The sequence below is a fragment of the Bradyrhizobium sp. STM 3557 genome, from assembly GCF_045571465.1.
In the GTDB taxonomy this organism is placed as follows: domain Bacteria; phylum Pseudomonadota; class Alphaproteobacteria; order Rhizobiales; family Xanthobacteraceae; genus Bradyrhizobium.
The window spans coordinates 5,102,589-5,217,931 of the sequence record NZ_CP120697.1 but is presented as its reverse complement, the minus strand read 5'-3'; the positions used below and the strand labels follow the sequence as shown (position 1 = coordinate 5,217,931).

Here is a 115,343-nt window from a genome sequence, read left to right as displayed (position 1 = left end):
GTAGGCGTCGCCCGGCTTCATGCTGTGCAGCGGGAAGTGGGCGATGAAGTGCTTGACCGACTCCGCCATCGAGTTGACGTGGCCTGGCGTGCCGGTCACCGCCTGCGCGAGCATCCGCCCCTTCAGGTCGAAGACGCCGGCGGAGAGATCGCCGCATTCGCGCACGATCGGGCTGAAGGCGGTGCGCAGCAGCACCTGCGCCTGCTCCTCGACCACGGCGATCAGCCGGTGCCACATGATCTGCAGATCGATCAGGCTCGCGCCGTTGCTCACAGACATGATCAGGCCGCCTTCCGTTCCATGACGATGCTGCCCGCAGCGTCGATATAGGCATCGAAGCTATTGGAGATGAATGTCGAGGTCTCGTCCTCCGCGATCACGGCGGGGCCAGCGATGACGGCGCCGGGCGCCATCTGCTCGCGGCGGAAGAGGGGGATCTCGACCACCTTTCCGGCGCGCCCATCAAAGAACTTTCTGCTGCCGGTGGCCTTTCCGGCAGGCTGTCGCGTGACATCCGTCACCCTGGGAGGCTTGCGCGCGTCCGTCGTGGCGAGCACCGACCAGCTCAGCACCTCGATCGCAGCGCCGGGAATCGGCCGCTCGAACAGCGCGGAATAGTCGGTCTCGAACGACTGGCGCAGTGCCGGCAGGTCAGCAGCGGTGAGCGGCCGGTTCGGTAGCTCGACATTGATCTCGTGTCCCTGGCCGACATAGCGCATGAAGGCAGCGCGACGCTCGCGCACCGGCGCGCCGGCCGCGCCCGGCTCGACCAGCGCCCGCGCTTCGGTCGCCATCTCCTGCAAAAGCTCGGACACCGCGCCGACGTCGAACGCGTCGAGCCGGACGTGGCGGCTGCGCACCAGCTCATAGGCGATCGGGGCGGCCAGAAAACCGACCGCCGAGCCGACACCGGCATTGGACGGGACGATCACTCTGTTCACGCCGATCTTCTCGGCGACGCGGGCGGCATGCAGCGGCGCGGCGCCGCCGAAGGCGATCAGCGTATGCTGGCCGACCACGGCGCCGCGCTCGACCGCATGCACGCGCGCGGCGCTCGCCATGTTCTCGCAGACGACCTCATGCACCGCATAGGCCGCCGTCTCGGCCGACAGGCCGAGCGGCTCGCCGACATCGCGGAGCAGGGCCCGTTTCGACAGCTCGGAATCGAGCGTGATGGTGCCGCCGGCAAAGGCATCGGGATCGATCATGCCGAGAGCCACGTCCGCATCGGTTACGGCGGGACGCTCGCCGCCGCGGCCGTAGCAGGCCGGCCCCGGCTCGGAGGAGGTGCTCTCCGGCCCGACGGTGACGCGCTTCAGCGCATCGATATGGGCAATCGAGCCGCCACCGGCGCCGATCTCGACCATTTCGATGACAGGGATGCGCACCGGCAGCCCTGAGCCTTTCAGGAAGCGCGCGGCGCGGTCGACCTCGAACACGCGCGAGCTCTCGGGCTCGTAATCCTCGATCAGGCAGATCTTCGCGGTGGTGCCGCCCATGTCGAAAGAAAGCACCTTGTTCTCGCCGAGCCGGGCGGCGATCTGCGCCGCAAAGATGGCGCCGCCGGCGGGACCGGATTCGACCAGGCGCACCGGGAAGCGCCGCGCCGTTGCGATCGAGGTGACGCCGCCGCCCGAGGTGACGAGATAGATGGCGCCGCGAAACTGCTCGATCCGAAGCGCCTGCTCCATGCGCGCGAGATAGCTGTCCATCAGCGGCTGCACATAGGCATTGGCGACCGCCGTCGAGGTGCGCTCATATTCGCGGATCTCGGGGCAGACCTCGCAGGACAGCGTGATCGAAAGCTCCGGCATCTCCGCCTGCAGGATCGCACCGGCGCGCCGCTCGTGGTCGGGATTGGCGTAGGAGTGCAGGAAGGCAAAGGCGACGGCCTGCACATTCGCCGCGCGCAGCTTCGGGGGCAGCGCGCGCACCGCGGCCTCATCCAGCGGCAGCCTCACGGCGCCATGGGAGTCGATCCGTTCCGGCACGGTGAACCGCAGGCTGCGCGGCACCAGGGGCTTCGGCTTGTCGATCGAAAGATCATACTGGTCGTAGCGGCTTTCGGTTCCGATATCCAGAACGTCGCGGAAGCCTTCCGTTGCGATCAGCGCGGTTCTGGCGCCGCGGCGCTCGATGATGGCGTTGGTCGCCAGCGTGGTGCCGTGAATGAAGACGTCGATGTCAGAGATATGGGCTTTCGCATCGGACAGGATCAGCCTGACACCGTCGAGCACTGCCTGCTCGGGACGCGTCGGTGTCGTCAGCACCTTGCGCGTCCTACGCCGTTCACCCACGTCGAGCACGATATCGGTGAACGTGCCTCCGATATCGACGGCAAGCCGTACCTCGGCCTTGTCAAGCATTCCAACGTCTCCACCAGGGATCAGCAATCGAAGCTCTCAGTTTGAGCAAGTTCTGTGCCGCGCGCCAGCGGTGTTGGCGATGGCACTCCATGAGCCAGCGGCGTAGCTTGCATCTGGGGTGGCCATGGCGGCGGGGTGCGCCTCGCTCGACTGTCGTCCCGGGCAAGCGAGCAGAGCGAGCGCAGACCCGGGATCCATAACCACAGGCGCTCGTGGATTGCACCGAAGGTAAGGCAATCAATCTTCGCAACATGATGATTGGTGGTTATGGGTCCCGGCGCAAGGCCGGGACGACACCTTGTGTGTAGCACCACCAATCTACCCACGACCTCACGTCCTCGCGGCACGTCGTGCCCGAGCTGTGCTGAATCATCAACCCTCCAAAACGAGAGGGTGCAGGGAATGCCGGGTGAAGGCCTCACCCATGGCCCGCCTGCAACAAGAAAAGCAGGCGGCAGTCACCACAGGTGCAGCCGGATCATCCGGCATTCCCTGCGCGATGTTTGGCGGCTTATACGCGCTCTCCTTGGAGACCGGCTTGATTGCCTCCATTTGCGATAACGCGAACGCGTTGCGCAGGGCGCCAGCACCGGGGCGCCAGGACCACACGATTTCACCGTGCGCATCGAGGTGTTCGTCGGCATGAAGAATCACGCTGCAACCCGACACGCCCACCGCATCCCGCACCCGACGTTCGTGACGACGCGCGCACGTCCCTCTGCATGGGGCGAGACGGGGGCAGTAAAGCATGATTTCCGAAAAAACGAAAGAGAAATTTTGCGGCTGGATGGCCAGATACGCGCGATGGTGCTGAAAGAGCTGGTGAAATGAGTTCTTCAGCGCAGCCAGTTTTGCACCTCGCGCAGCTCAGGTCGGGAATAACGCTGCTGCGATTGAAACGATGCTATCGGGCAACGTGTCGTCGAACCCGCGCCTGCTCCGTGGATCAATCGCATCGGGTTTCGCTGGTGAGATGATGGTTCCTCACTCACGCCAGCCGGGTTGCCTTATCCTCGTCGCCGTGTAAAACGGCCTTCGGGTGTTCGCTGCATCCGGCAGCGACAGGTCAAGCGATGGTCGGGCCGCCACGCGGAAAGCGTGTGCTCTGGGATCATCGGATGGATCGTCGATCGTCAAGCGGCTTGCCTCGGGCTCGGTCCATTGCCGAGCGGGCGTTCGCCACCGTTCAGCATTTCCTGCATGTCGAAGCCGTCAGCGGCTGCGTGCTGCTCATCGCCGCCGCGGCGGCGCTGATCTGGGCGAACTCGCCGTTCGCGGACAGCTACCATGCGCTCTGGAACCTTCCACTTGGGATCGCGTTCGGCGAGTTCGCGTATTCCGAGTCGTTGCACTTCTGGATCAACGACGCGCTGATGACGGTGTTCTTCCTCGTCGTCGGCATGGAGATCAGGCGCGAGATTCACGAGGGAGCGCTGAGCAGATTCGATCAGGCTGTTCTGCCGGCGGTTGCAGCTGCCGGTGGCGTCCTCGTTCCGGCGCTGATCTATCTCGGCCTCAACCCGGATGCGGTCCGCAGCCAGGGTTGGGCGGTCCCGACTGCAACCGACATTGCCTTTGCGGTCGGCGTGCTCGCACTGCTCGGGCGAAACATTCCGGTCAATGTCCGGGTCTTCCTGCTGGCGCTCGCCATCATCGACGACGTCATCGCGGTGCTGATCATTGCGTGCTTCTACTCAGGCAGCCTGCAGATCGGCGGGGCGGCCGTCGTGCTATTCGGCGTGGTGATCATCGCTGCGCTCCGATGGATCGGCATCGGCTCCGCGCTCGCCTATGTCTTGCCGGGCGCGGTCGTCTGGAGCGGTTTTCTGATCACGGGCATCCATCCGACGCTTGCGGGCGTGGTGCTGGGCCTGATGACGCCGGTCACCTCGATGCCGACGCGGGAACACCCGTTGGACATGCTGGCGCGTGTCGCCGAAAAATTGCGGAGCAGCGATGCCGCGAGAACGAGGGACACGCATCGGCTGGCAGCGCCGCTGCGGCAACTCCATGTGGCTCGGCGCGAGATGCTGCCGCCGGTCGTGCGGGTGCAAACGGCACTTCATCCCTGGGTCGCGTATGGAATCATGCCCCTGTTCGCGCTCGCGAATGGCGGCATCAGCTTGACCGACGCCGATCTCTCCGGCGGAGCGCAAGACGTCGCATTGGGCGTTGGCGTGGCGCTCGTCGTGGGAAAACCGATCGGCGTCATTGGAGCGACATGGCTTGCGGTTCGGCTGGGTGGGTGCCGCTTGGCGCCGGGCGTGTCGTGGAGTGGGGTCGGTCTGATCGGCCTGTTGGCCGGGATTGGATTCACCATGTCGATCTTCATCGCCATGCTCGCCTTCGCCGACGAGGCGCTCCTGAACGCGGCCAAACTGGGCGTGCTTGCAGCCACGCTGCTCGCTGCCACGATGGGACTGGGATGGGGCACGTTGTACGTTCGGCGCCTACGCCGAGACATACCCGACGATCACGTCGTCCAGGAGTCAAGGACCTGATGCGGCGGCATCGGTCCGCGATGCCGTTCCTTTACGTGCCTGACGGCCGTGGTTCGAACCGGGGCGCTTGGCCTGCCGAAGCCTTGGTTGCGGCGAGCTCGCGGTAGCGGTCTTCGTACTGCCCCGCCATGCGGCCCACCGAGAAGCGCTCTTCGAAGCGGGCCCGCACCTTTCTTCGATCCAGCCGGCCCAACTCGCCGATCGCCCTCACGGCCTCATCCTCGCTCGCGACGACGAAACCGGTCAGGCCGTCCTCGATGACTTCGGGAACGGAGCCGGACCGATAGGCAATGACAGGAGTCCCGCAGGCGATCGCCTCGATCATGACCAGGCCGAAGGGCTCCGGCCAATCGATCGGAAACAGCAGGGCGGCGGCTTCGGCCAGAAAAGGCTGCTTCTTGGCGTCGTCAACCTCGCCGACGAGCCGGATGGTCTCGCCATCGATGTGAGGCTCCAGCCGCTTCTTGAAATAGGCGGTTTCGGCGCGCGGGATCTTGGCGGCGATGCGAAGGGGCATGCGGGCTGCGTGCGCGATGCGGATGGCATCCTCCGGCCCCTTCTCGGCGGTCAGACGTCCGAGAAACGCGAGATAGGATCCCGGCTTGTCGCTTGGGCGAAACAGATCCATCGGCAGCCCATGCTGGATCGTGTCGATCCAGTTGGCCTCCGCCAGCGGCAGGCGCTGATGATCCGAGATCGAGACGAATGGGGCGGTGGGAAACTGCCGCAGCACGTCGGGCAATCCAGGCAGATCCAGCCGTCCGTGCATCGTGGTCAGGAACGGCACATCGAGGCGACTAAGCAACGGCAGGTGCAGCCAGTCGATATGCGCGTGGATGACATCGAAGTCTTTCGCGCGTCTTGCGATCGCCTCCAGCAGCATCGCGCAGGCGGCGTTGGGATCCGCACCCTTTCGGCCCAGGCGCAGCGCGCGGGGCCAGACCGGATGCAGCCTGGCCTTGGTCCGAGAATCGCCGCTTGCAAACAGAGTGACGTCGTGACCACGTTCGACCAGCTCGTCCACCAGCCAGGCCACCACGCGCTCGGTGCCGCCGTAGAGCTTCGGAGGTACGCTCTCGGCCAATGGGGCGAGCTGAGCGATGCGCATCGGACGCACCGATCAGGCCGGAGCGCGCAGAGCCGGCGCGATCGTCGTCAAGGACAGATTCGAAATCGCGAGCGGCATCCGATCCAGCCCCGCGCTATCGGAAGCTTCCCGGCTGACGAGCCCGCTCATGACTCTCACCATTCGTCGCTGGAGAGCTGCTCGAGATAGCCGATCCCGAAGCCCGTGAGCTCTTCGGCATCGCCATCGCGCGCTTCCCATCGCCTTTGCAGATGGCGCTCCAGGAGACAGCGGCGCGCGTCCGCGGCATCGACGTCGCGGTGCCTCGTCCGATAGACGGACCAGGCGGACTCCACCGCTATCCGTAGCGGTCCGTCATCGACCATTCCTCAGCTCCCAGATCGCAACACATGCCGGACGAGAACGCGTCCATGCGGTGGAAGTTTCCGGTTTTTCCCGGAAATCAGGCGGACGCCGGGGGCGCGACTCATTCCTGTCTTGGCCAGCAGCGTGCGATCGGAACGTTTTTCCGCTTCCGCCGGTTTCCTCTCAGACAGTGACGATGGTCGCGCGGGCGGACCTAAGCAACTGCCGGCCCGGCGAACGGCCGGGCATCACGTCGCCTACGGTTTCGCAGCACGGACACGCGAGATGACGAACCTTCTGAAACTCCCGACCTGGACCGACGATGAACACGTCCTTACCGTCGTCGAGACGCCGCGCGGAAGCACCTGCAAGCTGGATTTCGACCCGGAGCTCGGCGCCTTTACCCTCGCCAAGCCTTTGATGGCCGGATTGAGCTATCCGTATGATTGGGGCTTCATTCCCTCGACCAAGGCCGAGGATGGCGACCCGCTTGATGTCCTGGTCATTCACGACGCCCAGACCTATCCCGGAGTGGTGCTGACATGCAGGCCGATCGGGATTCTCGAGGTCGAGCAGAAGAGCAACGGCAAGACGGAGCGGAACGATCGTGTCTTCGCGGTGCCCGATCGCTCTCCGCTGGAGGCCGATCTCAAGGACATCCGCGATCTCCCGTCGCGCGCCCGCGACGAACTCGAAAAGTTCTTTGTTGCCACCGATGCCCTCGAAAGCAAGGAGCTGCATTTCCTGGGCTGGCGCGGTCCCAAGCATGCGGCCAAGACCATCAAGCGTCTTTCCAAGACGTAGCCGGTGGGGCGATCGGCGCTGCGATCGGCGCCGGCGCCGTCCTTGGCGGCACGCTCACTGTCGTTGGAAATCGGCCGTCGCGTAGAGCGGGCGGATTTCGATCTCGCTCGGTCCCGGCATCGGATTGGGACAGCGCTTGACCCAGGCGACAGCCTCGTCCATGTCCTTGACGTCCCAGAGCCAGAAGCCCGCGACCAGCTCGCGGGTCGCCGTGAAAGGCCCATTGATGACCGCACGGTCGGTGCCGTCGAATGCGATCCGCTTGCCTTGGGAGGAGGGCTTGAGGCCGCCGGCCATGAGCAGGATGCCCGCCTGCCGCAGCTCGTCATTGAAGCGGCCCATCGCCGTCATCATCTCGGTCGTCCAGGGCTCCGGGAATTCCCCCCTTTCACTATGGTCGGTCGCCTTCACGAGCACCATCACACGCATCGTCTGTCTCCTTGGTTCCGGCCGGCCGCATCGGGCGGGCATCGGAACGACGAATGGGGTTCGGGGAGACCGACATCATCAGGCGGATTTTTTCACCCGCTGAGACATTGACGCGGAGCTTTCCTGCGCCGCATCGACGGCTCAGCTTGGACCGCTAGGGTTCGAACATGTCCTCCATCCGCTCTGTATTGCTCGACCTCGACGGAACGTTGATCGACTCCCAGCCCGGCATCGTCGCGAGCAGCTTGGCAGCACTGCGCGCGCTCGGACATGGTCCTGACGAAGCGCTCGATATCAAACGCTTCATCGGGCCGCCTCTCGAAGACATGTTGCGGGCCTTGCTGCACGCGTATGGAGACGACCGGGTGGAGGAAGCCGCGGCGGCGTATCGCCGGCACTACGGCGAAAGCGGCCTGTTCGGAAGCGAGCCTTACCCTGGCATCGGCGATGCGCTTGCCGAGATGCGGCGTGCGGGACTGCTACTCTATCTGGCCACATCGAAGCGCGACGTGTTTGCGCGGCGTATCCTCGAACACCTCGAACTGGCACCCTATTTCGACGGCATCTATGGGTCGGTGCCCGGCGGGGCGCTGGACCATAAGCCCGAACTGCTTGCCCATATCGTATCTGAACGCGAGATCGACGCTTCGCGCAGCCTGATGGTGGGAGATCGCCGGCACGACATTGCCGGCGCCCACGCGGTTGATATGCGCGCGCTCGGCGTGCTCTGGGGCTACGGCAGCCGGGATGAACTCGAAACCGCCGGCGCAGACCAGTTGGTGGAGCAGACGGCCGATCTTGCGCGCACGGTCATATCAATGCTGAACGGATAGCTTCCGTTCAGGATACTTGGCATTGCCCGCGTCAGGATATCAGCCAGCCGTGTCGTGCCTCACCAGGACGGCCACCAGTTCGGCTGCGCGGGTCGAAAATACTGGCCGCCGCGCCGGCGGGCATAGGTGGTCTGAGAATCCCAGCTGCGCTGATAGAAGGAGGTGGATGCGCCGTCGTACGAATCGTCGCCGCTCACGATGTTGATATCGGCCGATGGCTGGCGCGTCTCGAAACCACCCTGGGGCTGGTTGCTCAGCACCGCGACGAACTCGGTGCGATAGTTGGTCTCGGTGGAGAGCGGCTCGTCCGAGATGATGATCGAGGAGCGCGGCAAGGCGGTCGGCGCGATGCGGTCCAGCACCTCCTGCGGGATGGTGATGCGGTCGAGCGCGTCCTTGGCATTGTCGCCATTGTCGATCGTCACCACGCTCCAGCGCAGGCCGGCACCGCTCTGCGCCATCGCGGTAAAGATGTGAGTGCCGATCGGCCTGTTCGGATCGCGGATCGTGACCGGGACCTCGATGCTTGCGTCGAAGACCTCGCCGCCGCCATCGCGTGCCGGCTTGTGCGTGTCGCGCCGCACATAGAGCCTCTGGGTGGCGCGGCTGATATAGACGGACACCGGCTCGAGCGCGAGCCTGGCGTCTGTCGCCGCCTTGGCGGTTTCGGCCTTCTTGGCGTCGGCCGCCTTGGCAGCCTCTTTTGCCGCAGCGGCAGCATCGAGCTTCGGCTTGGCATCGGCCTTGGCGCTGTCGAGCGCCGTGCTGGCATCCGCGGCCTTGAGGGCTGCCTTCTGTTTCAGGTCCTCCAGACGCGCCCTGGCCTGGTCGGTCTTGGCGGCGGCGAGCGCCTTGTCGAGAGAGGCGAGATCGGCATCGGCGCGGGTCTTCGCCTTCTCCAGCTTGCGCAGCGATACGGTGAGCGCCGTGGTGTCGCGCGCCGCGTCGGCCGCAGCCCTCTTGGCCTCGTCGGCCGTCATCGCTGCCTCCGCAGCCGTTCTGGCCAGCGCCTCGGCACGCCCGGAGGCGGCCGCAATCGCGTCCGGTTTGGGCACGAGCAGCGCCGGGTGCGAAAACTCGACCGGGGCTGGATCGTCGGGCGCAATGATCACCCGCATCCCGATTCGCGTCTTGTTGAACAGGTTTTCTGCAAAGCCATAGGGCATGCGCACGCAGCCATGCGAGGCCGGATAGCCGGGCAGCGGTCCGCCATGCAGCGCGATGCCGTTCCAGGTGAGGCGCTGCATGTTGGGCATCCAGGCATCGTCGTAAAGGGTCGAATGGTGGTCCTTGTCCTTCTCGATCACGGCGAAAACGCCGGCCGGCGTCTCCCGCTCCGTGACGCCCGTGGAGACCGGCGCGCGGAAGATCCAGCCATCGGCGTCGTAGAACGTGACCTTTTGGGTCTTGATCGACACGATCGCCATGATCGGCTCGCCTGCCGGGCGCGGCGCCGTGGCCTCGACTGCGTGCGCGGGGCGCTCCTGTCTGGCGCCGGCGCCGGTGGTCAGCGCAGCCATCGCGGCCAGCGTCACGATCGCTGCAAGCCCTCGAGGTCGCATCGCTCCGGTGGATTGCAGCGCCGTCAGTCGATTGTCCATGTCATGTCCTGAGTGAGTGCCTGTCCGCGCCTTCCAGCAATCGCGTGTCGAATCGCAACCTATATGCCGGCCCCGGCATTTGCGTGAAGTGACGCGATGTCGCCTCACCGAAACGGCCGGGTGGCCCGTCAGGTTCCGCCGTCGCGGCTCATTCGCGTCCCATCGTATAAAGCGGTGCGAAACAGCCAAGGATGAGGCGCTTGGGATCGAAGGGCATATCGCCCGGCATCTCAAAGCGGGTGTCGCTGCGCATTTTTCGCTCGGCGGCGTCGAGGGTCGCCTTGTCGGGCCATATTTGCCATGAGAAGACGATCTTCTCGCCATGCTTCGCGTCGACAGCGCGGCGGAAGTCGGTGGTCTTGCCGGTCGGCACGTCATCTTCCCAGGACTCGACGATCTCGATGCAGCCATATTCCCGGAACAGCGCCGCCCCGTTCTCGGCCCATTGGCGATAGGCCTCCATCTTCTCTTCCGGAACGGGAATCACGAATCCTGCGACATACATGCTCACGCCTCCGCATCATGGTTCAACGAGCATAGCACGGGGCTCGTCGCGGATTGGCCGCTTCGGGCCGGGGCATGGTGATTTGGCGCACTGTGGCGTAAAGCGAACCGAATCACGCTGCGCGTGCGGGCCGCTAAGCCCGCATCATCAAAGGTTTCCATTCCTTGTCATTTCCGATCACAAATCCGCCGCTCGTCCGAGCTTTGGCCGAGCGCGGCTACGACCAGCCAACCCCGGTTCAGACAGCGGTGCTGGCCGACGAGGCCGTTGGCCGCGACCTTCTCGTCTCGGCCCAGACCGGCTCCGGCAAGACGGTTGCTTACGGGCTGGCCATTGCAAGAGATATTCTCGGCGAGGCCGAGCGGTTCGAGCCTGCCGCCGCACCGCTGGCCCTGATCGTCGCGCCGACGCGCGAGCTTGCCCTGCAGGTCCACCGCGAACTCGCGTGGCTCTATGGAGACGCTGATAGCCGCGTCGTCTCCTGCGTCGGCGGCATGGATCCGCGCCGCGAACAGCGCGAGCTTGCCGCGGGCGCGCATATCGTCGTCGGCACGCCCGGCCGCCTCTGCGATCATCTGCGGCGCGGCCGTCTCGACATCTCGGAGCTGAAGGTCGTCGTGCTCGACGAGGCCGATGAAATGCTCAATCTCGGCTTTCGCGAGGACATGGAGTTCATCCTCCAGACCACGCCCGCGACCCGTCGCACCCTGCTGTTCTCGGCGACATTCCCGCGCGGCATCGTGGCGCTGGCCAAGCAATATCAGCAGCATGCGTTTCGCATCGAGGTCGCGGGCGACGAAGGTGGGCACGCCGATATCGAGTATCGCGCCATCCGGATTGCGCCTGGCGATGTCGAGCACGCGGTCGTCAACGTGCTGCGCTTCTACGAGTCGCCGACCGCGATCGTGTTCTGCAATACGCGAGAGGCGGTCAGGCATCTGCAGGCGGCGCTCCTGGAGCGAGGGTTTTCCGTCGTCGCCCTGTCGGGCGAATTGACGCAGAACGAGCGAACCCAGGCGCTGCAGGCGCTGCGCGACGGACGGTCCCGTATCTGCGTGGCGACCGACGTGGCGGCGCGCGGCATCGACCTCGCCAATCTTGATCTCGTCATCCATGCGGATCTGCCGAATGATGCGGAGGTCCTCCAGCATCGCTCCGGCCGCACCGGTCGCGCAGGCCGCAAGGGCGTCAGCGTCCTTTTGGTGCCGCCTGCACGGCGACGGCGCGCGGAATTGTTGCTGGATCAAGCGGGCATTGACGCGGTCTGGGCCACTGCGCCGCAGGCCGATGAGATCCGCAAGCTCGATCACGAGCGGATGCTGCGAGATACTGTCTTCACCGAGGAGGCGACCCCGGACGATCTGATCCTGGCGCAGGCGCTGCTTGCCGAGCGGTCGCCGGAGGACATTGCCGCGGCGCTGGCGCGACTTTATCGCGCGCGGCTGCCTTCGCCCGAAGACATTCTCGATCCAGGCGAGGGGCGCGAGCGGACTCGCGACGATCGCGGCCGTGATAAGGAGCGGGCGTCCCGTGGCGATGACCGCGCGTCGGCTCTCCGATCGAAGCTCGGAAAATCGTCGTCGCGCCACGGCATAAGCGAGGCCAGCGTCTGGTTCCGCGCTGCCATCGGGCGACGGAAGAATGCGGAAGCGCGCTGGCTGCTGCCGATGATCTGCCGTCGTGGTGGCATCGACAAGCGTGACATAGGCGCCATCAAGATTTCCGACACCACGACCGAGTTCGAAATCGCCGAGCGGGTCGCGGAAGTCTTTGCCGCCAATATCCGGCGCCCAGACAAGGAAGACAACATCCGCATCGAGCCGCTGACGAATGAACCATCGGGGCGGGCGCCTTCTGACAAACGACCCTATGCCAGCAGGAGCGATGCCGGCGGTAACGATCCTGGCGCACGTCCACGCGGCAAGTCGCGTGACGAGACGGCACCGACGCAACGTGGCAAGCCGCACCGCGACAACAAGCCGAAGTTCACCGGCGAGGCTGCGTTCGGGAACAAGAAACACCGGAACAAGGCTGGCCCCGCCGAACACAAGCAGGCGTTCAATGCGCCGCGCGGGAAGAGCGGAAAAGCCGCAAACGGAAGGAAGCTTCGGAAGAAACCGCGCGGGTGATCTTCGCCAGACAAGTGTGGAGAGTACCGAAAGGTAGGGCGTCGCCTCGGAGACGTATCGCGCCGGCCCCGGGAGCACCGGTCGCGGATCGGCTGACGCCGCGTGGCTGGCTCAAGGCGTCGAGCAGCCAACGCATTTGCGGGCGCGAGATCTCCATGGCATCACGTGTGCTCCACTGATCGCTTGACGTAATGGATGCACCTATGGCGACTCGACACGTCGTACTGACAGACCATCAGGAAAAGGTCATTCAAGCCCTGGTCGACTCCGGCCGTTATCAAGACGCGACCGAGGTTCTTGGCGAAGGCTTACGTCTTGTAGAACAGCATGCGGCTGAAGAAGCTACAAAGCTCGAAGGGCTACGGGAGGCTGCCCAGGTCGGATTCGGCGCGCTGGATCGCGGCGCGTTCAAAGAGTTCGATAGCATCGAGCAACTGCAGGACTATCTGAACGGCGTTTCTGAAAAGATCATTTCACGCTTGGCCAAATGAACAGGCAATGGCCAAGCAGAAGTGGCGCGTTCGTCTCGGTGCTGTCGCAGAGCTTGATTTCGCGAACATCCTGAAGTGGACAGCCGAAAACTTCGGCGCGCGACAGGCGCGGGTTTATCAGGATACGTTGGTTCGGGCGATCGGTGAGCTTGCGAGCGCCATTGATGTCGCCGGGTCAAAGATTCGGGACGATATTTCGCCGGGACGCCGCACTCTTCATGTTGCTCGTCACGGCCGACGCGGACGGCATCTTCTTCTGTACCGCAGCGATAAAAGGGGATCATCGAAATCGGCCGTATCCTTCACGACCGGATGGACTTCCAGCGTCATTTGCCGCCGCTTATGGACAGTGATGAAGAATGAATGAGGTGGCGCAGCGGTCAAACCGACGCTACTAAATTGGGAGTCATTCCAGGGCAGCCCGCGCGACAAAACAACGGCGCCGTTTTGCGCGGAGGGCTGAACCCGGAATCTTGCGTCATAACCTCTGGATTCCCCGATGCGCAATTGCGCATCTGAGGTTCGCTCGCTGGCGAGCGCCCCGGAATGACGATCTAAGGCGGCGGAGGCGCCCCCTGCGATATCGCTTGATAATCGCTCGACAACTTCGCGATCCCGGGTTCGCGCCTTCTGCGCAAAATGGCGAAGCCATTTTGTTGTCGCGCGGCGCGCCCCGGGATCGCGTTTCGAGCCAAACTCGAAACGTCACTTGCGTGAGATTATTTCGGCTGCGGGACGATCCGGATGTAGGGCTTGGGTGCCTTCCAGCCCTGCGGATAGATGCCCTTGGCCTCGTCGTCGGACACCGAACCTGCGATGATCACATCCTCGCCTTGCTTCCAGTCGGCCGGCGTCGCGACGCGATGCTTGGCGGTGAGCTGCAGCGAGTCGATGGCGCGCAGTATCTCCTGGAAGTTGCGCCCTGTGGTCATCGGATAGACCAGCACCAGCTTGATCTTCTTGTCCGGTCCGATGACGAAGACATTGCGGACGGTCTGGTTGTCGGCCGCGGTGCGCTTGGCCGGGTCGCCGGAGACCGCGGCGGGCAGCATGTCGTAGAGCTTGGAGACGTTGTAATCGGTGTCGCCGATCATTGGATAGTTCGGCGCAGCGCCCTGGGTCTCCCGGATGTCCTCCGACCAGCCGTGGTGCTTGTCCACAGGATCGACGGAGAGGCCCATCAGCTTGACGCCGCGCTTGTCGAACTCCGGCTTCAGCTTCGCCAGCGCGCCGAGCTCGGTGGTGCAGACCGGCGTGAAATCCTTCGGATGCGAGAACAGCAGGGCCCAGCTGTCGCCGATCCAGTCGTGGAACCTGATGCGGCCTTCGGTGGTTTCGGCCTCGAAATCCGGGGCCACAGCGCCAATCGGTAGTGCCATCTGATCACCTCATGTCTTTTTAGTTATGGATAAATTCTTTCCAGCCACTATAGGAACGAGCTTGAAAAAAGGGAACGGTGGCTCATAAAAGAGAATAGCGTTCTCCGCAATTCAAATGTTCCAACAAGTTCTTTTGAGCGGGCGGGCTCTCGCGAAATATCCGTAAGACTGCTGCCTGCCCAGATTTCGCCATGTCCACGTCCCACCACGCCGCCCTCGCGGGCAAGGCCCGCGAACCGTGACAGAGGCTGCTGCGACATATCGGCAACCCTCTCAAAAGCGAGCGATCACGGTTTTGAAGTGTTAACCGCTCGTTCACGTGCCGACCGACATGGTGGGTCAACCCAGCAACTGAGAACTGAACAATGTCTGCCTTTGCACTGAAGGTCGTCGATTCCGTCGACGTCCTGGAACCGACCTGCTGTGATACCGCGGCCTCGATGCTCGCGATCGTCCGCGATGGTGTGATCACCGGTGAGGGCCCGACCACGGGCGGGCGCGTCCATTTCTCCCGCGTGCTCGATGCGGATGATGCAGCCTGGTGCGCGCGCATCCTGACCGCCGCTGCCGTCAACGATCAGCCAGTCAGCCGTGCCGAGGCCGAAGCCCTGTTCGCGATCAACGAAGCCGCGACCGAGCGCAGCGACGAGGGCCGGTTCGACGACCTCTTGGCCAAGGCGATCGCTCATCACGCGGCGTCCGCCTCGGGTCTGCCGGTGCCGCCGCGCAGTGTCGCGCTCGCAGCCGAAACCGCCATCGAGAGCTGGGCGCCCGCCAACGCGCGCGGCGTCAACACCGATATCCTGGAGTGGGTGGCAAGCCAGATGCGCGGCAAGCGGCTGTCCAATCGCGCGCTGGTGACGATGGTGGCGACACTGGTCGGCGTGACCGCGCTGCCGCTGGCGCAGCTGCCCTACATGATCGATATCGGGATGTGAGTCCTTCACCCTCCCCTGGAGGGGGGGGGTGGGGTGAAAGTGCCACCATTCGGTTCGTGCCGCTCACCCCACCCCGTCTCACATTCCGCTTCGCTTCATGTGAGCCGACCCTCCCTCCAGGGGAGGGTCGGTCCTCACCTAGCGAGGCGGACGTCCTATTTGGTTGAGCGGCGGGGATCACTTCCCCGCCGTTTTCTGTTTGGCGCTGTCGTCATCGAGCCCAACGGTGCGGCCGGGGAAGCCGGCGGCATCGAAGTAGCGTTGGCCGCCCACGCGCTGCAGCTTCAGCACCGTGCGCAGGCCGCCAGCCGCGTCCGAGCGGATCGTCTCGGAAACAGCCTTCGGCGTCTCGCCGTTGGGCATCGCCTCGGTCATGACGCGGCCGAGCAGCTTGCCATTCGGCTTGGTCTTGAGATCCAGCAGCTTGGCGGCGGTGGCGCCGACGTCGGCGTTGCTGACGGGCAGGGCGTCGGCATAGCCGGCCTTGAAGTCCGGACCGATGGCCGCCATGAAGTTCATGGTGTCGCCGCGGCCGAACGAGCCGTGCATGCCCTGGCCCTGACGCAGCACGGTATCGGCGACCTCCACCGAGCAGTTGGTCGGGACGTCGCATCCTTCGACGTAAGAGCGGAAGTTCACCACGATCGATGGCGTCGGCGTTGCGGCCTTGCCCTTGAGATTGATCTGCGACAGCGGCAGCGTGCCCGGAATATCGCCGAGCGCATCATCGACGAACAGGCCGGAGACGTAGTCCTGCGCGAGCAGCGCCTTGACGGTGCGCGCGGCGAGCTTCTTGTCCTGGTTCGGCAGATAGATCAGGTCCGAGCCGCCATTGGTGGCGACGACGAGATCCGGCTTGGTCGGGTCCTTGCCGAGCAGGCCATTGCCGGCCTTGGGATGGGTGCCGTCCTTCACGGCCGCGTTCTTGTCGTTGGGATCGAACAGCGGCAGGTCGAGCGCCTTGGCGAGATCGAGCGCCAGGAAGCCCATGGGGAGAAAGTCCTTCGGCGTGTCATCGTAGGAGACCTTGGCCGAGGGGCTGGTCTTGCTCTCCTTTGAGATCGTCGAGAAGCCGTGGTCGGCCGAAACGATGATGTTGGTCGTCGCAGCGAGGCCGAGCTCGTCGAGCGCCTTGCGCAGTGCAGCCAGATTGTCGTCGGCGTTCTTGATGGCGGCCATGCTGGTCGGCCCGTTGATGCCGGGCGTGACCGTGTTGAGGCTGTCGCCCTGGTTATGCTGGCTGCCGTCGGGATCGCGCGACCAGAACACCAGCACGAACGGCTTGTTGCGGGCCTTGAACATCGGCAGCACCACTTTCGCCGCGACCTCGGCCATGTAGGCCTGCTGCGCGACGTTCGCCGATGTGGTGCCGGGGGTCTTGGCATCGCCGGCCTTGCCGTTGTCGCCGCGCGGTGGCGTGGTCAGCGGCAGGCCGGCTTTGGTCAGCGCGTCCTTCATCTCCTCGCTGAGCGGCACGCCAGCCTTGCCGCCGGTGGCGTCGTCGATCACGATCGATGACGAGGCGCCGGGCTTGCAGGGACGGGCGGTGTGGTCGAACAGGTAGGTCGGGCCGAGCTTGCCGATCGCGGCGGTGGAATAGCCAGCCTTGCGGGCGAGCTTCAGGATGGTCTCCTCGTTGAGATAGTCGCCGTTGAAATGCTCGTCGACGTCGCCGAGCACGGCGTCGTTCTCCAGGAAGGGCACCACCGTGTCGCCGGCCGGCGCGGAGGTATAGCCGGTCCAGATCGTGTTGGAGAAGGTGCCGCTGTCGCCAAGGTAGTGGCCGGTCGACATCGCCGAGCCGTTGGCCATGGTGAAGGTCGGAAACAGCGAATGCGAATTCTTGAAATTGACGCCCTTGTCGCGAATCGCGGCCATGGTCGGAGCGGTCTCCGGCGTGATCTTCAGGGCGCGCAGACCATCGGGGACGAACAGGATGAGATTGTGCGGGGTCGCATTGTCGGCGAACGCCGGTCCGGCCGACCACATGGTCAGTCCGGCGCACAGCGTGAGCAGCGAGCGGCGCATGAAAAAGCTCCTAAAGGAAGGGGGCGCATCGGCCGGGAAGCCGGCCAGGTCGGTTTAGTTTTGCTGCATGACAGGATTGTTACAAGGGCCGCGACGATTGCTCCAGCTGCAAAATGGCGGCGATCGGCCTCAGCGAAACGCCCGCGGACACTAGGAACCAGCCTCATACTTGCTTGTTGTCGGCTTACAACAACAAGGAGAAGGCCATGGCTGAGAAAGACCTCAATGAACTCTTCCTCGATACCCTCAAGGACATTTACTACGCCGAGAAGCAGATCCTGAAGGCGCTGCCCAAGATGGCGAAGGCGGCGCAGTCGGAGAAGCTCGTGCGCGCATTCGAGAAGCATCAGGATGAGACCGAGGGCCAGATCGAACGTCTGGACCAGATCTTCGAGCTGATCGGCAAACCGGCGCGTGGCAAGAAGTGCGACGCGATCGAGGGCATCCTCGACGAGGGCAAGGAGATCATGTCCGAGTACAAGGGCACGCCGGCGCTCGACGCAGGGCTTCTGGCCGCCGCGCAGGCCGTCGAGCATTACGAGATCTCGCGCTACGGCACGCTGAAATCCTGGGCCGCCAAGCTGGATCTGAAGCAGGCGATCAAGCTGCTCGACCAGACCTTGAATGAGGAGAAGAAGACCGACGAGCTCCTGAGCAAGGTCGCCGAGAGCGAGGTCAATTACCAGGCTGCCGCATAAGGCCAAGCATCCTGTTACCACATCGTCGCCGCCAGCGCTGCGAGCAGTGCTGGCGGCGTGACGATGAGTCCGATTTTCAGGAATTGCCAGGCGGTCACGTCGATCTTCTCGCGCCGCAGCGCGGTCAACCAGAGGATGGTCGCAAGCGATCCGGTGACCGATATGTTGGGACCGAGATCGACACCGATCAGGATCGCGCGAATGACAGACTGCGGCAAGTGATCGCTTGCGGCCACCGATCCCGCCACGAGGCCGACCGGCAGATTGTTGGCGATGTCGGTCAGAACAGCGGTGGCAAGCCCCGCCACCCAGGCCGCACCCGCAGGCCATTGTGCGACCGCCTGGCCCAGCAAATCGCTGAGCTGGCCGATCGCGCCGACGCGCGATAACGCCTCGACCATCACGAACAGGCCGGCGACCAGCGGCAGCACGCCCCAGGAGATGTCTTTCAGGATCGGCCAGGGCGACTGCCGGCCGATCAGGAGGATCGCGGCGGCCGTGACCACGCCGCAAATGAAGGTCGGCAATCCCAGCGGGACATCGAGCGCCGAGGCTGTCAGCAGCACCAGCGCGATCGCGACGATGCCGAAGGCGGCGAAACGGCCTTCGCGGCTCAGATGCGGCCTCGTCGCGTCCGTTCGCAGCCGCTCCTCGTTCAGCCGATGGCGCTGCGTCAGTCGGAGCGCGGCATAGGTCAGCACGATGGCGGCGAGCGAGGGAAGGGTGAACTGCCGTAGCCAGTCGGTGAGCTGCGGCATCCGCTCGCCGAATACGACGAGATTGGCGGGATTGGAGATCGGCAGCACGAAGCTCGCGGCATTGGCGATGAAGGCGCAGATGAAGAGATAGGGCAGCGGCGAGGCGCCGGCGGCGCGAGTCGCGGCATAGACCGCCGGCGTCAGCACGATCGCGGTGGCGTCGTTGGACAGGAACGTCGTGACCAGCGTGCCGACGGCATAGACCAGCAGGAACAGCCGCTGCGGTGAGCCATGTGCATGCTCCACCGCATAGGCCGCGAGATAGTCGAACAGGCCTTCGCGGCGAGCGAGCTCGGCAATCAGCATCATGCCGATGAGGAACAGATAAACGTCGACGCCCTTGCGAATGCCGGTGAGCGCATCGCCGGCCGGCAATAGGCCGAGGGCGACCAGCGCGATGGCGCCTGTGATGGCCCAGATCGCCTCCGGCCATCGCAACGGCCGGATGATGACACCGGCAGTGGCTGGAATGATGATGCCGAAGGCGAGGAGGGTATCGTGCGGGGGCAGGGTCACGGGAGGTCTTGGATGCGGAAGTTCATGCTGCTGGGAATAGCGGAAGGGCGCGGCGTTGTCTGCCGGCTTCGCGCGTGTTGATCGCCGGTGTCCGGGAGCAGGAGCCAGCACACCGCAAAGCCGATCGCGGCGACGGCGCCGAGCGCCAGGAAGGCGGCGCTGTAGCCGGCGTGGACCACCACGATCCCGGCGAGTGCCGTCGAAAGCGCGGCGCCGACGCTCTGTGCCGTGATGACAGCACCCTGGGCGACATTGAAGCGGCCGGTGTTGCGCATGAGGTCGGCGACGATGACAGGCATGATCGCGCCGAAAATGCCGGCGCCGATGCCGTCGAGCAGTTGCACCGCGACAAGCCAGCCTTTGACATCCGACAAGGTGTAGAGCACGGCGCGCAGCGGCAGGATCGCGAGCGCCGCCAGGAAGAAGCGCTTGTGGCCCCAACGGTCGGCCCTGGCGCCGACCAGCATGGCCATCGGCGCCATCACGATCTGCGCGGCGGCGATGCAGGCGGACATCAGGCTGGTGCCGAGATTCCTGTCCTGCAGCGCGAGCTTCTGGCCAACCAGCGGCAGCATCGCCGCGTTGGCGAGGTGGAACAGTGCGACACAAAGCGCGAAGATCAGGAGAGGCCGGCAGGTGAGGAGGATACCGAGCCCCGAGGGTTGCTCGGCCCCTTTGCCGTCCTGGCCCTGACCATGTTCATGCAGGCCACGCGCGAGACCATGGTCGATCGTGCGTTCGGGGATCGCGAGCACGCTCGCGATGCTGCCGAGCGACATCGCCGCCAGCAGATAGAACACCGCGGAGGGGCCGAGCGCATAGGCGGTGCCGCCCGCAAGCATGGCTGCGACCGCGTTGCCGGCATGGTTGAAGGTCTCGTTGCGGCCGATCCTCCTCGTGAAGGCGCGATGGCCGACCACCCCGAGCGAGACTGCGGCGAGCGCCGGTGGAAAGATCACGCCGGCGGCATGCGCGATGCCTTGCGAGATCACGACCGGCCAGAAGCCGGACATCACCGGCAGCAGCAGCGAGGCCAGCGTGACGATGATGGCGGCCAGCACCATCACTTGCCGCTTGGCTCTGGTCGCATCGACCAGCGCGCCGGCCGGGGTCTGGGCCAGCATGCCGGCGAAGGTCGCGATCGACATCACCACGCCGATCGAGGCTTGGTCCCATTTCTGCTCGGTGAGCAGATAGATCGCGAGATAGGGGCCGAGGCCGTCGCGCACGTCGGCCAGGAAGAAATTGGCGGCATCGAGCGCATGTTTGGCACGTGCCTTGATGATTGCATCCTGCGACATGACTGGTCTCGGTCCCTTGATTGCTCGCTTCGGCCGCCGGTCTCAGGCGTGCGCGTCGTGCTCGTGCTTCGGCTTGTGCTTGTCCTTTGGACCGTGCTCCGGCTTGGGATCATGCTTGTCCTTCGGTCCTGGCTTGCCGTGCTTCAAGGGCTTGAGGGCAGCCATTTCGTGACCTGCCTCCTTGGCCTGGATGACCCGGCCGAAACGCGTCTCGATCCCGTCGCCGCGCACCGCCAGCTTGCTGTCCGCGACGAGCAGATCGGCGATCTCCTCGGCCTCCTTGGGCCCGATCCGCATGATCGTGCCATCGGCGAGCAGCGCGCCGCGCAACTCGCCCTTCGGGCCGAACAGCGCTAGCCGCACCGTGCCTTCGACCTCCATCTTGCGATGGGCATGATGCGGATGCTCGCGCGCGTGATCAGGTCCGTCGTCGACGATGCGCCGGCCGTCCTTCGTGGTGACGGCGACAGCCGCGAGCAGGTCCGCGCCGCGTGGCTTCACGCCGTGAACGCTCACGCAATCGCCAGGTTTTACGTGGCGCGTAAGCTCCTCTTCCAAATGCGGCGGCGTGTGCACGACAATAGCCGTGGCCTCGCGCGTCATCACGAATCCGTCGACCTCACCATGGGGGTTGAGGAGGAAGCGCTCGACCGTTCCGCTCGCTTCGGGCAGGCTGTCGGGGTCAATCCAATGCATGTTGTTCTCCTATGTTTCGCGCGATTGTTGGATGGATAGGCTCAGCCGCGCGGAGGCGGCGGGGGCGGCGGACCAAGCCGGTCAGGCCCGCGCTTGGGTCCACGCGGTGGGGGCGGGCCTTCGATCTCGGTCAATCGATCCGGTGACGTCCCTATGGACCGGACATCCACCAGCTTGCCGAGCGGCGTCTCCAACAGGTCACCGCGGATCGAGATTGCTTGTCCAGGACGCAACCAGTCGGAGAGACGATCCGCTTCCGCTGGCGGCAGACGCAGCTCGGTCCCATCTTCGAGCAATGCGCCGTTCACCTCGCCGCGCTTGCCATGCAGAAGCGAGGCGATGTGGCCGCTGATCGTCCGGTCCGCGGTGCGGCTTGCCGGGCCATCCGGCGGACCGTTGTCGACCACGCTCTTGCCGGTCGCGACGTTTGTCACCGAGCTTGCGTCGACGAGCGGAATCGCGCGGGCACGCAGGCCGCGGATCGATACCTCGTCGCCGGGACGGATCGCGAAGACCACCTGGGCAGTCAGATGAGGGGGCAGTTTCACCTCGGTCCCGTCGCTCAGGATGAGACCGTCGACGTCGCCGCGCGGCGTCAGCGTATATTGCTTGACGGTGCCACGGGTCTCCGGCAGCTGCGACGCATCCCACATCGCGTCGGTTGTCTGTGAAAAGGCCGCGCCTGCACTGAGCCCTGCGCCGGCGACCAGCAGCGCAGCCATCATCCTGGTTGATGTCATGTCCAACTCCTTTGATCGTTGCGGACAGCAAGTGCTTCGCAACGGCCGTGCCAGTCGGGCACGTGCGGAAAATCAAAGGGTTGTCTGTGGACGAGCGTGGCCAGCCGTCAGCTTTGATGACGGAGGCCGTCGGATTTCCAGACGGTCAGTCCTCGGCCAGGCCGTAGCGCTGCATCTTGGCGTAGAGCAGCTGTCGATTGATGTTGAGGCGACGCGCCGCCTCAGTACGGTTTCCGGCGCAGGCGTCGAGGGCATGGCGGATCATACGCGCTTCGAGCTCTGCAACCGCCGCCGGCAAGTCGCTGGATGGAACAGCCCCGTCGTTCGCCCATGTCTCGTCTCCTATGACGAGATCGTCGGCTGTGATCATCGGACTGCGCGTCAGCACGCAGGCACGCTCGATCACGTTCCTGAGCTCGCGCACATTGCCCGGCCATGAATAATGACGAAGCTTCTCGGCCGCAGCGCGGGTGAGTTGCGGTCGCGGTCGGCCGTGCGATGCCTGTGACAGGAAGTGCTCTGCGAGCGGCTCGATGTCGTCCGTGCGCTCGCGCAGCGGCGGCAGCTCGATCGGCACCACGTTGAGCCGGTAATACAGATCCTCGCGGAATTCGCCTGACGCAACCAGCTTCGCGAGGTCGCGGTGGGTCGCTGCCACGACGCGCACGCTCACTTGCGCCGGCTTGCCGCCGACCGGCGTGATCACGCGCTCCTGCAGCGCGCGGAGGATCTTGGCCTGCATGGCGAGCGGCATGTCGCCGATCTCGTCGAGAAACAGCGTGCCATTGCCGGCATCGCGAAAGGCACCGGCACGATCGCTGCTGGCGCCGGTGAACGAACCTTTGACGTGGCCGAACAGCTCGCTTTCGAGCAACTCTTGCGGAATCGCGGCGCAGTTCACCGCAACGAAAGGAGCGCGGCTGCGATGACTGTGGACGTGCAAAGCGCGCGCAACTAGTTCCTTGCCGGTGCCGGTCTCGCCCCGGATCAGCACGGTAGCTTCGGCATCGGCCGCAAGCCCGATCTGCTTCTGAACGCGCCGTATCGCCTCGCTCGTGCCAATCAGACCTTCGGCCGTGCTTGTGGTCTGGCCCGAGGTGCCGGTGGCGCGCGGCGGCAGCCGCTGCAGCAGCGAGCTCAACGTGTCGCGTCCGATCGGCTTCACCAGATGATCGAAGGCACCAAGCCGCATCGCTTCGATGGTGTTTTCCGGGCTCGCATAGGCGGTCAACACCACGACCGCCGGTGCATCCTCGCGTGCGCGAATACGCCGGAGCACTTCGATTCCGTCGATGCCTCCGGGCATGCGCAAGTCGAGCAACACCGCATCGGTGTCTCGCGAGATGGCGGCCAGCGCCTCGCGGCCCGAGGCGGCGGTGCGAACCGCATGACCGAGATCGGTCAGCGTTTCGGCCAAGCCTTCGCGCAGGGCCGCATCATCATCGACGATCAGGACGGTTGCCATGGCAGATCGATCTCGAAACGAGTGCCTGTTTGTGTGCTCGCAAGCTGCGCATCGCCGCGATGGGCACGCGCGATCTCGCGTACGATGGCGAGCCCAAGGCCGGTGCCTTCGGCGCGCGTGGTCACGAAGGGCTCGAACAGGCGATCCCTGATGTCAGCGCTGACACCGGCCCCGGTATCTGTCACCCGCAACAGCAAGCGGCTGTCGCGCCTGATCGCCTCAATGACGATGTCGCCGCCGACAGGCGTGTTCTGAATGGCGTTCAGGATCAGATTGTCGAGTGCGCGCTGCACTTGTGCCGGATCGAACTGCGTGCATCGATCGGCGGGCTGGTCGGTCTCGATGCGCAGCGTTAGACCTTTCTTGTTGGCAAGATCGCGATGGGCTTCGACCGTCGTGTGCAGAAAGGCGGAGAGATTGACCGGCCGCAGCTTCGGCGCGCCGGCATGGGTCATTGCGAGCAGGTCCCGCAGCAGTGCATCGAGCCGTGCGACCTGCTGCAGAATCGATTCGAGCGCGGATGTCTTGCGAGCCTCGTCGCGCGCGGCGAGCGCGTTTTCCGCTTTCAATCGCATAGCTGCGATCGGATTGCGGATTTCATGCGCCAGGTTGGCCGATAACCGTCCGACTGCGGCGAGCCTTTCCGCCGCTGCCGCCCGCCGCCGCTCCGCGGCAAGCCGGTCGCCGGCGTCGTTGACGGCGTCGACTAGCCGGTCGAGCTCGCGCTCGCCGGTGTGCGGCAGGTGCGGAAGATCGATCGCGTCGTGCGGCTTGCCGAGCGTCGCTTCGAGCAGGCCGATGCGATGTGACCAAGAATAGAGCACCCAGGCGAGCCACAGCGCCGAGCCCAGGATGGTCAGCGCCAACACGATCAGCCCGGCGAGCAGATGGTTGTAGGCCGGCCCCTGCGCCGTCATCGCCCGCGTCATGGTCCAGGCCGTCAGGTTCTGCAACGGACCGGGCAGCGGGCAGGCATGCACGATCAGGATCTGCGATCGGCCAGGCTGCCGGATCAGCGCAGGGCGGCCGCCTTGAACGGCTTCGGCGTTGACCTGCCGGATCGTGTTCAGCTCTGCGGCAGGAAGGTCGGTCTTGGGGCCGGTGCCTTCATAGGAGGGAAATGCGTAGGCGAGCGAGCCGGCGTCGGCCTGCCAGATGCCGCCTTCGACGCCGGGCTCATTGGCGAGCGCCATCTGAACCAGCGCGACCAGTTCGTGCTTCAACTGGTCATCGATCGCTGCACCGTGCCAGCCGGCGACAAAGAATTGGTATCGGTCGGCGATGTCGCGGCAGCCGCGCAGCACAACGTCCTCGGCGCGTGCGACGCGCGCCTGCGACGATTGCTCGAAGGAGGCGAGCAAGAGGTAAGCCGTCGCCGCACCGGAGACCGCCAACATGATCCATAGGGCAGATAACCGAGAGCGAAGGGAGCGCATCAGGGCTTCCGCTCAGAAAAAAGCTGCTGCGATGAACCAGCCAGCGGCTCGGGCGCGGTGCCGCCCGGAGGAGAACGCCTGGAGGACAAGCTTGGTTCCGCCGCTGGAACGCGCTGCGCTGTCATCGCGGGAGCGGCGCCTTGTCCGCCATGGCCTTGCGGAGGATGCGCGAGAGCGATTCCACCGAATAGGGCTTCTTGATCAGCTCGAAGCCGTGATGGGCGTTCTCAGCCAGCACATGGCTGTAGCCCGAAGTCAGCACCACCGGCAGGCCGGGATAGCGGTCGCGGATCAGGCCGGCGAGCTCGAGGCCGTTGATGCCGGGCATGATCACGTCGGAGAAGACGAGGTCCACGGCGAACTCGTCCTCGGCGAGGATCGTCAGCGCGTCGGTCGCGCTGGCAACGCGCCGCACGACATAGCCGAGATCCTCCAGAAGCTCGGTCGAGAAACGGCCGACCTCGTCATTGTCTTCGACGACCAGCACGCGATAGCCGCGGCCGATCGTTGCGGGCTCGTAACGCGCAGCGGTCGCGTGGGCTTGCGGCGGCGGCTTTGCCGCCTCCGGCAGATAGATCGTGAAGGTGGCCCCGAGGCCAAGCCGGCTCGACACCGCGATGTCGCCTTCGGATTGCTTGGCAAAACCGAAGGCCTGGCTGAGGCCGAGGCCGGTGCCCTTGCCGACCTCCTTGGTGGTGAAGAAGGGTTCGAAGATTGCAGTGAGATGCTCGGGTGCAATGCCGGTCCCGGTGTCCGTCACCGAGACGGCCATGTAAGCACCTGGCCGCGCCGGCTGGCCGCGCAGCGCCGGGATGGCGTCGACCTTGCGGACGCCGATGGCCAGGCGGCCGCCGCCATCCATTGCGTCGCGGGCATTGACGGCGAGGTTGATGACGGCGGTCTGGAACTGGGCGATGTCGGCGAGCGTAAACACGCCAGGGCATTCGACCTCGACGTCGATCTGGATGCGGCCGCCGACCAGCGGCCGGATCAACTGGGCGACGCTCTCGACCTGCTCTCCGACGTCGAACACCTGTGGCGTCAGCGGCTGGCGGCGGGCGAAGGCAAGCAGTTGCGCCGTCAGCTTCGAGGCGCGCTCCACCGTCTCGGAGATCGCATCGACATAGCGGCGGCGCCGCTCCTCGGGGAGATCGCGGCGGCGCAGGAAATCGGTGGCGGAGCGGATGATGGTGAGCAGGTTGTTGAAGTCGTGGGCGACGCCGCCGGTGAGCTGGCCAACCGCCTCCATCTTCTGTGCCTGCCGCAGCACCTCCTCGCCCTGGATGCGCTCGGTGATATCGACGGCTTCGGTGATGACGCCGGTGGTCGCGCCATGCTGGTCATGGAGCGGACGCATCGCGAACTCGAAATGGCGCTCACCAATCGGCAACTGCAGGCGCATCTCGGTCCGGAATGGCGCGCCCTGGAGCACCGAGGCGAATGCGGCGCGGATCTGGTCCGGCATGCCCTCGGTCCCACCGAACCAGGGCGTGTCCCAGAATGGCTTGCCGATCACCGCAGCGGCGCCGCTGCGGATGCCGGCGAGCGCGATCTTGTTGGCGTGGAGCACGCGGCCCTCGATGTCGAGAATGCACTGATACTGGTTGCTAGTCTCGAAGATCGCACGCATCCGCGCTTCGTTGGATTGGAGCTGCGCGGTGCGCTCCCGGATGCGCTGCTCCAGCGTCTCGTTGACGCGGCGCAGCTCGATCTCGGCCTGCTTGGCGACGGTGACGTCGTGGGCAACACCGATAAAGCCGATATGGCGGCCGGTCGCATCCCAGCGCGGCTGGGATTCCGAGCGCAGCCAGCGCCATTCGCCGTCGGCGCGGCGATAGCGCGCCTCCAGCACGAACGGCTGGAGCGAGGCTTCGCCTGACATCGATTCCATCACGATGCGCTCCAGATCATCCGGATGCAGCACCTTCCGCCAGTCGAACACGATGGCTTCCTCGAAAGGCATCCCGAGGAAGTCGAGATAGGCTTGGTTGGCGAAGGAGCGGGTGCGGTCGAGCTTGGTCACCCAGATCGGCACCGGCGCGCTGTTGGCGATCAGGCGGAAACGCTGCTCGCTTTCGCGTAAGGTCTCCTGCGCCAGCATCTGGTCGGTGACATCGATGTGCGCGCCGACCAGCCGCAGCGCCCGGCCATTGCGGTCGCGATCGATCCGGGCGACCACGCGGATCCAGCGCATCTCGCCGTCGTTCGGACGAATGATGCGGTATTCGGCTGTGTAGTCGTCGTCCTTGCTCTTGATCGCGTCGATGAAGCGGCGCTCGGCCTGCACGCGATCCTCGGGATGGATTCGGCGAAGCCAGTCCTGATGCGTCTCGTGCTCCGCTTCCGGCGGCAGGCCGTGGATCATGAGGTATTCGGGCGAGCGACGGTTACGAAAACCTTCGCGGAGATCGACTTCCATGCCGCCGACCCGGCCGATCTGCTGGATGCGCGCCAGCTCGGCCTCGCGCTCTTGCAACGCACGATAGGCCTGGTCGCGGTCGCGCGCGACTTCCTCCAGATGCTGGCGCAGTTCGGCCGCGGCTGCCGTTTCGGCGGTCGGGTGGTCGCTAGCGTCCGGACTATTCATGGGCACCTTTGGCGTTGAAGCCAAGACGAAAGCCTGGGCTCGCGCAAGGCACAAGCCTTGAGCGCCGGGCCGGATCTGACAGCGCGGGGCGGGCGTGATGCAGGATGCTCGGCGGAGATCGCCACACTTCGAGCAGAACCGTGGCAAAAGAAAACCAGCGACCTGAGAAAAAGTTCCGGCTTCCCAGGAACGATGGGCGTCCGGGGGCGTCGTCAGGCCCTGAACCATCATCCAAATACGCCTCGGTAAAGGTCCTGGGGGAAACGTCTTGAAACTGTTCGTCTGTCAGGCTTGCAAGAACATCCTCTATTTCGAAAACCGCGTTTGCGGGCGCTGTGGGCATCAGCTCGCCTTCCTTCCCGAGCGCCAGATGCTCTCGGCGCTGGAGCGCGCCGGCAGCGGTTTCCGCACGCTCGCCGACAGCGGGATTGAGCGCTTCTTCTGCGCCAATGCCGCGCACGATGCCTGCAATTGGCTGCTCGAACCCGGGCAGAGCAGCGGCTATTGCCGCGCCTGCCGCCATAACGGCACCGTGCCGAACCTGTCCGATCCGGCGCAGCTCTCCGGCTGGCGCGATCTCGAGATCGCCAAGCACCGGCTGTTCTATTCCCTGATCCGCTGGAAGCTGCCGGTGAAGACCCGGAGCGAAGACCCTGATCACGGGCTGATTTTCAATTTCCTGGCCGACAGTCCGCAGCAGACAATCATGACCGGTCACGACAACGGGCTGATCACGATCGCGCTCGCCGAGGCCGACGACATCGAGCGCGAGCGGCGGCGGCTGGAGATGGGCGAGCCTTACCGCACGCTGCTGGGACATTTCCGCCATGAGGTCGGACATTATTTCTGGGACGTGCTGGTGCGCGATGCCGGCAGGCTGGACGCCTGCCGCGCGGTATTCGGAGATGACAGAGCAAGTTATGCCGATGCTTTGAAGCGTCACTATGACCAGGGACCGCCGCCGGACTGGCAGCAGAGCTTCGTCTCGGCCTATGCCACCACGCATCCCTGGGAGGATTTCGCCGAGACCTTCGCGCATTACCTGCACATCGTCGATACGCTGGAGATGGCGTCCGAGTTCGGCATGGAGGTCAACCCGCCGGCTGATCAGATCGGCGGGCTGACGGCACGCGTGAGCTTCGATCCTTACGTCGCCGGTGATCTCGATAGGATCATGCAGGCTTGGCTGCCTTTCACCTTCGCCATGAACAGTGTCGCCCGCGCCATGGGCGTGCGCGATCTCTATCCTTTCATCCTGACCCCGGGCGTGATCTGCAAACTCGGCTTCATCCACAACCTGCTGCAAGAGACGGCGAGGGCGGGGTAATGCGGACTTGACTCGAAAGAACAAAAATAGAACAAAGCGACGCGCCCGGAGCTGACCCATGCCGCCTCATGCCGAACCGATTCCCGACGATGATGGCCTGGAAGCGGCTGTCAACCAGGCCATTGCGGCCTGCGATGGCGACCTGCGTGCGACCATTCGCGCGCTGATCGTCGCCAATGATTACCTGGAGAGCGAGGTCGCCGAGCTGATGAAGGCGGTCTCACGCGCCTATATGCGCGGGCGCTTCAACACTTATTCCGGCTGACGAGCACGCGGCCTGACGGCTGCCCGGCCGTTGGCATGCATTGAACCATGCCGGCCCTTGCACCCAGCCGGTTGCCTCCGGCGGATTTTGCTATAGGACGAGCATCATGCCCGCGGCCTGATCCCTTAGGTGCGCGAGCGGGGAGCCCGCCCAAAGGTACCAAGCAAAAACATGTTCAAGACAATTCTGATCGCAAATCGCGGCGAGATCGCCTGCCGGGTCATCAAGACCGCGCGCCGCATGGGGATCAAGACCGTCGCGGTGTATTCGGAAGCCGACCGGGACGCGCTGCATGTCGAGATGGCCGACGAGGCCGTGCTGATCGGACCGCCGGCTGCCGCCGAGAGCTATTTGCTGATCGACAAGATCGTTGAGGCCTGCCGCAAGACCGGCGCGGAAGCGGTGCACCCCGGTTACGGCTTTTTGTCCGAGCGCGAGGCATTTCCGCGCGCGCTGCAGGAGGCAGGAATTGTCTTCATCGGTCCCAATCCGGGCGCCATCGCCGCTATGGGCGACAAGATCGAATCCAAGAAGGCTGCAGCCAAGGCCAGGGTCTCGACCGTGCCCGGCTTTCTCGGCGTCATCGAGGACGAGAAACATGCTGTGCGCATCGCCGAGGACATCGGCTACCCCGTGATGATCAAGGCCTCCGCGGGCGGCGGCGGCAAGGGCATGCGCATCGCCCATTCCAAAAACGAGGTCGCCGAGGGCTATAAGCTGGCGAAGGCCGAGGCGAAATCCTCGTTTGGCGACGACCGCGTCTTCATCGAGAAGTTCATCGTCGACCCCCGCCACATCGAGATCCAGGTGCTCGGGGACAAGCATGGCAACGTGATCTATCTCGGCGAGCGCGAATGCTCGATCCAGCGCCGCAACCAGAAGGTCATCGAGGAGGCGCCGTCGCCGCTGCTCGACGAGGGCACCCGCCGCAAGATGGGCGAGCAGGCGGTCGCGCTGGCGAAGGCCGTGCATTACGATTCCGCTGGGACCGTCGAGTTCGTCGCAGGGCAAGACAAGAGCTTCTATTTCCTGGAGATGAACACCCGCCTGCAGGTCGAACATCCCGTGACCGAACTCGTCACCGGCGTCGATCTGGTCGAGCAGATGATCCGGGTCGCCGCCGGCGAGAAGCTCTCTATTGCGCAGAAGGATGTCCAGCTGACCGGCTGGGCGGTGGAGTCGCGGGTTTATGCCGAGGATCCGTTCCGCAATTTCCTGCCCTCGATCGGCCGCCTCGTGAAGTATCGTCCGCCGGCCGAGAGCAAGTCCGAAGGCATCACGGTGCGCAACGACACCGGCGTGCAGGAGGGCGGCGAGATCTCGATCTACTACGATCCGATGATCGCCAAGCTGATCACGCATGCGCCATCGCGCGCGGCGGCGATCGAGGCGCAGTCGAGCGCGCTCGACGCCTTTTATGTCGACGGAATCAGGCACAACATCCCGTTCCTGTCGGCGCTGATGAATCATCCGCGCTGGCGCGAGGGCAAGCTATCGACCGGCTTCATATCAGAGGAGTTCCCCAAGGGCTTTGCCGCGCATGCGCCGGAAGGCGAGGTGGCGCGCCGGCTCGCCGCCGTGGGCGCCGCGATCGATCACGTGCTCGGCGAGCGCAAGCGACAGATCTCGGGCCAGATGATCGGCCGCCCGGTGAAGCGCCAGGGCCGGCGCGCGGTCTGGCTCGACCGCGAGGAGATCCTGCTCGATATCACGCGTGCCGATGGCGCGATCGCCGTGCGCTTCGTCGGCGCTGAGGGCAAGATTGGTCCCGCGCATCATCTGATCTCGAAATGGAAGCCGGGCGATCCGGTCTGGCAGGGCACGATCGACGGGGCTGAAATCGCGGTGCAGGTGCGCCCGATTCCGAATGGCATCCGGCTCACCCATCAGGGCGCCGAAACTGCGGTCTATGTCTACACCGAGGCCGAAGCGGCGTCGGCGCGGCTGATGCCGGTGGTCACCGCCGGCGATACCGGGAAGAAGCTGCTGTGCCCGATGCCGGGCCTGGTGGTCTCGATCGCGGTCAGCGAAGGCCAGGAGGTCAAAGCTGGCGAGACGCTCGCCGTGGTCGAGGCGATGAAGATGCAGAACGTGCTGCGCGCCGAGCAGGACGGCACGGTGAAGAAGATCCACGCCGCCGCCGGCGCCACGCTTGCGGTGGATGCGCTGATTTTGGAGTTTGCGTAAAGAGCAGGCCATCGCCGGCGATGAATGAGGTTCACCGTCATTGCGAGGAGACGAAGCAACCCAGTGCTACATAACGGGACTGGATTGCTTCGCTTCGCTCGCAATGACGGGAGAGGGGTGAGGAATGACCTTCCGTGCACGCAGAGAGAAGCTTCGCGCCATCCTCAACGGCACCCGCTGCATCCGGCCGGGCTCGGTCTACGACGCGATCTCGATGCGCATCGCGGCTGATCTCGGCTTCGAGCTCGGCATGTTCGGCGGCTCGGTGGCCTCGCTCGCCGTGCTCGGCGATCCCGATGTCGCGCTGATCACGCTGACCGAACTCGCCGAGCAGGTGCGGCGGATGTCGCGCGCATCAGCGCTGCCGTTCCTGGTCGATGCCGATCACGGCTATGGCAATGCGCTCAACGTCCGCCGCACGGTACAGGAGCTGGAGACGGCGGGCGCCGCCGGCCTCACCATCGAGGATACGTTGCTGCCGCCGGCCTTTGGCGAGCCCAGGACCCAGCTGATTTCGTTGGAGGAGGGCGTCGGCAAGATGAAGGCCGCGCTCGATGGCCGTGGTGATCCGTCGCTCGTCATTCTTGGCCGCACCGGCGCGGTCTCGATCACCTCGCTCGACGATGCGATCGCGCGGGCTAAAGCCTATGAGGCCACCGGCGTCGACGGGCTGTTCTTCACCGGCATCAAGACGCGCAGCGAGCTCGATGCGATCGCGGCGGCGACGAGCCTGCCGATCGTGCTCGGCGGCGCACCGGAGGAGATGTCAGACCTTGATTACCTCGCATCTCGGCGCGTCCGCATCGCGCTGCAGGGCCACGCACCGATCGCGGCCGCCACGCAGGCCGTGTATGACACGTTGAAGGCGCTGCACGAAGGAACCTCGCCGAAGCAGCTCAAAGGGTTGGCCTCGGGCGAGCTGACGGCGCGCATCACCCGCGAGGTCGAGGTCAAGGCGCGCAGCCGCGACATGCTCGGATTGAAATCATGAGCACCGATCGAACCATCGTCCATGTGATGATCCAAGGCCGCGTGCAGGGCGTCGGCTATCGCGCCTGGGTCGAGGACCAGGCCACGCTGAATGGCCTCGAAGGCTGGGTGCGCAACCGTCAGGACGGCAGTGTCGAGGCGGTGTTCGCCGGCCCGGCGCAGGATGTCGCCGATATGGTTGCGCTGTGCCGGAAAGGACCGCCGGCCTCCCGTGTCCATCAGGTGATCGACGAGCCGGCCACCGCCGACCAGCTTGGGCTGCGCCGGGCCGGGGAGGAGTTTTCGGTGCTGTCGACAGTTTGACACCCTCAACGCGCCGCCGAAATCACCAGCGCCTGGATTCGACCTTCGATCGTACCGTTGCCGAACCGCCGAGCAAGCGCCTCGGTCGCCGCCGCCGTCGCAGCGTCGAGACCCGGTGCGCCGCAGGCTTCGATTTCGCCCCGCATCGGCGTGCCCTGGCAGAAGGCGATCGCGACGTCCTGAGCCGAGGCCGCGCGGCTGCGATGCGTGATGGTTTCGATCAGGATGTCGATGAAGCCGGACTCGCTGAGATCGGAACGGATGCGCGCGGCGTCATGATAGCCGTGCGGGGTGCGGGCCATGAACTGCGGTGGGTTCTCGGGGAAGATCTGCTGCAGTGCCTGATGCACCACATATGTAAATTCGTTCTCCTCAATGCGATCCCAGACATCGAAGACGAAGCGCCCGCCCGGCCGCAGCATGCGGCGCGCCTCCGCATATGCCTTCACCTTGTCCGGAAAGAACATCGCGCCGAACTGGCAAACGACGGCATCGAAGCTCGCATCCTCGAACGGCAGCGCAAGCGCATCGGCCTGTTGCCATCTAAGGCGGGGATCATTTGCAAGATGCGTCCTGGCCTGCGCCAGCATCGGCTCGTTCAGGTCGGTGGCCGTGATCCGCGCGTCCGCGGGCAAGGCCGAGGCCAGTGCCGCGGTGACGGCCCCGGTGCCCGCTGCGGTCTCCAGCACGTCATGCGGCCGGTGAGCCGCGATCCGCTGAGCCAGATCGCGTGCATAGGGGGCGAAGATCATCGGCACCAGCAGCCGATCGTAGAGCTGCGGGATCGCTCCGGTGAACGCCTTGTCGGATGCTGTCATCGATCGCTCCTTTTGCCGGACCGGATGCTCGGGCGGGCGGCGAAATGTCAGGACAAGCATTTGCGATCTTTAGATTGGTCGGCGCCATTGCCGGTAGGTTCACCAGGGTCTTCCGAGCTGCCCGCCCCTTGACATCCGCTCAGCTTGATCAGATATTTCTGTCATGACAGAAATAACCGGTAAAAAGAAATTGCCAGCCGCGCTCGAGCGCTTCATCCTGCAATGGGGCGACATGGGCGACGAGTGGGGCGTCAACCGCTCGGTGAGCCAGATCCATGGGCTGCTCTATCTCGCGGAGCAGCCGATGACGGCGGAGGACATCGCCGACACGCTCGGCATGGCGCGCTCCAATGTCTCCAATTCGCTCAAGGAGCTGCTGGCGTGGAATCTGATCCGCCGCGTGCCGATCCTCGGCGACCGGCGCGATCATTTCGAGGCCGAGACCGACATATGGGAAGTGGCGCAGCGGATCGCCGCCGGCCGCAAGGAGCGGGAGATCGATCCGGCGCTTGCGGCGCTGCGCGCCTGCGTCGCCGAGGCCACCGACGATCCCACGATCAGCGCGGTCGCGTCCAAACGCTTGAAGGACATGCTCGCTTTCACCGAGCTCGTCGATCGCTGGTACACGCAGATGCTGAAGGTGCCGCGGCCGCGTCTGGTCGCGCTGCTCAGGCTCGGCGAGAAGATCGTCAATCTGCTGCCCTCGGGCAAGCCGAGGTCAAGCGAGTAGCGTTGCGAGGGGGGTGCCATGGCGTCAGCACGACATCGACTGTTTTCAGTGCCACCTCGTTCCGACGCCCGGCTCCATCACGATCTCCGTTTCCACGCGCTGCTGCCTGATGCCGATTGGGGCGGGCTGCCGGTCGCGATCTGGCGACGCTTCTCCAAACGGGTCGCCGACGGCGCCACGTCGGTCTATGTCGGGCAGATCGATGAGGCCTATCTCAGCCGCGCGGGCTGGTGGTTCGCCCAAGCCGCGCGCTTGATCGGCGGACCACTGCCGACCTCCAATGAGGTCGGCGTGCCCATGATCGTCGCGGTGACCGAGGATGCCGCAAGCGGCGGCCAGATCTGGACCCGAATTTGCGGCCGTCGGCATGGCTTTCCACAGGTGATCCACTCCGCCAAGCGCTTCGCCGGTCCGACCGGACTGCAGGAATATCTCGGCTTTGGGCTCAGCATGGAGCTGCGCATCGCCGTTGCCGACGCGGGGCTGGAATTTCATAGCACCGCCTATGCGCTGCAGCTCGCAGGCGTCCGCATCCAGCTGCTCTCCTGGCTGACCCCAGGCGATCTCACCGTCACGCATGCCGATCTCGGCGGCGGCGCTTTCCGCTTCACGCTCGAGATCATCCATCCGCGCTTTGGCCGCATGCTGCGGCAATCCGCCGTGTTCCGGGAGTCCTCGTCATGACGCCGCTGCTTTGGATGTTGATTGCGATCCAGGTCGCGATGGGGGTGTTCGACACCTTCTATCACCACGAATTCACGGAGCGGCTGGCCTGGCGGCCGTCGCAGCAAAGCGAGCTGAAGCTGCATGGCGCGCGTAATCTGCTCTATGCGCTGCTGTTCCTGGTACTCGGCTGGTCCGAGGTGCATGGCCTGTTCGCGATGCTCGTAATTGTCGTGCTGGCGGCCGAGATCGTCATCACGCTGACGGATTTCGTCGAGGAGGATTTGACCCGCAAGCTGCCGCCGAGCGAGCGGATTAACCACACGCTGCTGGCGATCAATTACGGTGCGATCCTGGTTCTGCTCGTGCCTGTTCTGATCGGTTGGGCGTGGCCGCCCACCGGCGTCGTGCTCGCCTATGCCGGAGTGCTCAGCTGGATCGCAGCAGCCGCCGCCATCGGCGCGAGCCTGTGCGGCGTGCGCGATTTCACCGCCGCGCGGCGGCTTGCGCGCATGACCACGCCGCCCGCCGCTGACCTCGTTGCGATCCTGCCGCCGGCGCAAACCGTGCTGGTGACCGGCGCCACCGGTTTCATCGGCAGCCGCCTGGTCGCGAGCCTCACCGAGGCTGGTCATCATGTCATCGCGCTGGTCCGCGATCCCGCCAAAGCGTTGGCGCTGCCGCTGCCGATCACGCTAATCACGAGCCTCCACCAGCTCGCCGCCGATATCCGCATCGATGCGATCGTCAATCTCGCCGGTGAGCCGCTTGGCAACGGATTGTGGACCGAGGTCAAGCGAAAGGCGATCCTGCAATCGCGCTTGAGCATCACCGGCGATATCGTGCGCCTCATCGCGCGGCTCGCGCGCAAGCCGAGGGTGCTGGTCAACGGTTCTGCGATCGGCTGGTACGGCCTGTGGCAGGACCAGCCGCTGACGGAGTCCGCCAAGTCGCATGCCTGCTTCAGCCACGATCTCTGCGAGGCCTGGGAGCGGGCGGCGAGGGCGGCCGAAGCCCACGGCGTGCGCGTGGTCATGCTCCGCATCGGGCTGGTGATCGGGCGGGACGGCGGATTCCTGTCGCGCCTGCTGACGCCGTTCGAATTCGGTCTCGGCGGCCCGCTCGGCTCCGGCGCGCAATGGATGTCCTGGATCGAGCGCGACGATCTCGTGCGCCTGATCGCGCATGTCATCGCCAAGGATGATCTCACCGGGCCGATCAACGCCACCGCGCCGCTGCCGGTCCGCAACGTCACTTTCACCGCGGAGCTTGCGCGCTGCCTGCATCGTCCCGCGCTGCTGCGCGTTCCCGCCGCCCTGCTGCGGCGTGTCGGCGGCGACTTCGCGAACGAACTTCTGCTCGGCGGCCAGCGGGTGCTGCCGAACAAGGCGCTCTCGAACGGCTTCGTGTTCCGCTATCAGAGCCTGCGCAGTGCGCTGGAGGCGATCCTCTGACGTGTCATCGCGCGCCGCGCATCACCGTGGCGGATGGCAGTTCGCCGAACGTCTCGCGATAATAGCGGGCGAAGTGGCCGGGATTGGCGAAGTTGCAGGCGGCGGCCGCCGTGGCCACCGTCATCGCCGGATCGCCCGACAGCAGCATCTCGCGGGCACGGCGCAGCCGCACCGATTTGGCGAATGCGATCGGCGAGTAGCCGCGCACGCGCGCAAAGGCCCGGAACAGCGAGCGCGCGCTGACGCCGGCCTCCGCGACCAGCCGATCGATCGTGATGGCCTCGCGCCAGCTTGCCTCGATGAAATCCTCCAGCCGTTTGACCAGGCTCAATTCCGGCATCAGGCCCGGCGTGTCCAACAGCTCGCGGTATTTGTGCCGGCTTGCCGAGAGGAAGGCGACCAGCACCGCATCCTCGAGCTCGCGATAGACCGCGCGCGGCATGGTCGCGGCGTGGTCATCGAGCTGCTGGGCGAGGAAGTTGACCAGCTGGAACAGGCTGCGCGCCTGCGGATCATTTGCCGGGATCGTGTGCTCGAACCGGTAATCGCCTTTCGGCTGCACACCGATCAGCGAGGCGAGCTTCTGCGATAGCGCTGCCTGTTGCAGGCGCATGGTCAGGCGCTCATGGCCGCCCTGGCACACCATCTGCCAGGGGACGCCGGCAGGCGTGATCGCGAATTGCCGATCGTCGATGTCGGTGATCCGGCGCCCGACGCAGCTGAGCCCGCGTCCTTTCAGTGCGATCTGCAGTCGCACCACGTCCATCGGATATTGATCGGCCGTGAGGTCGCAGCTTGTCGCACCGAAGGCGAGGCCGATTGTGTCGAGCTCGATCGCGTTGAGCCGGGCCTCGAAGTTGCCGATGTTGCGCAGGTCGATCCGGCTTGCGCCAAGCCACTGCAGGCCGAGCTGCCGCAACTCTTCCGAATCGGAGGTCCATATCGCCCGGTAACGATGCAACGGCTTAGAATGCGTGTCTGTCATCGCTCATCACGCAACCATCGTTCACGTCCAACCGCGGCTTGCGCTGCATGATGGAGGCCGGTGCCGACGGTGATTCCGGCCCGCTTGACAGGTCGATGCTACATAAGGAGGACGGCACGTCAATGAGTCCGCGCTCGCGGCGATTGGTCAGGCCATGGTTTCGGACAGACGTGCAGCGGTCGCGCCGAACACGTCCTCGAAAGCCAGCCGCAGCGCGATGTCGACATCGGCCATGCTGACGGGATGGCCGAGATCGACCAGGCTGGTGACGCCGTAGCGCGGATCGACCACGCCGCACGGCACGATCGCCCGGAAGTGCGACAGGTCCGGCTCGACATTGATGGCGATGCCGTGAAACGATACCCAGCGCTTGAGCCGCACGCCGATCGCGGCGATCTTGTCCTCATAGCCATCGCCCTTGTCGGGGCGCCTGACCCAGACCCCGACGCGGTCCTCGCGCCGCTCGCCGCGGATATTGAAGGCCGCCAGCGTCCGGATGATCCATTGCTCCAGCGCCGCTACATAGGCACGGACGTCGGGCCGGCGGCGCTTCAGGTCCAGCATCACATAGGCGACCCGCTGGCCGGGGCCGTGATAGGTGACTTGGCCGCCGCGGCCGGTCGCGATCAGCGGAAAGCGCGGATCGAGCAGGTCGGCGGCCTTGCCGGACGTGCCGGAGGTGTAGAGCGGGGGATGCTCCAGAAGCCAGACCAGCTCCGGCGCTTCACCGGTCGCGATCGCAGCAGCGCGCGCCTCCATGCCTGCGACGGCCTCGGCGTAGTCGACCGGCGAATCGGAGATACGCCACTCGACCTCGCTGCCAGCGGCGGCGGCAAAGGTGGTCAGATCGAGGTTTTCGCGGCTGTTAACCATTGGCTAACCACAACATGATGATGTCCGGGGGAGCCAATCTAGTTGGATTTCGGTGGTCTTGCAGTGTCTACCCTCGATAAAGTGACTGTCGACCTCATGGTCGTCCTCGGGACCTCCACGATGCCCATCCACCAGGTGTTGCGCCTGTCACGCGGTGCCATCATCGAGCTCGATGCCACCGAGGCGGACGAGGTCAAGGTGCTGGCCAACAACCTGCCGGTGGCGAGCGGGGTGGTGCTGGTCGATCGCAACCGAATCGCGGTCGAGGTCAAGCAGATGCTGACAAAATCGCCCGGCAGCAGGTAGGGCCAAAAAAAGCCGTTACAAACCATGGAATACTGACGCCGGCAGGCCTTGTGGCGCCAGCATCGATTTGTTACATCGGCGCCGTTGATCCGGTTCGCCGATCTCGGTTCCGGTCTTCCTTCGCGCTCGTGGCGGAATTGGTAGACGCGCTGCCTTGAGGTGGCAGTGAGTAAAATCGTGGGGGTTCGAGTCCCTCCGAGCGCACCATACCCACGCGTAAGCGATTGTGATTGCTACGCTTTTTTCCAAAAATTACTATGGAAAGTTACTACTCTGTTCTCGGATTCCGTTCCCGCATCGTTCTCCTCGGGCACCGCCAGGAAATCATCAAGCGACTGGCTCTGATCGAACGCCACGATCTTGTCCATGCCGCTGATTCCAAGCTTCTCCCGGTTGGCTTTGGCGATGTAATGGGCCGGCATTTTGGGGTCGGTCCAGCCGAACATCGCCATCATCTGGCTCTCGGTGCACTCGGCATAGGCCGCCACCTCCGCCCGGGCCTTGCGCACCCCATGGCAGCTCTTCTTCGGCTCGTTGACGCCGGCAAGCACCGCGTATTTTTTGAACTTCATCGCCCAGGCCTTCTTGTTCATCGGCAAGACCCGGCCCTTCACCAACTTGCCAGTGAACACGTCCGCGCCGACGATCCTGGCCGCCCGGGCGGCCCGAAGGCTCTCCGCAAACTCAGGGTGCACCGGCACAGTCACTGTGGTGTTGCCCTGGCTCTTCTCGGTTGCGATCTGGACCGCCATCTTCCGCACGATCTGGCGCAGGTGAGGGGGGCCGAAGCGGTGTGCGTCCCCAAGCCGCAGGAAGGTGTAGTGCAGGATGTCGAACATCAACCTCGCCTCAGTACCAAGTGGCCACTTCGCGCGATACAGCGCCATGTCTTCCTCGGTCCAGGGCAGAAACCCGCCGCTCTCTCGTGAAGCCTTGGCCTTGCCTGAGCGAAGACCGATGGTGGGATCAGCATCCTCGTCGAGATGGCCCTCGTCGATCATCCAGCGGATCATGCCGCGAAGGGCCGAGAGCAGGTTGCCCGCCTGCGACGGCGTCCGCGCCTTCATCTCTTCCATGATGACCTTGCGTGTCATCACAGCAAACGGTTTTTCGCCATTCTCGGCGAGCAGGCTCTCGATCAGTCCGGTCCGCTGCAGCCTGGTCGCGTCTGACAGCCCCTCATGACCGACGCTGAGATCACCGAGCCAATGGTCGCTCTGCTTATAGAGGGTCCAATACCAGCGCAGAGTGTGAGCCTCGGGTAGCCCGATGGGCGGCGCGGCGCGTCGCTCATTGCGCTGCTTCTGTGCATTAAAGTGGTCGGTCGCATCGCCATAGAGTGCGATTTGCGAGACGATCGCCACATCACATTGCCTGTCGAACTCTGCTGTGCCGAATTCCGCTCTTATCCGGATTTTCGGCAGACCATTGCGGAGCTGAACGTAGTACCGCGTCTGTCCGCGCTGTGAGCGATCAGCGTGAACGTAGCGGCGTTCCGGCTGCACCAATGGATCGGGTTCGATACGGCGCCTGCGCATCACTCCCCCTAGTGCCGCGACCGCAGCCTCGTAGGCTGCGTCGAAGGCGTCCGTGCCATATTCCTCGCTGATCCCGATCCGGCGCCCTTTGCGGCTCACCTTAACGTACCAGCGCAGCGCGCCCAGCGCGGAATAGTCGAAGTAGAGATACATCCGCCGATCCCCGGCTGCGCGGGGATCGGGTCGATCCGATCCAAGCATTGGTTTTCTCCGTGAACCAATGCCTGGAGTCTACGAATCCGCAGACTCGGCATCAACGCCGAGAGGTGCGTTTCACCCGCTTTCGGTGCCTTTCAGATAACGTTGCAAAGCTTCGGACGGCACCCATGCCTCATCGACAAGCCCTTTCGGTACGACAGGCGGGACAGCTGGCCCTAGTGCAATCCGAATGACACCGTCGCCGTCAACGGTGATCTCGTTCGCGCCCGCATCCTTTGCAGCCCGAATGGCGCGCGCGATGTCTGCTTGCGTGACCTTGGCTGGACGGCGCGGCATCGAGCTTCTCCTCGGCGCAGAAATTGGCTCCAACCCGCGGAGCGCTCGCCGATAACCCCCCGTGCATAATCGGCATTAAAGGACCGAAACGGCCTTTGGGAAAAGCTGAGCCGATTATCAGAGGGCTTTCGGCTGGATTGGCGTGCAAATAGGACCAATCAGAGTCAGCGGCTTCAGGCGCTCATTGCGGGGGCCGCGCGTCAGCCGAGTAATCGAGGTGATCTCTCAGTGGTTGTATATCTGCATCGTTTGTCATTGAGGTTTTGCTGCAACACTTCGCAAAAGTCGCTGTCGATAGTATTAGGGTGCCAAGGTCGTCCGCGGCACCAGGTGCCTTCCTCGTTGAGCTCGTGTGCGATCGCCTTCTCAGACTTGACCTGGAGGAAGCGGCTGAATATGCGGCGCACGACCGCAACTTCGTTTGCAGCACCCCGGCCTGAGTCGAACGTGGTCTGTGAGCAAATACTTCCGATCACCGTTGGCCAAAATCTTCTTGGGCTCAAGCCGCTCCTATCTTCGACACCGCGAAACAGCTGACGGAGCGCATGCTGGCCCTGTGTTGGCGGAGGGGAATTGCACATCGGAGGGTTGTTGCATGAGATCACCTTCCGGCCTCCTACGCCGAAACAAGTTCACAGTCAGCGTCCTTTGAGTGCCGACGAAAGAGCCCCTGGACCTCGAACCGTAGCCTTGTGGCGTCTGAACGCCTGGCACGGGAAGCAGGGAAACGGATTGGTGTTCGTCAGCTGGGCCGTGAGCGAGACTGGCGCGCTGGCAAAGAAGCCCATCAAAAGGCGTCTTACGGGTGTCTGCCCTGCGGGAGACCGGACTTTCCGGCTCCACGCCCATCGGTCGCGGAATTCGTCGATGGGAACAGCGAGTCCACTTGCGCGGACCCTAGTCCGAGGTGGATGAGGGCGGCAGGCCGTGCCCAAGCTTCTTCACTTGGGCTGGGCCAAGAGCACGCGCTGCGAGCGCGGCCGAGGCTGTGGGCGGCGGATGCGGAAAGGTGGAAGACGCAGGAGAATGAATTCCGAAAAACAGAAAATTTACTTGTGCCGTCGGGCAAATCAATGGTTCATAGGAGACTGGCTGAACAGTGGGAGGCCGGTCCGATGCCTAAGAATGCCGATCCATCTTCCGAACTCGTGGAGCTCTCGAAACTGAATGGAGAGTTTCGCAAGAACTACGGAACGCTCCTTGGGGCATACCTGTATCTGCGCTCCATCAGCGCTGCACGAGGGCACCAGATATCTTGGCTTGGCCTTGCATGGCTGGCTGGTTCGGCCGGTGCCGCATGGTTTGCGAAGTATGGTTGGAACTGGTGGCATGCCGGCTGATCGGGACCATCTAGCAATCCCAGAGCGCCCTCAAATTCGATTGAGGCCAACATCAATCCGCGTAATCTGCCGTTGCATGGCTTCCAGGGCAGGGGAGATCTCCAATAGTCCGATGAGTGGGCCGCATTCGGCGCTTTGCAACACGGAAGCTGGGCGCTGCTCATTCAAAGGCATGCGCTCGAATACGTGGTTGCCGCACTTCCCGCATGTAGAAACTGCCATTGCAAGGTCCTCATCGCCGCTGCGGGAATCGGGATTTTGGACGCAATCAAGGGCTACTCATAGGCGCTCGCCGTGACGCGCTCTACCGAGACCGCGGAAGGACGATCTCTCACTTGGATCGGGGTCGCCTCATGGGTTTGGCAGGCTGTTTCGGCGCTGTCCCTAAAATGCGGCTGCGCTTGGCGACGAGGCGGACAATCGCCTTGGTTAATTCGACTTCTGATATGAAATACTGGACGCCATGATCGACACGGCTGCGTTCCCTAAATCTGATCAGGTTGCTATCGTTAGGGACCGTTGGCAGGACAACATAATCAAGAACTGATTGATTGTGCTCCCCGAGCCTGATTGCGACAATCCATCCCACAGGTAATCGACGGCATGAGACGGACCAGAACGGTGAGAAACTGGCTCGTTCGCCGGGTGTCCAATAAGCTACGCGAAAAAAGAAGTGGTGCTTTCCGTCAACGATCAAGTGACGTTCCGGAACGTCTTGATTTGTCCGCTGGCTTCTGCCGGTGAGCAGAACCGCACGGCTTCCGTGATTTTGGACCTCTTCGCAGATATGAGTGGCAAGCTGAGCTAGAGCCTCCATCCAAGTTCGCCGGACGTCGAGATAATCACAGCGTCGTTGCGAAGTGTATCCGATTAGCCGATAGGCATTTCGTAGCGTCCCAAAATGGTCCATGAAAGTGTGGGCCGAAGGAAGATTGACGGTGGCATTGATGATCGAGGGACTAAGCCGGCCTTCTCTCTTCAGGGTCTGCCGCAAGCGTGTCAGCATCTCCTCCTCAGAGATATCGACGCGCCGCTCTCTTAGAATCTGCTGAACCTTATCGAATGTCCCTCGCTCTATGATCGGCTCGAAGCATTGTTCTGCTCTAACCCACAGGTTGTCAGGGTTGCGTACCCGTTCCCCCCGAAGCTTCTTGGATTCTCGATTATAGACAATATTGCCAACATAGTTTTCATTTCGCAGTAAACGGCTGATAGTACTAGGGCGCCAAGGCTGTCCGCGGCACCAAGTGCCTTCCTTGTTGAGTTCGCGCGCGATGGCCTTTTCAGATCTCACCTGCAGGAAGCGGCTGAATATCTGTCGCACGACTGCGACCTCGTTCGCAGCACCCGGCCTGAGACGAACGTGGTCTGTCACCAGATATTTTCGATCACCGTTTGCCAGAATCTTCTTGGGCTCAAGCCGCTCGTTGACGAGCACACGCTCGAGGCCATAGCCAGCACGCCCGCCGGTCTGAAAGCCCAGTCCCGCAAATCGGCAGGCGCCCGTATGTACTTTAACTGAAAGTTCGCGGCTGTATTCGGCAGCCATCACTCTCTTGAGATTCTTGACGACGTTCGAGAGCATGCTACCGTCGTTATCGAACTGCTCGGCGCAGTAGACAATTCTTATGCCGGCCTGCTTACAGAGAAATTCGTAGTGAGCGCTTTCGTCAATGTCCTGAAAACGTCCCCATCGACTGACGTCATAGACCAAGATCTGGCTAAACTCCGCTGGTCCGGAACGTATATCCTCAAGCAGGCGCATGAGCCCTGCGCGATTCTTGAGCTTCAGCCCGCTCTCGCCCCTGTCGGCATATGTTTTGACGATTGTGAGATTGTGGGCGTGGGCGTAGGCAGCGATTGCTGCGGCCTGATTCTCGATTGAATACTTCTGGTAGTCCGTCGACATGCGCACATATTGAGCCGCCCGAGCCGTCGGCGAGCTCGGAAGATGGGTTTGGCGAACGACCAGCGCATTGGTCATTCCTATCCCCCCGGGAGCTAGAGGGAGGATCAGATACCCGATCGCTGATCGTGGCAAGTATTTAGATTGGCGGGTGTGCCGGTCGGTCGCCATTGCTGCAATCTCGACCGAGCACCGAGGTCGTGCTCCAGCATCCCCAGGGCAGCGGCTAAGCCGGCCGCGAACTGCGCCTCCCGGGCCTGCTCGATTTCGACACATTGTCCTCTTGCTGAGCTGCCTCGATCTTATCGATATCTTTTTCCCCGGGATTATTCACCGCTCGATTGACTGGCCGCACCTCAAAGGCTCCCGGTCCAAGCGGGCTTATATCGTCCAGCGCGCTATTGAGCTCGAGCCACTCCTGCGGTCTATCGAGAACCACCGGCATGCGATCATGGTAAGGCGCGACCAGGTCATTAGGCTCATCCGTCAAGATCGCAAACGACGGCACAGTCTCGCCCTTCACGTCCGAGTAGTCCCAAATGCCGGCAAACATAATGGGTTTGCGGTCCTTGCGCGCAAAGTAGTACGGCTGCTTCTTTCCATCCTCTTCCCGCCACTCATAAAAGCCTTCTGCAGGTATGATGCAGCGGCGGTTGGCCAGCATCGTCTTGAAAGAGCCGCGCCGCAGGCTGTCAGTACGCGCGTTCAGCAAAGGCGGGCGCTTCTTGCCCGCGCTCGCCGCCAGATCGATGCCGAACCGAGCGAGCCTGGCGCCTAGAGGTTGGTCCCGTTCAGCAAGAAACGCGGGCACCCGCTCAGTGGGCGCAACGTTTGGGTTATGTTCGAAATTCAGTCGGTGCGCAGCGAACATCGACGGCAGGTCCCTCCAGTCTCTGAGACCCCGGAATCTGTTGCACATGGCTATGTTGCTTCCCGTTTCCCGTCCTGCCCCGGCGACCAGCACGGGTGTCGTTCTCCTCGGATCCCGCACTCTTCCATGGGGCGGAGGTATCGTTCGTCAGCCAACGAAGACCTGACCGAGCTGGTTCCTTCGAAGAAACCTTGGCCTTTTGAGCTGTTGGAACATGCTGTTACGGACCGACCGCATGGTGCTCACGGATCAGATTACGCCAAGAAAGCTGGTCGAGAAGCGCCCCGACCCGGAGACGCCAGGTCAGCTCACCATCCGACGAAAGCCGCTGTCCATCCGCTTCGCCGATGATGGCATTGTGCCTAACAATCCCCGTTTCCCGCTGCTGCTTTACCCTGGTGCGGTTTTGCTTGGCAGGACGTCATTCGACCCAGTCACCGTGATTGATACGCTGTTCGACTGCAATGGCTGGGCGCGTTCCTGGCGCGATACCATCTATGACTTCGTCCATTACCACTCGCAGGTGCATGAGGTGGTGGGCGTGGCCCGGGGCAACGCCAAGCTCGAATGCGGCGGAGTAAAGGGCCGCGTCCTGAGCCTGAACGCTGGCGACGTGGTCGCCTTGCCCGCCGGAACGGGACATCGCCTCATCGAGGTCCCGGACTTTCCTGGTGGTGGCGCCTACCCGCAGCGGCTTATGTACGCTCCTGCGTGCGTTTTGCAGCGCTTAGAGAGCCATGGAAGAAGGCATGGCAAACTGACGCGCTGTCCTCCAAAGGCGGTGCCGTTGCCGGCATGGTCACGACGATGCACGGGATGGGCCCGCGGCGGAATGGCCGCATCGTTCCGCGGCAGTCGCGATCGGCGTCAACGGCGATGTTGGCGCCAGGCGCTGGCATATACATGGCTCGGGTCCGAGGCGGAGATATTCGAGACGCTTCTCGGTGTCGAACGGCCGGCTCTCATTGTCGTTGCGAGCAAGGAGCATCTCGACCGTGCGCACTGCTGACGTTTTCGTTTCAGAAGCGCAGGATTCCGAAAATGAAGAGTAGCGCGATCGTGACGAGGGCGGAGATCAGCAGCGACCCGAGGCAGCCGAGGCGGTTCGAAAAGAAAAAGAACATGTTAGGCCCGCCGTGAAGACCCGGTGCTGACGCTAACCGGCCAACTCCAAGAGCGTTCCGGACCGGCCGTCGGGCGCCCCCGCGCTCCGTAGCGAATAAGTGTGCCGATCTGCTGGAGATGCGCTTTGGCCTCCGGGAGCCGCTCCGCGTGCACGGCGAAATTGTCCAATCTTGGTCAGTGGCGGCAAGGTACCGGAGTTGAGGGGCGGCTGGTCCTCCACGACGGAACACACGATGGCGGATCCGGATCAGCCGCCGGACATCACCGCCCGCCCTTGCAGACAACTCTCGCGATCATTCTTCAACAATCAGGTTCGGCCGTGCTGCGGATAGGCGCAGGATCAGAACCAATTCTCGGGCGGGACGTTGAGTTTTGATGTCGGACGCCGTTGACTATTTCCGGGCCTACGCAGTCCGAGCTCTGTGCAAGGCTCGGGCGATGCCTCGTGGAAGGATGAAGCGTTTGCAGATCCTGGTCGGGCGAATGTACCACATGCTCACCAAGGAGGCCGCATACGGCCCGAATATGCATCACTTGGACGACTTCCGGGCAGCGAAGAAGCTCGAGAACTCGCTCGAGTGACAATCTGGGGCGCCAATCGCGGATAGCATCCAGCGGCGTGGCGCCCGCAACATCGAAGAGGCATGGCGTTTCGAGAGAAAAGGTGGAGACGAGTTAAGTGGCGGCCGCTGACTGCCAAATGGTGGTGAAACTCTTGCGAGAATACGCGCAGCGGACTGCTCTGCGCGGAGGCAATCCTTACCGCGCCAAGGCATATTCGCGCGCCGCGGACAGTCTCGCGGCCCTTGCGGTTCCGCTTCCCGTGCTGATCGAGGAGGGCCGCCTCACCGAAATTCCCGGCGTCGGGGATGCGATCGCCGAAATCATCACCAAGCTCTATCGGACCGGTACCCACCCCAGCCTGGAGAAGCTGCGCAAGGAGTTTCCCGCGGGCGTTCTCGAGCTGCTCACGGTGCCGGGCCTGCGGCCCGAGAAGGTGCTTCGGCTTTATAAGGATCTGGATATCTCGTCCCTTGCCGAATTGGAAACCGCTGCCAAGCAAGACCGCATCAAGAAAGCCAAAGGGCTTGGCGCAGCGCTCCAGGCCAAAATCCTGCAGAACCTCGCGCTCGCGAAGAGTGGCGAAGGCAGGGTTCATCTGCACCGCGCCGCCGCCCTGCTTGAACATGCCAAGGTATCGCTCCAGAAGGCTCGGCCCGACCTGAAGCACATCACCTTCGCCGGTGATTTCCGGCGGGGGTGCGAACTCGTCGCCGACCTTGCTCTCGTCGCAGAAGCGCCGAGGGCGGAGCAGCGGCCAGCCGACGTGGATTCCGGTGGGCTCAGGGTGCACCTCACCGATCGCAAGCATTTCGGCGCGACACTGCTACACGCGACGGGCTCGGCCGAGCACGTCGAGCAGCTCAGCGCTCTCGCCGAGCAGCAAGGCATGAAGCTCGATGCAAACGGGCTGCGGAAAGGCAGGCGGCTCGTCGCGGCCAAGGAACAGGACATTTACGACGCGCTCGGCCTTCCGTTCATCGAACCGGAGCTTCGGGAGGGACGCGGCGAGATCGAACGAGCGCTGAATGGCAAGTTGCCGAAGCTGGTCACAGATCAGGACCTGCACGGTATCATGCATTGTCACACCGACGCCTCAGATGGTACCGAGACGCTCGAGAGGATGGCGCAGGCTACGCGTAAGCGCGGCTTCCAGTATTTCGGGGTGGCCGATCATTCGAAATCGGCCCACTATGCCGGCGGACTCTCGCTCGAGCAGATCAAAGCCCAGCATCGCGAGGCGGACCGGCTCAACAGGAAGTACGGGACGGACTTCCACATCCTGAAGGGCATCGAGTCCGACATCCTGGCCGACGGCTCGCTGGACTATCCGGACGATGTGCTGGAGAGCTTCGATTTCGTGGTCGCCAGCATCCATGGTCGGTTCAAGCTGGACAGGAGGGCGCAGACCGAACGCCTGCTGCGGGCTATCGCAAACCCATACACCACGATGGTCGGCCATATGACGGGGCGGCAGCTTCAGCGCCGCCCGGGATACGAGGTTGACATCGAGGAGGTGCTGCGCGCCTGCGCCAGGCATGACGTCGCGGTCGAGATCAACGCGCACCCCTGGCGGCTAGACCTCGACTGGCGCTGGCATCAGGCGGCGCTCGAATTCGGGTGCATGATGAGCATCAATCCGGACGCGCACTCGATCGCAGAGCTCGACCACATGCACTGGGGCGTCGAGATGGCACGGAAAGGAGGGGTGCCGGCAAGCAGGGTCTTAAACGCGATGTCGCTGGCGGACATCAGGCGCTACCTTCGCCAGCGCCGGCAGTCATTCGGGCGGGCGGCCTGAGCAAGATGCAGGACCTCTCTCCGGAAGGCATGGTGGTGGGCGTGTCCGCAGATCCGAGCCACCGGTTCAGCAAGGCGCCGCAGCGCGAGATTCTGTTGGTTGAAGGGCATGGCGTGGAAGGCGACGCGCACGCTGGCGCATACGTTCAACACAAGTATCTCGTCCGAAGACAGCCTCGCTTGCCCAATCTGCGTCAGGTCCACCTGATACCGTCTGAGCTTCTCGACAGGTTGCGGAGTTGCGGCCACGAAGTGCGGGCGGGAGAGCTCGGCGAAAACATCACGACGAGGGCACTGGATCTCGAGCGGATGCCGCTCGGGACCTTGATCCAGCTGGGGCCCACTGCCGTCGTCGAGCTGACCGGGCTGCGAACACCCTGCGTGCTCATCGATCGCTTCCGGGCCGGGCTGAAACGACACGTTCTCTCGACAGGGAAAACAGGCCCTGCGTTCAGATGCGGAGTGCTGGGCGTGGTCAGAGCCGGCGGGCAGGTGGCCGCCGGCGATTGCGCGCGCGTGCTGATGCCGCGCCCTCCCTTCCAAGCTCTCCCGCCGCTTTAGGGTGTTGGCGCAATACTTGGCCAGCCGATAGGCGAATCGGATCCTATTCGGTAGACGCGGACACGCATGGCCGCAAACAAGGTAACGGCGGTACGCTTGGGCTGGGGGAGGCACTCAACAGTCAGGAACTATTCAAGCCGCCGGGGCGTCGCCGGCGGCTTCTTTCTTGCTCTACCAACGCGGTCCTGCTGCGCCTTTGCAGGCATCGGATGTCCCCGGTCACGAGCTATCGGCGCTCGCGGCATTCCTGCCGGCAGATTGCCGCCCGGAGTGGCGCCGCAGCTCGCAGCCGCGACCTTCCGGTAAGAGCCCCCTCGATTAGTCGCCTCCATGATTCTCAGCACGCTGCTTTTTCGCGGCCATGTTTCAAGCCTGGGCTTCTCACCTCTGCGTCTGCGATCCTAGATTGGATGAAGGCGCACGTGCAGCGGGAGCGTTCGTGACGCGAAAGGAGCAGCCTCTGCTGGCTCCTCGCGAGGAACGATTCAGCGGCTCGGTGTTGAATCCGCATGTGTGCAGTTGCTTTGCGTCAGCCTCGTTCAGGAATCTCGCGCGTCGGCGGCGTCCGCAAAGCTGCTATTCCAGGTTACATCGAGCCGTGTGACCCCACGCTCCGCGAGAATCCGCCGCGCGGCAAGGGATGGGTCTACGAGATCAAGGCTGACGGCTACAGGGCGCAGCTCCACATGAGCGACGGCGACGTGAATGTCTATTCGCGCACCGGGCTAGACTGGACTGAACAGTTTTCTTCGATCGCAGCAAGCGCTCGCATGCTCAAAGCAAACAGCGCGATCATCGACGGGGAGGCTGTGGTGTACGGCAGTTCCGGTCTGCCGGACTTTCAGCAGCTCAGGCGCGAGCTCGGCCGGAGGCGCAGCGAGCGTGTGCGCTACCACGCGTTCGATCTCTTGTATCTCGACGGCTATGACCTGCGTGGGGCGGCGTACGAGGATCGCAAGCGTTTGCTACAGCGTCTTCTGAAGGATGCACCCGAGACCTTCATCTACGTCGAAGCGCTTGACGCCGATGGAGATGAGATCTTCGAGCAAGGGTGCAAGCTGGGTCTGGAAGGCCTGATCGCCAAGCGGCTCGGCGAACCCTACCGTTCGGGGCGGCAGGAGACCTGGATCAAGCTCAAATGCAAGAAGAGCGAAACCTTTCCCATCGTCGCCTTCGTCGAGAAACTGGGCGCGCATCCGCGCAAGATCGCATCCCTCTACGTCGGCCGGCGTGAGAACGGGAAGCTGCTCTACGCAGGTAAGGTCCGCACCGGCTACACTGAAGAGGCCGCCCGTGAATTGCGCGAGCGGCTGGATCCGCTGATCCGGCGAACATCGCCGCTCGACGTCCAGATCAAGAAGCCAAAGGCCACCTGGGTCGAACCGACCGTGGCTGCCGAGGTTGAATACGGTGCGCTCACCGACGACGGCTTGCTCCGCGAAGCCGTGTTCAAAGGGCTCCGAGACGATCTCAAGATGCAAAAGGTGAGGGCGCCTCGGCTGGTGCCGTCGCGGGCCGGGCGGCTGAAGCCGGGCGTGCCCCGGGCAAACATCCTGCAACTGCTCCCCGAGGCCGTCGTGCCCTCAAAGGAAGAGCTTGCGGACTACTGGCAACGAGCCTGGAAGAAGGCTCTTCCATATCTGGGCCATCGTCCGCTCAAGCTTGTGCGGTGCGTGCACGGTACCACCTTCTATCACAAGGGACCGCTTCCAGGCGACATTCCGCAGGCAGTGCACCAGCTCCGCATTCAAAAGCGTGAGGGCGGCCACGGCACGCGCCTGTGGGTCGACAGCCTTGATGGGCTCCTCGGCCTCGTCCAGATCGGAGTTGTCGAATTGCATCCCTGGAATTCGACCGTCGCGGACATCGAGCGCGCCGACCGCATCGTCATCGACCTCGATCCTGGAGAGGGCGTGGCGTGGGAGGCGGTCGTCGACACGGCGCTTGAGCTCCGTATGCTGATGAAGCGCGAAGGCTTCGAAACCTGGCCGAAGCTGACCGGCGGCAAGGGCATCCATCTGATGGCGCCCCTTGATGAACCGATGCTGCACGATGAGGCGCATCGCATCGCGCGGGGGCTGGTCTCCGACTTCGCGGGGCGCGATCCCGACCGCTACATCCTTTCAGCGCAAGCCAGGCGCCGCGGCCGGATCTTTCTCGACTATTTGCGCAACGGACGCGGCACGACCGCCATCGGTACCTATTCGCCCCGGGCCCGCGAAGGCTTTCCCATAGCAGCGCCGGTGACCTGGGCGCGCATCGAGAAAGGGATCAGGGCAGATGCGTTCACGATTGAGAGCCCATTTCGGGTGAGCATGAGGTAAGCCATCATGGCTAACGCGCACCACCGGAAGGCCATAAGCGGTCCGGCCAAGAAGCCCTGCTTCCATCCCCCAATCCACGCCCAAGTGGTGTCACTGCGCACGGAGGATCGCGCCGACCACAGAAGATCAACGGCGGTCAGGCATGGGGCCGAGTTGCGGCGGTGTCGTGCATGCCGGCGAGGTGCCGACGTCCATAACGATGTGGGCCCGATCTGGTGATTATGCGGACGCGACGTGCCCGGCTGATCGCGCCTGCTTCCTGCCCCGCAATGAGGCGATCACCTGTCCAGAGTGCAGCTATGCGGTCGGGAAGCCTGTCTGAGAGCCGCACGCGAAGGTAGGGCTACTTCCCGTGATCGCTGCTTTGGCTTCGCTTCAGCATGTCAAGAATGCCGGCGCTGCGCACCACCTTGCCGTCCTTCGAGAGTGGAACGTAGAGAGCCTTGTGCCCTTCTGCGTCCGTCACCTCGATCGCTTGTGGCATCGTGTCCGGGTACTCGCCACCTTGCTCCAGTATCTTCACGCGGTAGCCCTCGAAGCGCATATCGCGTCCGTCGAGCCACGGATCTTGCGGGCGTTCGTTAGGCTCCATGAGCGGAAGCTCCGGTTCGCGTTCGTTCTTCGGCATCGGCGTGACTGCCGATTCGCCGCGGTCGAGCGTCGTCCTCAGATCTGCGACGCTCCTGAGAGGATCGTGCGCGGGCATCAGATGTCCTCCCTCAGCCCCTTGTAGAACGGGTGCCGCACCTTTCCGTCGCTGGATTTGGTGCGATATTCGATTTCTGCTGATAATTCTGGTTCGACCCAAATGCCGCGATGGGCGATGCGCTTCGCGTAAGGCTGGGTTTTGCGGATCAGCGGCGTGAGCTGCTGGCGCAGCTCATCGGCAGAGGCGCGATCGAAGCCATGGTCGACCTTGCCGGCATAGATCAGGTCGGTGCCTTTGTAGCGGCCGACATAGATGCCGTCCCACTTATTGCCGGCGAGGGCGAAGCCGGCGATCGGCAGGGTCTCGCGTTGCGCGCAGGTCTTCTTCACCCAGTCGCTCGTTCGGCCGGTCGGATAGAGGCTGTCATGGACCTTCGAGACGACGCCCTCGAGCCCGACCTTGCAGGCATGAGCGAACATCTCACGCCCGTCGATCGCGAAGCTCTCGCTGAACTGGACGGGGGTGTTGGCGATCAGCTTTTCGAGAAGCGCCTTGCGCTCGAACAGGGGCAGCTGACGCAGGTCCCGGCCTTTGAGATAAATCAGGTCAAAGGCGACGAGCACGATCTTGTCGGAGCGGCCTTTCAGCTCGTTCTGGAGCACCGAGAAGTCGGTCGCACCGTTTGCTTGCGGCACCACGACCTCACCGTCGATAATCGCTGAGCTCGCGTTGATGTCCATTGCGTCGTGGGCGATCTTGCGAAAGCGGTGCGTCCAATCGTGACCGCGGCGGGTGAAGATCTTGATCTCGCCGTTGTGCAGATGAACTTGCACGCGGTAGCCGTCGAACTTGATCTCGTGAATCCAGCGCTCTCCCGATGGCACCCGCTCGACCAAGGTAGCGAGGGCGGGCGCAATGAAGCTTGGGTAAGGTAATTTGATGCCGGTCGTTGCGAACTTACGCCGTTGAAACGCCACTGGAAAAGGACTCCACGCAAACAAGCGATTCGAGTCATTCGCGAGTGATTCGTTCCGAAGAGAGAGTCCCGTGCACCGGGGAATGCTCAAGGCCACCCCCGCGCACCGGGTCCAATGCGGCACAGGCCTCCAAAGGCCAGCACCGGGCGGTCGTCGCCGGCAGCGAACCAGGCCGGCACCGTCTTTCCATCGACGGTGTCGTATTAACTGAACGAGGAACGGCGGCAGGCAGCGATTGACTGGACCGAGCCAGCGCTTAATTCCTGCTGCCGCGCCAAGCTCCTGTCCGGGGGAGGGCCGCGCTGGCGCTTCAAGCGGCCGTATCCGGTGGCTCTGGAGGTCCGCGACATCTGCGAGCACGGGCGCCGGCTGCGCGGCAAGGAGTTTCATCATCCCGAGCAGCCAGAATCCGCTGGCATCGAAACCAGTTGATAGTTGGCCGAAATCAAACCTCAGCAATCTATGGTCCTGGCTGATACCAATCCCGATGAGCAAACGCCGAGTCCTTATGTTGACGCTCCTGCTGTTAGCCAACGCGGCTCTGGCCGACGGCTTTGTGGGTCAGGCCAGCGTGATCGATGGCGATACGCTGGAGATTCATGGAATGCGAATCCGGCTGTGGGGTGTGGATGCTCCAGAAAGCACTCAGCTATGTCGCGGTGAGGATAGTTTGCAATACCGCTGTGGTTCGCAGGCTGCGAATGAATTGGACGCTTACATTGGCCGGCGCCCCGTCAACTGTGTTCCTCTCAACCTCGACCGGTATGGCCGCACGGTCGCGACCTGTTCGGTAGCGGGCACAGATCTTGGGGAATGGCTTGTGCGCAACGGTCTGGCTCTGGATTGGCCTCAATACTCGAAGGGCAGATATCGCGAAGCTCAGCGCGAAGCCGAGCGCAGCCGCGAGGGGCTCTGGAAGGGCAGCTACGTCGAGCCGTGGCGCTATCGGGTATGCATCCGTGCAAACGGAAACCCCTCCGCCTGTTCGGACGATGCAAATGCCCATCCTTGATGCGATCCATTGCGAGGCGTCAATCCACAACGTGCGATGGCCGATAACCGGCTTGGGCAGGTGAGCTTGGCCCGGTGTGGACGACTGATGCTACCCCAATATTCCCAACCAGCTCACTGAATAATGGAAAACGAAATGGTTGCAGCCATCCGTGAACTGCCGACGTCTGGTTATGCGCTTGAGGTGGACGGCCGACTCAAAGCCGAATTTGCAACCAGAGACGGCGCCAGGGCAGGCGGAGAAGAACTAAAGGGGCGTTTTCCCATGCTTCAGATCCGGATCTATCACGTGCAGATGAATGCGCGAGGAATCTAGATCTGTCACTGGCGGCTTCTTTCGCTTGCACGCGTGCGGCTTCCGCCGCATCGGGCTCTCGTGAACCGAGCCGCGCTGCGTCTCGGCCATCGGCGTCGATCCCTCGCGCAAGAGGACTGTGGATCTCCTCGCCGGGGGCACTCGGGAAAGGGGCTCGCCATCATGACGTGTACCCGCCTTGCTATCACTGCCCCGTTCCCGGGTGCCCTCTTGACCGGTCTCGTCGCTGCACTCGGTCCCGCGTGCCGCCTTCGGCGTCGCTATGCTCACGCTCCTGCGGGTGCCGTTTTCCGCCGAGGCGATGCGCCTTCGGCGCATGCCTAAACAGGCCTGCGGCCTTGGACATCCAAAAGCCAGGTAACATGAAAAAATGGGACGAAGGCAGGCCTCGCCATGTCCTCGCGTAAGAGATTGAGGCTTAAGAGTGCTGGCTCGATCTTGCCGTGACGCGTTGCAGGGAGGCGTGCTTGGCACGGTTCTGGAGCGGGAGTGGGCACAAAGGCCATCAACGCTTCACTCTCGGGTTTTGGCTCCCCCACGACCGCAAGCGGCTGCGGTTCTTCCAAGAGTGTGCAGCGACTTTGAAGGGCTTGAGCGCCGCTTGCGAAGCGCGTCAAGCGCCGCTGTGGGGCTTTACATTAGAAAGGACTTACCATGAAGCCCGCAAACGAAGGTGATCGTGTGTAATGGCGCTTGCTACTGTTGCTTGTGATGTGGACTTCTGCCCGTAGAGTGCACGTTAAGATTGCCACAGGCAATTTCCAATGTTTAAGGTCCCCCACGCAGGTACTCGGTGCTCAGGGAATTCTATTATGGGGCGAAGACTGTTTTTGGCGGCAACTGTATGTTCGGTCGGTTTGATCTGTGGCAAGGCCGCTGTCGCGGCTGAAGCGGACACGACTGGCGTCCTGGAGAAACTCGCGGCGCTGGAGGCGCGGATAGCCACGCTTGAAAGCGAAAATCGCGACTACAGACGTCGCTTGGCGCACGTGCAGCCACGGGGCGCGTTCACGCCCGCCGTGGCGAAGAGCTCAGGGGCCAATGCGCTGCCAGTCAACGCACCGGCGGCAGGTGAGACCAATGTCTTGGCGCCTGCTGGCGATCTGGCGCCGGTCCGTATGTCAACGAAGGCTCCGGCTATCGCCCTGCCGGTGGGCCGCTGGACGGGCTTCTATATTGGCGGCAACATTGGTTATGGCTGGGGCAGCTACGGCGCTTCGAACGCCACCGGGACGATCGTGACCGCGAATGGCAGCTCGGCTCCCTACGGCTTCAACGCTGTATCCGGCAACGGCAACGGGGTCACCGCGGGCATCCAGGCTGGCTACAACTGGCAGATCGCACAGACGGTGCTCGGCATCGAGGCTGATTGGCAGTATCTCGATTCAAAGACCAGCACCGGCAACTCGGCTATTGCCGTTCCCACCTTCATCGGCGGCAATTTCAGCGGCAGCGCTTCCATCAGCACCGATTGGTATGCGACCTTCCGTGGCCGAGTGGGTTATGCCTTTGGGCCGGCGTTGCTCTACACAACCGGTGGTGTCGCATTGGCTGAAACCAAGCTGAGCGCGAATGCTACGGGCAGTATCGTCACCAGCATTTTCCCGCCAACCCTGGGACCGCTGGGCTCCATGAGCGCTTCTGAGAGCGCCGTCCTGGTGGGCTACGTGGTTGGTGGCGGTCTCGAATATGCCCTGGGGACGGGTTGGTCTATAAAGGGCGAGTATCTGCACATGGGCTTCGGCACGAACGCCTATAATTTGACCGGCTCGCTTCAATCGCCGGCCGGGTTGACCGGCGTGATTGCGACTCGCGTCGATATCAAGCCGAGCTTCGACATCGCCCGTGTCGGAGTGAACTATGGCTTCTGATCCGCAGACCTGAAGAGATAGGGGAGGGGAGGCTTCGAGTCTCCCCTCTTGGGCAATCACATGCCGCCAATCGCTTTCTGGCCGGGACCCGAGGCCGCTCGATCGTAGATTGAAGACATCCAGTGGTCTACGGCGGACTAATCATGTTCTCTACGACTGTAATCCGGATACAAGCGGCGTTCCGTCGGCCGTAGGCTTGCTCGCGATCGAGTTGTATGGTTTTTGCTCAAACTACTTGGTTCAGGACGACGGGTGTAATGGCTAAGCGTGAAGCGTCAAGGTTCCTGGTACGTGTGTTGCGTTCCCGGTTGAGAGACCATCGAACCGAACTTTCCGAACTGCGGCGTCATATTCATCCGGGTGATGTCGTCTGTGATATCGGCGCGAACAAAGGAAGCTTTCTGTATTGGCTGGCGAGATGGGCCCATCCGGGTAGAGTAATTGCCTTCGAGCCACAGCCTGAGCTTGCGGAAGGTCTCTCCCGGCTCTGCCGCAAGTTTTCACTGAAGAACGTCACGGTTGAGAGATCGGCCGTCTACTCCTCGACGGAACAGCGCGAATTTTTTATTCCGGACGGGCATCAGCCCGCCGGGTCGCTTCTAAAACCGATCGGAGCGTCTAGAGCAATTAGTACCGCGACGGTCTCGCTGGACGACTATTTTTCCGAAATGGAACGGGTCTCCGCCATCAAGATCGACGTTGAAGGTGCCGAACTGGACGTCTTGCAAGGCGCAAAGCGTACTCTGGCCCGTTGCATGCCTCTATTGGTTTTTGAGTGCGACTGACCTGCCACCGAACTTTCATCCAGTAGCAGTTAGAGTCTCAGGGTTTTGTACGCCGATTGGCGCGGGTGGAGCAACGGGCGATCGGCGGAGCTGGCCGGGATTGCGCAGCCGATCGTCCGTTGCGGTGAATGTGGCGGCGTAGGCCGCCGGCGTGAGGTATCTCAGCGACGAGTGCGGGCGATCGCCATTGTAGTCGGCGATCCATGCCGCGATCTTGGTCCTGGCATCATTGAGGTCGAAGAACAGCGTCTCGTTCAAGAACTCATCGCGCATGCGTCCGTTGAAGCTCTCGACGAAGGCGTTCTGGATCGGCTTACCCGGCGCAATGAAGTGCCAGTCGATGCTGGTTTCTTTGCACCAGGCCAGCATGGCGTTGCAGGTGAACTCGGTGCCGTTGTCGGAAACAATCGAGCCCGGCTTGCCACGCCGCGCGATGATCGCCGTCAATTCCCGGGCCACCCGCCGTCCGGAGATCGACGTGTCCGGGATCGCACCCAGGCATTCCTTGGTGACGTCGTCGACAATGTTGAGGACACGGAAGCGCCGACCGTTGGCGAACTGGTCGTAGACGAAGTCCAGGGACCAGCGCGCGTTCGGCCTCGTTTCCAGAAGGATCGGCACCCGGACGCCAACTGCCTTGCGACGGGTCCGACGCTTACGCACGGCGAGCCCTTCTTCCCGATAGAGCCGGTGGACACGGTTGATCCCCGATGGCTCGCCTTCCCGCCGCAGCAAAATGAACAGTCGCCGATAGCCGAACCGGCGGCGTTCATTGGCAAGCTCACGCAGCCGGGCACGAAGCTCAGTATCCGGTGGCCGGCAAGAGCAGTAGCGGATCATCGTCCGGTCCGCTCCCACGATCGAACAGGCCCGCCGTTCCGACAGGCCCATCTTGGCCTTCAGGTGCGCGACGCCGGCGCGCTTGGCGGCGGGCCCTACCATTTTTTTGACAACAACTCACGGAGCGCCGCCGCATCAAGCATCTGCTCGGCCAGAAGCTTCTTCAGCTTCGTGTTCTCCTCCTCCAGCGCCTTCAGCCGCTTGGCCTCGGAGACGTCCATGCCGCCGTATTTAGCCTTCCAGTTGTAAAACGTCGCTTCCGAGATCCCATGCTTCCGAGCCAGATCGGCCGTCTTGGCGCCGGCCTCGTGCTCCTTCAGCACCGCGATGATCTGCTCTTCCGTGAACCGTGCTCGCTTCATCTGTCCGTCCTCGTCAGGCCGGACTCTAACTCCTCCTGGAGGAAATTCTCAGGGGCAGGTCAGGGGCTTTGTACGCATCCGGCGAAGGCCCCTGGTCAGCCAGCTTGTGTCAAGTAGCAGCCTGACCTGAACGATCAGGCTGCAGCGGAGACATCAGGGCGTTTCCAGTTCCATGGAAGCAGTTCGGCGATCTTGCTGGCCGGATGATCTGGCAACCTGGTGAGCACGTCGGCGAGCCAGGCTTGCGGATCGATATTGTTGAGCTTGGCGGTCTGGATCAGGGTGTAGATGGCCGCAGCCCGGCGGCCACCTTCGTCGGAGCCGGCGAAGGTCCAGTTCTTGCGGCCGACGGCCACAGTGCGCAGCTCGCGTTCGGCGGCATTGTTGGACATGCAGAGCCGGCCGTCGTCGAGGAAGCGGGTGAACACCTCCCAGCGCTTGAGGCTGTACTCGATTGCCTTGGCGGTCTCGCTCTTGCCGGAGAGCTTGGCGCGACGCTCGCGCAGGAAGGCATGGAGCTCTTCGACCAGCGGGCGGCTGCGCTCGTTGCGCATGGCGGCACGTTGCTGTGCCGCACGCCGTTGATCTCCCGCTCGATCGCAAACAGCGTGTCGATCTTTTCGACGGCTTCGATCGCGATCGGCGCCTTCTTCAGCCGCGCGAGCTCGAAGAACTTGCGCCACGCATGCCCCCAGCAGCCGACCTCGATGATCGGGTCCGGCTTGCGCGAAGCCTCGTAGAGTCGGTTGAAGCCGGCATAGGCGTCCGCCTGCATCAGTCCGGCATAGCCCTTAAGATGCGCTTCTGGATGTGTGACGGAGCGGTCAGGCGAGTAGAAGAACATAGCCGCCGGCGGCGCATGCCCGGCGAAGGGGCGATCGTCGCGCACATAGGTCCACAGGCGGTCGGTGCGCGTCTTGCCCTTGGCCAGCACCGGCACCGTCGTATCGTCGGCATGGAGGCGTTCGGCTGCGAAGACGTGGGCCTGTAGCACATCAACGAGAGGCTTCAAGGTCGCAGCTGCAGCGCCGACCAATCGGCGAGCGTCGAGACGTCGAGCGCGATACCTTCATGGTCGTAGGTCATGCTCTGCCGATTGAGCGGCAGATGCAGTCCGTATTTGGCGACCAGGACATGCGCCAGCAAACGCGGCCCGGCGCGGCCAGGCGCGATGGCATGGAACGGCGCCGGCGGCTGGCTGATCGCCTCGCAGGCCCGGCAGGAGAACTTCTCGCGCACATGCTGGATAACCTTCCACTGCCGTGGCACGAGCTCCAGCGTCACCGTCACGTCTTCGCCGATCTTGCGCAGCCTGTCGCCACCGCAGCACGGGCAATTGGCCGGCGCGGGATGCACGACGCGCTCGCGCGGCAGGTGCTCGGGCAGCGGCCGGCGTGCCGGACGCCGACGCTCGAACGGCCGCACGTCGACCTTGGCGGCTTTGGCCCGCTCGGCTGCCAGATGCGCCTCGGCTTCGGCCTCCGATGCATCCTCCTCGAGGTCGGCGAGTTCGAGCTCGAGCTGTTCGAGCACCGAGGAGTGCTCGGAGAATTGTCCATACTGCTCATGCTTGAGCTTGGCGATCGTGAACTTCATCTGCTCGATCAGGAGCGTTCGAGCTCGCACTTCGGCTTCGAGATTGCGCGCCTTGGCTTCCGCCACAAGATGGGCCGCCTGGCCGGCGAGCACCAGCGCCTTCAGCGTCGCGACGTCATCGGGGAGCGAATCGGTTGTGATCATCATCAAGGATGGAATCACAGCTCCAGCGTGCGCGCATCAGCTATCGCCCTCGCGCACAGGCGAGAAGCTCAGCCCGCGGCTTCGGGCCGCCACGTTCGCTGCGGGCGCCGACCACCAGCGCGACGGCGACCTCGGCGGCGGCGGAGAACTGCAGCGCCGCGATCCGCAGGTCGACGCCGTGGCGGTCGGCGACCTGCTGAAGCCTGGCGCGTTTCTCGATCGCCTCGGCGGGAATCTTGAAGTTCTCCTTGCCGTAGTTGTAGCGCGGACTGCCCGAGATGAAGCCCGCGTTGAGCGATGAGCCGATAACCAGGGAGATGCCTTTCTTGCGGACCGCGGGAAAGAGTTCGTTCACCGCGCTGGCATGGTCGATGAGGGAGTATTGCCGTGCGCAAAGGCAGACGTCCGGATCCGCGTCTTCCATAACCTTCAGGATCGGCAGGAGCGTGTTCACGCCGATGCCCCAGGCGCGGACGATGCCCTCATCGCGCATTTTCGAAAGCGCGGGGAAGGCGCCTTTGCGCGATATTTCGTACTGCTCCTCCCAGCCGTTCGGAAAGAATGCGAAGTCCGGCGAGATGTCGTGCACGAAGGCGATATCGAGGCTGTCGACGCCGAGGCGCTGCAGGCTGTCCTCGATCGAGCGCCGCACGCCGTCGGCGGTGTAGTCGTAGACGATGTCATTCGGAGAATCCGACAGCGGGTAGATCTCCGCGTGGCGGTTGTTCTTTGACGCCTTGAAGAGCTTGCCGACCTTGGAGGACAGCAGATATTCGCTCCGCTTCTTTCCGTGCAGAAGTCGGCCGAAACGCCGCTCGGCCAGGCCGAACCCGTACCATGGCGCGACGTCGAAGTAGCGGACGCCGATTTCCCAGGCCGCCGCGAGCGTGGCGTCCGCTTCCTTGTCGGTATGTTTGTTAAACTCGTTCCCCAGCGACACTCCGCCGAGCCCGAAACGGAACTGCGGTTGGAAAATTTCCTGCGCTCTGTTTGGCATCCGATTTTCGCCTTTCCTTCGGGATGAACGGTCGGAACGCGAGGCCATTCCGTCTTTAGGCGAAGGGGGGTGGCCGGAGGCGGATGAGCAGTTCTGGTGCAGACATTGGAGGGACGGAGCGGAATGTCCGGACCCTCAGAAAATGGTCGCAGTTCCTTCGAAAAAGGGGCCGCTGCGCCTTAGATGAAGGCAGACAGCGAAACTTCAGATAATCGCCACAAAGTTCACCGACACGCGCAGCCAAGCTAGTCTTAGGCATAGAGCCCGTTATATGACCCGATATTCACTCGACGTGCTTCGTCAGCGCTATCTCGTCGAGAAAAGACCCCTCGAGGCGAGTGTCGAGCAAGTCTTACGCGCCGACAGCCGCGCGGGAGCGCGTGCCATTTTGGCTTCAATCGATAAACGCCGTTTTGAAAACAGGTCCGAAGGGCAGCGCCTTCGCAAAATGCTCCGCTTCGAGACGCCACTCTGGGAAAGCGGCCATCATGCCGTGGCAGGCGTGGACGAGGCCGGAATGAGCCCGCTCGCCGGGCCGGTCGCAGCTGCCGCCGTGATCCTGAAACCTGGCACGCGGATCATCGGAATTGACGACTCCAAAAAGCTCGACGCCGCGGCTCGCGAAGAACTCGCAAAGGAGATCAAGGAAAAGGCCGAGAGTTGGAGTGTAGCGCTTGTCGAGGTGGAGGAGATCGACGCGATCAACATTTATTGGGCAGGCATCCAGGCCATGCAACGTGCAGTCCAGGGGCTGGGGGCGACGCCGCAGCACCTGCTGATCGATGCGAAGCGGTTGAAGGGAGTCGACATCCCTCAGCAGGCCATCATCAAAGGCGACGCCAAATCCGCCAGCATCGCCGCCGCCTCCATCCTCGCCAAGGTCGAGCGCGACACGGTGATGCGGGCACTCGACGTGCGTCACCCCGGCTACGGCTTTGCCGATCACAAGGGCTACCCGGTGCCGGCGCACTATGAGGCGCTCGCCAGGCTAGGCGCATGCGCAGCCCATCGGCGGTCGTTCGGACCCGTACGCAAGGCTCTCGGGTTGCCGCCCCTGCCGCCGTGGCCTTCGGCATCCGAGCGCGCTGCCGGCTGAATTGCAGTTCGGCGCGCCGCGGTATCATTTTCGCGATGATGCCTTTTCCCGGACGACGTCCCTGGCTTTCTTGTCGGACCGCAGGCCGAGATAGACCGGCTGGCGCAATTCACCCTTGCTCGTCCACTCGGCGAACCTCACCTCTGCCACCAGCGAAGGCTTGACCCACGTGGTCGCGCCTTCGTCCTTCACCTTGGCGGGGAAGGGCGATTTTGCGGCTCTCAACTTCACGAGCTTGGCGTGCAATTCTGCTAGCGTCTGGTGGCTGAAGCCGGTCCCGACATGGCCGATGTAGCGCCACGCGTCGTTTTCTCTCACCGCGAGAACAAGAGCACCGAAGAATGGCCGGGTACGCTTAGGAGCCGTGAATCCGGCGATCACCACTTCCTGCCGCTTCGCCGCCTTGATCTTAAGCCAATCCGGACTCCTGCTGCCCGACGCGTACACGCTGTCGGCGCGCTTGGCCATGATGCCTTCCAGCCCCTTTCGCTCGGCTTCCGCGAAGAACGTCATACCATTCGCGTTGCGGTGACGGCTGAACGCAATCAGCTTGTCGCGCGGCAAGATGGCTTTGAGCCGTTTCTTGCGCTCAAGGAGAGGCTGCTTCCGCAAGTCCGCTCCGTTCTCGAACATAAGATCGAAAACGCAGTACAGAAGCTTCGCCTCGTGCCGCAGCGCGTTCTGGAGCAGCTGAAAATGCGAGACGCCATCCTTTCCGATCGCGACGAGTTCGCCGTCGATCACGGCATCGCTCTTGACACCTTCGAGCGCCTTGACGACCTCGCTGTAGCTGTGGTTGATGATTTTGCCGTTGCGGCTGTAGAGCGTGACTTTGCCGCGCTCGATTTCGGTAATCATGCGGAAGCCGTCGTACTTGTCCTCGAAGACCCAACCGGGATCGTCGAAGGGCGCATCTGTCAATGTCGCGAGCATCGGTTGCAGGCGTTTCGGCAATGTCGACGTTCGGCTCATACCTCATCCATTAAGAGCGGGCGTGCCATATGATCCGCAAGATGGAAAGCCCGAGGGATGCATGATGTTCCGGCACGGGTGGAGCCCGGCTGTACGCACCTGGACCGGAAGCAGGGGGCAACAAAATTCGTGGTGAAGGGGCGATAGAGCCGGCCCTATTTGGACCGTCCTTTCAATGAGCGAGCCATAGATATCTAATGCGTCGGCATGGCTTGCGCGGGCAATCGGCCGTGCATTCTCGCAATGAAGTCAACGGATTGGAAAAACCGCCCGAACCGAACATCTGATAGTAGAGCTCACTCCCGTCCATCAGAAAGCTGTGCTGTTTCAGCTGCGGATGAGCAATACGCGAATGAACGATACCGGGGCCGCCGCCGAAACGTTTCCTCCAGTCCTCCTCGGCCTTTCCTGGGGGTCCTGGATGTTCGCGATCCGGGTCTGGTTGGCTTGCCTCCTCGCGCTCTATCTCTGCTTCTGGCTCGAACTGGATTCTCCGTCCACGGCCGCAGTGACCGTAGCAGTCCTGGCGTTTCCCACGCGAGGTCAAACGATTGAGAAAGCCGGCTTTCGGCTACTCGCAACGGCTATCGGCGTGATGGCATCGATCGTCATCGCCGGTCTCTTTTCCCAGACAGGTAGTCTTCTGGTGATTGTGTTCGGGGTATGGCTGGCAGTCTGCGCCTACGCTGCCACCATCCTCGACGGCAATCGCGCCTATGCGGCCTCGCTCTCCGGCATTACTGTCGCGCTGATCACCATCGACCAAATCGACAGTCCGCTGCAGGTCTTCTCGACGTGCATTTCGCGTGGCGCCGAGATAACGATCGGTGTCCTGGCGTCGGCCTTCGTCAATGAGATCATGGGGGCACCGGACTACCATCCGATATTAGCCGCTCGTCTTCTTGGGCTGCAGTGTCAGGTGATCGATTACGTGGACGGCGTCGCCCAGGGCCACCCGAGATCCTTACCGATCCTGACCGGCCTTTTCTCGAACATCTCGTCCCTGCGTGCGGAGGTCGCCAGCCTGGCGACCGAGGCGAGCAGCGGGAATGCAAGGAGCGCGGCCGCGCTATCCGCGATGGCGGGCATTGTCACCGAATTGTCACTGGCGTGCGCACTGACCGGCACGACCGCGGCGGCGAGGGCGGTTTTGTCCATTGATACCGAGGACAAGAACATGTCGGCGCGAATCGCCGAGACCTCCGATTGGTTGAAGAGGGAGATATCAAACAGAAGGAGGGAAGTTCATCGCGACCTCGACGCACTGAAGGCCAGTACGCTGCCTCTTCGGCGATTGCGCGCTCCCATCTATCGATCGCGCCGGCTCGCGGCCGAAACGGGCATCAGAGCGGCGGTTCAGTTCCTGCTCGTCGCGCTCGTCCTCGTGCTGGGCGGGTGGCCGGCGACGGAATTGTGTCTGTCGCTTGCGGCTGTCGTCATTGCCTTGAGCGTGACGGCGCCAGACCCACGCGTGTTCGGGCGGCTGACGATCATGGCGTTGCCGACGGCATGTCTGCTCGCTGGATTCCTGGAATACAACGTTCTCGACGGAGTATCCGAGTTCCCATTGCTGGCAATCGGACTCGCCCCCGCCGTCATTGGACTCGCACTTTTGATTTCACTGCCGAGCGGAACGCTTCCGTCGTACGGCCGCCTTGCATTGGTATTCACGCTCATCGTGCTGGCCCCGACCAACCCGCAAACATACGATCCACAGGCTTTCGCGACCAAGTGCCTTTTCGTTTGTCTTTCAGCGATCTTGGTATTCCTGGCCCAACTCCTCGTTCCACCTGTTTCGAATGAGCGTCGGCTTCGAATCCTCTTAAGCGAATTCCGCTTGGATCTCCGTGGCCGCAATCTTCATACCAGGCCCCATCTGGAGCCTGAAGAGGCCGCATTTCGCGATGCCACGCTGGTCGAGCAGATCCTGACGGCAAGCGCGCGCTCTCCACGCGATATTTGGGCGGCCGACGAAGCAGTGCGTTGTTTCGATCAAGCCGCGGCGTTGAGGCGATGCTGTGCCGAATTGAACAATCTCGTCCCCGGACCTCTGTTCGAGCAGGTGCGCACCGCGCGAGCCGCATTGGCCGTGGGAAACGCCGACATGATCTTGTCCGCAGCGGAATCGCTGAGGAAAGCGGCAACGGATCTTAACATGACCGCGGCTTCTTCCTGCGCTTCGCTGTTGGCCGCAAGCATCGCCTTCCGGCCGTCAAGGGCAATGTTCAGGTGTATTGGAACAGAGCGTCCATGAATCCTGCTCACCGCGATTTCATCGTCGGCGGTTTGCTGATCGCTCCCATCGTCGCCTATGCCGTGACAGCGCTTCTGCTCTTCCTCCTGCTGCGACCGGTGCTATCGAGAATGGGGTTCGAGGCGGCTTTCAGTAAGCCATCATTGGCGGAGTTCTGTCTCTACGTCACCATATTCGGCTTGCTCGCGTTGTTCTTCTAGGAACGCTTCATGAAAACCGCCTCTCCCGAAAACTCGAACGACGCGCGCGACAGTCGACCGGTTGCAACGCCGAACTGCGCAGAAAATGGCGAAAAGCATCCTGCGTTTGGGCAGGATCTGCCGCCTTGGGAAGCCGCGCTCCTCGTGGCCACGCGGCGCGACGCGCTCCGGCGCATAATGATCCCGAGTTGCAAGCGGCTTGCGACGATTGCGTTCGTGTTGATAGCCGTGCTCCTCTCGCTCGGCACGTGGCACTACTACGTAACCGCTCCCTGGACGCGGAACGGCAGCGTGCGAGTCCAGGTCGCAAACATAGCGCCGCAGATTTCTGGCAAGATCGTCGAACTGCTGGTGAGCGACAATCAATTCGTCCACAAAGGCGACGTTCTCTATGTAATCGATCCTTTCGATTTCGAAATCGCCGTCCGCATCAGCAAGACGTTGGTTGAACAGCGCGCGGCAGACCTAGAAGTGAAGCAAGCCGAATCGGCGCGGCGGCAAAATCTGTCGGACCTTGCTACGACACCGGAGCAACAGCAGGTGTATGCAGGCAATGCCGCCGAAGCAAAGGCGGCATATGAGGCGGCTCAACACCAATTGGCGCAGGCCGAACTCAACCTTAAGCGGACGAAGGTACTTAGCCCCGTGGAGGGTTACGTCACCAATCTCTTGCTGCGCGCAGGAGACTACGCGCTAACCGGGGTCAGTAACATCTCAGTAATCGACAGCAACAGCTTTTGGATCGACGGCTACTTCGAGGAGACTAAACTAGCCCGTGTGTGCGTCGGAGAATCCGTCGAGGCGCACCTGATGGGATACTCGCAATCGATTATCGGCCATGTGAAGACCGTGACTCGCGGTATCAGCGTCTCGAACGCGGCAAACGGTATTCAAGGTTTGCCCACGGTAGACCCGGTCTACACGTGGGTACGCCTTGCGCAGCGGGTTCCGGTCCGCGTTGCCATCGACAGAGTGCCTCCCGGCGTCCCGCTCGTCTCCGGTATGACGGCGACCGTCACGGTTCGAGAGCCGTCCATCGGCGGACATACGAGTTGGTTCGACCGCGTCCGTTCAAGCATCCTGGATCCGGTGTCCGACTTGTTCGGAAAACAGCAGAGCGTACGCCCTGATTGCCTGCAAGACTCGTCACGCGGGCCCGCAGAAGCAGAGGCTATTCCCTATTCCAAGGTGCCCTCTATTCCTTCGCCGGACGCAATCGAGCCAGGTCTCGCGCCCGGCATCGACGATTCGCCTCGCCTGCCAGAATCGGTCAAGCCGAACGCCTTAACTCATCCCGACTAGTACCTCTGCACAGGGTTTTGACCCGCTGCCGGCAGCATTGCTGGGTCAAGTTCAGTGGAGGTCAGTCTTCTTGTCGAGGGGATAGATCGCATGCGATCTGGTCGCCGGCATAGCGGCTGGGTAAGCCGAGTATATTCAAATCGCAGGACGCATCGGGTAAATGCAGGGTGAGAGCGTCCCGCCGATGGGTGGCGTTGCGGCTGCGACAGGGCTATCGATGCACACGACCGACAGGAAAAAAGTGAAGGCGATCGCCCAACCGGGCGCTCCTGCGCTAGAGAAGGGCCTCGACCTGCTGGAGGCGCTGGCGGCCGAAGCGCGCGGCCGTCGGTTAACCGAAAAGCGATCAAGCCAGACGATCGGCAGGCTTGTCCTCAGCTTGTCAGATTGGCTCAATGTTGCCCAGACGCCTAATTGAAAGGCAACTGCTATTGGCGGATGAAAGGGGATGGATCGCGCGATTCTTCAACAGCACCCCGCCCAGGCCAAGCGCAACTATCGCTGCAACTCGGTGCCACCTAGCGCAACGAGACCTCGAACCATTTGTCAAGAAATCCCCAAGCTGATTACGAGCCCCGCAGCTCGCTTCCGTCGGTTCTTGGGCGAATATCCATCCCCGCGAGCATCCAGCATTGTGGGCCAAATCGGCGTCTCATTCCCTTGCCTGTTTGTTTCGTTGTAAGGGGCGTGTCGAATTAGGATTTCGACTGAGGTATTCCCCGAAGTCGGTCACCCTGAATCTAGCGCCCATGACGCCGTTGATGATCTCTCGAAAAGGAGTTCACGGATCTGCTTCATCTGTTCCCAAAGTGTTGCCTAATCTCACGAGCGCGTCATTAAGCGCTTCTACCAGTTGCTTCGCCTCGAACGGCTTTTTCAGAAGACAATGCGCTCCGCTCGCTTGAGCCTGAGCGGCAATCGTCGGGCCGTTGCGGGCTGTGATCAGTATCACAGGCATTTCATATCCGGTTCGTCGCAGGTGGCGAGCGAGGTCGAACCCGCTCATGCCGGGCATGGCGATGTCTGAAACGACGCAGTGGCATGACCCCGCCAAACCGCTATCCAGAAAGCAGGCAGCGGAGCCGTATGCGAGAGGTCGATAGCCGAATGACGCCAGTAGCGTCGCAAGTGCCGAACGCACCGACTCGTCATCGTCGATGATCGCGATCAACGCGCTTTCAGGCACGACTTTCCTTCAGTGGACGTCATTCTCGTTCGTCCGTTTTCGTGATATTGAAAGACTGCCTTGAGTAAGAGTGAATTGAGCTATTTCGAACGATTTTTCCCCGCGCGCTTTTTAAAAGCCACTTCAATTTCAAGAATGCACGTCTGCCGCCGAGCATCCGGTGCACACGGCGCTGCCCATTAAGACAAATGGGTATATGCATGAGCGAGGACCCTCGTCATACCCATGCGTTCGATGACAGATACCGACAAGAAACGAGAATGCAGCATCGAAGAGGCAGCGGCTGGCGTCTCGCGGTTCCGGTCTTTATGGGCCGGGTCGAAAAGCGTGCACCGCCCACTCTTGGCCGCGCTCAGCGACCACTCCCGGCGTATCGGTGCAGGACTTGCGGGGCTCGCCGCCGTGGGTACGATCGTGGGAGGCCTTACTGGTTATTGGAGCGCATACAAGGTCGTTGTCAGCGACTGGATCGGACGAAAGCAGGTAACGATGGAAGTGCCTCGTCTGTCGATCGCTGTGCTGCCGTTCGATAACCTGACCGAGGATCCCGCGCTCGGCTTCTTTGGAGACGCCGTCGTGGACAATCTGACGACGGATTTGTCGACCAGAATGCCGGAAGCCGTGATCATCGCGAGCGCGGCATCTCTCGAGTATAAGCAGCGGCCTCTTGAGCCGCGCAAGGTGGGCAAGCAGCTCAATGTCCAATATCTGCTGACCGGATCAGTCCTCCGGACCGGCTCGTCCGTGCGCATTAACGCAAGACTTCTCGACAGCAAAGACGGCCAGGAACTCTGGGCGGATAGCTTCGAAGGAAACATGGCCGAGTTGCCGAACATCCAAGATCAGGTGACATCCCGTATTTCAAATTCCCTGCAATTTACCTTGCCGGCCGTGTGTATCCGTCGGACGGAGAAGCCCGACAACGAGGATGCCTTTGAAAATCTATTGCGCGGCAAGGTCGCACTGAACGACGAGCGGCGGCGCGGAATCAATCCTCGGAAAGAGGCGGAGCGTTACTTTCGGAAAGCTATGCTACTGCAGCCGGAGAATTCTGAAATTCAAACCGAACTCGCCTTGGTGATCGCCGAAAATCTGTTTCTCAGTCGGTTACTTCCGACTGAGCAACAACCGGCTTCGGATGAGGTGAGGGCAAAACGGAGGGAGGCTAGCGAACTTATCGAGAAGGCGACGAGATTGCTCCCGGGTACGCCCAACGCCCGGCTGGCGCGCGCTCTTCTCAGTCTTCATGACCACGATTTCGAAAGCGCGCGTCTGCAGCTCGAGCAAGCCCGATCGACGAACCCCAGTGACTACATGATTCTTTACTTCTTGTCCCTCGACTATGAGTATCTCGGTCGGCCGGCCGACGCGCTGCCTGTCTTTCAGGAGATCTACTTGAGAACTGCCGGAAGGGTCCCGGCCTACCACGTCATTCTTCTCGCTTGGGGACGCGTCCAGCTGCTGCTGGGCAAATGGCATGATGCGCTCGAGACACTCAAGGAAGCCCATGCGTTGCGCCCTTCGCCGGCGACGACCGAGGCTCTCGCCATCGCCTATGCGGAAAATGGTGATCTCAAAATGGCGCGTTCGCTCTTCGCTTCATGGCGAGAGTGGCACATCAAACATTTCGGAGTACCAACCATCAAGTCTCTGCTCGCATCCCATCGGCAATTATCGAATGTTCCCGAGTACATTAACCTCGTGAATGCGACCTACCTCGACGCCTACCGAAAGCTGGGTGTCGCGGAGCAGTGATCGATAACGAAGATAGCACTCCAGTTCCAGCGATGGCCCAGTTCCGTCTCCCTTCGATAGTTCCCGTGCCTAGAAATTATGAAATTGTGACGCCGCGACCGAGATGACTGGTCATTGGCGCGGTATCTGCTCGGAATCATTGCTGGAATGCCAGTGCGGCATGGCATGCAATTCCCGCGTCGTGGATCAAACAAGACGATTGCGCAGGTTCCCAAAGCTGTTCTAAGTTTTGGCCCAGCCATTGGGACAAGCATGACTGCAACAACCGACTTCTGTTTAGCGATCGGGCGGCCGCGATTGCAGCGGTGGCATAGAGGCTGATCCATGTCCCGGGCTTCGGTACCGACCATCCCGCCTCCCGCCGGTCCGGATAGATCGCCCTCGGCCGTGATCGTTGTCGACGACGACGAAGGAGTCCGAACGGCGCTCGCCAACCTCTTTCAGTCGGTCGGGTTGGATGTGCAATTGTTCGCCTCCGCCGTCGAATTCTTGCGTTGGAAGTTACCGGATGTGCCAAGCTGCCTGGTTCTTGATATCAGACTTCCGGGGCTGAGTGGTCTTGACCTACAAACGGACCTCAATAAGGCCAACATCCACATCCCCATCATCTTCATGACTGCTCATGCCGACATTCCCATGAGTGTGAGGGCTATGAGAGGTGGCGCAGTCGACTTCTTGAGCAAGCCCTTTCGCGAGCAGGACATGCTGGACGCGGTAACGAGGGGAATCGAGGGGGATCGCAAGAGACGAGAGGCCGAGCGTGCCGTCTTAGCCTCACGATCGGCTTACGAGGGGTTGACCGAGCGCGAGCAAGAGATCCTCGCTCTCGTGGTGACCGGGCTCCTCAACAAGGAGATCGGCATGAAGCTCGGTATCGCCGAGATCACGGTCAAAATCCACCGCGGCCGGGTGATGAAGAAGATGGGCGCGCAATCCTTGGCTGAACTCATCAGGATGGCCGATATGATCGGGATAACACCGTCACGCGAGTTGAGCACGTGATTGCTGATGCCTCAAAGACTCTGCACCGGAGAGCCGATAAGGACCAATTGAGCTAATGTGCGCCGTTGCCGCAGTCTCAGCCGGAGCGAAGCTGGAGGGGCTGTCGATATGAATGATGCGAGCGCGCCGGAGATTACTGAAGCCTCAAGGTGGTGGCCACGGCAGAATTCCGAGTTGCGGCGTAAGCGCGAGCAGAGAGTCTGGTCCCTAGTTTTGCGCTATGGCTTGGCAACCCTGCTCGTTGGAGCGGCCATTGTGGCGTCCAAAGCGTCCGTCCTCATCCTGCATGTCGAGCCGTTCGTTTCCCTGTTTCTATGTGCGATCATTCTCGCGGCATGGGTAGGAGGTATCGGTCCAGGCTTCCTCGCAACCGGGCTGGCGGCCGTATCCTTCGACTACTTCGTACTTCCTCCGGTCGGGTCGTTTGCCATCTTGCCGCATGAGGTGGCTCGCTTCGCGTTATTTTTGATAGTCGCGCTCTTCGTGAACTGGATCAGCGCTAAGCACATCCTGGCGGCAAGATCTCTCGACCGCTCGAGACGCGAGCTTTTGGCATCCCTGCAGCGACAGAAGCAAGTCGAGACGAACTTGCTCCGAAGTGAGATGTATTTGACCGAGGCCCAGCGATTGAGCCAAACTGGCAGTTTTGGGTGGAAGATTCCAACCGGAGAACTTCGCTGGTCCCAGGAAACATTTCGAATCTTTGGCTACGAACTTGATGCAACGCCGACGCCAAATCTCGTCATTGATCGCGTCCATCCGGAGGATCGCGCTCAGGTGAAGCAGGTGATCGACGAAGCGTTCGCTAGCGGCAGAGAGTTCGATCACGAATATCGACTGTTGATGCCAGACGGCCAGGTCAAACACGTTCGCGCTCTGACTCGCGCGGTCAAGGATTCACTCGGCTATGACGAGTTGATAGGTGCAGTTACGGACGTCACGGCCGCGAAGAATGCAGAGCAAGAGCTCCGCAACCGAGAATTAAGAGCCATTGAAGCAGAACGGCAGGTGCGCGCTACCCTCGATACGATTCAAGTCGTAGTCTGGACGGCACTGCCCGACGGCACCAACGAATTCCACAACAAGCATTTGCTCTCCTATACTGGGCTTTCTGCCGATGAGGCTCGAGGAGAGAGGTGGATTACCATGGTTCACCCGGAGGATGCGCCGAAACAGAGGGCCAAATGGCAAGAGGCTGTTGCCGCGGGAACGCCATTCGAGTTTGAATCGAGACTGCGCAGGTTTGACGGTCAGTACCGCTGGTTTCTAACGCGAGCCGTACCGCTACGCGATGATGAAGGGAAAGTCATCCGATGGTATGGAACAAGTGTCGACATTGACGATCTAAAGCAGTCGCAGAGACTATTGCAGCATAGCGAGCAGCGGTTCCGCGATTTTGCAGAAACAGCTTCGGATTGGTTTTGGGAAACGGATCAGGACCATCGGCTCAGCGTCCTGTCGCGCGAGGCGAAGGCAGTTCGTGTCGGAAGTCCTGCTTGGCAATACGCAACCGATCTTGAGGAAGAGGCTGAGAAATGGCAAGATCACTTCAAGCTGATTGATGCTCACCAGCCATTTCGCGAATTCGTCTTCCGCATCGCTCTGCCCGACGGGTCTCCTGGTTATACCTCTGTTAGCGGTAAGCCGCTGTTCGATTCCACGGGTGCTTTCCTCGGGTATCGTGGCGTCGCCAGCGATGTCACGGCGACGATTCGCCGCGAGCAGGCCGAGACAGCTTTACGGGATGCACAGGCCGAGCTTGCGCACGCAGCACGTGTCATCGCGTTGGGAGAGTTGACCACTTCCATCGCTCACGAAGTTAACCAGCCGCTCACTGCGATACTGTCCAACGCCGAGGTATCCTTGCGATGGCTTGATCGTGGTGCTGCCTATTTGGACCGGGTGCGCCAGTCCATTGAATGGATTGTAAAGGACGTTAACAGAGCCGCTGACGTGATTGGCCATGTCCGCGCCTTGGCGAGGAAAACAGACAGCGGGCGCACGGCTTTCGACCTCAACGAGGTCGTAACCGAAGTCTCCGCTCTGCTGCGGCGGGAATTGCTAGAAAATCAAGTCGAGCTGAAGCTGGATTTATCACCGAGCCCATTGATAGTTTGCGCAGACCGGATCCAACTGCAGCAGGTCATCATGAACCTGCTGATGAATGGCATCGAAGCTATGCAGCCAATATCGGACAGGCCTCGAAAATTGGTGCTGCGATCCGAGTGCAAAGGCCCGTGCGAAATTCAAGTGATGGTCGAGGACTGCGGCATAGGCATTTCCGCTGCAGATCCAGAGAAGCTTTTCGACGCGTTTTTCACTACGAAGTCGAGCGGCCTTGGTCTCGGTCTCTCCATTTGTCGGACAATCATAGAATCTCACGGTGGACGATTATCGGCGGCTCAAAGACCAGAGTTCGGCGCTGCCTTCCAGTTTACTCTGCCCCTGCGTCAGCAAACGTAGGTCGTCCCATACGGACACGTGGCCAAAGCTGCGAGCGCGGTTCGCCGTCCGCTCAAATATCTATTCCGAGCCAAGCGGGCTCGCAGCCCATCACCTCGGCCAGCCGCTTGGGTGGAACCCGAATAGGCTGCCGGGTAGCGTCCACTGCTTCCAATTTGAGACTCCCCGATCTCTAACGGCGACCTGGACGGCCTGAGCCGGCATACCAAAGTATTACATTGCGAGCCGCGCGTATGCACGTCAAAGCTGCCGGTAGAATAGAGGCCGTTCTCTCGCCCTGTATCTTACGGGAGAAGAGCCCAGACACGAAGAAGGCATGCTTCCAGGCCAGTCTGTTCGGCGCCTCGGTGTTGCACGTTTTCGGAGCGTTGGTCTCTGTGTACGTGGGAAGAGAGGACAACATGCTGGAGAGCGCACAAGTTTTGGACCGGAGCAACCCTCAAATCACGAACGGCCCAACGTCCTGCGCGTCGATAGCGATCACAGAGGAGTCATCGGGCGGGCCGGTTACAATCTTCGTCAATGGTTCCTTAGGTTCAACGATTCTGCCGGCCAACGACACGGGATTTTCATTCAAGGGCTTAGATATCAGAGTTGCGTTAGCCCCCACGGGCGGAATCCGAGACGGCTCCAGCGCCAACAATTCGTGTCAGGCAGTAAGAAGCGAGTCGAAGCATCAGCTAGTCCAGCCACTGCGGGACGGCGACGTGGTCGTGTCAGACTCTCTCATGGCCGAGTGCGCCGAGGATGCCATTCTCAGGAATCTGTTCGAAGCGCTCGCGCAGGCTACCCAGGTTCACAACAACCATGCTGCGGTGCAGGCCGATGCATTGCGGCTTGCTATTGCGGTCAGGCTTCTAGGCCTGAATTCGGCGACCCGCCAATCCGCGCGTCGCGCCGGCGCGGCCACGGACGAATGCTCTGAGCGGCAAGTGCGGTCTCTGCAGAAGTGGCGTCTCAAGCGAGTGGTCGACTACATCGATGAACATCTCTCCGAGAGGATTACGCTAAGCGATCTTGCCTCGATAGCCGGATTGAGCCGTATGCACTTTGCTTCCCAATTCCGAATGGCGACCGGCCTGCGGCCTCATGAGTTTCTCCTGAGGCGCAGGATCAGAAGGGCGGAAGAACTATTATTCCATTCGTCCATGCAGATCATACAGATTGCTCTTGCGGTTGGCTTCCAGTCGCAGGCGCACTTCACGACGGTCTTCAAGCGGTTTGTCGGCTATACGCCAAACCAGTGGCGCAGTGCTCATCGTGCCGCATGTCAGGGGGCCAGCACGCTTGAACGCCATATGGAATGCTGAAGCAGGGTTCTCAAATCTGCCCATGCATTCGCGTGCATGGGCAGGCGTCCTAGCACGCCACGGAAGCCGCGCACTTCCCTGCGCAGCATCAGATGGCGTCGTTTGCTTGGCGTGCGTCGATTCCTAATAAACTTGCTGAAGTCTGGCCCGTGACGCCTCCGGACCCGAAAGTTCAGATTCCGAGCGCTGTTGCACCGGCCTCAAGTTGGGCTGCCACCAGCTTGAGCCACCTATGCACCGCCTTGACCTTCTCCGAGGGGCGGTCGACCCGCCGATGGTGAAATAGAAATCGCGATCGCTGACCTTCAAGGAGCCCCATTTTGTGAGGGGCTCAAGAGAGCCGTTCGCCACCAAGGGAGAGACCAGCGGAAAATGGGGCGAGAAGCACACCTTGCCCCGAGATCGCCATCTGCAACGCTACGAGCAGGCTGTCTCCGCTCATTGCCGGCTGCTGAATGGGATGCGCCACCTCGACGCTCTCGATCAAAGGTTCGGCCAAGACAAGATATTCGGCGGCCTATGCGCGATCACGACGGCACTGAATGAGAGGCGCGAGATCGTGCAATTGATGCCTGTCCAGTCGTTGACGTTCGGCGCCCAGACCCCATCGGGCTCCCAAAAGGCACGCGCGATAGCCGAACTGTTTTCTGTAGCTAACTTTGACTCGAGCAACAGTGACGACGTTGTGCAGGATATGTGGGAGAAGTGGATATTCATAGCGTGCCTTTCGGCGGCAACGTGCCTGCTGAGAGGTTCGATCGGAAGCATTGTCGCTGCGTCCGGCGGAAGGGAATTTCTGGCTGGCCTCGTGGAGGAATGTTCAACGATTGCGACTGCTCATGGTCACAGGCCGACAGGTTTCGTCGAGCGCGCCAAAGGGCAGCTGACGCTTGCTGGCTCGCCGATGACGGCTTCGATGTTCCGCGACATGAACTCCGGCGCTCGCACCGAAGCCGATCACGTAATCGGCGATCTGGTAGTCCGCGCCGAAACCGCCAACGTAGCCGCGCCGAAGCTCAAGCTGGCTTACACCGCATTGCGAGTTCATGACCAGCAACGGGGCAATTGAGGTCTGAAACGCGGCTAGGCCGACGACACCTCCTTCGGTCAGGAGTGGCCAAAAATTTCGTCGTGATCGCGGGGGCGGCCCAGCACTTACGGCGGGAGACAGTCTGCGGCCAGACGCCAGACCCGTGTGTTCGAAACACATGTGACGAGACCACAGTTTGGAAATGTACGAGAACATCCGAGGAGAGGAAGCAATGGTTAAAATCACGCGTCTGAGCCTGCGACTGGGAGTAGCATGCATCCTGGCCGCCGTTACTAGCGCCGCATTTGGTGAAGGCAAATACGACACCGGGGCAACTGGTTCCGAGATAAAGATTGGCAACATCATGCCCTACAGCGGGCCGGCATCGGCGTTCGCGGTGATCGGAAAGGCCGAAGCCGCATATTTCGCGAAGGTCAATGCCGAAGGCGGCATCAACGGGCGGAAGATCACCTTTATTTCCTATGACGACTCGTATTCTCCGCCTAAAACAGTGGAGCAGACGCGCAAGCTCGTCGAGAGCGACGAGGTCCTGCTGATGTTCGGCATGCTCAGAACTGCCTCCAATACGGCCATTCAGAAGTATCTAAACTCGAAGAAGATCCCACAGTTGTTTCTCGCTAGCGGCGCGACGAAGTGGAACGATCCCAAAAACTTCACCTGGACCATGGGATTTTTGCCGAGCTACCAGAGTGAAGCACGCATCTGCGCTCAATACGTCCTCCGCGAAGCTCCAAACGCCAAGATCGCTATTCTTTATCAGAATGACGACTTCGGTAAGGGCTATCTGAAAGGGCTCAAGGATGGCTTGGGCGAAAAAAGCGCGATGCTCGTGGGTGAATCAAGCTACGAAGTGACCGAGCCGACGATCGATAGCCACATTGTCAAGCTCAGGAGCGCCGGAGCCGACGTGCTGGTTGACATCGCGACCCCGAAGTTCGCCGCGCAGGCGATCAAGAAGACCGCTGAATTGGGTTGGAAGCCCCTCCATATCGTCAGTAACGTATCGACATCCATGGGGGCGGTGATCAAGCCCGCTGGCATCGATAACGCGCAAGGGCTTCTCTCGGCCATTTACCTCAAGGATGTGACAGATCCGAGATGGCAGAACGATCCTGGGATGAAGAAGTTCTTCGCATTCCTCGATCAGTACTACCCCGACGCAAATAGGCAGGATGGCTTCATAGCTTATGGCTACGCCGCAGCGCAGACACTCGTGAAAGTGCTCGAAATGTGCGGGAACGATCTGACGCGGGAGAACGTGATGAAACAGGCCGCGAACCTGAAAGATTTCGCTCCGGATACGTTCCTGCCTGGCGTGCTGGTCAATACCTCGCCGAGCGACTATGCGCCGATCGATCAGTTGAGATGGAGCGCTTTGGCGGTGAAAGCTGGCAGCTTATCGGAGATATCATGAGTGGCGAAATAACTCAGTGACTGGAGGGCTGATCACTCGTTGCCGTTCTTGTTTGGGCCGAGGCAATTCGAGGCCTGCCTTGGCCGCCCGAAACAGGATTATCGGTCGGGGAGGGCGGCTGACAAGCCGATCTGCTCGAGCTGAGCCTCTCTGACACCCAGTTGATCAGCCATTCGGACGAGATCAGCAAGGGAGGTCGCTGCCATTTTTCGCATCACGGCACCTCGGCTAAGCTTCACGGCCGCCTCGGTTATCCCGAGTCGCCATGCGACTTGCTTGTTCAGGTGTCCCGCTGTGACCAAGGCCATGATGCGCTTCTCGCGCGCTGTCAGTGTGTCTGACTTCTCGCGCAAGGATAGCAGCGCCGCATCGCGAGAGCGCCTTTTGCGGTCGCGCTGAATTGCCCGCGCGACGGCCTCGATCAGATCCTGAGCACGAATGGGCTTGGTTAGAAAGTCGATGGCGCCGGCTTTCATCGCTCGTACCGACATTTCGACATCGCCATAACCTGTGACCAGAATGACCGGAAGATGGATGCCGAGATTTACGAAATGCTCCTGAAGTTCGAGGCCGGTTTGTCCTCCGGGAAGCCGTACATCGAGCAGGATGCACCCCGGTACGTCCGGTCGGCGGGCGGATATGAACTCACGCGCGGATGCGTAGATGCTGGTTTCCAGATGCACGGTGCTCAGAAGCGAGCCGATGGCCTCCCGAATGGATGCGTCGTCGTCAATGATATGTACGTGAGCTGCGGGCTCGACATCTGAGACGGGTGGGGGTTGGAGTGCCTGTTCGTCCCGTTCCGCATGGTGTGACATGGGGTTTACTCCTGATCCCCAGGGAGCATTCGCGCAGCCTGAAATCCGTGACGCTCTCATGCGTCGACTTTTTGAAGGAAGGGTGCGTCCGATCCATCGAGGTGTTCCGGAATGTCACCAACCGTCGTTTCCTAGTGCCAGGATTTCCAAAAATATTGAAGCTGACTTGCCATGTCTTTCATATACCGAGTCCGTTTCGTGAAATGGTTGGACACATGGCGCAGTCGCAAGTTGATCTGGAATCCGACGCGCAACCAGGCCGCGTCGGCCTCAAAGCCTTGCAGAATCGCACGTTTTTTGCACGAAACCCGGTTACCTTCGTATGACTGGTGGACCGGCGAACGGGTGATATGTGGTGGCTGGGATGCGTGGAATGCATCTCCCGAGAAATTACAAGCGCGGTACCGCTGCTGCCGGATCGCAAGAGGTCCATCATGAAGATACTCGACAGCATTCTGTCCCAGTCCGCCTATACCGCCGATATGGATTTGCCGCTGGATCAGATCGACATAGCCGATTGGCTTTTCAGCCTGCCGGAAGCCGAATACAAGCGCTGCTGCGAGCCCGATCATATTGCCGCAGGCACGACCGTTACGGATGACGGAAGACGGATGTCGATCAATGTCGAGATGATCGGCACGGCGCTCGTGGTCCAGCATTACGTTGCGGAGGAAGCCGGAAAGACCTATTGCAAGATGAACTCGATCTCCGACGTTTTCACTCCTGCGGGTCGCAGCCAAGTGAATGTCGTGTGGGAATTAATTGCCGAAGCCGTGGACGATAAGACCAGCCGGTATACCAATCGGGTTACCGCGCATCCGACAGATGCTTTCATGGCGTTCTTGAAAGAGCACAAGATGTCCTTTGAAGAAGCGGCGGCGGCGCGGCAGGCCGCAGGCAGCGACCACAACCATCGCGAGACCCCGAAGTTCGCAGCGAGCATTGCGCGGCACGCCAAGGCTAAGGCATTGGGGACCGCGGCATGAAAGCCGTGGTCTACGAAAATTTCGGCAAGGCGGACGTGCTCCGCCTTGCCGATCTTCCTATACCCGAGAAGCGCGACACGGATCTGTTGGTGCGCGTGCGCGCAGCCGGGGTCAACCGAGCGGACATTCTGCAGCGCGAAGGTGCATACGGCAGCCAGTACTTCGGTGACAGCAGCCTCATGGGTCTCGAGGTCGCCGGCGAGGTTGTGTCGGTCGGTGCCGCTGCCAGGCAGTTCGCGGTGGGGGATCGCGTGATGGCAATCGTCGGCGGTGGCGGCTATGCCGAATTCGCACGTGTCGACGAGGGAATGGCTGCCCGCGTTCCAGATGGGATGTCCTTTGTCGAGGCAGCATCGGTCATGGAATCCTTTGTCACGGCTTGCGAAGCGGTCTCGCATCTGGCCGAAATCAAGGAGAACCAATCGGTACTCGTTCACGCCGCCGCTGGCGGCGTGGGGTCGGCATGCGTCGAGATCGCCGACGCGCTCGGTGCGACCGTTTATGCAACCGCCAGTGCGGAGCGGATGGCCGACGTCCAAGAGATCGGAGCCGACGTCGTGTTTGATTACCGTGCCGATGACTTCGAGCGCTGCGTCGCGGAGCGAACGCAAGGCCGCGGTGTCGACGCCGTGATAGATTTTATCGGTGGTGATTATCTCGCTCGCAATCTGAGGGTCTTGTGTCCCGGCGGTATCGTCGTGCAGGTAGGTATCCTGAGCAAACAGTACGAGCCGGTGATCCCGCTGAACCTAGTCTTGCACAATCGTCTCAGGCTGGTCGGCACCGTGATGAAATCCCGCACGAGCGAGGAAAAGCGCGCCATGATCGGCCGGTTTGCTCACCTCGCCTTACCGTTGTTTGCATCGGGACGGCTGCGTCCCCTGATCGGTAAGGTCTTTCCCATGGAAGCCGCCGCGGACGCCCAGCGGGCAATGGAAGCGGGTGGCGGTTTTGGGAAGATCGTTCTCGAAATGCCGCACGGCTAGGCAATCGCCAAGTGCTGAGTGATCGAGCGTTCCGTCCCATCGGCTAGTCAGAGATCACTACGGCCGGCCAGCCGATAAGCTCGATGCGACTGCCAGAATGATGGACGGATTCATTGGCGCGGCTCGATGTCGAAGAGCCGCTTCCATTGCGGCGTTCGCGAATTGGCGGGCAATCAGCCCGCGGTGAGGCCGGCGGATCGGCGCGAACTTCCAGTCTCCATGATCGTCGCAAAGGACATTCAGACAGCATAGTGGCCGTTGACCGTCAACCGCGCCATTGCTAGAAAACCAATTATCCGCCAATGGGTTGCTTCATATGGGTGGCGAGGTGATTGAGGCATGGTCAGGATCCATGAAGAACAGGATTGGCGCCAAACCCCGCCTAGTTCGCTCTTCAGTTCGCGTGCGGCTCTCTCCAGGTGGAAGAACCACGACCTGAAGTCCACCTTGCGCGTAGAATCCTCCGGAGTAGACGAGCATCACATCGTATCGCTCATTTTGCGCAAAACGACGGCCGATTTGAGCCATGGCTCCAAGCTGGTTCACCGAGGCGAACTCAAGCCTGGGACGTTGGTCCTATCTGGTCCCAGATCCAGACCAATAAGCGGAACGTTCTACGAGAGCTTCGATCACTTCCGTGTTTACCTTCCGCAAGGCCTGATCGCCGAGTGTTGCGAAAGCATCAGTGGCGCAATACCGGACCGGCCCATTGAGTTGCTGGGCACGGTGTATACCAAGGATCGGTATCTTTTGGAGCTAATGCGGGCACTGGTGGGGCTTGACAGCGAGGGCGGGTGGCTTGGTCCGGGCTTCGTAGATGCCGTCGCCTTTGCCTTGTCCTGCCGGCTCGTTGCTCTTGGCCAGCTCCGTCCACCGCGAACCCTCCCGGTTGTCCCGCTCGCGTTTCCGGCCTTGAACAGAGTCCTGGAATTCATCGAGGCGAACATAGGACGGGAAATACAACTCTCGGAGATCGCCAACCTTAGTGGAATGACACGCGTCAATTTTTCCCGGCAATTCAAAGCCGCCACCGGCCAGGCCCCCTATCGCTACATTCTCTCAAGAAGAATAGAGAAGGCAAAATCATTGCTTTTGAACGGCTCAATGCCGCTCTCGGTCGTCGCACTGGAAGCCGGGTTCTGTAGTCAGCCGCATTTGACCACAGCGTTCAAGAAATTGACTGGAACGACGCCCTCACGGTGGCGAGTGGTCCAAGAGGTCAACAGTCGTTTTTCCGACTGAACGCCTAGTGCCGCAGACTATGACGCGGACTCATGAAGGCGCAGCCACCCAGTTCGGATTTTGAATCACACGGCACCGGCCAACGACGCCGGCTCGGCCCTGGGGGCAGAAGCAGAAATCAACCTGCTCAGAAGTCTTCGCGGCCCGGCATGTGCCAGTTCCGGTCGCGCCGATGACTGGGTCGTTCCTAATGTCCACCGTCACGCGGATTCGGCGGTCATCCTGCGATACGCGCATCCTGAGCCGCCTCCGCCCTTGGCTTCAGAAGAATTCCAATTGGAGCAGTTGCTCGCTCCCAAAAAGCGCTTGACGAGAAAACAGCGTGATTTACACTGTAAATATACAATGTAAATGATTGAACCGGCAGGGAAGGAGCCTTCGTGAAAACCCGAATAACCGAACTGTTCGGAATCGAGCATCCAATCGTTCAGGGGGGCATGCATTGGGTTGGCTATGCGCAGATGGCTGCCGCCGTCTCCAACGCCGGCGGTCTTGGCCTTATCACAGCGCTGACACTTGGTTCGCCAGAGGCTCTGGCTGACGAGATCCAGCGCTGCCGCCAGATGACCGACAAACCGTTTGGCGTGAACCTCACTTTTCTTCCCGCGGTCAACCCGCCCGACTATCCTGGCTACGTTCGCGCGATCATCAACAACGGAATCAAGGTTGTCGAGACGGCGGGAAACAATCCCCAGCAGGTTCTCCCGGCCCTAAAGGAAGCGGGCGTCAAGGTGGTGCACAAATGCACCTCAGTTCGCCACGCCCTCAAAGCTGAGGCCATTGGGTGCGACGCGGTCAGTGTCGATGGCTTCGAGTGCGGTGGTCATCCAGGTGAGGATGACGTTCCGAACTTCATCCTCCTGCCACGGGCCGCGGACGAACTGAAAATTCCTTTCATCGCCTCCGGGGGAATGGCCGACGGGCGATCTCTCGTAGCGGCCCTGGCCCTTGGCGCCGAAGGCATCAACATGGGTACACGGTTCCTTGCCACGCAAGAAGCGCCTGTACATCCGAACGTCAAAAAGGTGCTGCTTGCTGCTACCGAGCTGGATACGCGCCTGGTGATGCGGCCGCTTCGCAACACCGAGAGGGTCCTCAACAACGCAGGTGTCGAACGGTTGCTTGAGAAGGAGCGCGCGCTGGGCGCCAACATCCGGTTTGCGGACATCGCCCCCGAAGTTGCCGGTGTGTATCCCCGCATCATGAAGGACGGTGACACCGACGCGGGAGCCTGGTCGTGCGGAATGGTCGCAGGCCTCATTCGAGACATACCGCCCGTGAAGGTCCTCATTGATCGGATCATGGAGGAGGCCGAATCGATCGTTCGTGCCCGCCTCGGCAGGTTCTTCGAGGTCGAAAGCGCCCAACCAATACTTTCGTAATGGCGGAACATAGGGTGGGCGACAACGCTCGCATCCTAATCTGACCTTCGGCAGGCCGCTGCCCGCATTCACTTGGCTGGATGCCAGTCGGATTCGGTTTGCTCTTCCAGAAGGAGCTGCGGATGACTACCCCTTACGAGCTTTGGCATTCGCCGGGAGCGAGGTCCCTTCGGGTATTGTGGACACTCGAAGAGCTCGGGCTCGCCAACCAGGTGACCGTCCATGTCCTCGGATTTCCACCGCGCGTTCATCACGAGGAGTATCTCGGAATCAATCCGCTCGGATCTATACCCTACTTCCGTCACGGCGAAGTGCGTCTGAGCAAGTCGATGGCGATATGCGAGTATCTAGCCTCGCGCCATCAAGGCGGCTTGGACATACAGGCTCACGAGATTGGCTATGCCGCATATCGTCAATACTGCTATTTCGGGGAGGCGACACTGATGCCGCCACTCGGCATTTTGGTGCGCCAACTCTTGCTTTTGACGGAGGAGCAAAGATCGCCAAGCGTGATGTACAACGCGAGGCAACTGTTTCGCGATCGCCAAGCCCCCCTTGTGGAAGTCCTCAGGCATCAGGACGTCCTGGCAGGGGGGCGCTTCTCGCTCGCCGATATATCCGTCGGCTACGCGCTGTCTCTTGCCGATAGCTTGGGTGAGCAAAAGCTCTTCGTGCCTGAAGTGGCGAACTACCTTCAGCGCCTGACCAGCCGCCCATCTTATGTGCGAGCTCGCCGCCACTTGGAGCCTCAGTGATCACTCATTTCCGTGCGGTCGAGCGTTTGGTGGTGTGGGGCATAGACCCGCGCGGCCGGCATCCCGCCTCCATCAAACGCAAAGCTGCTTTCTTCAAAGATCTGGCGGAGCCCTTTGGCAACTTGCCTGCCAATTCGAGCATGACCAAGCCGTGCGTCGAAGCCCACATGATGTAGCCGATTTCTTCCGGGTCCCCGACGATCAAGCCCGCCTCGATTTGATCCTTCACCCACGCGCTCATCGTGTCCCGAGCGCGTTGTTCCGCTGCCATCAACTCGGGATATTCGTGACGGGTTGGCTGGTTTACGTCGAAGATCAGTTTGTAAATGTGCGGGTTGGCAAACGCGAAGTCCAGGTAGGCGTTACAGACGGCGTCTCCTATGAGGACCGGATCCCTGACGCTCGCGCGCGCCTTCTCGAGCGCCTCGGCGAATTTGTTGAAGCCTCTCGTGCGGACGGCCGCAAGGATATCGTCCTTGTCGCGGAAGTAGCGGTAGGGCGTCATTGGCGAAACGCCCAGTTCAACCGCGAGTTGGCGCATCGGGACCGCGTCGAGCCCCCGCTCGGCAAATAGCCGGGTCGCGACTTCACAGAGCCGCTCACGAAAAAGGCTGACCTCATCCTCACTAAGATTTCGCGGCATCTGACCCCGTCAGTCTCCAATTCGGCTTGACATTATTTACGACGTAAATTTACATCGTAAAAAATGCAAGACTTTCGTCGGTTAAACGCATTGGAGGTCACTATGGAGGGAAACACCAATCCGTTTCTATCCGGAAATTATGCTCCTGTTCGCTCGGAAGACGATTTCGAACTGAAGGTCCGGGGGGAAATCCCGTCCGAACTGCGTGGATCGCTCTTTCGGATCGGCCCCAATCCTCAGTTCGATCCTCGCGACCCTGCGGGCCACCATTGGTTCGCGGGCGATGGCATGGTCCACAAGTTCTCCATAGAGGACGGCAGGGTTACCTACCGCAACCGCTACGTTAGAACGCCGAAATGGCGGCTCGAGCACGAGGCGGGTCGAGCGCTTTTTGGGGGCTTCAATCCGCGGATGGCGGATCCATCGGTGGTTGGGAAAGATGGCGGCAGCGCAAACACGAACATCATCTGGCACGCCGGGAAGCTCATGGCTCTCGAAGAGGCTCATAACCCCGCCGAAATGGAGCCAGTCTCCCTTGAGACAAAGGGGTACATCGACGCGTATCGATCACGCGTGACCGCTCATCCGAAACTCGATCCCAAGACGGGCGAGTTGATATGGTTTGCCTACAATGCAGGCGATGCGCCGATGTCCGCACGCATGAGTTACGGCATTACTGGCCCTGATGGCACAGTCGTCCGGCGCGACGACTTTGAAGCGCCTTTTGCGGCCATGATGCACGATTTCATGGTGACGGAAAACTACGTGCTATTCCCAGTAATGCCGCTAACCGGCAGTGCCGAGCGCGTGATGAAGGGATTGCCTCTTTTCTCCTGGGAGCCGGAGAAAGGCACCTTCGTGGGTGTCATGCTCAGAAATGCCGACGTGTCGACAATCAGATGGTTCAACACCGAGGCATGCTACGTATTTCATCCGCTAAATAGCTGGGAAGCGGACGGCAGGATCTTTTGTGATGTTATGCGCTACGATCGCGCGCCGCTGTTTACGAATGCCGACGGCTCGCCCGGCGCACCGGCTACGGCAAAGCTCGTTCGCTGGACGATCGATCCCTCCAAGTCATCGGAAGCGATCAAGCAAGAGCCCCTCGACGATCTCGATGCGGAGTTTCCGCGCGTCGACCCCCGCATCGAAACTCGCAAGCATCGGCATGGCTGGTTCAATGCCGACACCACCCGCTCGGGCCCCTTCCGGCTCAACTCGATCGCTCATCTGGATCTTCAAACTGGGCGGCGGCAGATATTCCAAATGGGGCCGATGGATGGCCTCTCTGAACCGGTCTTCGCGCCGCGGCCGGGCAGCGCGGAAGAGGGCGACGGCTGGCTTACCGCAGTGGCGTATCGGGCGGCCGAGAATCGCTCAGATCTGCTCATCTTCAACGCGCTCGATATTGCCAAGGGACCAATCGCCGTGGCCGAGGTTCCCCGCCGTGTGCCGTACGGTTTCCACGGAAATTGGGTCGAGGGCTGAATCGTTCCAATACCGCTCAAGCACGCGCGCGAACCGAGCCGCGTTCAGCCTGGGGAGGTGATGCAAAATTCGCGGTCTGGCAACACGCGGGTGGGAGGCCAAATATGATCGTAAGTGGCCAAAGGCTTGTTCAGTATTCCGAGATTCACAACAGGATTGCTCGAGCTGTCTCCGGATTCCGTGAAATTGGCATCGGCGATGCGCCGGTCGCCATGATGCTGCGGAATGATTTCGCTTTTTTCGAGGTATCGGCAAGTGCAGCCGCCGTTGGGGCCTCCGTTGTCCCCATCAATTGGCACCTGAAAGCTGACGAAGTGTCGTACATTTTGGCCGACAGCGGAGCCAAAGTATTGGTTTGCCACGCCGACCTCCTTCCTCAGATACGAGCCGCACTCGGCAACACTCTGCAGATATTCGTCGTAAGCACGCCCCCTGAGATTGGCGCAGCCTTCGATGCTGATCCGAAAACATTCGGCGTTCCTAAAGGCTGTCGCGACTGGGATGCCTGGAGAGACGGATATGCACCGGCTTCTCACGTGGTGCCGACCAATTCTCCTATGTTTTATACGTCGGGCACGACGGGACGGCCTAAGGGCGTGCGCCGCAGCCGGATGTCACCGGACCAGCTTGCTGCGGCCGACCAGATGGGAAGGCTCGTCTATGGAATCAAGCCGGACGCAGGACTGGTCGTCCTGATGAATGGGCCGATGTACCATTCGGCGCCGAACTCATACAGAATGATGGCCTTTCGTCACCAGTGCGACATCGTTCTCCAGCCGCGTTTTGATCCGGAAGATCTGCTTCGACTGATAGAATTACATCGCGTCACTCACATGCACATGGTCCCAACCATGTTCGTGCGCTTGCTTCGCTTGCCCGAGGCCACAAAACTCAAATACGATCTCTCATCCCTGCAGTTCGTCGTTCACGGCGCGGCGCCCTGTCCTCCCCAAGTGAAGCGTGAAATGATCGATTGGTGGGGGCCTATCGTTCATGAATACTTCGGCTCCACTGAAACCGGAATTCCGGTTTGGCACTCCGCGGAAGAAGCGCTGCGCAAGCCGGGAACCGTTGGCCGTGCGATCGAAGGTGGTGTCGTAAAAATCCTGCGATCTGACGGATCGCCGTGCGCCGCAAACGAGCCCGGCGAGATTTTCATGCGCCAGACCGCGCTTGCTGACTTCGATTACCATGGAAATTCCAAGGCCAGGGCCGATGCCGGCTATGACGATCTCGTGAGCGTTGGTGACGTGGGTTACCTGGATGAAGACGGATATCTGTTCTTGTGCGATCGCAAGCGCGACATGGTGATCTCCGGAGGCGTTAACATCTATCCCGCAGAAATCGAGAGCGCTCTAATTACGATGCCCGGAATCCGTGATTGCGCGGTGTTCGGCATTCCGGACGAAGAATTTGGCGAGCGGCTCTGTGCACACATCGAACTCGAGGCTGGTGTTGAGTTGACAGATGATGCTGTCCGACAGTTTCTGCGCGAGCGCCTGGCCAACTTCAAGGTGCCGAAGCAAATTGAGTTCGCCCAGGCGTTGCCCCGCGAAGCCACGGGCAAGATATTCAAGCGTAAGCTACGCGAGCCCTACTGGCAGAACCGGCAATAGCCGCATGTTTTTTGAAGGCGATTAGCCCGGCTCCGCGACGCCGAACATTGTGGCGACTATCGAGTCTCTCTCGAAGCTTCAGCGCTGCTTTTTCAGCGCCTCTATTTGCGGATCAAATCGGGGATGCCGACGTGCAATTTCGAAAGCGCTTGAGTCTGTTTTGAAAGACGGGATCGAGCGTTGGAGGCAAGCTAATGATCGCATCGATATCTTCCCCTTCAGCGAGTGTTGAATGTCCCCACTGCTCCAGAGGCCGGCACGCTCGGCGATCGGATCATTCTTGATCATCGGAGCTATCGTCGGTGGAAGTGCCGCTGCCTTTGCTTTCACGGCCGGCTGGTTCTCGCCAAATCGTCTCACACCGCAGAAAATGTTACAGGCCCTCGCGCCGGCGGATGGGTCTGCTCCAGGCCGGCGCCGCAATCACATTAAGGGCATCTGCTTCACTGGCTTTTTCGAGGCCAGTGGGAACGGAGCTGCCCTATCAAGCGCCAGCCTTGTCACGCGCGGCCGCTATCCGGCGATTGGCCGCTTCAATCTCGGGACGGCCGATCCCAATGCCGCCGATGCGACGGTGAGAGTGCGCGGAATGGGATTGCGGATCACATCGTCCGGCGGCCAGGAATGGCGAATGGCCATGATCGATCCGCCTTTTTTCCCCGTGTCGACGCCGCGGGCCTTTCACGACATGCTGATTGCCTCCGCGAATAAGGATCCCGACGCGATGAAGGCGTTCATCGCGCAAAATCCAGAATATGAAGCCTTTGCCGAGTGGGCCAGGACTGCCCCCTTTACCGGGAGCTATGCCGAAGAGCGATACAACAGCCTCGACAGTTTTGTCTTCACGGACGACTTTGGCGTGGATCGTACAGTCAGGTGGTCCTTTCTACCCGCGGCCACGCCGACGGTCCTTTCCGGCGACGAGCTGGTCAGACGTGGTCCGGATTTCCTGGAGCAAGAGATTTCTGAACGGGTCCGGAATGGGCCGTTGCGCTGGACCATGATTGCTATTGTCGCCAATCCCGGAGACCCCACAAACGACCCGAGCAAGGCCTGGCCGGAGGAGCGTCGAACGGTCGATGTCGGAACTCTGGTCGTGCAGCAGATTGAGCCGGAGCCGGATGGCCCTTGTCGAGACATCAACTTCGATCCGACAGTGCTGCCCAACGGCATCAAGCCATCCGACGATCCTTTTCCGGCCGCACGGTCCTCTGTTTACCGCGTGTCCTATGATCTTCGCACCTCAGAAGCCAAGGACTACCCACGCACTGGAGCCGGAGCGGAGAAATGACCTTGCGCCGTCTCCACTTCACTCCGCTTCAGCGAGTCCTGCATTGGCTTATGGCGATCTGCATAATCGCGATGCTCTTCGCGGGAGTCGGCATGGTATCGACAATCGTGCCTAGGTACCTGGCGATCATAACGATCCACAAAACCCTGGGTATCGCGATCCTTGGTCTTTCATTGATCCGTCTTGCGTTGCGCGTGCGCTTTGGTGCACCGGAGCTGCCGCCTGATCTGCCGCTGCCGATGAAGCTCGCAGCGGAATTGTCCCACTACGCTCTCTACACATTAATGATCGCAATGCCGCTTCTGGGTTGGGCCATGTTGTCGGCAGCGGAATATCCGGTCGTGTTATACGGAGGCGTTTGGCTTCCGCCAATCCTGCCCCAGAGCGATCTCCTCCATTCCATCCTATGGGACGCTCACTTCTATCTTGGGTTCGCGTTCTTTGGGCTGATCTTGGTGCATGTTGCCGCAGCGCTATTTCATGCGCTCGTGCTGCACGACAGCGTGTTCCCATCCATGGCGCCACTACCCCTAAGCGATGAGATCGCAAGGCCAGATGTCGCTCCGGCCGAGTGATCCGCTTCCCGAAGGAAGCGTTGGTCCCCTCCTGCCCACTATGAGTGAACAACCATGTCACACCATCTAGACTCGCCGATCGCTCGGCAAGACGCCCGGCTCGACATTACGGATCTCTATTGTTTCCGCGGCGAGCGTGGCACAGTCCTCATCATCAATGTCTGCCACTCAATTGCGGGTCAAATTCCCACTTCCGGCTTTCATCCTGAGGGCATGTATGAATTCAAAATTGACCTCAACGAAGACGCCGACCTGTGCGCCTTCGCGGTATAGCGTTCGGCGGCGACGCGGGTGTGGCCAAGGTCGAGGTCTCCATCGATGGAGGCCGCAACTGGCGAGCCACGCAGCTCGGCAAAGACGAGGGGAAGTACAGCTTTCGACAGTGGCAGACGGATCTGAGCCTGCCTGATCCAGGACGATATAGCGTGGCAGTTCGCTGTACCAACTCAAGCGGGATAGAGCAGCCGATGAAGCCAAATTGGAATCCCGCCGGCTTCATGCGCAATGTCGTGGAAACGTTCGACCTGGAGGTGGCATAAGTGGCTCATCGCGTCAGCTTATTGCTGTTGTTTCTGTTGAACACGGCGTCGCTGTTCATGCTGGATGGCGCCGCGGCGCTTGAACTTAGATCGATCAAGCTCGACCTTCCCGAAGGCGACCGAATGTTTCCGGACAGTCCGGGTTGCAGACGCAATCAACAATAATTGCCTCGCGTGCCATTTCGCTGGGATGGTCTTGAACCAGCCGGCGCTCTCGCGGCAGACTTGGGCGGCCGAGGTCAAAAAGATGATTACCGTCTACAAGGCGCCGGTCGACGCGAACGATGCAACCACAATCGTTGACTATCTGACAGATCTAAGCGCCAAGCAATCTCGCTAACTCATCGTCGGATCAAACCGGTTTGTCTCTGCGTTCAAAAGGAAGATCGCGTACGACGCGTACGCTGGCATCACGCCAGCATCCTTGATACGGGCAATGAAGTGTCTCGATCGACCGGTCGTGCTCATTCCGCGTCACACATCTAGCTAGAACAGACGCGAAGTCTTGGCGGTGATTTTCCGTCTCTGTGCGCGCCGATGAAAGCGCCGTGAGGTTTACCCGAGGAAACTGCCAGGCGCGCTGATCCATGCAATTCCGAAAGGCGCGTTCGTTCGCGAAAGCTCATCGACCAATCGCCAAGTACTCTCCCACAGGCTGGACAGTACGATGTGAGAAACGCGATGACCGGATTCCGAACGGAAACTGACAGCATGGGCGAGGTGCGCGTTCCTGCAGATAAGCTCTGGGGTGCACAGACCCAGCGCTCGTTGGAGCACTTCAGCATCGGCAGAGATCTGATGCCGCGTGAGATGATCCAGTCATACGCGATTCTGAAGAAGGCGGCTGCCAACGTCAACCACGCTGGTGCACGCCTTGACGGGGAAGCACAGCGCCTGATCGTTCGAGCTTGCGACGAGATATTGGCCGGCAAGCATGACGGCATGTTCCCATTGCACGTCTGGATGACGGGTAGCGGCACTCAGTTCAACATGAATGTCAACGAGGTCATTTCCAACCTCTGCTGCCAGTTCGCTGGGACTCCGCTCGGAAGCAAGAAGCCTGTCCATCCGAACGATCACGTCAATATGTCGCAATCGTCGAACGACAGCTTTCCGAGCGCAATGTATGTCGCGGCAGCGCTCAACGTAAGCAAGCGCTTGCTACCATCGCTGCAGTCGCTCCATGACGCAATCGCGGCAAAATCCGCAGAGTGGGCTGACATCGTCAAGATCGGCCGAACCCACATGCAGGATGCGACCCCGCTCACGCTGGGGCAGGAGTGGTCAGGTTATGCCGGCATGCTCGCTGATGGCCTCGATCGTGTCCGCGACGCCCTGAAGGGGGTCTATAGGCTGGCACTTGGGGGGACCGCGGTGGGGACGGGCATCAACGCCGCGCCTGATTTTGCAGAAGCGGTAGCCGCTGAGATCGCGCGATTGACCGGTGAACCATTCGTCAGCGCGCCAAACAAATTCGCGGTCCAAGGCGCGCACGACGCGTTGGTGCAACTCTCTGGCACGCTTCGCGCCGTGGCAGCTTCGCTGTACAAGATCGCAAACGACGTAAGACTTATGTCCTGCGGCCCACGCGCGGGTTTTGCCGAGCTCATCATTCCTGAAAACGAACCGGGCTCCTCAATTATGCCTGGAAAAGTTAATCCGACTCAGGCGGAGGCGCTGGCGATGGTCGCCGTCCAGGTCATGGCCAACGATGTTGCCGTCGGCTTCGGTGGGGCCGGAGGCTACCTCGAGATGAACGTCTACAAGCCGCTGATCATCTACAACATCGCGAACTCGATCGCCCTCATCAGCGATAGCTGTCAGAACTTCCGAAAGTTCCTGGTTGAAGGCACCCGGCCCAATCTCAAGAAGATCAACGAATATGTCGAGCGATCGTTGATGCTCGTTACCGCTCTTTCGCCCGTCATAGGATACGACAAAGCGTCGAAGATTGCGCACTACGCGATGGATAACGACCTTAGCCTGAAGGCGGCGGCACTCAAGCTTGGTTTCGTCAGCGAAAAAGAGTTCGACCGCATCGTCGATCCGAGGAAGATGGTCAGACCTTACGTCGCAAGCGAAGGCGCGGCCAGCTGACTTCGTCAGCATCAACCGGATTGGAGTGTCGAGATGATCCGATGTGTGCGGCTGTGGACCGGAGAAGATGGGAACTCGCATTTCGAGGAGGGAGCGATCGATCTTGCGCCAGGCAGCCGCGGCGACGAGCTGAGCGACAAGATCGAGGTTGTGAGCATTTCCTTTCAGGAGACGGCATCGGGCGGCGCGTTCGCCTGGCACACGGCTCCGATCCGGCAACTGGTCATCACGCTGAGCGGCACGCTGGATTTTCAGATCAGGGATGGCAAGCATTTCGTGCTCAAACCGGGCGACGTGCTCTTCGCAGAAGACACCATTGGTACGGGGCATAGCTGGCGCCTGATGGACGAGTCTCCTTGGCGCCGGGCCTATGTCGTCCTCAAGCCGGGGGCTTCGGTGCCCTTCAAGCCCGTCTAGGCCTGTCGCAACAAAATCGAGCGCCTCGAGTGCGGAGTTGAACGATGCACAACGAAGCCATCAATGAAGCGGACGTCGTCCTTATCGGCGCCGGTATTATGAGCTCGACGGTTGGGGTGCTTCTCAAGGAGCTCGAGCCGTCCCTCTCCATCGTGATGTTCGAAACGCTCGCTGACTGCGCTCTGGAAAGTTCGGAGGCATGGAATAATGCCGGTACGGGGCACGCCGCCAACTGCGAAATGAACTACACCCCCCAACGTGCGGATGGCAGCGTCGACATCTCAAGGGCGCTCCAGGTCAATGTCGAATTCGATTTGTCGCGGCAGTTCTGGACATATTTGGTTCAGAAAGGAGCGATCAAGGACCCGCGGAGCTTTATCCATCCCGTCCCTCACATGAGCTTTGTGCATGACGCGGCGAATGTTGCCTTTCTCCGGAAGAGATTTGAGGCGATGTCGGCCCACCATTGTTACGAAGGCATGGAGTATAGCGAAGATCGCGCGAAAATCGCCGAGTGGGCGCCGCTGATTATGGAGGGGCGCTCTGCGGATGAGCCGGTGGCCGCGACGCGGATCATTACTGGAACAGACGTCGACTATGGAGCGCTGACCCACCACTTGGTGGCGCATCTCGTCGGTCAGCCGGATTGCTCGGTTCACTACAACAGCCGCGTCACCAATTTGGTGCGGGAAGGCTCGCGCTGGAGGGTCGAAGTCGAGGATCTGAAGGACGGTACCAGCCGATGGATCACAGCAAAGTTTGTGTTTATCGGGGCGGGTGGCGGATCTCTTCCCCTGTTGCAAAAGTCCGATATTCCCGAGGGGCGAGGATACGCCGGCTTTCCTGTAAGCGGGATCTGGCTGCGCTGCGACGCGCCCGAGATTGCCGAGCGTCACCACGCCAAGGTGTACGGGAAGGCCGCTGTCGGCTCCCCGCCGATGTCGGTCCCTCATCTCGATGCCCGCGTCATCGGTGGACGCCATTCATTGCTGTTCGGTCCATATGCTGGCTTTTCGAGTAAGTTCCTTAAGCATGGGTCGCTGCTTGACCTGGTCGAGTCGATCAGGCCGGCGAACGTGAAGCCGCTTCTTTCGGTGGCTCGCGACAATTTCGATTTGACTGAATATCTGATCGAACAAGTGTTGCAGTCGGAAAGTCATCGTCTTGCGACCTTGGACGAGTACTATCCGAGGGCCGATCCGAAAGATTGGAAGCTCCAGGTTGCGGGGCAGCGGGTCCAGATCATCAAGCCCGATGTCAGGCGTGGTGGCCTGTTGGAGTTCGGCACCGAGTTGGTCGGAGCGGCGGACCATTCGTTGGTGGCCCTTCTCGGAGCCTCACCAGGAGCATCAACCGCAGCATTTATAGCGCTCGAGGTACTGCAGAAGTGCTTCGCGGGCGAATTGGTCGATAGCGCCTGGCTTCCGAAGCTGAAAGAGATCATTCCCTCCTACGGCATCAACCTGATCGAAGATGCGGATTTGTGCCGGAGCATACGGGCGTCAACATCCAAGGTGCTGCAGGTCGACAACATTGCTCAACCTCAGTCCGGATCCGCATCCAAACGGCCGACGTCGGCCTGAGTAAGCAGAACAGGGGAAGGCAAACATCAATTGAGAGGACATTTCGGATGGAACTAACGCCGCTTCTCCTGTCACGCATGCAGTTCGGCTTCGCTATCTCCTTCCATATTGTGTTCCCGTCGTTCACGATCGGCCTCGCCGCCTGGTTGACGGTGCTGGAAGGGCTGCGCCTTGCAACCGGTCGGCTGGTTTACCGAACGTTGTTTGACTTTTGGCTAAAGGTATTCGGCGTTGCTTTCGGGCTCGGAGTTGTGTCCGGAGTTGTTATGGCCTTCCAGTTCGGCACCAACTGGAGCGTCATGGCGAAGATGGCGGGGCCTGTTCAAGGGCCCCTCCTATCCTATGAAACGTTCACCGCATTTGCGTTGGAGGGTGCGTTCTTCGGCATCCTGATCTTCGGCCGGCCGCGGGTCCCACCGTGGTTCTATCTTTTTTCGACGGCTATGGTCGCGCTCGGAACGACTCTCTCCGCCTTCTGGATCATGACGAACAACACGTTCATGCAGGTTCCGGTCGGCTATGTTGTTCAGAACGGAATGTTCGTGCCGACTGACTGGGCGAAGATCATCTTCAATTCAGTCGTCTGGGTTCGATTTCCGCACATGCTGCTGGCGTCCTACCTCACAGGTGCATTCTGCGTCGCCGCAACGGGCGCCTGGTACTTGCTTCGGGCAAAGTATCGCGCCGAAGCCCTTGTTATGGTTCGTATGGGGCTGTTTCTGGCCGCAGCGCTCATACCAGTGCAACTGTTCTTCGGTCATCTCGTCGGAGACTACGTGCACAAGCATCAGCCCGTGAAGTTCGCGGCGATCGAGGCCAGGTGGCACGACGAGCAGCCGGCGAGCGAAGTATTGATCGCCATTCCTGACGAGGCGACCCAGTCAAACAAATACGAGATCAAAATTCCGGTTCTGGGAAGCATCATTGCCAGCATGAGTCTAACCTCGAAAGAGGTGGGCTTGACCGATTTTAAGCCGCAGGACCGCCCGCCGGTGCTTATTCCCTTCATGACCTTCAGGATCATGGTCGGCTGCGGATTGCTCATGATGGCGATAGCGTGGTTCGGATCGTACTTGGTCTTCAAGAAGCGTATTGCTGACAGCAGGTTGATGTTGTGGGCCATCTTTCTCAGCTTTCCGCTGCCGTTCATCGCCATTCTCACTGGTTGGTATACAGCGGAAATCGGCCGCCAACCGTGGGTGGTCTATGGTGCCTTGCGGACCGCTGACGCCGTAACACCGTTCCTGACGACGTCGACGGCGATGTCCTCGCTGGTCCTGTTTGGCCTCGTCTACAGCTTCATCTTCTCTTTCGGCATTTATTACATCTACCGCCTTCTGCACGCGGGTCCCGTCGGTGAACCAATCAGAACATCGATTCCGCCTTTGCCAAATCGCCCGATGTCGCTCGCCGACCATCCGTCCCCCAATGTCCAGCGCTCTCACGCCATGGGGAAATAGCTATGGTACTGTTTTGGGTCGCTCTGCTCGCCATCAGCATCTTGATCTACCTCCTGCTCGATGGCTTCGATCTGGGTGTCGGAATGCTCTCAGGTGCCGCAAAGGACGAGGGTCACCACAGCACCATGCTGGCGACTGTCGCCCCGGTTTGGGATGGAAACGAAACCTGGCTTGTCGTCACTGGCGTGATTCTATGGGGAGCGTTCCCGGCGGTGTACGCAATGCTGCTTTCGGCCTTTTACATTCCCGTGACGGTGATGTTGCTTGGGTTGATCCTGCGGGGTGTTGCATTCGAATTTCGCAACCGGGCGCACCGAAGTCGATGGATTTGGGACCTGAGCTTCGCGGCAGGCTCTCTCGCGGCCAGCTTTATGCAGGGCGCAATGGTTGGCGCACTTGTACGGGGCCTGGAATTTCAGAATGGACAGTATGCCGGCGGGGCGTTCGGCTGGCTCTCGCTCTTCTCGGCGCTATGCGGAATTGGCCTGTGTCTGGGCTATGCGCTGCTCGGTGCCTGTTGGCTCGTCGGGAAGTGCGATGGACTGGCGCGGAAGACGGCAAGGCGACTGATTCCAGTGCTCGCGATAGCCGTGCTCGGCATTCTCGTCGTCGTCTTTCTCTACGCCCTGGCAGAACATCTTCCAATTCTGCATCGGTGGATCGAGCGGCCGCTTTTGTTCATCTTCCCGGCGATTGGTGCCGTTGCGGCGTTCGTGCTTGCGACGAGCATCCTGCGCCACGATGATCGTTGGCCGTTCCATATGGTCTCGCTCATATTTGCGTCGGCCTTCGGCACGCTTGCGCTGTCATTCTGGCCATACATGATCCCGTTCGAGATAACGATTGATGAGGCCGCCGCGCCGCACTCCAGCCTCGCGTTCATGTTTTGGGGTGAGGGGCTGTTCGTGTTTCCGCTGCTGCTTCTGTACCTGGTGATCGGCTACAGAGTATTTCGGGGCAAGGTCGGAGCGACGCCGGGTCATTATTGATCGGCGGCAAGGCCGATTTGAAGCGAGATCTATTCCGCACGCTCTACTCCGCCTCGTGGAGTTCTCAAGAGCCGCTTGTCGAGAACTCATCGATGACAACTGAGGACCGGCTTGATTTGATCCTGGAATTCGCAGCTGTCCTGTACACGAATGGACAATCCACGGATCACGTGATCGCTTCGGCTGCCCGGCTGAGCAAGGCGCTGGGTTTGGAAGCCACACTTGTACCCCAATGGGGCGTGCTGCACCTCCTGGCGAACGAACGACAACGAACCATTTCCGCCCAAGCCGCGGCAGATCCAACCGGTGTCCAGATGACGCGCGTCGCAGATGCGATGCACGCAATCGATGAGATCGTCTCGGGACGCATGACGCCCGAGTCGGCTCGGAACGCGATACGCAAAATCGCCCAATCGCCGCCGGCGCCTCGTTGGCAGTTCACATTGGCGGCGTCGGCAGGTGCGCTGGCATTGGGTGTCATTTTCGGGGTTGAGCATGTCATCGCATCTGCGCTGATTTTTGTGAGCGCCGGCGCGGGCGCTCTATTGCGCAGGTTCCTGGCAAATTTGAGCCATAACCTGCTTCTCCAGCCATTTTGCGCAGCTCTCCTCGCAGGCCTCGTTGGAGCGCTGGCCGTAAAGTATCAGCTTAGCTCGTCGCTGCGTCTGGTCGCAATCTGCCCATGTATGGTTCTTGTGCCGGGGCCGCATTTCCTTAACAGTGCGCTAGACTTCGTCGCGGGCCGAATGGGGCTCGGAATCGCGCGCCTTGCCTACGCGACGCTAATTGCGGTCGCCATCACCGCGGGCCTGTTGCTTGGACTAGCCTCGCTTGGGATCGTACTGCCGGCCGATCCTCCTGGTCGCATCGTTCCGCTGTGGCAAGATGTCATCGCAGCCGGAATCGCCGTCGCGGCTTATGGTGTTTTCTTCTCAATGCCGCTCAAAATGCTTCCGACTTGTATAGCCGTCGGAACGCTTGCACACGCCTTGCGATGGATTTCAATCATTCTTCTCGGCTGCAACGTGGCGACCGGCGCCTTCATAGCCTGCAGTTTTGTCGCGGCTGTGCTCACTCCGGCTTCGCGGCTTGCAAGTCTGCCCTTTGCGGCCGTCGGATTCGCGTCGGTCGTCTCAATGATTCCGGGGGTTTATCTTTTCCGGATGGCCAGCGGGCTGCTCCAGATCGTCGCAAGTCCCAAAATCGGACCTCAACTCGTCGATGCGACGATCAGTGACGGATTGACGGCTGTTGCTATCCTGCTGTCGATGGGTCTTGGTCTCGTGCTCCCAAAGCAGATTATCGACTATATTGCCGAGCGATCGGCCCCAGCAGGGTAACACAATTTCGAATGTCGTGCACCTTTAACGGAATGCCTTGGATCTGGGAGTGCAAGTCTCATAGCAGCACGATCGCCTCTCCAGAGCAGCTCTCTTCTCCGATGGCAGGAACGTCGCCATCGCTTACTAGGGGTGAGGATGATAGCGACCTTATCGGTATATTCCACGAGAGGGCAGCGTCATGCGGATTTGAAAGCGTGTTTACGTTTTTGGAAAGATACTCACTCGAGCGTCCCATATCCAGGAGTTTGCAGTCGAGATGAAGCTCGGCAGCCGCGGCGCTTCCATGTGAAAACTGCGCCGCGGCGTGAATACATTTCGCATTCGAGGTTGCAATGCTGCAGCCCCAGCGCCGTAGCTCCGGGGGCTGGCCACGCTTGGAGAAATAATCGTGTCCCGCACGCCGATGATTGGGGTCATCGACGATGATCCCTCGGTGCGCGCAGCGATGGAATCGATGCTCCGATCCTACGGCTACGATTTGGCGATTTACGAGTCAGCGATTTCGTTCCTGGCGAGCGATGTTGCGCGCTATTGCAGCTGCGTCATTTCGGATCTCAACATGCCCGGCATGAGTGGGCTTGAGCTCAAGCGTCAGCTGCGCCGGGTGGGCTATGAGATTCCTGTTATCATCATCACAGCGAGCAGTGGTACGGCCCTTTCGGACTACGCGCGATCCGACGGGATCTGTCATCTGCTAACAAAGCCGTTCCGCGCCAAGCAACTGATGGACTATTTGACAATGGTTCTTGCTGCCAGCGGACGGCAGTAACTTCAAATTCGATGTGCGCTCGCAGGTGGTCCCAAGAGACCGCAATGCACACGCCTGTTTGGCCGGTCATCTCCCGGTTTATTTCGGCGGTGAACGACTTAATGGAGTTGCTGTCACCTGGAGATGAATGCGGTGACAGACACGTGCAAATCGGAAAGCGACTGCGCTGGTCAAAAAGATTGCCAACGTCTGAATGGGCTAGAACATGAAATCAGATGAGGAGAACGACGATGACCAGAGCAGAACTCAGCGTTCCAAACGATCTGAGCGCAGAAGCCAGGCGTGATATCCCCAGCCGCGCTGCGAGCTTTGCTGGCAGACGTGTTTGCGCTCTATCTCAAAACGAAGAATTTTCACTGGCACATGTCGGGTCCCCACTTTCGTGACTATCACCTGTTGCTGGACGAGCAATCGGCACAGATCTTTGCCATTACTGATGATATCGCCGAACGCGCGCGAAAAATCGGTGGAACGACCCTCCGTTCGATCGGGCATATCGCGCGCGAGCAGCGGATTCTCGACAACGACGCTGACTATGTAGAGCCGCGGAGACATGCTCGCGAGCTGCGCGATGACAATCAACAGTTGGTGCGCGAGATGCGGCGGGTCCATGAGCTTTGCGAGGAGCAGGGCGACGTTGCGACCGCAAGTGTTCTCGAGAACTGGATTGATGAAGCGGAGCGACGAACCTGGTTCTTGTATGAGGCTGGTCGAAGAACCGCGGATGTGTAGTCATCATCGGGCGGGCTTGCAATGAGCGCTCTATTTGCGATATCGCATAGTGACGGTGCAATGGAACGGCTGCTGCTGCGTGAATTCGTCCACCGGATGAACAACGAGTTCGCATCGGCCATCAGCGCTATCGCGGCAGCCGAGCGCCGTTGCGACAGCGTGGACGCGAAGGCCGCAATGGCGTCGGTCCGCAATCGACTGATCGGCCACGCAAACGTACAACAGTTTCTGCGGATGCCGGATTATACCACCACGATTGATCTGGCCGCTTACCTGCATCAGCTCTGTCGAGCCATCAGCGAATCGAAGCTGGCAGGCGAGGGCATCGGACTCTCGTTAGCGCTCTTTCCGCTCAAGATGCGATCTGATCGCTGCTGGCTGTTGGGAATGATCGTGTTTGAGCTGATCACGAATGCCGCGCGGCACGCATTTCGAAACAAGGCGAACCGCGAGATCCGCCTGACAGTAATCCTCGCGGATAGATCCATCGCATGCTCGATCACCGACAATGGAGAATGCGATGGAGGCAGTTCTCCAGGTAGGGGGATCGCGATCGTTGAGGCGCTGGCGGCCACCCTGAAGGGCACAGTCGACATGCAATTCGGGCGATCCGGGTCAACCATTACCGTGAATGTACCAGTTGCCGAGTAGCGCAAACAGTGCCGCGCCGCTGTTCTTGGATCAGGTGTTCGACGGTTGCTCAGATGTCCGACAAAGTGTCCTCTGAGCATCGCCTGCGAGCAAGATCAAGACAGGGGCGGCTTTCGGTAACTGAACCCATAAGGTGGGCAGCGCCAGCTCTATAGGATGACGAATATGCGCCAAGCCTTGAGCGCATTGTGCGCCATCGATAGTCTATCGCGCGACTGGCTTAGCTCTGCGAGTGAGTACATCTAGCCCAATCCAGGAACGCTTAACTATGCTCACCGTCTATGGCGAAGGTCGTGGCTTCCGCGTTATTTGGCTGCTCGAGGAATTAGGTTTGGCTTATCGGCTTCGCCCGGTCGATCTGCTCGCAGTTGAGAATGATCGCGATTTCCTCGCGATCAACCCCGCCGGCTTCATTCCCGTACTGCAGGACGGCGAGACGATCATGGTCGAATCGATCGCGATTCTTGAGTACCTGCTCGCCCGCCACGGCTCAGGTTCGCTTGCCGTCGCCCCGGACGATCCCGCTTTCGCTTCCTATCTGCAATTTCTCCACTTGGGCGAGGCCGGGCTTGCCGGGCCGATGAACGCCGTCTTTGTCGGTCGCGAACTGGCGCCCGAAGCCGAGCGAAATGCCCGGGTCACCTGCTGGGCCCTCGAGACCTTCGAGAGCCGGCTGAGGCTGGTTATCCGCCGCCTCGCGGATTACCCCTATCTCGCCGGCGACCGATTCACCGCTGCCGACATCTCGGTGAGCTACGCCCTCCTGCTCGGCCTGCGAACTGGCAACTACGTCCCGGGTTCTACCGAGCGGGATTATCTCGCCCGCACGACGGCACGCCCTGCCTGCGCCCGAGCGATGGAAAGCTGCCAGGCCACCAAGGCTTGGGCGGCGAGATCACCGGGATTGTAGTGCTCGCTTCGTCGGAGCGGCCAAGCGCATGGTTGAGTCGGTGCGAAACTTCTCTACTTCCGTTCGCGCCCGCCAGCAGTACGCGAGGGCAAAAGAGGGAGTGCAGCTCATTGTCTCGGGCGATCGCGCGGCGGGCTCAACGACACAAGATTCATGTCATCGTCGATGCGCTGGGCTCCCACTCCGGCTCGGCCTGACCCGCCGCAAACGCATGACGGGCAGATCGCCGAGACGGGACTCAATCGTCTTCGTCCACGGGCTGTCGTGCTGGCCGACCAGGCGTACGACGCCAACCGCATCCGCGAGCTGATCCAGGGTCAAGACGCCACTCCTCACATCGCGCCGATGAGCAACTGGCGCTGAAAACCTGCTCTGGCAAACGGCTCTACCGCGAGTGCAATTTCATCGAGCGCTTCTTCTTGCCTCCCGCTACGACAGGCTCGCCACCAACTTGCTCGCGATGATCTAGCTCGCCACAATCGAGCCGTGCCTACGCGCTTACGAGTCCACGGCCCAGGCCATTTCACCATACCGTGCTGATAGGCAGCGGGACGTGCATTCCCGAAAGCGGCGCGCCATCAGTTCTCTAATTTGGAGCGACATCGCCGACCCAAACGAAGTGTAGGCCCCTGCTGTTGGTGCTGCGCTGGGATCTGCAGCATACATGGGCAGAATGCGAGGAGACGCAGGGATGAACTGAGTTGATACCCGATGAACCGAAATGCGCCTGCCGAGCGACGCGATACAAGCTGATTGCCGGAAGGACTGCGGCTCGAATTGCTCGAAAGGGTAGCGAAGCAGACCTGCCCAATCTCCCAAGCATAGGAACAATATGATGACAACGGACAAAAAGACGTTCGAGCGCCGCATCCTTTGCGAATCCGCGGCGAAATTCCACATCAACGCGCCGACTCCCACGATCGACATCACCGAATGGCTGTATACGTTGGGCGATCTCGAGTACATCAACTGTACACCGATCTCCCGGGCCCATCTTTCAGCGGGCTTCACCCGCACACCGGATGGCAAGCGAATGTCGATCAACGTCGAGGATATCGGAGGGGCTCTAATCGTCGAACACTATGTGGAAGACATCAGCGAGAAGCTGCGCTGTCGTGTTCATTCGATCTCGGACCTGCTGATCGGTCGCGAATACACGACAACCGAAGTTGTTTGGGAGCTGATCGCCGAGCACAAGCACGGTGATCACCACGAGTTTACGAACAATGTCTGGGTCTGGACGACAGAGAAGTACGATCAGTATCTCGAAGCGCATCGGATTCCCTACGAAGAGGCCCGACACGCGTACCAGGTCGCGGTGGCGGCTCACAACGCGGAGGAGACCCCCTATTTCGCCGCGTCGATCGAGCGCCATGCCCTGCGCAAGGGCGTGAGGTGAACACGGAGCGCCGCCGTCTACCACGGGCGGCGGCGCAAATCTGTCCACGCCTCACGGCGGTCTTGCTGCAGGATGATCAAACTGGTCCATTTATCAATCCGTTCCGTTTTCGTGAGAACACGTCATCCTCATCGTGCTGACGCGTAGGCTCGCGTGCTTTCCGGAAAGAGGCCTCTCCGACCGCTCTTTAACATGCCTCGGCCGCCAGCTGGAGGATCGCCATCGAGCCGCCTTGAAGCAATCGAGTTCATCGGCACTTGGCTCATATCCCGGTGCCGTGCCGCGAGAGGCGACGAGGTTCGTTTGGGCTCGAACTCGGCGAATTTTCGTGTGCGGCGGCGTGGCCATTCAATCCTGGATTATGCTCGCAGAGGAACATGCCGTGAAACGAGGTATCATCATCGCGCTTCCCGTCGTTCTCGTCATCGTGGCCGGCGGCAGCTATTGGTATGTCAAAGATGTGATCCGCCCTGTCGCGCCGGCGGCCGAGCCAGCTCCGACCGCAGTTCCGGTCGTTGCGAGCGCTGTCACGGGCAAGGACGTTCCGATCTATTTGCGGGGGATCGGCACTGTGCAGGCCTATAACACCGATACTGTGCGCAGTCAGATCCAGGGTCAAATTATCAAGATCGCTTTTACGGAGGGGCAGGAGGTCAAAGCTGGCGATCTGCTCGCGCAGATAGATCCGCGCCCCTACGAGGCGCAAATCGAACAGCTTACAGCCAATCGCGACCGGGACCAGGCCCATCTTGAAAATGCGCAGGCAAATCTCGCGCGCGACAACCAGCTTGGTGAAAAGGGCTTTGCCACTGCACAGGCGATCGAAACACAGAAGTCGCAAGTCGCGCAGCTCAAAGCTGCCGTGGAGGCGGACCAGGCGCAGATTGACCAGGCCAAGGTTCAGCTCAGCTATACCCGGCTGACTTCGGCCATCGCAGGGATCACGGGTGTTAGACAGATCGACGTCGGTAACGTGATCCATCCGACCGACCCCAACGGCCTCGTCGTTGTGACTCAGATCGAACCAATTTCACTGCTCTTTACCCTGCCGCAAACTGATCTGCCTGCAATCCAGGAGCAGCAGGCGAAAGGCCCGATGAAGGTTATCGCCTACAGCCAGGACAATAAAACGAAGCTCGATGAGGGGAAGCTGCTTCTGGTCAACAACGAGATCGCCCAGGCCACCGGGACCGTGGAGCTCAAAGCAGAGTTTCCCAATCGCGAACACAAACTATGGCCGGGACAACTCGTCAACGCACGCTTGCTCATAGAGACCCGAAAGGACGCATTGACGGTGGCTGGGTCGGCGGTGCAGCAGGGGCAAAATGGAAGCTATGTCTATGTGGTCACGCCCAAGCAGACCGCGGAGTTGCGTCCGGTCCATGTCGCGCAAATCAGCGACGGCCGGGCTTTGATTGATGAGGGTTTGAAGGCGGGCGATGTCGTTGTCATCGATGGCCAATACCGCTTGAAGGACGGTAGTCTCGTCAAGGAGTTGCATGGCAAGGCCGCGCGCGAGGCGGACTTGCAGAGTGCCGTACAGGACGCAATCCCATGAACCTTTCGGCACCCTTCATCCTGCGGCCGATCGCGACCGCGCTGCTCATGGCGGGCCTGTTGTTGTGTGGCCTTGCCACGTATCCCTTGCTTCCGGTCGGCGCACTGCCCAACGTGAATTACCCGACCATTCAGATATCGGCGCAGCTGCCCGGTGCCGATCCGCAGACGATCGCATCGTCAGTTGCGACGCCGCTCGAACAACAGTTGAGCCAGATCCCGGGCGTGACGCAGCTCACCTCATCGAGCGCACTGGGCGTAGCGCAGTTGTCCGTACAATTTGAGCTCTCACGGACGGTGGATAGCGCAGCGGTCGACGTGCTGTCCGCCATCAACGCTGCCAGTCCATATCTACCACAGAACATCCCCTATCCTCCCACGATCCGGAAGGTAAATCCGGCCGAAACTCCGATCATGTTGATCGCGCTGTCTTCTGATTCGCTTCCACTGACGACGGTCGATGCTTACGCGGAAAATATCCTGCTGCCCAAGATCTCTCAGATTCCCGGCGTCGGTCTCGTTGGAATCGGCGGCCAGCAGAAGCCCGCGATCCGAATCCGGGTCAATCCACAGGCGCTGGCAGCCCGCGGGATCAGCCTGGAAGACGTTCGGAGCGTCGTAGCTGGTGCCAACGTCGACCTGCCAAAGGGAACGCTGAATAGCCCGCGCGTGACCTATACGCTGAACACCAATGACCAGCTTCTCAAGCCGGAAGCCTACGACAATCTCATCATTGCGTATCGCAATGGCTCGCCCGTGCGGGTACGTGATATCGGCGCCAGTATCGAAGGCCCGGAGAACGACCTCCTCGCCGGCTGGTATGGGAGCCAACCCGCCATCATCCTGGCGATCCAGCGAGTGCCCGGCGCCAACGTCATCGAAACCGTGGATCGCATCAAGACCCTGTTGCCGAAACTGCAGGCCTCCGTCCCACCAGCCATCAAGGTGACGATCGCGGCGGATCGTACAGCGACCATCCGCGCCGCAGTCTCAGACGTTCAATTCACGCTCGTCTTGACCGTTGCGCTGGTCGTGATGGTGATATTCTTGTTCCTGCGTAACTTCTGGGCCACCATCATTCCGGCTGTGACTGTCCCGTTGTCGCTGATCGGAACGTTCGCGGTTCTCTACGTGCTTGGTTACAGCCTCGACAATCTCTCGCTCATGGCGCTGTCGATCGCGGTCGGATTCGTGGTCGACGACGCCGTCGTGGTGATCGAGAATATCGTGCGCCATCTTGAAGAGGGCCTCACGCCGATGCAGGCCGCGCTCAAGGGATCGGCCGAGATCGGCTTCACGATCGTATCCATAACGCTGTCGCTGATTGCCGTTTTCATCCCATTGTTCTTGATGGGCGGGTACGTCGGAAAGCTGTTCCAGGAATTTGCTATCACGATCACCGCGTCCCTCATTCTGTCGCTGATCATCTCGCTTACGCTCACGCCGATGATGTGCGCGCGCCTTTTGAAGGATGAATCGCGAAAGAAGCACGGGAGACTCTATCTGGTCTTCGAGCGTGGATTTGATGCGCTCCTGGCCTTGTACGCGCGTGGTCTGCGCGTCGTGCTGCGGCACCGCTTCGCGACGCTGCTTGTTATGCTCTCGACCATCGCCTTGACGGGATACCTCTACGTGATCATCCCGAAAGGCTTCTTCCCGCAACAGGACACCGGCCAGATAACCGGTATCACCGAAGCCTCGCAGGACATCTCCTTTCCAGCCATGTCCGAGCGGCAGCAGGCGCTGGTCGGCATCTTGTTGAAGGATCCCGACATCCAATCGGTGGCCAGCTATATCGGCCCGGGCGGCCCAACGGCGACGTTGAACCAGGGACGAATCTTTATCGTTTTGAAACCGAAGCCTGGGCGCAAGGCGAGCGCCGACCAGATTATTCGGCGGCTTGAGCCGCAGCTCGCTCATATCCAGGGTATTACGCTCTATATGCAGGCCGCCCAGGACATAACCATTGGCGCACGTCTCTCGAAGACGCAATACCAGTACACGCTGACTGACGCAGATTCCAATGAGCTAGCCCATTGGTCCTCTGTATTCCTCGAGAAGCTTCGGGCCCTTGATCTCATAACCGACGTCGCGAGTGATCAGGCCAATGCTGGACCGAAGCTCGACGTGACTGTCGACCGCGAAGTGGCATCCAGTTTCGGCATACTTCCGTCGACGATAGATAACACCCTGGACGATGCCTTCGGCCAGCGCATCGTCTCCACCATGTTCACCTCGCTGAACCAGTACCACGTCGTTCTCGAGGTTGATCCGCGATTCCAGTACGGCCCGGAAGCGCTGAAGGACATTTACCTAAATTCCGCTAGTGGCAAGCAGGTGCCACTGAGCGATCTCGTTCACAGCGAGATCAAGCCGGCTCCGATATTGATCAACCATCAGAGCATGTTTCCGTCGGTCACGATCTCCTTCAACCTGAAGCCCGGCGCGGCGCTCGGCGACGCCGTGGCCGCAATTCAGAAGATCGAGAGCGACACGGGAAAGCCGGCCTCGCTGTCGACCTCGTTCCAAGGCAACGCGCAGGCGTTTCAGTCATCGCTTGCCGGCACGCCATTGCTCATCGGGGTGGCGCTGATCGTGATCTACATCATTCTGGGCGTGCTCTACGAAAGTCTCATCCACCCCATCACGATATTGTCGACACTGCCGTCCGCCGGCATCGGTGCGCTGCTTCTGTTGCTGGCGGTCCATATGGATCTCAGCGTCATCGCGATCATCGGAATCATCCTCTTGATAGGCATCGTCAAAAAGAACGGCATCATGCTTGTCGATTTCGCGCTTGAGGTGCAACGTCAGGAAGGCTTGAGTTCCCAAGAGGCGATCTATCAAGCCTGCACCCTGCGATTCCGCCCTATCTTGATGACGACTATGGCCGCGCTGCTCGGTGGCGTGCCGTTGATGGTGGGCACCGGCACCGGCTCTGAACTGCGCCAGCCCCTCGGCTATACGATCGTTGGCGGACTGATGCTGTCGCAGATCCTGACGCTCTACACGACACCGGTCGTCTATCTGTACCTTGACCGTCTGGGCGCCTGGTTCACCAAGCGCAAGCCGAGCGAAGCGGACCCATCCAGCTTGCGGGCGGGCCAGAAGGAGACGGAGTTGCACCATGAACCCGCTTGAGAAGCTGGCCGTCGGGATGACTGCGGAAAAGGTAGTGATCGTGAGCCCCGAAATGACGGTTGGTCATGTGGTCCCCGGCATGCCCGCGGTCTACGGCACGCCGATGATGATCCTGCACATGGAGATGGCAGCGGGATTGGCCGCCCAACCATCACTGCCGAATGGATATGTCAGCGTCGGGATGACGGTCAATATTCGCCACCTGGCGGCGACGCCGGTCGGCCGCACTGTGCGGGCGCTTGCCAGGATAATCGGGCTTGAGGAGAAGAGAATCCTCTTCGAGGTCGAGGCTTGGGATGGTAACCGGAAGATCGGTGACGGCACTCACCGGCGGGGTGTCGTCAATGTGGTCGAATTCGAAAGGCGGTTTGGTGTGTTGCCGCTGGCCGAGCCGGCGACCACCTGAAGCAAATCCTGGCCCCTCCTGGCTGACGGCCGACACAGTGCTTTCAAGACGCGGGTAACAAGGCGGCGTCATTAGCTCCGAAACCGTTTCAAATCGAACAGATCAAGAGATATGCCTCGTCATCGGCGGCTACGCGTTTCGCGCATTATCAACGTGTTCAATGATGGGCCTTCAGATACTCGTCTCAAAGTGCTGGTGCTGTATGGGTTGGTAATCGCCGCCAATATGGCCTCGTGGACCTGGGCGCTGATCGCGTTTCGCTCCTTTTCCGGTCCTGCTCGGAACTGCCTTGTTGGCCTATACCTTCGGCCTTCGCCATGCCGTTGACGCCGATCACATTGCTGCCATCGACAATGTGACGCGGAAATTGATGCAGGCTGGAAAACGGCCGATCTCGACGGGCCTCTTCTTTTCGCTCGGGCATTCGACTGTCGTGATCGTTGCGTCTGTCGCGCTCGCGTTGGCTGTGACCTCGCTGCAAGCCAGGTTCTCGCATTTCAGGGAGATCGGCGTAGTTGTCGGCACCGGCGTCTCCGCGCTGTTCCTGATTGCGATTGCCGTCGCCAATAGTTTCATCGCCATCGCCCTGTGGCGGATGTTCGACGCCGCGAGGCGGGGAGAGCGTGTGCTCGACGAGGAGTTGAACCTGCTGTTGTCACAGCGCGGCTTTCTTGGTCGGCTGCTGCGATCGTTGTTCTTTGTAATATCGAGCAGTTGGCACATGTATCCGCTCGGCATTCTGTTCGGGCTGGGTTTCGACACGGCCACCGAGATCGGCCTGTTGGGCATCTCAGCCGGGCAGGGCTCGCAAGGGCTACCGCTCTCCTCGATCCTCGTTTTCCCGGCCCTGTTCACGGCCGGCATGTCTGTGGTGGACACTACCGACGGCATCTTGATGGTCGGTGCGTACGGCTGGGCTTTCTCGAAACAAATCCGAAAGCTCTACTACAATCTGACGATCACACTGGTGTCGGTGATAGTTGCATTAGTCATTGGTGGAATAGAGGTCCTCGGCCTCATCAAGGACGAGCTCGATCTCGAAGGCGGCATCTGGATATTCATCGGCATAGCCAACGAGAATTTTGGGGTCCTCGGCTATGTCATCGTCGCGATTTTCGTCGGCTGTTGGCTGTTGTCGGCAGCGTTGTATTGGCTCAACCGGCTGGATGAAGTCAGGAGTATGTAAGTTGTGCTGATTGTAGCGGCGCCTTGAGTGGCCCATCAGCGAGGGCTAATCGCAGTTCTCATTCATGTCCGCTTCAGAGGGGGCAGGGCGGACCAGGTTTGCTCGCCCTGAGCTTTTCGGCTTTCAGCACAGGAGATCCGAGCGAGATCCGCGGTGCTTATAAGAACCGCGGCTCAAGGGGCAGACGCCCGATTCCCGATTTGACTATTCCGCCGCTTCCACAATCGTTGAGCGAACCAGGCGAATCGGAACGCCCTTGTAGGATGGTGTGAAGCTCATCGGATCATGGGCGTATAGCGGCACCAGTGGATTTGTCTCGGGGTAGTAAGCCGCACAACAGCCAGTCGGGAAGGAATAGCGAACTACGCGGAAGTTCCGGACTATACGCTCGGCGCCGTCGGTCGATTCGGTGATTAAATCGACCCGGTCTCCCTCCTGCAATCCGCGCTTCCTCATCTCGTATTCGTTGAGAAACACTACGTCACGCTGACCAAATACGCCGCGATAGCGATCGGATAGAGAATAGAGCGTCGTGTTGTACTGATCATGGCTCCTTATGGTGCTGAGCCAGAGATATTCCGGATCGCTTTGCGGTGGATCCTCGCCGCAACCCTCGAAAACGATGAAATTGGCCTTGCCGGACGGCGTTGCCCAGATGCGCTCGCGAGCGGTTGACGTCAGATGGAAGCCTCCTGGCACACGAATGCGGGCGTTGTAGCCCTGGAAGATGGGAAAGACGGCTTCGATCGCATCGCGGATGAGATCGTAATCGGCCACGAACTCGTCCCACTTCACGACCGTGCGGCCACCCAATGTCGCCTTCGCCACCCCCGCGATAATCGCAACCTCGCTCTTCAGGTGCTCCGAGGCAGGCTTGTTACGGCCGCCCGAGGCGTGCACCATCGACATTGAATCCTCGACCGTGATTGACTGCGGCCCGGTAGCCTGGATGTCGATTTCTGTTCGGCCCAGACATGGCAAGATCAGCGCCGCGCGTCCGTGCACGAGGTGGCTGCGGTTGAGCTTGGTGGAAACGTGTACGGTGAGATCCAGATTTTGCAACGCAGCCCGCGTTGCCTGCCAATCGGGGATGGCAGCCGCAAAATTGCCTCCCATAGCGAAAAATACCTTGACCTCGCCTCGGATCATTGCCTCAAGCGCGGTGACAACGTTGTGCCCGGGGGCCGTCGGCGGCTTGAAACCAAATCGACGCTCCAGCCGTCCAAGAAATTCGGCTGTGGGGACCTCCGTGATGCCGACCGTGCGATCGCCCTGTACGTTCGAATGGCCGCGGACCGGACAGACGCCCGCACCTTCGCGTCCCACGTTGCCGCGCAGCAGCGCGAGATTGGCGATCTGCTGGACATTATTCGCGCCGCGATAATGTTGCGTGATGCCCATGCCGTAGACGAGGATCGCGCGCTCCGCCTTCATGTAGGCGTTCGCGGCATATTCGAGGTTTTCACGGGTCAAGCCTGATTGGCGCTCGATATCGGGCCATTGAGTGCGCTTTAAATCCGCAATCAGCGCTTCGATGCCGACGGTATGGCCTAGGATGAAGTCCCAGTCCAGAATCTCCGGTTGCTTGCTAGCGCGTGCCGCTTCATCCGCTTCCACCAGGATCTTCATGATGCCCTTGAGCGCGGCGACATCCCCTCCGATACGCACCTGGAAAAGCTTTGAGCTGATCGTAGTCGACGACAACGTGATCATCTCGATCGGGGCTTGCGGTGCCTGGAAGCGCTCAAGCGCGCGCTCGCGAAACGGATTGAAGGAGATGATCGATGCACCCCGGCGAGACGCATTTCGTAAGCTCGTCATCATCCTCGGGCTGTTGGTGCCTGGGTTCTGGCCGAAGATGAAGATGCAGTCGGCCTTATCGAAGTCCTCCAAAAGAACCGTGCCTTTGCCGACGCCGATCGATTGGGGCAGACCGACACTGGTTGCCTCATGGCACATGTTCGAACAATCGGGGAAATTGTTGGTCCCGACTTCGCGCACGAAGAGCTGGTAGAGGAAGGCGGCTTCATTCGAGGTCCGCCCCGACGTGTAGAAGTCCGCCATGTTCGGATCGGGCAAGGCTCGAAGATGTCCGCCGATTGTCTGGAAGGCGTCCTCCCAACTTACCGGCAAGTACCGGTCGCTGGTTGCGTCATAGGCCATCGGATGGGTAAGGCGTCCGGCCATCTCGAGATCGTAGTCGCTCCAGCCAGACAGCTCGCTTACGGTGTGCTCGGCAAAGAAGTCGGGCGTGCAGCGTTTGGCTGTGGCTTCCCAGGCAATCGCCTTTCCGCCATTCTCGCAGAACTCGAACGATGAAGTGTGCTTCGGATCCGGCCATGCACAGCCCGGGCAGTCGAAACCATGGGGCTGGTTCATGCGGCTCAGGGTCACAGCGCCCTTCACAGGCACCTCTTGCACAAGTAGCGCCCTGCTGAGTGCCTTGAGTGCTCCCCAACCGCCGGCCGGCTCATTGTAGGGGTGAACCGATTTCCTGGCCATCTGCCTATCTCTAATTTGACGTCCTTGCGCGAGTTAACGGCCGTTTCGGCTGGATCGTCTTTTCAAATCGGTCTCGGCGTTTCTCAAATGCACAGGTTCGTCCAAAGCGGGGTAGCGGCCAAGAGCAGACCATCTTCATGTTGTTAAGGCCTTCTTTGATGCAGAGCTTTGATCCATTCGCGCGGTCATAGTTGAGGCCCAACAGTAAGGCTCCCGATAAGGAAGACGCAGGGCTTATATCCCTCCTGCTCACTTCCGCAGCGACTCCGCCGCCGCGCGCGCAAGGCCCTCGATCCAGTCCTGGTGGACATTTAGCATCGGATTTGGCTTGGCGAGCGCAAGGCCCTTTGCTGGATTTCCAATCTGCGACTCCTGTGTGAGTATTCGCGACGTTCGCCCGGCAGATCCTCGATCAACCATGCGTGATAAGTGTCGATGCGCGCGGTGGCATGACCTTCTGTCCAGCCATGCCAGGCCAAGCGGGCCGGCTTACCGGCCGCGGGCGGCTCGTACTCCATCACTTCAGCCTCCACCGGAAGGCCAAACGTGACAAACCGGAAGTGCGCCCCTTTACACAGTTGGGGGCCCGGACCGTCCAGAAACGCGATCTCCGATGTATTCTTATAGTAGCTCGGCCGGGCAGTGGTATCATTGAGCTGCGGCCACACTTGCTCTGCACGCAGACCCTTCAAGACCATTTCGTTCGAGACGAAGTTGTCGGTCGTACCCGGCAAATATTGTTCGGGCCAAATGATGTCGCTCATCCTAGTGAATCTCCGCCTTTGCGATTTGGAAACTTCCTGTGAGCAGCCCGCGATCCGAGTGGGAGGCCGGTTAGACTGTTCGTGTGCGGCGCCGATAGCAAAACGATAAGGCACACGTCGAAAGTCCCACTGGCACCAAAAGAGCGCCGCCAGGCCAATGCGTCGCCATAACGCCCCCGGCTGCGGCACCTAGCAAGAACATCCCGCAAATTATGAGCAATGTCCTTGCGCCACGGACGGGCTCGGAATTGGCGGGTAGTGCAATCTGATCGAACGCGCGCAACAGATTGCCAGTCACCGTCACCGAGAGATACTTCCACCGATCTACTTGCCTGAAGCTTGTCGCTCGTAATGCCACAGCAAACGAAATCCCCACGATGGCGAGCTCGGGATATGAGCGAAGCCAAAGCGTAATCAATCCCAGTAATAGGATCTCGGCCCAGAGGCAAAGAAGCGGAGCTCGAGCTTTGGTGGCCGCAACTGCGCCGGCGAGAAAGCTAAGGATTGGGGGCACATGATGAAAAGCCTCGCCCCATTTTGCCAGCGCGAGATACATTCCGACAAACACGACATTTCCAGTTTGCGAGTTTGCGAACACGCCGCCGAGCGATAACCAGGTAAATGCATCGAGAAAGCCTCCGGACATGGTCAGGAGACAGGCGACGAAAAGCGATTGCTTCGGGTCATAGGTCTCGGGCCGTCTTTCCGCCCTGAAGGTCAGCGAATTTGTATCCGTGAGCGTCATCGCCACCACGCGGTCAGGAGGCGGCGCGATGGAGCGCTTCGCTGGACAGGAGCACGCGATGTGCATGAGTGAAGACGCTAAATCCATCGCTGCGTGCGACTGCGATTAGCGTAATCCCGGCCTCGTCGGCGGTTCGAATCGCAAGTGTTGTCGGCGCCGAAACGGCAATCACCATAGGTGTGCCAATTGCCGCTGCCTTTTGCACCATCTCTACCGATACACGGCTGGTCAGTAAGATCGCACCCCCAGTGGCCGACAGACCGCCGGCTGTGATCGCTCCAACGAGCTTGTCGAGGGCATTATGCCGGCCAACGTCTTCCCGGATGAGGGAAATGCCAGACGCAGGGTGCCAAAGCGCCGCCGCGTGTACTGATCGAGTCTGTTGGTGCAAGACCTGCAGCGGTGCAAGCGCCCGCATCGCCTCGAGCAGGTCGTTTGCGCGGAACATGGCACCACTTGCCACCTGCGCCGGCTTCCGCCTCGCTTGCTCAAGGCTCTCTATCCCGCAGAGCCCACAACCCACGGGTCCACTCATCGAGCGGCGCCGCGCAGCGAGAGCAGCTGCGGGGTCGCCACTGAGCCATATCTGAATCTCGATGCCCAGACCGCTCGGAACGACGTCGACGCTCAAAATATCGCTGACACGATCAACGAGCCCCTCGGTGAGCGTGAAGCCCAGGCCGAAGTCGCCGAGATCGGCTGGCGTCGCCATCATGACTGCATGAGTGGATCCATTGTAACTGAGCGCAACCGCCGTCTCTTCGGCAATCAGGCGGGATGCCGTGACGGCGCGACCGCCTCGCCAATTGATCTCATCGTGGGTCGCAATGGTCGAGCTCCGCATGGCTATGCCGTTGCGGTCTTGCCTTGATGCCGGGAGGCCCGCGCCTTGAGCCCCAGTCCAAACGCGATCAAGCTCCAACCCTGGAAGATCAGATCGACAACCAGCATGGCGCCAAGGAACCAGAGACCGATGCCGGGCCATGCGGCGATCACGAGCCCTCCGACGCAGACTGTGAGAGCACCAGCAGCGACAATCCAGGCCCAGCCGGCAGCCGGGCGCATGTGAAAGCCAGCCCAGACTCGCATCAGGCCAGCGGCGACCAGGAAGACGCCTGCGGTCAGAGATAACGTGATTGAAGCCAGAACGGGGTCATAAAGGATGATGCAACCGGCAGCGGCATAGACAATCCCGCCAAGGAGCCAAAATAGAAACCCTCGTAGGCCGCGCGCTGAAAAGCCGTGAACAATCTGGATCAGTCCGGCGACAAACATCATGGCCCCTATCACCAACGCGGATGCCAGGCTGGCGGCCATCAAGTTAGTTGATGCAATTCCGCCCAGAACGAGTTCGGCAATGCCAAGTGCAATAAACCAGCCCCATTTATTCGTAAGCGCATGGATAGCCGTGCCGAGCGTTGGCCTTTCGTTTGCTGCATCTGTCATGATCAGTCCTCATCACGGTTGCGTTAGTGACCGAAGCATCGATCGTCCGCAGCATCAAAGCAGATCGCGCGTGATGGTCTTTCAAGGAACTCCAAGGCCTTTTCGACTTGCACGATCGCGGCTTTGTATTGCGCGCCTGCGGCACACGGCCGTGCATTCGAGCAAGAGAGACGCCGATCCGAAGATACGCCCGATGACCGGGAATATTAGGTTCCCGACGTCAACCACGGCGACCGAGGTAGCCTATGAGCGCGATCACGACCAAGACGGCACTCGGATCTACTACAAGGACTGGGGTACTGGACAGCCGGTTGTTTTCAGCCATGGTTGGCCGCTCTCCTCCGACGCATTTGAGGATTAGATGTTCTATCTCGCGTCGCGAGGCTATCGCTGCATCGCCCACGATCGGCGGGGCCATGGCCGCTCGAGTCAGCCTTGGACCGCCAACGACATGGATACCTACGCAGATGATCTGGCCGAACTCGTTCAGCAGCTCGTGCTAAAGGATGCCGTGCACGTCGGCCAATCCACTGGCGGGAGTGAAGTTTCGCGGTATATCGCCCGCCATGGTACCGAGCGCGTGGCCAAGGTTGTATTGATTGCCTCGGTCCCGCCTTTGATGCTCCAGACGCCTGGCAACCCAGGTGGACTGCCGATCTCTGTCTTCGATGCACTTCGCTCGAGCGTCGTTGCCGACCAGTCGCAGTTTTGGAAGGAGCTGAGCATCCCGTTCTACAGCTACAACCGTCCTGTCGCGAAAGTGTCGGAAGGCGTGCGCGAGGCGTTTTGGTTCCAAGGCATGATAGCAGGTTTTCCCGCCGCCTACTTCTGCATCAAGGCATTCTCTGAGACGGACCAGACCGAAGATCTAAAGAAGATCGACGTGCCGACGTTGATCATCCAGGGCGACGATGACCAAATTGTTCCGCTCGCCGACTCGGGTGTCCTTCAGGCAAAGCTCGTCAGCGGCGCCATCCTACGAGGGAGCTCCGCACGGCCTCTGCACGACTCACAAGGACCGCGTCAACGATGATCTGCTGACGTTCTTGAGGTCCTAAAAGCTCAGGACGCAACCTGACGCCTCAAGTCGCGATTTGTCTGTAATGGCCGGCTCGACAGCTCGGGCCTAGTCGCTTCGAGAGGAGCGGCGACGCTAGCTGCTCATCATGTTGCAATGAGCTGATAGAGAGCGGTCGCATCCGACTCCATCACTGGGACAAATGTCGCAATATCTTCCGCACGCTCGCAAGCTGCCGCTGGCATACGCTGCTGTTGCCCGACTCGTCGGCGAGCCGGGCGCGGTTGAGCGCATCGAGTGCAACCTGGAGCTCCGTTCCGCTGGTGCCTTCGGTCCGCGCCAGCGAGCCGGGCGTTGGCTGATGGCCGCGCAATGCGAGGAGGCTTTCGGGCTTCCAGCCATCTGCGCCGGCATTTGCTTCGATCGCGGCATCAACCCGAGCTTGAGCCTTCGCGATTGATTGTGAGCAGGGTCCAGCAGACGCCGAAAAGCCCGCAAACAGAACAGGCAAGGCGCAGGCGAGACACTTTACTAAGTTGCGCATCTGACCTCCTTGGTGGGCGTCTCAAAACGGCTTGTGAGAACGGGACAGATTTGTACCTGTTTGAAGTATGAAACTGATGAAAGGCGCGGTATTTCGGGTCCGCTCACCTCGTTGCCAGAATGCACGTTGCCTTCAGGGGCGCGGCGGCTCCCGTATCGGTTCCGGCGGTCTGGCTCGAGTGCGACACCACTCCGCCCCGTATCCGGACGTCAGTGCCTGCGCGAAGAAGTGCTCGGGCCACTGCGATCATCGCGCGATCGGGCATTTGCCCTAACCTGGCCCCGAGAAATGCCGACGGATCTTACGAGAGACGTCGGCCCTGCGCACTGGTTTATCTCGCTGGCCGGAGCGTAAGGCTCTCAAGGCCGGCAGCTACGCTCAAGCCGACCGCGTCCTCCACACTTATCGGCTGCAGGGCGATGGAGTTTCTCGAACCGCCAACCAGAACGTTGCCGCCGATGCCGATCCCGAGCACGGCGCTCCCGTCGACACCAGCATAGTTCCCGGAGAGGTCGCGCGGCCCAAGCCGGGTCGTCGGCGCAAAGACGTTCCAGGCGAGCCTGGTGTTCTCTGTAATGCCCAGATCCAGGCCAATCCTGTTTATTACGGCGACATAGTGACCGTCTGGTCTCCCGGCGACCCGTAGCACGCACGCAAGATTATTCGTCGATCCTATGATGAATCCGATGCTGGCTCCGCCCCGGCATTCAAGCAGACCGACCTGCACGCGTGGGCTCGGTTGCTGCGCCGCCGTC

General features: G+C 61.2%; 100 protein-coding genes, 1 tRNA gene and 7 pseudogenes (2 of these 108 cut by a window edge). 68 read left to right on the top strand and 40 right to left on the bottom strand.

The annotated features are described in order from the left end of the window. Together P6U24_RS23970 and P6U24_RS23965 are read right to left on the bottom strand one after the other, a co-directional pair. On the bottom strand, positions 1-279 hold the 5' end (the start) of the coding sequence (locus tag P6U24_RS23970; protein ID WP_407154951.1) for a hydantoinase B/oxoprolinase family protein. 1,380 nt of this gene lie to the left of the window's left edge; 279 of the gene's 1,659 nt are visible here — the first part of the coding sequence; the start codon lies at positions 277-279; its stop codon lies beyond the left edge, outside the window. A gap of 2 nt (positions 280-281) precedes the next feature. Then, entirely contained in the window at positions 282-2,366 is a 2,085-nt protein-coding gene (locus P6U24_RS23965; protein WP_407154950.1) for a hydantoinase/oxoprolinase family protein, read from the bottom strand. 618 nt (positions 2,367-2,984) lie between these two features. Here P6U24_RS23965 and P6U24_RS23960 point away from each other — a divergent pair. Together P6U24_RS23960 and nhaA are read left to right on the top strand one after the other, a co-directional pair. Next, positions 2,985-3,197 (top strand): hypothetical protein, encoded by a 213-nt coding sequence (locus P6U24_RS23960; RefSeq protein ID WP_407154949.1) that lies wholly within the window; start codon positions 2,985-2,987, stop codon positions 3,195-3,197. 287 nt (positions 3,198-3,484) lie between these two features. Beyond that, positions 3,485-4,867, top strand: coding sequence for a Na+/H+ antiporter NhaA (gene nhaA, locus P6U24_RS23955; protein WP_407154948.1), 1,383 nt, complete (start codon positions 3,485-3,487; stop codon positions 4,865-4,867). Positions 4,868-4,898: 31 nt separating this feature from the next. Here the strand turns inward: nhaA and P6U24_RS23950 are convergent, their stop codons facing one another. Continuing rightward, positions 4,899-5,975: a glycosyltransferase family 4 protein gene (locus tag P6U24_RS23950; RefSeq protein WP_407154947.1), complete on the bottom strand. Its 1,077-nt coding sequence runs from the start codon at positions 5,973-5,975 to the stop codon at positions 4,899-4,901. 134 nt (positions 5,976-6,109) lie between these two features. Beyond that, a complete protein-coding gene (locus P6U24_RS23945; protein ID WP_407154946.1) occupies positions 6,110-6,319 on the bottom strand; it encodes a hypothetical protein in 210 nt (69 codons plus the stop codon). 265 nt (positions 6,320-6,584) lie between these two features. Between P6U24_RS23945 and P6U24_RS23940 the strand changes: the two genes are divergently transcribed. Further along, positions 6,585-7,103 (top strand): inorganic diphosphatase, encoded by a 519-nt coding sequence (locus P6U24_RS23940; protein ID WP_407154945.1) that lies wholly within the window; start codon positions 6,585-6,587, stop codon positions 7,101-7,103. A gap of 54 nt (positions 7,104-7,157) precedes the next feature. On the opposite strand, the gene P6U24_RS23935 is transcribed toward P6U24_RS23940, so the two are convergent. Continuing rightward, positions 7,158-7,532 (bottom strand): YciI family protein, encoded by a 375-nt coding sequence (locus P6U24_RS23935; RefSeq protein ID WP_407154944.1) that lies wholly within the window; start codon positions 7,530-7,532, stop codon positions 7,158-7,160. Between the two features lie 167 nt (positions 7,533-7,699). Here P6U24_RS23935 and P6U24_RS23930 point away from each other — a divergent pair, with 167 nt between their 5' ends. Beyond that, positions 7,700-8,365: an HAD hydrolase-like protein gene (locus P6U24_RS23930; RefSeq protein WP_407154943.1), complete on the top strand. Its 666-nt coding sequence runs from the start codon at positions 7,700-7,702 to the stop codon at positions 8,363-8,365. 59 nt (positions 8,366-8,424) lie between these two features. On the opposite strand, the gene P6U24_RS23925 is transcribed toward P6U24_RS23930, so the two are convergent. Continuing rightward, entirely contained in the window at positions 8,425-9,966 is a 1,542-nt protein-coding gene (locus P6U24_RS23925) for a L,D-transpeptidase (protein ID WP_407154942.1), read from the bottom strand. Between the two features lie 148 nt (positions 9,967-10,114). Beyond that, positions 10,115-10,429: a DUF1428 domain-containing protein gene (locus P6U24_RS23920; protein WP_407154941.1), complete on the bottom strand. Its 315-nt coding sequence runs from the start codon at positions 10,427-10,429 to the stop codon at positions 10,115-10,117. 206 nt (positions 10,430-10,635) lie between these two features. On the opposite strand from P6U24_RS23920, the gene P6U24_RS23915 reads away from it, so the two are divergent. The 3 genes from P6U24_RS23915 (at position 10,636) to P6U24_RS23905 (ending at position 13,458) form a co-directional block, all read left to right on the top strand. Continuing rightward, positions 10,636-12,600, top strand: a complete 1,965-nt coding sequence (locus P6U24_RS23915; RefSeq protein WP_407154940.1) for a DEAD/DEAH box helicase — start codon at positions 10,636-10,638, stop codon at positions 12,598-12,600. Between the two features lie 203 nt (positions 12,601-12,803). Continuing rightward, on the top strand, positions 12,804-13,091 hold the full coding sequence (locus tag P6U24_RS23910) for a type II toxin-antitoxin system ParD family antitoxin (RefSeq protein WP_407154939.1): 288 nt from the start codon (positions 12,804-12,806) through the stop codon (positions 13,089-13,091). A 7-nt stretch (positions 13,092-13,098) separates the two neighbouring features. Then, positions 13,099-13,458, top strand: coding sequence for a type II toxin-antitoxin system RelE/ParE family toxin (locus P6U24_RS23905; protein ID WP_407154938.1), 360 nt, complete (start codon positions 13,099-13,101; stop codon positions 13,456-13,458). Between the two features lie 352 nt (positions 13,459-13,810). Here P6U24_RS23905 and P6U24_RS23900 read toward each other — a convergent pair whose 3' ends face one another. Next, positions 13,811-14,470, bottom strand: a complete 660-nt coding sequence (locus P6U24_RS23900) for a peroxiredoxin (RefSeq protein ID WP_407154937.1) — start codon at positions 14,468-14,470, stop codon at positions 13,811-13,813. A gap of 365 nt (positions 14,471-14,835) precedes the next feature. Here P6U24_RS23900 and P6U24_RS23895 point away from each other — a divergent pair, with 365 nt between their 5' ends. Then, positions 14,836-15,408: a hypothetical protein gene (locus P6U24_RS23895; RefSeq protein WP_407154936.1), complete on the top strand. Its 573-nt coding sequence runs from the start codon at positions 14,836-14,838 to the stop codon at positions 15,406-15,408. A 177-nt stretch (positions 15,409-15,585) separates the two neighbouring features. On the opposite strand, the gene P6U24_RS23890 is transcribed toward P6U24_RS23895, so the two are convergent. Beyond that, complete coding sequence (locus P6U24_RS23890) at positions 15,586-17,436, bottom strand: alkaline phosphatase family protein (RefSeq protein ID WP_407154935.1); 1,851 nt, start codon at positions 17,434-17,436, stop codon at positions 15,586-15,588. A 206-nt stretch (positions 17,437-17,642) separates the two neighbouring features. Here P6U24_RS23890 and P6U24_RS23885 point away from each other — a divergent pair, with 206 nt between their 5' ends. After that, positions 17,643-18,134: a ferritin-like domain-containing protein gene (locus P6U24_RS23885; protein ID WP_407154934.1), complete on the top strand. Its 492-nt coding sequence runs from the start codon at positions 17,643-17,645 to the stop codon at positions 18,132-18,134. Between the two features lie 14 nt (positions 18,135-18,148). Here the strand turns inward: P6U24_RS23885 and P6U24_RS23880 are convergent, their stop codons facing one another. The 7 genes from P6U24_RS23880 to P6U24_RS23850 all read right to left on the bottom strand — a co-directional run bounded on the left by P6U24_RS23880 (position 18,149) and on the right by P6U24_RS23850 (position 27,633). Beyond that, entirely contained in the window at positions 18,149-19,402 is a 1,254-nt protein-coding gene (locus P6U24_RS23880; protein WP_407160565.1) for an arsenic transporter, read from the bottom strand. Positions 19,403-19,404: 2 nt separating this feature from the next. Next, positions 19,405-20,709, bottom strand: a complete 1,305-nt coding sequence (locus P6U24_RS23875) for an MFS transporter (RefSeq protein ID WP_407154933.1) — start codon at positions 20,707-20,709, stop codon at positions 19,405-19,407. 42 nt (positions 20,710-20,751) lie between these two features. Then, positions 20,752-21,405, bottom strand: a complete 654-nt coding sequence (locus tag P6U24_RS23870; RefSeq protein ID WP_407154932.1) for a hypothetical protein — start codon at positions 21,403-21,405, stop codon at positions 20,752-20,754. 41 nt (positions 21,406-21,446) lie between these two features. Then, on the bottom strand, positions 21,447-22,145 hold the full coding sequence (locus P6U24_RS23865; RefSeq protein WP_407154931.1) for a hypothetical protein: 699 nt from the start codon (positions 22,143-22,145) through the stop codon (positions 21,447-21,449). A 145-nt stretch (positions 22,146-22,290) separates the two neighbouring features. Next, complete coding sequence (locus tag P6U24_RS23860) at positions 22,291-23,610, bottom strand: sigma-54-dependent transcriptional regulator (protein ID WP_407154930.1); 1,320 nt, start codon at positions 23,608-23,610, stop codon at positions 22,291-22,293. Then, positions 23,595-25,046, bottom strand: coding sequence for a sensor histidine kinase (locus P6U24_RS23855; RefSeq protein ID WP_407154929.1), 1,452 nt, complete (start codon positions 25,044-25,046; stop codon positions 23,595-23,597). The genes P6U24_RS23860 and P6U24_RS23855 overlap by 16 nt, the downstream gene beginning before the upstream one ends. A 121-nt stretch (positions 25,047-25,167) precedes the next feature. Beyond that, a complete protein-coding gene (locus P6U24_RS23850) occupies positions 25,168-27,633 on the bottom strand; it encodes a PAS domain S-box protein (protein WP_407154928.1) in 2,466 nt (821 codons plus the stop codon). A 268-nt stretch (positions 27,634-27,901) separates the two neighbouring features. On the opposite strand from P6U24_RS23850, the gene P6U24_RS23845 reads away from it, so the two are divergent. The 5 genes from P6U24_RS23845 (at position 27,902) to P6U24_RS23825 (ending at position 32,705) form a co-directional block, all read left to right on the top strand. After that, the gene (locus P6U24_RS23845; protein ID WP_407154927.1) at positions 27,902-28,960 is read left to right on the top strand and encodes a putative zinc-binding metallopeptidase; all 1,059 of its coding nucleotides are present in this window, start codon (positions 27,902-27,904) and stop codon (positions 28,958-28,960) included. Between the two features lie 58 nt (positions 28,961-29,018). Further along, a complete protein-coding gene (locus P6U24_RS23840; RefSeq protein ID WP_407154926.1) occupies positions 29,019-29,225 on the top strand; it encodes a hypothetical protein in 207 nt (68 codons plus the stop codon). A 171-nt stretch (positions 29,226-29,396) separates the two neighbouring features. Further along, a complete protein-coding gene (locus P6U24_RS23835) occupies positions 29,397-31,412 on the top strand; it encodes an acetyl-CoA carboxylase biotin carboxylase subunit (protein WP_407154925.1) in 2,016 nt (671 codons plus the stop codon). Between the two features lie 124 nt (positions 31,413-31,536). Then, entirely contained in the window at positions 31,537-32,403 is an 867-nt protein-coding gene (locus P6U24_RS23830) for an oxaloacetate decarboxylase (protein ID WP_407154924.1), read from the top strand. Further along, a complete protein-coding gene (locus P6U24_RS23825; protein WP_407154923.1) occupies positions 32,400-32,705 on the top strand; it encodes an acylphosphatase in 306 nt (101 codons plus the stop codon). Before P6U24_RS23830 ends, P6U24_RS23825 begins: the two co-directional genes overlap by 4 nt. 5 nt (positions 32,706-32,710) lie before the next feature. On the opposite strand, the gene P6U24_RS23820 is transcribed toward P6U24_RS23825, so the two are convergent. Then, positions 32,711-33,523 carry a class I SAM-dependent methyltransferase gene (locus P6U24_RS23820; RefSeq protein WP_407154922.1) on the bottom strand — a complete coding sequence of 271 codons (813 nt, stop codon included), beginning with the start codon at positions 33,521-33,523 and terminating at the stop codon, positions 32,711-32,713. A gap of 163 nt (positions 33,524-33,686) precedes the next feature. Between P6U24_RS23820 and P6U24_RS23815 the strand changes: the two genes are divergently transcribed. The 3 genes from P6U24_RS23815 to P6U24_RS23805 are packed head-to-tail and all read left to right on the top strand — an operon-like array spanning position 33,687 to position 36,370. Then, complete coding sequence (locus P6U24_RS23815; protein WP_407154921.1) at positions 33,687-34,253, top strand: GbsR/MarR family transcriptional regulator; 567 nt, start codon at positions 33,687-33,689, stop codon at positions 34,251-34,253. An 18-nt stretch (positions 34,254-34,271) separates the two neighbouring features. Next, entirely contained in the window at positions 34,272-34,937 is a 666-nt protein-coding gene (locus P6U24_RS23810; protein WP_407154920.1) for a DUF4166 domain-containing protein, read from the top strand. Further along, positions 34,934-36,370 (top strand): TIGR01777 family oxidoreductase, encoded by a 1,437-nt coding sequence (locus P6U24_RS23805; RefSeq protein WP_407154919.1) that lies wholly within the window; start codon positions 34,934-34,936, stop codon positions 36,368-36,370. Before P6U24_RS23810 ends, P6U24_RS23805 begins: the two co-directional genes overlap by 4 nt. 4 nt (positions 36,371-36,374) lie before the next feature. Here the strand turns inward: P6U24_RS23805 and P6U24_RS23800 are convergent, their stop codons facing one another. Beyond that, positions 36,375-37,355, bottom strand: a complete 981-nt coding sequence (locus P6U24_RS23800; RefSeq protein ID WP_407154918.1) for an AraC family transcriptional regulator — start codon at positions 37,353-37,355, stop codon at positions 36,375-36,377. A gap of 147 nt (positions 37,356-37,502) precedes the next feature. Further along, positions 37,503-38,228 (bottom strand): lipoyl(octanoyl) transferase LipB, encoded by a 726-nt coding sequence (gene lipB / locus P6U24_RS23795; RefSeq protein WP_407154917.1) that lies wholly within the window; start codon positions 38,226-38,228, stop codon positions 37,503-37,505. A 63-nt stretch (positions 38,229-38,291) separates the two neighbouring features. On the opposite strand from lipB, the gene P6U24_RS23790 reads away from it, so the two are divergent. Together P6U24_RS23790 and P6U24_RS23785 are read left to right on the top strand one after the other, a co-directional pair. Further along, positions 38,292-38,534 carry a FliM/FliN family flagellar motor switch protein gene (locus P6U24_RS23790; protein WP_407154916.1) on the top strand — a complete coding sequence of 81 codons (243 nt, stop codon included), beginning with the start codon at positions 38,292-38,294 and terminating at the stop codon, positions 38,532-38,534. A 122-nt stretch (positions 38,535-38,656) separates the two neighbouring features. Next, positions 38,657-38,741 (top strand) — tRNA-Leu (locus P6U24_RS23785). 26 nt (positions 38,742-38,767) lie between these two features. Here P6U24_RS23785 and P6U24_RS23780 read toward each other — a convergent pair. The 3 genes from P6U24_RS23780 to P6U24_RS23770 all read right to left on the bottom strand — a co-directional run bounded on the left by P6U24_RS23780 (position 38,768) and on the right by P6U24_RS23770 (position 41,148). Next, the gene (locus tag P6U24_RS23780; protein WP_407154915.1) at positions 38,768-40,225 is read right to left on the bottom strand and encodes a tyrosine-type recombinase/integrase; all 1,458 of its coding nucleotides are present in this window, start codon (positions 40,223-40,225) and stop codon (positions 38,768-38,770) included. Positions 40,226-40,345: 120 nt separating this feature from the next. Then, complete coding sequence (locus P6U24_RS23775; protein ID WP_407154914.1) at positions 40,346-40,567, bottom strand: hypothetical protein; 222 nt, start codon at positions 40,565-40,567, stop codon at positions 40,346-40,348. A 200-nt stretch (positions 40,568-40,767) separates the two neighbouring features. Next, complete coding sequence (locus P6U24_RS23770; protein ID WP_407160564.1) at positions 40,768-41,148, bottom strand: recombinase family protein; 381 nt, start codon at positions 41,146-41,148, stop codon at positions 40,768-40,770. 534 nt (positions 41,149-41,682) lie between these two features. Between P6U24_RS23770 and P6U24_RS23765 the strand changes: the two genes are divergently transcribed. Further along, positions 41,683-41,907, top strand: coding sequence for a hypothetical protein (locus tag P6U24_RS23765; RefSeq protein ID WP_407154913.1), 225 nt, complete (start codon positions 41,683-41,685; stop codon positions 41,905-41,907). A gap of 331 nt (positions 41,908-42,238) precedes the next feature. On the opposite strand, the gene P6U24_RS23760 is transcribed toward P6U24_RS23765, so the two are convergent. Continuing rightward, positions 42,239-43,891, bottom strand: a complete 1,653-nt coding sequence (locus P6U24_RS23760) for a recombinase family protein (RefSeq protein ID WP_407154912.1) — start codon at positions 43,889-43,891, stop codon at positions 42,239-42,241. Positions 43,892-44,039: 148 nt separating this feature from the next. Beyond that, a complete protein-coding gene (locus P6U24_RS23755) occupies positions 44,040-44,684 on the bottom strand; it encodes an SOS response-associated peptidase (RefSeq protein ID WP_407154911.1) in 645 nt (214 codons plus the stop codon). 235 nt (positions 44,685-44,919) lie between these two features. On the opposite strand from P6U24_RS23755, the gene P6U24_RS23750 reads away from it, so the two are divergent. The 4 genes from P6U24_RS23750 to ligD (P6U24_RS23735) all read left to right on the top strand — a co-directional run bounded on the left by P6U24_RS23750 (position 44,920) and on the right by ligD (P6U24_RS23735) (position 51,055). Beyond that, positions 44,920-45,693, top strand: coding sequence for a cupin (locus P6U24_RS23750; RefSeq protein ID WP_407154910.1), 774 nt, complete (start codon positions 44,920-44,922; stop codon positions 45,691-45,693). An 816-nt stretch (positions 45,694-46,509) separates the two neighbouring features. Continuing rightward, positions 46,510-48,171 carry a PHP domain-containing protein gene (locus P6U24_RS23745; RefSeq protein WP_407160563.1) on the top strand — a complete coding sequence of 554 codons (1,662 nt, stop codon included), beginning with the start codon at positions 46,510-46,512 and terminating at the stop codon, positions 48,169-48,171. 5 nt (positions 48,172-48,176) lie between these two features. Beyond that, positions 48,177-48,731 (top strand): MOSC domain-containing protein, encoded by a 555-nt coding sequence (locus tag P6U24_RS23740; protein ID WP_407154909.1) that lies wholly within the window; start codon positions 48,177-48,179, stop codon positions 48,729-48,731. Between the two features lie 509 nt (positions 48,732-49,240). Beyond that, positions 49,241-51,055: a DNA ligase D gene (gene ligD, locus P6U24_RS23735; protein WP_407154908.1), complete on the top strand. Its 1,815-nt coding sequence runs from the start codon at positions 49,241-49,243 to the stop codon at positions 51,053-51,055. Positions 51,056-51,398: 343 nt separating this feature from the next. On the opposite strand, the gene P6U24_RS23730 is transcribed toward ligD (P6U24_RS23735), so the two are convergent. Then, positions 51,399-51,761 (bottom strand): hypothetical protein, encoded by a 363-nt coding sequence (locus P6U24_RS23730; protein ID WP_407154907.1) that lies wholly within the window; start codon positions 51,759-51,761, stop codon positions 51,399-51,401. Then, positions 51,761-52,681, bottom strand: coding sequence for a non-homologous end-joining DNA ligase (ligD, locus tag P6U24_RS23725; RefSeq protein WP_407160562.1), 921 nt, complete (start codon positions 52,679-52,681; stop codon positions 51,761-51,763). Before ligD (P6U24_RS23725) ends, P6U24_RS23730 begins: the two co-directional genes overlap by 1 nt. A 508-nt stretch (positions 52,682-53,189) precedes the next feature. On the opposite strand from ligD (P6U24_RS23725), the gene P6U24_RS23720 reads away from it, so the two are divergent. The 4 genes and pseudogenes from P6U24_RS23720 to P6U24_RS23705 all read left to right on the top strand — a co-directional run. Continuing rightward, a complete protein-coding gene (locus P6U24_RS23720; RefSeq protein WP_407154906.1) occupies positions 53,190-53,693 on the top strand; it encodes a thermonuclease family protein in 504 nt (167 codons plus the stop codon). A gap of 135 nt (positions 53,694-53,828) precedes the next feature. Continuing rightward, complete coding sequence (locus P6U24_RS23715) at positions 53,829-54,008, top strand: hypothetical protein (protein ID WP_407154905.1); 180 nt, start codon at positions 53,829-53,831, stop codon at positions 54,006-54,008. An 812-nt stretch (positions 54,009-54,820) separates the two neighbouring features. Further along, positions 54,821-55,879 carry an outer membrane protein gene (locus tag P6U24_RS23710; RefSeq protein ID WP_407154904.1) on the top strand — a complete coding sequence of 353 codons (1,059 nt, stop codon included), beginning with the start codon at positions 54,821-54,823 and terminating at the stop codon, positions 55,877-55,879. A 257-nt stretch (positions 55,880-56,136) separates the two neighbouring features. Beyond that, positions 56,137-56,661, top strand: a pseudogene (locus P6U24_RS23705) (FkbM family methyltransferase); the annotation flags it as partial. An 18-nt stretch (positions 56,662-56,679) separates the two neighbouring features. On the opposite strand, the gene P6U24_RS23700 reads toward P6U24_RS23705, so the two are convergent. The 3 genes and pseudogenes from P6U24_RS23700 to P6U24_RS23690 form a co-directional block, all read right to left on the bottom strand. Then, a protein-coding gene (locus P6U24_RS23700; RefSeq protein ID WP_407154797.1) for an IS3 family transposase occupies positions 56,680-57,866 on the bottom strand; the annotation gives its coding sequence in 2 pieces (ribosomal slippage) (positions 56,680-57,614 and positions 57,614-57,866; 1,188 coding nt in all). Between the two features lie 134 nt (positions 57,867-58,000). After that, a pseudogene (gene tnpC, locus P6U24_RS23695) lies at positions 58,001-59,609 on the bottom strand (IS66 family transposase). 37 nt (positions 59,610-59,646) lie between these two features. Next, the gene (locus P6U24_RS23690) at positions 59,647-60,603 is read right to left on the bottom strand and encodes an aldo/keto reductase (protein WP_407154903.1); all 957 of its coding nucleotides are present in this window, start codon (positions 60,601-60,603) and stop codon (positions 59,647-59,649) included. Between the two features lie 271 nt (positions 60,604-60,874). Here P6U24_RS23690 and P6U24_RS23685 point away from each other — a divergent pair, with 271 nt between their 5' ends. Continuing rightward, entirely contained in the window at positions 60,875-61,699 is an 825-nt protein-coding gene (locus P6U24_RS23685) for a ribonuclease HII (RefSeq protein WP_407154902.1), read from the top strand. A 24-nt stretch (positions 61,700-61,723) separates the two neighbouring features. Here P6U24_RS23685 and ligD (P6U24_RS23680) read toward each other — a convergent pair whose 3' ends face one another. Further along, complete coding sequence (ligD, locus tag P6U24_RS23680; protein WP_407154901.1) at positions 61,724-62,671, bottom strand: non-homologous end-joining DNA ligase; 948 nt, start codon at positions 62,669-62,671, stop codon at positions 61,724-61,726. Between the two features lie 352 nt (positions 62,672-63,023). Here ligD (P6U24_RS23680) and P6U24_RS23675 point away from each other — a divergent pair, with 352 nt between their 5' ends. From P6U24_RS23675 to P6U24_RS23660, 4 genes are all read left to right on the top strand, one after another. Then, the gene (locus tag P6U24_RS23675; protein WP_407154900.1) at positions 63,024-64,925 is read left to right on the top strand and encodes an FUSC family protein; all 1,902 of its coding nucleotides are present in this window, start codon (positions 63,024-63,026) and stop codon (positions 64,923-64,925) included. Further along, on the top strand, positions 64,922-65,125 hold the full coding sequence (locus tag P6U24_RS23670) for a DUF1656 domain-containing protein (RefSeq protein WP_407154899.1): 204 nt from the start codon (positions 64,922-64,924) through the stop codon (positions 65,123-65,125). The genes P6U24_RS23675 and P6U24_RS23670 overlap by 4 nt, the downstream gene beginning before the upstream one ends. Before the next feature lie 9 nt (positions 65,126-65,134). Continuing rightward, a complete protein-coding gene (locus P6U24_RS23665) occupies positions 65,135-66,427 on the top strand; it encodes a biotin/lipoyl-binding protein (protein WP_407154898.1) in 1,293 nt (430 codons plus the stop codon). 217 nt (positions 66,428-66,644) lie between these two features. Continuing rightward, positions 66,645-66,845: a hypothetical protein gene (locus P6U24_RS23660; RefSeq protein WP_407154897.1), complete on the top strand. Its 201-nt coding sequence runs from the start codon at positions 66,645-66,647 to the stop codon at positions 66,843-66,845. A 363-nt stretch (positions 66,846-67,208) separates the two neighbouring features. Here the strand turns inward: P6U24_RS23660 and P6U24_RS23655 are convergent, their stop codons facing one another. Next, positions 67,209-67,613 (bottom strand): response regulator transcription factor, encoded by a 405-nt coding sequence (locus P6U24_RS23655; RefSeq protein WP_407154896.1) that lies wholly within the window; start codon positions 67,611-67,613, stop codon positions 67,209-67,211. 234 nt (positions 67,614-67,847) lie between these two features. Between P6U24_RS23655 and P6U24_RS23650 the strand changes: the two genes are divergently transcribed. From P6U24_RS23650 to P6U24_RS23625, 6 genes and pseudogenes are all read left to right on the top strand, one after another. Next, the gene (locus P6U24_RS23650) at positions 67,848-69,368 is read left to right on the top strand and encodes a tetratricopeptide repeat protein (protein WP_407154895.1); all 1,521 of its coding nucleotides are present in this window, start codon (positions 67,848-67,850) and stop codon (positions 69,366-69,368) included. A gap of 387 nt (positions 69,369-69,755) precedes the next feature. Further along, on the top strand, positions 69,756-70,370 hold the full coding sequence (locus tag P6U24_RS23645) for a response regulator transcription factor (protein WP_407154894.1): 615 nt from the start codon (positions 69,756-69,758) through the stop codon (positions 70,368-70,370). A gap of 108 nt (positions 70,371-70,478) precedes the next feature. Further along, positions 70,479-72,833 carry a PAS domain-containing protein gene (locus P6U24_RS23640; protein ID WP_407154893.1) on the top strand — a complete coding sequence of 785 codons (2,355 nt, stop codon included), beginning with the start codon at positions 70,479-70,481 and terminating at the stop codon, positions 72,831-72,833. A 401-nt stretch (positions 72,834-73,234) separates the two neighbouring features. After that, positions 73,235-74,143 (top strand): helix-turn-helix domain-containing protein, encoded by a 909-nt coding sequence (locus tag P6U24_RS23635; protein WP_407154892.1) that lies wholly within the window; start codon positions 73,235-73,237, stop codon positions 74,141-74,143. Between the two features lie 322 nt (positions 74,144-74,465). Beyond that, entirely contained in the window at positions 74,466-75,212 is a 747-nt protein-coding gene (locus P6U24_RS23630) for a ketopantoate reductase C-terminal domain-containing protein (protein WP_407154891.1), read from the top strand. A gap of 193 nt (positions 75,213-75,405) precedes the next feature. Next, a pseudogene (locus P6U24_RS23625) lies at positions 75,406-76,628 on the top strand (ABC transporter substrate-binding protein). Positions 76,629-76,706: 78 nt separating this feature from the next. Here P6U24_RS23625 and P6U24_RS23620 read toward each other — a convergent pair. Then, entirely contained in the window at positions 76,707-77,426 is a 720-nt protein-coding gene (locus P6U24_RS23620) for a response regulator transcription factor (RefSeq protein ID WP_407154890.1), read from the bottom strand. 434 nt (positions 77,427-77,860) lie between these two features. Here P6U24_RS23620 and P6U24_RS23615 point away from each other — a divergent pair, with 434 nt between their 5' ends. The 5 genes from P6U24_RS23615 to P6U24_RS23595 all read left to right on the top strand — a co-directional run bounded on the left by P6U24_RS23615 (position 77,861) and on the right by P6U24_RS23595 (position 82,777). Beyond that, entirely contained in the window at positions 77,861-78,412 is a 552-nt protein-coding gene (locus P6U24_RS23615; RefSeq protein ID WP_407154889.1) for a hypothetical protein, read from the top strand. Beyond that, positions 78,409-79,398, top strand: a complete 990-nt coding sequence (locus P6U24_RS23610; RefSeq protein ID WP_407154888.1) for an NAD(P)H-quinone oxidoreductase — start codon at positions 78,409-78,411, stop codon at positions 79,396-79,398. The genes P6U24_RS23615 and P6U24_RS23610 overlap by 4 nt, the downstream gene beginning before the upstream one ends. A gap of 339 nt (positions 79,399-79,737) precedes the next feature. Next, positions 79,738-80,640 carry a helix-turn-helix domain-containing protein gene (locus P6U24_RS23605; protein ID WP_407154887.1) on the top strand — a complete coding sequence of 301 codons (903 nt, stop codon included), beginning with the start codon at positions 79,738-79,740 and terminating at the stop codon, positions 80,638-80,640. Positions 80,641-81,020: 380 nt separating this feature from the next. Then, positions 81,021-82,022: an NAD(P)H-dependent flavin oxidoreductase gene (locus P6U24_RS23600; protein ID WP_407154886.1), complete on the top strand. Its 1,002-nt coding sequence runs from the start codon at positions 81,021-81,023 to the stop codon at positions 82,020-82,022. Positions 82,023-82,144: 122 nt separating this feature from the next. Next, complete coding sequence (locus tag P6U24_RS23595; RefSeq protein ID WP_407154885.1) at positions 82,145-82,777, top strand: glutathione S-transferase family protein; 633 nt, start codon at positions 82,145-82,147, stop codon at positions 82,775-82,777. Between the two features lie 4 nt (positions 82,778-82,781). Here the strand turns inward: P6U24_RS23595 and P6U24_RS23590 are convergent, their stop codons facing one another. Beyond that, complete coding sequence (locus tag P6U24_RS23590) at positions 82,782-83,420, bottom strand: TetR/AcrR family transcriptional regulator (RefSeq protein ID WP_407154884.1); 639 nt, start codon at positions 83,418-83,420, stop codon at positions 82,782-82,784. Between the two features lie 102 nt (positions 83,421-83,522). Between P6U24_RS23590 and P6U24_RS23585 the strand changes: the two genes are divergently transcribed. Then, positions 83,523-84,908: a carotenoid oxygenase family protein gene (locus P6U24_RS23585; protein ID WP_407154883.1), complete on the top strand. Its 1,386-nt coding sequence runs from the start codon at positions 83,523-83,525 to the stop codon at positions 84,906-84,908. A gap of 104 nt (positions 84,909-85,012) precedes the next feature. Beyond that, on the top strand, positions 85,013-86,524 hold the full coding sequence (locus tag P6U24_RS23580) for an acyl-CoA synthetase (RefSeq protein ID WP_407154882.1): 1,512 nt from the start codon (positions 85,013-85,015) through the stop codon (positions 86,522-86,524). 78 nt (positions 86,525-86,602) lie between these two features. Here the strand turns inward: P6U24_RS23580 and P6U24_RS23575 are convergent, their stop codons facing one another. Further along, entirely contained in the window at positions 86,603-86,812 is a 210-nt protein-coding gene (locus tag P6U24_RS23575; RefSeq protein WP_407160813.1) for a hypothetical protein, read from the bottom strand. On the opposite strand from P6U24_RS23575, the gene P6U24_RS23570 reads away from it, so the two are divergent. The 21 genes and pseudogenes from P6U24_RS23570 to P6U24_RS23470 all read left to right on the top strand — a co-directional run bounded on the left by P6U24_RS23570 (position 86,757) and on the right by P6U24_RS23470 (position 107,569). Then, positions 86,757-87,815, top strand: coding sequence for a catalase family peroxidase (locus P6U24_RS23570; protein ID WP_407154881.1), 1,059 nt, complete (start codon positions 86,757-86,759; stop codon positions 87,813-87,815). The genes P6U24_RS23575 and P6U24_RS23570 overlap by 56 nt on opposite strands. Then, entirely contained in the window at positions 87,812-88,390 is a 579-nt protein-coding gene (locus P6U24_RS23565) for a cytochrome b (protein WP_407154880.1), read from the top strand. Before P6U24_RS23570 ends, P6U24_RS23565 begins: the two co-directional genes overlap by 4 nt. Positions 88,391-88,444: 54 nt before the next feature. Next, positions 88,445-88,663: a hypothetical protein gene (locus P6U24_RS23560; protein ID WP_407154879.1), complete on the top strand. Its 219-nt coding sequence runs from the start codon at positions 88,445-88,447 to the stop codon at positions 88,661-88,663. Positions 88,664-88,683: 20 nt separating this feature from the next. After that, the gene (locus P6U24_RS23555) at positions 88,684-88,929 is read left to right on the top strand and encodes a hypothetical protein (RefSeq protein WP_407154878.1); all 246 of its coding nucleotides are present in this window, start codon (positions 88,684-88,686) and stop codon (positions 88,927-88,929) included. After that, complete coding sequence (locus P6U24_RS23550) at positions 88,930-89,094, top strand: hypothetical protein (protein WP_407154877.1); 165 nt, start codon at positions 88,930-88,932, stop codon at positions 89,092-89,094. Positions 89,095-89,610: 516 nt separating this feature from the next. Further along, positions 89,611-91,026: a class II fumarate hydratase gene (fumC, locus tag P6U24_RS23545; RefSeq protein ID WP_407154876.1), complete on the top strand. Its 1,416-nt coding sequence runs from the start codon at positions 89,611-89,613 to the stop codon at positions 91,024-91,026. A 45-nt stretch (positions 91,027-91,071) separates the two neighbouring features. Next, the gene (locus tag P6U24_RS23540; RefSeq protein ID WP_407154875.1) at positions 91,072-91,443 is read left to right on the top strand and encodes a hypothetical protein; all 372 of its coding nucleotides are present in this window, start codon (positions 91,072-91,074) and stop codon (positions 91,441-91,443) included. A gap of 44 nt (positions 91,444-91,487) precedes the next feature. Continuing rightward, positions 91,488-93,026, top strand: a complete 1,539-nt coding sequence (gene mqo / locus P6U24_RS23535; protein WP_407154874.1) for a malate dehydrogenase (quinone) — start codon at positions 91,488-91,490, stop codon at positions 93,024-93,026. Between the two features lie 47 nt (positions 93,027-93,073). After that, the gene (locus P6U24_RS23530; RefSeq protein ID WP_407154873.1) at positions 93,074-94,486 is read left to right on the top strand and encodes a cytochrome ubiquinol oxidase subunit I; all 1,413 of its coding nucleotides are present in this window, start codon (positions 93,074-93,076) and stop codon (positions 94,484-94,486) included. Between the two features lie 2 nt (positions 94,487-94,488). Next, positions 94,489-95,475 carry a cytochrome d ubiquinol oxidase subunit II gene (gene cydB / locus P6U24_RS23525; RefSeq protein ID WP_407154872.1) on the top strand — a complete coding sequence of 329 codons (987 nt, stop codon included), beginning with the start codon at positions 94,489-94,491 and terminating at the stop codon, positions 95,473-95,475. A 92-nt stretch (positions 95,476-95,567) separates the two neighbouring features. Then, on the top strand, positions 95,568-96,815 hold the full coding sequence (locus P6U24_RS23520) for a threonine/serine exporter ThrE family protein (RefSeq protein ID WP_407154871.1): 1,248 nt from the start codon (positions 95,568-95,570) through the stop codon (positions 96,813-96,815). Positions 96,816-97,206: 391 nt separating this feature from the next. Further along, the gene (locus tag P6U24_RS23515) at positions 97,207-97,587 is read left to right on the top strand and encodes a response regulator transcription factor (protein ID WP_407154870.1); all 381 of its coding nucleotides are present in this window, start codon (positions 97,207-97,209) and stop codon (positions 97,585-97,587) included. Positions 97,588-97,817: 230 nt separating this feature from the next. Continuing rightward, positions 97,818-98,319: pseudogene (locus P6U24_RS23510) on the top strand (Dps family protein). Positions 98,320-98,379: 60 nt separating this feature from the next. Then, positions 98,380-98,970, top strand: a complete 591-nt coding sequence (locus P6U24_RS23505; RefSeq protein WP_407154869.1) for a histidine kinase dimerization/phosphoacceptor domain -containing protein — start codon at positions 98,380-98,382, stop codon at positions 98,968-98,970. Between the two features lie 268 nt (positions 98,971-99,238). Further along, a complete protein-coding gene (locus P6U24_RS23500; RefSeq protein WP_407154868.1) occupies positions 99,239-99,880 on the top strand; it encodes a glutathione S-transferase family protein in 642 nt (213 codons plus the stop codon). Positions 99,881-99,932: 52 nt separating this feature from the next. After that, a pseudogene (locus P6U24_RS23495) lies at positions 99,933-100,349 on the top strand (transposase); the annotation flags it as partial. 363 nt (positions 100,350-100,712) lie between these two features. Further along, positions 100,713-101,279, top strand: a complete 567-nt coding sequence (locus P6U24_RS23490; protein ID WP_407154867.1) for a hypothetical protein — start codon at positions 100,713-100,715, stop codon at positions 101,277-101,279. Positions 101,280-101,661: 382 nt separating this feature from the next. After that, positions 101,662-102,837 carry an efflux RND transporter periplasmic adaptor subunit gene (locus P6U24_RS23485; protein ID WP_407154866.1) on the top strand — a complete coding sequence of 392 codons (1,176 nt, stop codon included), beginning with the start codon at positions 101,662-101,664 and terminating at the stop codon, positions 102,835-102,837. After that, positions 102,834-105,977 carry an efflux RND transporter permease subunit gene (locus P6U24_RS23480; RefSeq protein ID WP_407154865.1) on the top strand — a complete coding sequence of 1,048 codons (3,144 nt, stop codon included), beginning with the start codon at positions 102,834-102,836 and terminating at the stop codon, positions 105,975-105,977. Before P6U24_RS23485 ends, P6U24_RS23480 begins: the two co-directional genes overlap by 4 nt. Beyond that, entirely contained in the window at positions 105,964-106,383 is a 420-nt protein-coding gene (locus P6U24_RS23475) for a thioesterase family protein (protein ID WP_407154864.1), read from the top strand. Before P6U24_RS23480 ends, P6U24_RS23475 begins: the two co-directional genes overlap by 14 nt. 111 nt (positions 106,384-106,494) lie before the next feature. After that, positions 106,495-107,569, top strand: a pseudogene (locus P6U24_RS23470) (HoxN/HupN/NixA family nickel/cobalt transporter). Positions 107,570-107,773: 204 nt separating this feature from the next. Here the strand turns inward: P6U24_RS23470 and P6U24_RS23465 are convergent. The 5 genes from P6U24_RS23465 to P6U24_RS23445 form a co-directional block, all read right to left on the bottom strand. After that, positions 107,774-110,071, bottom strand: coding sequence for an FdhF/YdeP family oxidoreductase (locus P6U24_RS23465; RefSeq protein ID WP_407154863.1), 2,298 nt, complete (start codon positions 110,069-110,071; stop codon positions 107,774-107,776). A 311-nt stretch (positions 110,072-110,382) separates the two neighbouring features. Beyond that, a complete protein-coding gene (locus P6U24_RS23460) occupies positions 110,383-110,835 on the bottom strand; it encodes a hypothetical protein (RefSeq protein ID WP_407154862.1) in 453 nt (150 codons plus the stop codon). Positions 110,836-110,905: 70 nt separating this feature from the next. After that, positions 110,906-111,580 carry a YoaK family protein gene (locus tag P6U24_RS23455; protein WP_407160561.1) on the bottom strand — a complete coding sequence of 225 codons (675 nt, stop codon included), beginning with the start codon at positions 111,578-111,580 and terminating at the stop codon, positions 110,906-110,908. 13 nt (positions 111,581-111,593) lie between these two features. Further along, positions 111,594-112,424: a formate dehydrogenase accessory sulfurtransferase FdhD gene (fdhD, locus tag P6U24_RS23450; RefSeq protein ID WP_407154861.1), complete on the bottom strand. Its 831-nt coding sequence runs from the start codon at positions 112,422-112,424 to the stop codon at positions 111,594-111,596. 2 nt (positions 112,425-112,426) lie between these two features. Continuing rightward, on the bottom strand, positions 112,427-113,026 hold the full coding sequence (locus P6U24_RS23445; protein WP_407154860.1) for an HdeD family acid-resistance protein: 600 nt from the start codon (positions 113,024-113,026) through the stop codon (positions 112,427-112,429). A gap of 193 nt (positions 113,027-113,219) precedes the next feature. Here P6U24_RS23445 and P6U24_RS23440 point away from each other — a divergent pair. Further along, positions 113,220-114,084: pseudogene (locus tag P6U24_RS23440) on the top strand (alpha/beta fold hydrolase). 835 nt (positions 114,085-114,919) lie between these two features. Here the strand turns inward: P6U24_RS23440 and P6U24_RS23435 are convergent. Further along, positions 114,920-115,343: the 3' portion of a DUF992 domain-containing protein gene (locus tag P6U24_RS23435; protein ID WP_407154859.1), read on the bottom strand. The gene runs 62 nt beyond the window's last position; the window shows 424 of its 486 coding nt (coding positions 63-486); its start codon lies beyond the right edge, outside the window; it ends in the stop codon at positions 114,920-114,922.

Excerpts from the sequence above, each read along its gene's own strand:
- P6U24_RS23965 (WP_407154950.1), bottom strand. The coding sequence starts at position 2,366 with ATGCTTGACAAGGCCGAGGTACGGCTTGCCGTCGATATCGGAGGCACG.
- nhaA (WP_407154948.1), top strand. The coding sequence starts at position 3,485 with ATGGATCGTCGATCGTCAAGCGGCTTGCCTCGGGCTCGGTCCATTGCC.
- P6U24_RS23950 (WP_407154947.1), bottom strand. The coding sequence starts at position 5,975 with ATGCGCATCGCTCAGCTCGCCCCATTGGCCGAGAGCGTACCTCCGAAG.
- P6U24_RS23945 (WP_407154946.1), bottom strand. The coding sequence starts at position 6,319 with ATGGTCGATGACGGACCGCTACGGATAGCGGTGGAGTCCGCCTGGTCC.
- P6U24_RS23940 (WP_407154945.1), top strand. The coding sequence starts at position 6,585 with ATGACGAACCTTCTGAAACTCCCGACCTGGACCGACGATGAACACGTC.
- P6U24_RS23935 (WP_407154944.1), bottom strand. The coding sequence starts at position 7,532 with ATGCGTGTGATGGTGCTCGTGAAGGCGACCGACCATAGTGAAAGGGGG.
- P6U24_RS23930 (WP_407154943.1), top strand. The coding sequence starts at position 7,700 with ATGTCCTCCATCCGCTCTGTATTGCTCGACCTCGACGGAACGTTGATC.
- P6U24_RS23925 (WP_407154942.1), bottom strand. The coding sequence starts at position 9,966 with ATGGACAATCGACTGACGGCGCTGCAATCCACCGGAGCGATGCGACCT.
- P6U24_RS23920 (WP_407154941.1), bottom strand. The coding sequence starts at position 10,429 with ATGGAGGCCTATCGCCAATGGGCCGAGAACGGGGCGGCGCTGTTCCGG.
- P6U24_RS23910 (WP_407154939.1), top strand. The coding sequence starts at position 12,804 with ATGGCGACTCGACACGTCGTACTGACAGACCATCAGGAAAAGGTCATT.
- P6U24_RS23905 (WP_407154938.1), top strand. The coding sequence starts at position 13,099 with ATGGCCAAGCAGAAGTGGCGCGTTCGTCTCGGTGCTGTCGCAGAGCTT.
- P6U24_RS23900 (WP_407154937.1), bottom strand. The coding sequence starts at position 14,470 with ATGGCACTACCGATTGGCGCTGTGGCCCCGGATTTCGAGGCCGAAACC.
- P6U24_RS23895 (WP_407154936.1), top strand. The coding sequence starts at position 14,836 with ATGTCTGCCTTTGCACTGAAGGTCGTCGATTCCGTCGACGTCCTGGAA.
- P6U24_RS23890 (WP_407154935.1), bottom strand. The coding sequence starts at position 17,436 with ATGCGCCGCTCGCTGCTCACGCTGTGCGCCGGACTGACCATGTGGTCG.
- P6U24_RS23885 (WP_407154934.1), top strand. The coding sequence starts at position 17,643 with ATGGCTGAGAAAGACCTCAATGAACTCTTCCTCGATACCCTCAAGGAC.
- P6U24_RS23875 (WP_407154933.1), bottom strand. The coding sequence starts at position 20,709 with ATGTCGCAGGATGCAATCATCAAGGCACGTGCCAAACATGCGCTCGAT.
- P6U24_RS23870 (WP_407154932.1), bottom strand. The coding sequence starts at position 21,405 with ATGCATTGGATTGACCCCGACAGCCTGCCCGAAGCGAGCGGAACGGTC.
- P6U24_RS23865 (WP_407154931.1), bottom strand. The coding sequence starts at position 22,145 with ATGACATCAACCAGGATGATGGCTGCGCTGCTGGTCGCCGGCGCAGGG.
- P6U24_RS23860 (WP_407154930.1), bottom strand. The coding sequence starts at position 23,610 with ATGGCAACCGTCCTGATCGTCGATGATGATGCGGCCCTGCGCGAAGGC.
- P6U24_RS23855 (WP_407154929.1), bottom strand. The coding sequence starts at position 25,046 with ATGCGCTCCCTTCGCTCTCGGTTATCTGCCCTATGGATCATGTTGGCG.
- P6U24_RS23850 (WP_407154928.1), bottom strand. The coding sequence starts at position 27,633 with ATGAATAGTCCGGACGCTAGCGACCACCCGACCGCCGAAACGGCAGCC.
- P6U24_RS23840 (WP_407154926.1), top strand. The coding sequence starts at position 29,019 with ATGCCGCCTCATGCCGAACCGATTCCCGACGATGATGGCCTGGAAGCG.
- P6U24_RS23835 (WP_407154925.1), top strand. The coding sequence starts at position 29,397 with ATGTTCAAGACAATTCTGATCGCAAATCGCGGCGAGATCGCCTGCCGG.
- P6U24_RS23830 (WP_407154924.1), top strand. The coding sequence starts at position 31,537 with ATGACCTTCCGTGCACGCAGAGAGAAGCTTCGCGCCATCCTCAACGGC.
- P6U24_RS23825 (WP_407154923.1), top strand. The coding sequence starts at position 32,400 with ATGAGCACCGATCGAACCATCGTCCATGTGATGATCCAAGGCCGCGTG.
- P6U24_RS23820 (WP_407154922.1), bottom strand. The coding sequence starts at position 33,523 with ATGACAGCATCCGACAAGGCGTTCACCGGAGCGATCCCGCAGCTCTAC.
- P6U24_RS23815 (WP_407154921.1), top strand. The coding sequence starts at position 33,687 with ATGACAGAAATAACCGGTAAAAAGAAATTGCCAGCCGCGCTCGAGCGC.
- P6U24_RS23810 (WP_407154920.1), top strand. The coding sequence starts at position 34,272 with ATGGCGTCAGCACGACATCGACTGTTTTCAGTGCCACCTCGTTCCGAC.
- P6U24_RS23805 (WP_407154919.1), top strand. The coding sequence starts at position 34,934 with ATGACGCCGCTGCTTTGGATGTTGATTGCGATCCAGGTCGCGATGGGG.
- P6U24_RS23800 (WP_407154918.1), bottom strand. The coding sequence starts at position 37,355 with ATGACAGACACGCATTCTAAGCCGTTGCATCGTTACCGGGCGATATGG.
- lipB (WP_407154917.1), bottom strand. The coding sequence starts at position 38,228 with ATGGTTAACAGCCGCGAAAACCTCGATCTGACCACCTTTGCCGCCGCC.
- P6U24_RS23780 (WP_407154915.1), bottom strand. The coding sequence starts at position 40,225 with ATGTATCTCTACTTCGACTATTCCGCGCTGGGCGCGCTGCGCTGGTAC.
- P6U24_RS23775 (WP_407154914.1), bottom strand. The coding sequence starts at position 40,567 with ATGCCGCGCCGTCCAGCCAAGGTCACGCAAGCAGACATCGCGCGCGCC.
- P6U24_RS23770 (WP_407160564.1), bottom strand. The coding sequence starts at position 41,148 with ATGTGCAATTCCCCTCCGCCAACACAGGGCCAGCATGCGCTCCGTCAG.
- P6U24_RS23765 (WP_407154913.1), top strand. The coding sequence starts at position 41,683 with ATGCCTAAGAATGCCGATCCATCTTCCGAACTCGTGGAGCTCTCGAAA.
- P6U24_RS23760 (WP_407154912.1), bottom strand. The coding sequence starts at position 43,891 with ATGACCAATGCGCTGGTCGTTCGCCAAACCCATCTTCCGAGCTCGCCG.
- P6U24_RS23755 (WP_407154911.1), bottom strand. The coding sequence starts at position 44,684 with ATGTTCGCTGCGCACCGACTGAATTTCGAACATAACCCAAACGTTGCG.
- P6U24_RS23750 (WP_407154910.1), top strand. The coding sequence starts at position 44,920 with ATGGTGCTCACGGATCAGATTACGCCAAGAAAGCTGGTCGAGAAGCGC.
- P6U24_RS23745 (WP_407160563.1), top strand. The coding sequence starts at position 46,510 with ATGGTGGTGAAACTCTTGCGAGAATACGCGCAGCGGACTGCTCTGCGC.
- P6U24_RS23740 (WP_407154909.1), top strand. The coding sequence starts at position 48,177 with ATGCAGGACCTCTCTCCGGAAGGCATGGTGGTGGGCGTGTCCGCAGAT.
- ligD (WP_407154908.1), top strand. The coding sequence starts at position 49,241 with ATGTGTGCAGTTGCTTTGCGTCAGCCTCGTTCAGGAATCTCGCGCGTC.
- P6U24_RS23730 (WP_407154907.1), bottom strand. The coding sequence starts at position 51,761 with ATGCCCGCGCACGATCCTCTCAGGAGCGTCGCAGATCTGAGGACGACG.
- P6U24_RS23720 (WP_407154906.1), top strand. The coding sequence starts at position 53,190 with ATGTTGACGCTCCTGCTGTTAGCCAACGCGGCTCTGGCCGACGGCTTT.
- P6U24_RS23715 (WP_407154905.1), top strand. The coding sequence starts at position 53,829 with ATGGTTGCAGCCATCCGTGAACTGCCGACGTCTGGTTATGCGCTTGAG.
- P6U24_RS23710 (WP_407154904.1), top strand. The coding sequence starts at position 54,821 with ATGGGGCGAAGACTGTTTTTGGCGGCAACTGTATGTTCGGTCGGTTTG.
- P6U24_RS23690 (WP_407154903.1), bottom strand. The coding sequence starts at position 60,603 with ATGCCAAACAGAGCGCAGGAAATTTTCCAACCGCAGTTCCGTTTCGGG.
- P6U24_RS23685 (WP_407154902.1), top strand. The coding sequence starts at position 60,875 with ATGACCCGATATTCACTCGACGTGCTTCGTCAGCGCTATCTCGTCGAG.
- ligD (WP_407154901.1), bottom strand. The coding sequence starts at position 62,671 with ATGAGCCGAACGTCGACATTGCCGAAACGCCTGCAACCGATGCTCGCG.
- P6U24_RS23675 (WP_407154900.1), top strand. The coding sequence starts at position 63,024 with ATGAACGATACCGGGGCCGCCGCCGAAACGTTTCCTCCAGTCCTCCTC.
- P6U24_RS23670 (WP_407154899.1), top strand. The coding sequence starts at position 64,922 with ATGAATCCTGCTCACCGCGATTTCATCGTCGGCGGTTTGCTGATCGCT.
- P6U24_RS23665 (WP_407154898.1), top strand. The coding sequence starts at position 65,135 with ATGAAAACCGCCTCTCCCGAAAACTCGAACGACGCGCGCGACAGTCGA.
- P6U24_RS23660 (WP_407154897.1), top strand. The coding sequence starts at position 66,645 with ATGCACACGACCGACAGGAAAAAAGTGAAGGCGATCGCCCAACCGGGC.
- P6U24_RS23650 (WP_407154895.1), top strand. The coding sequence starts at position 67,848 with ATGACAGATACCGACAAGAAACGAGAATGCAGCATCGAAGAGGCAGCG.
- P6U24_RS23640 (WP_407154893.1), top strand. The coding sequence starts at position 70,479 with ATGAATGATGCGAGCGCGCCGGAGATTACTGAAGCCTCAAGGTGGTGG.
- P6U24_RS23635 (WP_407154892.1), top strand. The coding sequence starts at position 73,235 with ATGCTGGAGAGCGCACAAGTTTTGGACCGGAGCAACCCTCAAATCACG.
- P6U24_RS23620 (WP_407154890.1), bottom strand. The coding sequence starts at position 77,426 with ATGTCACACCATGCGGAACGGGACGAACAGGCACTCCAACCCCCACCC.
- P6U24_RS23615 (WP_407154889.1), top strand. The coding sequence starts at position 77,861 with ATGAAGATACTCGACAGCATTCTGTCCCAGTCCGCCTATACCGCCGAT.
- P6U24_RS23610 (WP_407154888.1), top strand. The coding sequence starts at position 78,409 with ATGAAAGCCGTGGTCTACGAAAATTTCGGCAAGGCGGACGTGCTCCGC.
- P6U24_RS23605 (WP_407154887.1), top strand. The coding sequence starts at position 79,738 with ATGGTCAGGATCCATGAAGAACAGGATTGGCGCCAAACCCCGCCTAGT.
- P6U24_RS23595 (WP_407154885.1), top strand. The coding sequence starts at position 82,145 with ATGACTACCCCTTACGAGCTTTGGCATTCGCCGGGAGCGAGGTCCCTT.
- P6U24_RS23590 (WP_407154884.1), bottom strand. The coding sequence starts at position 83,420 with ATGCCGCGAAATCTTAGTGAGGATGAGGTCAGCCTTTTTCGTGAGCGG.
- P6U24_RS23585 (WP_407154883.1), top strand. The coding sequence starts at position 83,523 with ATGGAGGGAAACACCAATCCGTTTCTATCCGGAAATTATGCTCCTGTT.
- P6U24_RS23580 (WP_407154882.1), top strand. The coding sequence starts at position 85,013 with ATGATCGTAAGTGGCCAAAGGCTTGTTCAGTATTCCGAGATTCACAAC.
- P6U24_RS23570 (WP_407154881.1), top strand. The coding sequence starts at position 86,757 with ATGTCCCCACTGCTCCAGAGGCCGGCACGCTCGGCGATCGGATCATTC.
- P6U24_RS23575 (WP_407160813.1), bottom strand. The coding sequence starts at position 86,812 with ATGATCAAGAATGATCCGATCGCCGAGCGTGCCGGCCTCTGGAGCAGT.
- P6U24_RS23565 (WP_407154880.1), top strand. The coding sequence starts at position 87,812 with ATGACCTTGCGCCGTCTCCACTTCACTCCGCTTCAGCGAGTCCTGCAT.
- P6U24_RS23560 (WP_407154879.1), top strand. The coding sequence starts at position 88,445 with ATGTCACACCATCTAGACTCGCCGATCGCTCGGCAAGACGCCCGGCTC.
- fumC (WP_407154876.1), top strand. The coding sequence starts at position 89,611 with ATGACCGGATTCCGAACGGAAACTGACAGCATGGGCGAGGTGCGCGTT.
- mqo (WP_407154874.1), top strand. The coding sequence starts at position 91,488 with ATGCACAACGAAGCCATCAATGAAGCGGACGTCGTCCTTATCGGCGCC.
- P6U24_RS23530 (WP_407154873.1), top strand. The coding sequence starts at position 93,074 with ATGGAACTAACGCCGCTTCTCCTGTCACGCATGCAGTTCGGCTTCGCT.
- cydB (WP_407154872.1), top strand. The coding sequence starts at position 94,489 with ATGGTACTGTTTTGGGTCGCTCTGCTCGCCATCAGCATCTTGATCTAC.
- P6U24_RS23520 (WP_407154871.1), top strand. The coding sequence starts at position 95,568 with ATGACAACTGAGGACCGGCTTGATTTGATCCTGGAATTCGCAGCTGTC.
- P6U24_RS23505 (WP_407154869.1), top strand. The coding sequence starts at position 98,380 with ATGGAACGGCTGCTGCTGCGTGAATTCGTCCACCGGATGAACAACGAG.
- P6U24_RS23500 (WP_407154868.1), top strand. The coding sequence starts at position 99,239 with ATGCTCACCGTCTATGGCGAAGGTCGTGGCTTCCGCGTTATTTGGCTG.
- P6U24_RS23490 (WP_407154867.1), top strand. The coding sequence starts at position 100,713 with ATGATGACAACGGACAAAAAGACGTTCGAGCGCCGCATCCTTTGCGAA.
- P6U24_RS23480 (WP_407154865.1), top strand. The coding sequence starts at position 102,834 with ATGAACCTTTCGGCACCCTTCATCCTGCGGCCGATCGCGACCGCGCTG.
- P6U24_RS23475 (WP_407154864.1), top strand. The coding sequence starts at position 105,964 with ATGAACCCGCTTGAGAAGCTGGCCGTCGGGATGACTGCGGAAAAGGTA.
- P6U24_RS23465 (WP_407154863.1), bottom strand. The coding sequence starts at position 110,071 with ATGGCCAGGAAATCGGTTCACCCCTACAATGAGCCGGCCGGCGGTTGG.
- P6U24_RS23460 (WP_407154862.1), bottom strand. The coding sequence starts at position 110,835 with ATGAGCGACATCATTTGGCCCGAACAATATTTGCCGGGTACGACCGAC.
- P6U24_RS23455 (WP_407160561.1), bottom strand. The coding sequence starts at position 111,580 with ATGACGCTCACGGATACAAATTCGCTGACCTTCAGGGCGGAAAGACGG.
- fdhD (WP_407154861.1), bottom strand. The coding sequence starts at position 112,424 with ATGCGGAGCTCGACCATTGCGACCCACGATGAGATCAATTGGCGAGGC.
- P6U24_RS23445 (WP_407154860.1), bottom strand. The coding sequence starts at position 113,026 with ATGACAGATGCAGCAAACGAAAGGCCAACGCTCGGCACGGCTATCCAT.